Raw genomic sequence first — 115,343 nt, 5'->3', positions numbered from 1 at the left:
GTTCGGTCGTCCATTGTTTGCTTTAGAGATATTACAACAAGGGTTAATTGAACAGCGGAAAGATTTTCTTCGCCAATTTTGGCGTTTTTATCGCCGCCGCTCCCCTTTGGAACTGCTCCCTTTGTTTGATAAAGTGCATTATCTTCGCCAACTTGATTGGATTTTAGCATTTCTTGCCGATAGCCTAAAACATAAACTTCACATTAGCGCTCATCGTCAAGTGACGGATTTAGTGCGTGGTGTGGAACAATTTAGTGATGAGCAAACGGCTCTAGGATTGCTACAAGCCATTCAAATCATGCAAAAAGTGCGGTCAGATTTACACTCAATTAATGGTGTGAATGTGGAATTAATCCTGTTAGACGGTTTGACCAAACTTATCACAGAAGTATTTGAAAAATAAGGAAAGAATAAGCTATGTTTATCGTTGATTCCCACTGCCATTTAGATGCATTGGATTATGATAATTTACACAAAAACATCGCAGATGTGGTGGAAAAAGCCTACGCACGGGAGGTGAAACATCTGCTCGCCATTGGGGTAACATTGAGCCGATTTGAAAAGGCCTATGAAGAATTAAAAGGGTTTGACAACATCTCATTGGCCTGCGGTGTGCATCCCTTGGATTTTGAAGAAGAACCCTATGATGCAGAACGTTTGCGACATTTGGCGAAAGATAAAAAAGTCATCGCCATTGGTGAAATTGGTTTGGATTACTATTACAGTGCTGAGAATAAAACAGAACAGCAAGCCATCTTTGCCAGTCAAATCAACATTGCAAACCAGCTCAATAAACCGGTGATTATCCATACCCGCTCCGCCGGCGATGATACGATTTCTATGTTGCGTGAGCATCAAGCAGAAAAATGTGGCGGGGTGATTCATTGTTTTACCGAAACCTTGGATTTCGCCAAAAAAGCGTTAGATTTAGATTTTTATATTTCTTGTTCCGGCATCATTACCTTTAAAAATGCCGAAGCTATTCGTGAAGCCATTCGTTATGTCCCGGTCGATCGTTTATTGGTGGAAACAGATTCGCCTTATCTCGCACCGGTGCCTTATCGGGGTAAGGAAAATCAACCGGCCTATACAAGGGAAGTGTGTGAATATGTAGCAGCGTTAAAAGGGTTATCAATGGAAGCCTTTGCCCAAATCACCACACAAAATTTTGAGCGTTTATTTAAAATTAATGTACAATAAATACCCAATATTCAAGAGGTAAACCTAATGCGTAAATTTTTTAAATATTTTCTATTTTTAGTGGTGTTTGCTTTCCACGGTTTTATGTTTTCTGTGGTGAACTATGTTTTCCCCCACTACGATGTCACCCGTGTCACCGGCGTAGAAGTCAAACGTGTTGATAAAGACGGCCCAATCACCAAATCCAATCCGGCAGATGGCCCAACGCGTGATGTGTATTACATTAATACACAAAATGATGAAGGGAAAATTATGGTTTACCGTAACGAAGACACCCGTTGGGGTTTTCCTTTCTATTTTAAATTCGGTTCAGCCAATTTACAGGCTGAAGCTCAAGCCATGGGAAATGAAAATAAACTGGTACAAATCAAATACTATGGTTGGCGTTTAACCATGTTTGATGAGTTTCGTAATGCGGTTTCGGTGAAAGAAATCAGCGGCGATGTCACCCCAAGCCACCCAATTTTATCTTGGGTGTTTTATGCGTTCTTACTAATAACATTATTTCTTTCCATTCAATTCGTTCGTGGTTGGTTTGATAGCGAAAATTAAATTTTCATTTTCATTGAAGTAAAAAATAAGGGAAATTGATTTCCCTTATTTTTTGTTGAATTAAATAATCCCCATGCGTTTGAGATAAGGCATTTGGTTTTCCATAAACTCGTAGTAACATTCCTCCATTCTTAGTTTACCTTTCTTATCATCATGAAGGGTCTTACCGTCTTTTACCATATTTAACCCATTGGCTTTTAATAAATCCCAAGCAAAATCAATATGTTTATTTTTAGCAATGCCTTCTAAATGAGCAAGTAAGAACCAATTCTCGATGGTGCCAAGATGGCATGCGCCGCCGGTAATAGGGCTGGCAAGGTAACTGGCAGGAAATTGCGCAGAGCGGGATTGTTGTAAAATATAGCGGTTAAATGCCTCGCAATGTGGACGGGCTTGCTCAATGGCTTCATCAGATTGCACCATCACTAAATGCATTTTCGCTTGAAGTATCGCTAACACACTAAAAATATCCGTTTCAGTGAGATGATTTTTTAATTTTTCAATGATTGCTTTAACTGAATGGATTTTATTATCTTGCAAAAGATCTAATACCGGATTAAATAAGTTTGCGTTTAACCCCACCGTTAAGTAGCGGGAAACCTTCATTTCGATTTTTTCTCGTGGGGTATGGAGTAACACCCGCAATTTTTTCCATGTTTCCACCTGTTCATAATGATTTAATTGACGCGCACCTTTTACCCAATAATCCTTACGGAATTGGGTGTTCAAAATAAAATCTTTCACCGTTTGAGTAAAGGTCGGATCGGTAAAACCCTCGATTAATTGGCGTTGTTCTTGGGAATAGACGGTCTGTGGGAAATCATCTAAATAACAACTGGAACAAGCAAAGGTGAGTTTGGCTGGCTCTAGCCACTTTTGTATATCGGAAAAATACTGGGGTTGCCAGTTTTGATTCAAATATTCATGGGCAACATAAGTTAAATTTTTCTCTTTCAAGTCTTGAATTCGAGGTATCAAATTGGGAGCATTTTGGGTGAGTCTTGCGCATTGCTGAAATATTTTCTCGACAAATTCTAAACTTTGCTGAACATTTTGCAGATATTCATTTGAAGAGGATGTCATCGCTTGATGATGTTCTGCCAAAAGATGACGTAATGGTGAGGCGGCAGACCAGCCTGGCAAAGTGTTATAGCTAATATATAAGATGCCGCCGACTTTTAATTTACGGCGGATAAAATCCACCACAATGGTACGGTTTTCATTGGAAATCCAAGACCAAATCCCATGCAGGGCGATAAAATCAAATTCCGGTAAATCATCACGTTGACAAAATTCATTAAATCCTTGGTCAGCAATCATTGTGCTATTGCCGGCGGCATCAGAAAGGTGGCGGGCAAAATTGGTATGGGAAGGGTTAAAATCGGTGGCATACCATTTGGCATAACCGGCGGTTGCATGAATATTTAATGAAACCCCTTGGCCAAAGCCGAGTTCACAAGCATTATATTGACCTTGTAAGATCGATTCGGGTAAGGCTAATCCAGCCATTAAAAAAGGAATAACGGCATTATTGGGGTTAAGCTCCGAATAATAACCATAAGTATAATTTATATTACTAACATAACCGTCCGACCAACTAGACATAAGTTCTCCTTAATAAAATGTAGTAATCATTATTGTTAAATATTTTTGCCCAAGACGATCAGCCAACCCATTCAGCTTTGTTGAATGGATTGGAAATACGGTGATTGAAGATTATTTCACTACGATTCAGAGTGGCAATGTGGGCAGGTGCTTGCGAACTAAGAAGGCTACAATCAGAAATATCACGACTTTCGATCATCGTTTTGATTCTAACGGATTTTGGAAGAATTACTATGTTGCATTGGTTCTACCAGTGATGGCTGGGGGTATCTGAATAATAAATGATATTAAAACGCTCAGATCTAGCGGTTGAAGCATCGAAAGTGTGATGAATGAAAAGAAGAAAAATAAGGAATACGATGAAAAGTCCGTTTATTTTAGGGTAAAATTTAAGAACCGAAATTTAAGGATCAAGATTTAAAGATCAAAGTGGCTTTTTAGAAAAATAAAAGAAATTTTGACCGCACTTTAATTTATTTAATCAACGTTAATAGGAATATCATGAGTTTATTTGCAGCGATCTTGGTGATTATCGCTTTAATTATTGTGAGTGCTATTGTTTCCTCTGCGGAAATTTCCCTTGCCGGCGCTCGCCGTATCAAATTACAAAATATGGCCAATGAGGGAAACCATAAAGCGGCACAGGTGTTGAAATTACAAGAACAGCCTGGGCGCTTTATCACCGTGGTACAAATTGGTTTAAATATGGTGGCCGTACTCGGCGGGATGATTGGTGAGGCAAACCTAAGTCTTCATTTACAGCATTTTTTAACCGGCCGTATCCCGGAGGTTTGGGTGGATTCTGCCTCATCTTGGATCGCTTTTTTATTGGTAACCTGTTCTTTTATTCTTTTAGCGGATTTAATTCCAAAACGCCTTGCATTGATTAATCCCGAAGCGGTGGCATTGCGTACGGTCGGCATTATGCAGGTGTTGATTTTTTTACTCAAACCTATCGTTTGGGTGTTTGACGGATTATCAAATCTACTGTTCAAGCTTTTTGGCGTATCAACCTTGCGTGATGACAATATGACACCGGAAGATATTGTCGCAGTGGTCGAAGCGGGGGCGGAGGCAGGCGTGTTAAAAACCCAACAGCATTATCTCATTGAAAATATTTTTGATATGCAGGAACGCACGGTGACCTCCACCATGACAACCCGTGAAAACATTGTGTATTTAGACCGCACTTTTAGCCGTCAGGAAGTGATGGATACCCTCTCTCGTGATTCCCACTCCAAAATTGTGATTTGTGATAATGGGTTGGATAAAATTTTAGGCTATGTGGAATCCCATACTTTGCTGACAATGTATTTGCAAAATGCCGATGTGTCTTTGACCGATCCAAAATTACTCCGCAAAGCCTTATTTGTGCCGGATACCCTCTCCCTTTATGAAGTGTTGGAACTTTTTAAATCCACCGGTGAGGATTTTGCCATTATTGTTAATGAATATGCTTTGGTGGTGGGCATTGTTACCCTCAATGATGTGATGAGTATTGTGATGGGTGAGCTGGTGTCGAGCGAAGAAGAACAAATTGTCAGCCGTGATGAACATTCTTGGTTAATTGACGGCGCAACGCCTCTTGAAGATGTAATGCGTGTGTTGGATATTGAGTCTTTCCCTGATGAGGAAAATTATGAAACCATCAGTGGTTTTATGATGTATATGTTGCGTAAAATCCCGAAAAAAACCGATTTTGTGATTTATGGTCACTATAAGTTTGAAGTGATTGACACGGAAAATTTCAAGATCGATCAAATTTTAGTATCGCTTGTCAAAGAAACGGAATAGCCGGGGGCTTTTCTTGCGTAATCGCCCATAGCCAGTATAATGGCGGCGATTAATTTCGGACCCTAATAAAAGGAATGATTATGTTAAAAAAAATCTCAATATTACTGTTTTCTATTATTTTAACCGCTTGTTCTTCTGTCAGCTCCTATATTCCTTTTATGGGCGATGACAAAAAAGTGATTAATTTGGATAAAGATAAGATTGATCAAAAATCTTATGCTGCCGCTTATGAGGCAACGGTCGCCACTTATAAAGGCCGTGTGAATGAAAATTTCTATGTGGATAATTTTGCCAGCGGCGCAAATGATTGGTACTTGGGACGTATTCTTGTACCGATTAAGCAAATTCAAGACAAACTTTATACCGGTGGGCATGATTCTGATGTATATGCCTATTACAGTGGGGTATTACACGCCGAAGCACTGCAAAATAACTTCAATCGTTTAAGCTCAAGTTGCTGGAGCAAATTAGACTCACCGAGCCTCACCCAAGGGATTTATGATGCCATGCGTGATCTGAAAGAAGGCAAAGTACGCACTGATGACGATGAATATATCGCCAAAGGAAGTGATGAGTTATTAAAAGTTTGTACCTCTCGCTAAATCATTAAACGAAACTGTTGATGGAGTGATTTCATCAACAGTTTTCTTTTTTCATCTTAGACTAAGGAGTAAGAATGTTAGAACTTTCGGAAAGCAACATTCATTTAAATGCTAATGCTCAAACCAAACAACAAGCCATTGAAATGGCAGCGAGAGCCTTGGAAAAGGCCGGCAATGTAGAAGCGGGTTATTTGCAGGGGATGTTGGCGCGTGAACAGCAAACCTCCACCTTTTTGGGAAATGGTATTGCCATTCCCCACGGCACATTAGAAACCCGTGATAAGGTGAAAAAAACCGGTGTGCAGGTATTCCAATTTCCAAAAGGGATTGAATGGGGTGAGGGCAATATTGCCCATGTGGTGATTGGCATTGCTGCCCGTTCCGATGAACATTTGGCATTATTGCGTCAATTAACCCATGTCCTTGGCGAGGAAGAAACCGCAGCAAAATTAGCGACATTAACCGATGTAGCACAGTTCCGTGCGATTTTAATGGGCGAAAGAACGGAAGATTTTACACTCCCTCAAGAAAACATTCGTTTAGATGTTGATACCTCAAGTTTACTCACCTTAGTCGCCATCAATGCCGGGCAATTGCAGGCACAAAATGCAGTGGAAAATGCCTTTGTTTCTGAAGTCATTGGCAATGCCGCTTTGCCATTGGGGAAAGGGTTATGGGTGACCGATGCGCTTTCCGGTAATCTGAAAAATGCCCTGGCATTTAGCCGTGCAAAAACCATTTTTAGCCATCATAGTAAACCGGTGAAAGGCGTGATCACGGTTTCTAGTGTCAATGAGGCAATCAATCCGGTATTAACCCGTTTGTTGGATGAAAATGTACAAACGACCTTATTAGAGGGAAATTCTCAGGAAATTTTGACCGCACTTTTAGGCGGTGAAGTGGCGGTTTCTGATCAAACTCAGTCAACGCAAGCGGCAAATACCGTGGTGGGGACGTTTACTATTCGTAATGAACATGGATTGCACGCCCGTCCGAGTGCGGTGTTAGTCAATGAGGTGAAAAAGTTTGCTGCAAAAATTACCGTCCAAAACCTCACCCGTGGCAGTGAGGCAGTGAGTGCAAAAAGTTTGATGAAAATTGTCGCCCTTGGGGTGACACAAGGCCATCGCCTGCGTTTTGTGGCTGAGGGCGAAGATGCCAAACAAGCGATAGAAGCGCTTGCTAAGGCCATTGCTGAAGGATTGGGCGAAGATGTTTCTGCTGTGCAGCCGAAAGAATCGGATACGATAGAAGTGATGGGTGAACCAACTCATTCACCGGTGGTGACGGAAGAAAATGGTTTACCTTCCGATGCCATTGAAGCGGTGTTTGTGATTAATAACGAACACGGCTTACATGCTCGTCCAAGTGCCGTATTAGTGAACGAGGTGAAAAAATACAATGCATCGGTGGCGGTGCAAAATTTAGATCGTGATTCCCAATTAGTGAGTGCAAAAAGCCTGATGAAAATTGTCGCGCTTGGGGTGGTGAAAGGGGCTCGGCTACGTTTTGTGGCAACGGGTGAACAAGCAAAAGAAGCCATTGAAGGTATCCGTGTGGCGATTGAATCCGGGCTGGGTGAAGGAAAAGGGGAATAATCATGGCAAAGGTCGCAACCATTACGTTAAACACCGCCTATGATTTAGTCGGTCGCCTATCCCGCATCGAATTAGGTGAGGTCAATACCGTTGAAACCCTCGGGCTTTTTCCTGCCGGTAAAGGAATTAATGTGGCAAAGGTGCTGAAAGATTTGGGGGTTGATGTCGCTGTGGGAGGATTTCTAGGGGAAGATAACGCCGGTGATTTTGAGCAAATGTTCAAAAAACAAGGTTTGCAGGATAAATTCCACCGTGTCGCCGGAAAAACCCGTATTAATGTCAAAATTACGGAAACCGAAGCCGATGTGACGGATTTGAATTTTCTCGGTTATGACATTGCCCCACAGGATTGGCAACAATTTGCAGCAGATTCGCTAGCCTATTGTTTGGATTACGATATTGTTGCCGTGTGTGGCAGCTTACCACGCGGGGTTACGCCACAATTGTTTGCCGACTGGTTAAACCAATTACACCAAGAAGGCATAAAAGTGGTATTAGATACCAGCAATGCCGCACTGAATGCGGGGTTGACCGCTCACCCTTGGTTGGTGAAGCCGAATCATCGAGAATTAGAAGCTTGGATTGGCTATCCACTGAATACGCAAGAAGAGATTATCAATGCCGCACAACAGTTAAAAGCACAGGGGATTGAAAATGTGATCATTTCCATGGGGGCAGAGGGATCTTTGTGGATTAACAATGAAGGGGTGATCAAAGCCCAACCGCCAAAATGTGAACAGGTGGTCAGCACCGTAGGGGCGGGCGATTCCATGGTAGCCGGACTAATTTATGGCATTGAAAAAGGCTTATCAAAATCAGAAACCTTAGCTTTTGCCAGTGCAGTGTCTGCGTTTGCCGTATCACAAAGTAATGTTGGGGTGAGTGATCCCGCATTACTTGAGCCAATTTTAAACCAAGTGAAGATGACAGAGATTGAAGGATAATAAAATGAAGTTATTTTTAACCCCATCATCCCATGTAGGTAAAGCTAAAGCCTATTTATTAAGCGAAGTGCTTCATAACGCCGCACAAAAAACGAATGTTCTGCTCCTTGAAAATGCTGCTGAAGCGGAAGTGATTTTGGTTGTGGGATCATCATTACCAAACAATACCGCTTTTGTGGGTAAAAAAGTCTATTTGGTGAGCGAAGAAACGGTGATGAACAATCCGGAAGCGACCCTTGCCAATGCACAAGCGAATGCGGTGGATTATGTTATGCCGGAAAGTGCGGTCGGTTTTGACGGCGTTTCCAATGTGAAAAATATTGTTGCGGTGACCGCTTGCCCAACAGGTGTGGCGCATACGTTTATGTCTGCAGAGGCGATTGAAGCTTATGCGAAAAAACAGGGTTGGAATGTTAAAGTGGAAACCCGAGGTCAGGTCGGGGCTGGCAACGAAATTACCCCTGAAGAAGTGGCAGCAGCTGATTTGGTATTTGTGGCGGCAGATATTGATGTGCCATTGGATAAATTCAAAGGCAAACCAATGTACCGTACTTCCACCGGTTTAGCCTTAAAGAAAACGGCACAAGAATTTGATAAAGCCTTTAAAGAAGCCAAAGTATTTGAAGGGGGAAGCAGCAAATCCTCAAACGCTGAGGAAAAGGCAGAGAAAAAAGGCATTTACAAACACTTAATGACCGGTGTATCCCATATGTTACCTTTGGTGGTGGCAGGGGGATTGCTTATCGCTATTTCCTTTATGTTTGGAATTGAAGCCTTTAAAGATGAAACCCTTTTCCATGGCTTGCCAAAAGCGTTAATGGATATCGGCGGCGGTGCAGCTTTCCATTTAATGATTGCGGTGTTTGCCGGTTATGTGGCATTTTCCATTGCTGACCGCCCGGGGCTTGCTGTGGGCTTAATTGGCGGCATGCTTGCCACCACTGCCGGAGCGGGGATTTTAGGCGGTATTGTTGCCGGCTTCCTTGCCGGTTATGTGGTGAAAGGATTGAACGCGGCTATTAAATTACCGGCAAGTTTAACCTCCCTAAAACCGATTTTAATTTTACCGCTTTTAGGCGCATTGATTGTGGGCTTGGCGATGATCTATGTGATTAATCCCCCGGTTTCACAGGTGATGAATGCGTTGAGCGAATGGTTAAAATCCATGGGTGAGGTGAATGCCATTGTATTAGGAACGCTAATTGGTGCGATGATGTGTATTGATATGGGTGGGCCGGTCAATAAAGCCGCTTATACTTTCTCCGTGGGGATGATTGCTTCACAAGTTTACACGCCGATGGCAGCCGCAATGGCGGCAGGTATGGTGCCACCAATCGGTATGGCCATTGCCACTTGGATTGCCCGCAATAAATTTACTGCTAACCAACGGGATGCGGGTAAAGCGTCTTTTGTATTAGGGCTTTGTTTCATTTCTGAAGGGGCATTGCCTTTTGTGGCGGCCGATCCTCTTCGTGTGATTGTCAGTTCTGTGATTGGTGGGGCAACAGCGGGGGCGATATCCATGGCTTCAGATATCACTTTGCAAGCGCCACACGGAGGCTTATTTGTCATTCCGTTTGTTTCTGAACCATTGCGTTATTTAGCGGCGATTGCGGCGGGGGCGTTGGTTACCGGTGTCATTTATGCCGTCATCAAACCGAAAGCAACGGAATAGTTAATTTAAAGTGCGGTTGGTTTTTCGGGTGTTTTTTTAACACGATGTCGTTAATGTACAACATGAAAAACGCAGGGACATACTGTGTGTCTGTTACAAAACCTCAAAAAATTTTTGAAAAATTGACCGCACTTTTGATCTGCAGAGGGCTATATGGAAAAATATAACAAACTTCGTATCGAATGGGATTGTCGCCGGGGAATGTTGGAATTGGATAACATCATTATGCCGTTTTACAAACAGCATTTTGAAAATCTTACTGAGGCACAAAAAGATCAGTTTATTCGTTTACTTGCTTGTACGGATTTACAACTTTTCTCTTGGTTTTTTAACCGTGGCATAGCCGATGATGAGGAATTGCAAAGTATGGTGGAATATATCCAAACCATGCAAAAAATACCGACGGCTTAATTTGCCTAATCAATAGGAATATCCTCATAAAATCAAATGATTTCAATAGGTGGCAAAGGGACATACTCAGTATGTCCCCACAAGCGAGCAAAAAACAACTTGTGTCATTGCTACATCACACCGAAAACTCTCCTGAAATTGACCGCACTTTTATTCACTATATATCCCTTTGACGATGAGGCAAAATCAACGCAAGTGCTAGTCCTACCAAGGCTGGCATAAGCCAAGGTAAAGAAAGGTGGGCAAAGGGTAGGCGATTTATCCATTCAGTGATAAATAAAATTTGGCATTGCTCACCCACGACCCCAGCGAATGACACAAACGTCACCAGCACGATAGTCAATTGCATTCCCACTTTTGATAAAGCAAAACCTTTATTCACTATCACCAACATGACTATTGTAATTGTGATCGGGTAAAGAATGAGCAATACGGGAAGTGAGAAGCGAATAATCGTATTCAACCCTAAATTCGCAATAGCTAATCCGATTAAAGTGAACAGCGTGGCATAGTGTTTGTAGGAAAAACGAGGGAAACGGAGGGCAAAAAATTCAGCAGTAGAAACAATTAATCCCGCGGTGGTGGTGAAACAGGTCATAGCAACCATGATCGCTAAAAACCATTGAGCGGATTGACCAAAAATAGCCTGCGTAGCTTGGGATAAAATATAGACCCCTTTGTTGATATCGGCGTTCATCACCTCTGCAGGGACGGGGAAACGGTTTCCAAGGTAAGCCAATCCAATGTAGAGTACGCTAAAACCTAATGCCACAACAATACCGACTAACCAAATGGTTGACACATATTCTTTACGCGAACGAAATCCCAATTGTTTTAGGGTTTGAATGGCAACCAAACTAAATGCCACCGCAGCCAAGGCATCTAAGGTGTTGTAGCCTTCAATAAAACCTGTTCCAAACGCATTTTGAGCATAGTCTGTGGCACTGGATTGAGGGATATTTTCGCCATATTGTGCCACCCCAAGCCCCATCAGAATGACAATTAATAAGGCAAAAATAGGGGTGAGAATTCGACCAATACTATCTAAAATTTTAGAAGGATTGAGTGCGATAAAATAAGCGGCAAGAAAATAACATAGGGTGAACAGACCTAATCCCATCGCCCCTATATTGGACGATAACATCGGTGCAACCCCCACTTCATAGGCCACTGTTGCTGTGCGGGGGATAGCAAAGAATGGCCCGATTGAAAGATAGAGCATCACTAAATAAAGTGTGGCAAACCAAGGTGAAATTTTTTGCGAAATTTCTTCCACATAACCTTTGGGATTTAGCATACCTATAATGAGCGTGAGTACGGCAATGCCGACACCGGACAACACAAACCCCCAAATCGCCGGCCAAAATTGTTCGCCGGATAATGCTCCTAAACTCGGTGGAAAAATCAGATTGCCGGCACCAAAAAACATACCGAATAACAGAAGTCCTGTTAAGCCTGCTTTTTTAATCATCATTTTTTCTCTGTGTAAATAATAAGCGGTGAGTATAGCACGAGAGTTACCTTCCCGTATGAAAAATAAAGTGCGGTCAATATTCGGGGAATTTTCTTATTTGACGGTGAGGGGAAACATTTTATAATTTTCTTTGTTCGGAGGGAGTATGTTTTTCATTTATATTTTCATTGCCTTTATCGCCGGTGTTGCACTTGCCTCTCAATCGGCGATTAATACTCAACTTGCAAAAGCCGTAGGCGGAGAGCCGGTTATCGCCACGTTTATTTCCTTTGCAGTCGGGACGGTTCTGCTCTTTTTTATTGCCTTATTTAAAGCGGATTTATGGCAAGGTTTAACGGCACTTCCCCATCAACCTTGGTGGAAATTATTGGGCGGCGCATTGGGGGCATTAGCGGTGTTTACTACCATACTCCTTGCCCCTAAATTGGGAATTACCGCCATGCTGTTTTTCATTGTCATTGGGCAATTGCTTGCCGCCTCTGTCATTGATCACTTTGGATTAATCGGTATGCCGGTACGGGAGGTCAATATCACGAAACTTATCGGATTAGCCATACTGGTATTCGGATTGGTTTTCTATTTCTTTGGCGATAAAATCCTTGTGTTAATGAAAGGATAAGCATTAATAAGGAGCGTTTCTCTAAAAGCCTATGGGCTTTCTTCCGGTGCAAATTGTAGAAACAAAAAAGCCAAATCCCTGACGGCATTTGGCTTTTTTATTCATGTTCCAAAATAAAATTAATCAGCTAATCACATTCCTATTAAGCGAAATATTTTTCTAAATCTTCGCTTCCGCCAATGTACTGACCACCGATAAAGACTTGTGGCACACTGGTTTTACCGGTGATCGCACGCACAGAAATGGTGCTGGCATCACGACCTAAAACGATTTCTTCAAAAGTATAATCTTTCGCTTTTAATAATGCTTTTGCTTTTGCACAGAATGGGCAGCCCGGTTTAGTGAAGACACTCACAGAAGGTTTGGCTTCCCAATTTGGTTTTAAATATTTGATCATGGTGTCGGCATCAGATACTTTGAATGGGTCGCCCGGCTCTTCCGGTTCAATGAACATTTTTTCTACAACGCCATTTTTAACGAGCATAGAATAACGCCAAGAACGTTTGCCAAAACCTAAATCTTCTTTACCAACAAGCATACCCATGCCTTCAGTAAATTCGCCGTTACCATCCGGAATAACCGTGATATTTTCAGATTCTTGATCTGCTTTCCAAGCATTCATAACGAAAGTATCGTTAACAGAAATACAGATAATATCGTCAACACCTGCCGCTTTAAATTCACAAGCAAGCTCGTTATAACGTGGTAGGTGGGTTGATGAACAAGTTGGGGTAAATGCGCCTGGAAGTGAGAAGACCACAACGGTTTTGTTATCAAACAATTCGCTGGTGGTAACATCAACCCAAGCATCGCCTTGACGGGTATGGAAAGTGACATTCGGTACTTTTTTACCGGTCATATCAGTGAGAGCCATATTTTCTCCTTAGTTGTTAGTGTACAGATTTTATTCGGGCGTGGATTATAGTAAAACTTATGATATAGTTGCAACCAATTAATTTTGTTTTTTTTATTGACTTTTTCTATGAGGGAAGATTGGAATGAATATTCGTGATTTAGAATACTTGGTGGCATTATCTGAACATAAGCATTTTCGCCGTGCGGCAGATTCCTGTAATGTAAGTCAACCCACATTGAGTGGACAAATTCGTAAGCTGGAAGATGAACTGGGGATTATTTTATTGGAGCGAACCAGTCGCAAAGTGTTATTTACCCAATCCGGTATGTTGCTTGTGGAACAAGCCCGTACGGTTTTACGCGAAGTGAAATTGTTAAAAGAAATGGCAAGTAATCAGGGTAAAGAAATGACCGGCCCTTTGCATATCGGTTTAATCCCAACGGTTGGGCCTTATTTGCTTCCTTATATTGTGCCAACCCTAAAAGCGGCTTTCCCTGATTTAGAAATTTTCCTTTATGAAGCACAAACCCAACAGCTGTTGGAACAACTTGAAACCGGCCGTTTAGATTGTGCCATTTTAGCTCGTGAGCAAAAAACTGAGGCCTTTATTGAAGTGCCTATTTTTGAAGAAAGAATGTTATTGGCGGTTTCTGAAGATCACCCTTGGGCAAAAGAAAAAAGCATTTCCATGAATCAATTGATGGGGCAGGAAATGCTCATGTTAGATGATGGCCATTGTTTGCGTAATCAGGCGTTGGATTATTGTTTTGCCGCAGGCGCAAGGGAGAATTCGCACTTTCAAGCAACCAGTCTTGAAACACTCCGCAATATGGTTGCCGCCAATGCGGGGATCACCTTTATGCCGGAATTAGCAGTGAAAAATGAAGGCACCCGCACCGGTGTGAAATACCTTCCTTGCCATTCACCGGAACCGGCTCGCAGTATTGCTTTGGTGTATCGACCGGGATCGCCATTGCGTAGTCGTTATGAACGTGTGGCAAAAGCTGTGAGTGGCGAAGTGAAATCTATTCTTGCGGGAGAAAAATAATGGCCGGTATTCGTGCAATTCAGAAAGAAAAAACACGCAGAGCTTTGGTCGATGCCGCCTTTAACCAATTGAGCGCAGAAAAAAGTTTTTCTAATCTGAGTTTACGGGAAGTGGCAAGAGAAGCAGGTATTGCACCCACTTCTTTTTATCGCCATTTTAGTGATATGGATGAATTGGGCTTGGAAATGGTGGATGAGGCGGGATTAATTTTACGCCAACTGATGCGCCAAGCCCGCAAGCGGATTGATGCCGGCGGGAGTGTGATTAGCGTATCGGTTGATACGTTTTTTGAATTTATCACCAACAGCACGAACGTATTCCGCTTACTTTTGCGGGAAAGTTCTGGCACTTCTCAGGCATTTCGCACAGCCGCCGCACGGGAAATCAAACATTTTGTTGATGAATTAGCCGAATACATCACACAAAAACATCAATATTCCCCCTACATTGCTTATGTGCAGGCCGAAGGCATTGTTACTATTGTTTTTACCGCCGGTGCGAATGCGTTGGATATGACAAAACAAGAGCGTGAACAACTTAAACAACGGGTGATTTTACAACTCCGTATGATGGCAAAAGGGGCCGATTTTGCCAATTTGAAAGAAAAACAATCTCAACAAAAATAACATAAAAAAGCGTTGCTTTTGGCAACGCTTGATTGATTTCATTAAGAATTATTTTCCATCCCAGGCTTGAATGGCTTCTAAACGGGCGTCAATTTTACTTTGCGTATCGCCTTTAAAGTAATCTTTTTTCAAGCCGCCTTCCCAGCCGCCATAGTTTGCATTGGGTAGGACAATAAAGGTTTTACCGAATTTGGCTTGATTTTTGGCAACAAAATCACGGCGTTCAGCATTTAATTTACCGTAAACCGCATCACCAAAATCATCTAAGTTATCGCCCATATAAAGCACGATTTCGTAACCTTGTTTTTCAATTTCAGCAAAACGTGCGGCTTTAGCCGATTTTTCTTTTTTCAAGTAAAAGACTGATTCCTCTACGCCTTTAAAGCCAAGACGTTTCATATCATCAATGGTTCCTGCTTTTTCTGAGCTGTCTTTGCGATTGCTGACATAGAACATTTTTCCGTTATGGGAATTGACATAGTTATTAAATTCTACTGCCCCCGGAATAGCACGAGATTGGCGGGCTTCAACCCAACGGGTCCAGTCTTTTCCATCGAAAGGTTTGTTATTTTTCACTTGCCAGCCGGCGTAAGGGCTGTTGTCTAACATGGTTTCATCTAAATCCACCACTACGGCTTTTTTCTTTCCTTTACGGACTTTAGCTTGGTCGAAAGCCACTTTTGCCATATTGTAAGCTTGATAAGCCAAAGCTTGGTATTCACCTGAATCTTGCATCCAATTTAAGCCTAATACAGCTTGTTGCTCTAATCGCATATTCGCTTGTTCTTGCGAATTCATTTGGCTTGAACAGCCGGCTAATAGCATTGCTGAAAGGGTGGCAAGTGCGGTCATTTTTAAGGTTTTTTTCATGGTTTTCCTCCTAAAAAGATAAAAGCGGAAAAAGTATAGCAAGTTTTTAATCAAGTTTGCTGAGATTTCAGTTTATCAGAGAAAATTCTCATGAATTTGTGATTGGGATCACAGTGAAAGATGAGAGAATAAACAATATAGCGAGGAAATTGCTCAAGTATTGGGGGGAAGTAAAGGGACATCAATCGATGTCCCATAAGACGAGAGGGTTAATAATAAGAATGTTCACCACGTTGATGTTCTGTGATGTCTTTCGCCCCTTTTAATTCATCCGGGAATAGGCTGATTAATTGTTTTTCCACGCCATCTTTCAAGGTGACATCGACCATTGAGCAACCATTGCACCCACCGCCAAATTGTAAAACGGCATAGCCGTCTTCTGTAATTTCAATCAGGGTGATGCGTCCACCATGGCTGGCTAACTGTGGGTTAATTTGAGTTTGAATGACATACTCAACCCGTTCAATCAGCGGTGCATCATCGGCCACTTTACGCATTTTGGCATTGGGTGCTTTTAAGGTGAGCTGTGCGCCCAATTCTTCTGTCACATAATCAATTTCGGCCTCTTCTAAAAAAGGTAGACTGATTTCATCGATAAAGGCGGAAAAACCGTCGTATTTCATTTCAATATCACTTTCTTCCACGGCACTTGGCGGGCAATAAGATACGCCACACTCGGCATTGGGTGTGCCGGGATTAACCACAAAAATACGGATATTCGTGCCTTCTTCTTGGGTGGCTAATAATTTACGAAAATGTGCCTGTGCAGCTTCGGAAATCGCAATTTGTTCCATAAAAATTCCTTAATACTTGAGAAAATTTGTCAGATGATACGCCTAGCCTGCTCTTTTTTCCACTTTTTTATCAGAATTACACTTATTGTTCAATCTGATTAAACCCGTGCCAGCCCCCATACTTGTATTTCCTGAACGCCTAATTGACGTAGTAATTTTGCTACCTCATTGACGGTGCTGCCGGTTGTGATCACATCATCAACTAAGGCAACCCGTTGATAAGGAAACGGGGCATCATATTCAATGTTAAAGGCGTTTTTTAAATTTTGACGGCGAGCGGTGGCGGTTAAGCCCCGTTGGGTCGGCGTATGCTTTGTTCGCTTAACAATATGGGATAAACAAGGAATTTCAAGCCACCGGCTGAGGATTTTCGCTAATAAATCTGCTTGATTATAACCCCGTTGCCAATGTCGAAAATGATGAAGTGGAATGGGAATGATCGCTTGAGGGAAAGTTAATCCGTTTATTCGCCTTGCTTCATAAAGTGCCAGTAATAACAAGCGGGCTAAGGTATGATCAAGCCAAAATTGTTTTTGAAATTTAAAACGATGAATGAGCTGTGAAAGCGGAGCATGATAACGACCGATGATAACCATTCGATCCCAAATATATGCATGGCGGTGACAATTTCCACAATAATGGGCGGCATATTGCAATGCTGCACCGCAGCCTCCACAATAGGGCGTGCGTTGAATTTGTTTTTGACACCTTGAACACAACCCATTTCTCCCTTGTTTTAACGTGGATTGACATAACACACAATTAAATTGAAAAAACGCACTGAAATTTAACCGCACTTTTATTTCCCTACTTTTATTTCCCCTACTTTTATTTCCCTATGTTGGCTTGCATTGTCAGCAGTTTTCCTTGGTTTGATAATATGAGGTGTCACAAAAATGACTAACTCTCGTTTTTGGTGGCGTTCGCTTTCTTTGCTAAATAAGCGTTTTATCAAAGGGATATCTCCCAATAGGGGAACTTTATCCACCACTTTGGCAATGGTGTCGTGAAATACCCCGCCTAATACAATGGTTTCTCCATCTTTGGCAAAAACTTGTGTATTGATTTCTTGTTTATCGATGGATACCACTTCATTATTTTGTTTCCCGTAGGACACACGGCTTCCCGGTGAATTTTGGCTGACTAATAAATCCAGCAGAATATGATTGTCTTTAGAAATATGGGGGGTAACCTCCAGCCCTAACACAGCTTCACGAAATTCAACAGATTGGGTTTCACTCTTTCCATTTGTGACTACATAGGGAATTTCTGTGCCTTGTTTTATGCTGGCGCTTTTTTTATTGGTTGTCAGCAACCTTGGGCTGGCAATAATTTCGACATTGTTTTCACGCTCAAGGGCGGTGAGTTCTAAATCCAGTAACCGACCATTAATTTTGGCAACCTGTAATGCGAGCGAGCCTGCCGGGGTGATATTGGTTGCAAAATTCACATTCAAATTATCCGTTAAATTTGTAAAGCCCTTTGCCTCAAGGCTTCCACTCACTCGGTGAGCATTTTCTGCTGGTGAAAAAATCCCCCAACGTACACCTAATTCTTTAAGGCTTTCATCGGTGATGGTGACAATTCGGGCTTCAATGGCAATTTGTTCAATGGGTTTATCCAGTTCTTTAATGAGTTTCACAAGGTTTTTGACGGATTGGGTTTCATCTTGAATAATCAACCGGTTACTCCGTTCATCAAAAGCAATGCTTCCTACAGGAGAAAGCAACGAACCGGTTCCTGTTGTGAGCGATTTCATTACCTCTGAGGCTTTCGCAAAATGGAGTTTAATGGTTTTGCTCACAAGCGTGGGGGGCGGAGGTTTGAGTTGCTCTAAAATATCTTGCCCACTAGGCAACGATGAGATTGCCACAGAGGATAATGTTTTTTTCCCTAAATAATAAATGCCTTCTTCCTGCCGTAAAGAAAGGCCTTTCATTTGGGCGACAGAACGTAACACAAGGTCAAAATCAACATTGTCGAGTTGTAAGGAAAGGGATCCCTCCAATTCATCATCAATAATTAAATTGGTTTCTTGCATCAATGCCAGTTCTTGTAAGGTTGAAACGAGAGGCGCTTGTTTTAATCGAAGATCAAATATTGGGTTTTCTTTCAATTGCGCCGATAACAAATCAGCACAATAAAAACTGAGCAAAAAGACACCGCACTTTTTAAGTCCTCTTTTCATTTCTCCTCCTAAAATCTCAATACTAAGGGGTCTGTCTGTTCACATTGCCCTATTTTTGAATGCAACAGTTCCACACCATTTTTTCCAATCTGTTTTATTAAATAGCCTTCTTGCCCCAAGCGATAACCAGATTTGGCAACGATCAATTGTTGATTTGGATCTAAAAACAGGGCTTCTGGTCTATTTTTATAAAGCACCACCCCCACTAATTTGAGCTGGATAAAAGCGGTTTCCGTGGCAAAGGCTGGCTCTTTAAAAACACATTTTTCTTTCTGTATTTTGGGAATACTGAGGTGGTTTTCTCCTGTTTGACGTTGGTGATAGTCAAAGGGATCGGTGGCTTGTGCGTTAAAACAGAACAAGAGGCAATATAGCCCTAAAAAATAACCTGATATCTTCATCTTTATGCTTTCCTTTTCAGTTGTAAAACAAGATGACTTTGCAGCTTCCCTTTTTCTGTTTTTTCTATCACTAATTGCACAAAAGAAAGGGATTGCTGTTCTAAAACTGCGTTGAGAAAATGAGATAAAGCATGGAATTGCCCCATTAATTGCACTTGTAAAATTGGTTGAGAGGAAAAATCCCATTGATATTCAATGAGTTCGATTTTACCCGTTAATAATTGGTGAAGGTGTTCATCTAATGCCACAATTTGCTTTGTTAGCTGAGGGGATAACTCTCGTTGTTCAGAATGTTTTTTTAAGGTCGTAAGCCATTTTTCTTGGTGGGTTAATTCTGCGGATTGTTGGGTGATATTTTGTGTTAAGGTCAGCTCTTGTTGATAGGTATCCCAGCTTTCCAAAACCACTGTAAAATTGACCGCACTTAAACAGCAAATAAAAAATCCCCAGTGATAAATTGGGGGCAGAGTGAGCCATTTCTCCACGAGTGGGATACGCTGTTTAATAATTGATTTCATCGTGATTTCTCGCTTTCTAAAGGAAGGTCAAACTGAAAAAGCAAACGTCCTTGCTCTGTTTTAAACTGCGTTAATTTGACCGTGCTGAAAGATGAACTGAGAAATTCGTGTAATGATTCAAATTCCTGCTGTGACAAACAAAATCCGCTCAACTGTATTCCCTCGTCATTAAGATGAAATGTGGATAACTCCCCTTGTTGAAAAGGAAATTGAGGTAATAAAGATAAAACCTGTGCAACGCTATCGGGTTTAATGGCTTGTAATGTGGTTAAATCTTGCATGCTTTGTTTCATTTGGCTGACATGTTGAACGGTTTTCATTAAACGGGCTTTTTGTTGCTCAAAGGTTTGTATTTTCTGATTGAGTGCTGCTTTTTGTTGGTGTTGAAACCAAGTCAATATCGCATAGAGCAAAAAAGCAAGGCTGAATACGGCAACGAGTTTGAGCAAAAATAACAGCAATAATTGCCGATACTGTGTTAACCGCCAAGGAAGTAAATTAATGCTGTTCATTGTGCTTTTCACTTAAGCATAGGGTTGAAAAATCAATCGGGTTTTGCTGTAAATCCTTTTGCCATAGTGCATTGCCTAAGGCGATGAAAGGAAAAGTTGTGGTAACCCTTTGCCAACTTTGGGGGATATCCCGTTGTGCGATATCAGGGGTTTGATAGACATAAACACTGGTGATTTCCACCTCAAAGTGTTGGCAAAATTGGTGGTAAAGTGCGGTTAAATTTTCTTGTGTTTGTCGTGTTTTAATGCCTTGGGAAGAGGGGCTGAGAGCTAAACAATAGGATTGATCTTGGTATAAATATAAGGCATCGTTTTGCACTTCCCCTAAAAGAAAACGGAATGTGCGTAAAATAGCATGATAGGCAATATCCAACACATCTAGGGATAAACCCGTATAAGCGGTTTGAGCTTGCTGAGCCACCTGCCTGCGAACCGCATAGATTTCTAACTGAAAACCTTGTTTTAGCGGGGTTGAGAGATAATCAAACCAAAGTTCTTCAAAGGGAATAGGCAATTCTTTTTGTAATATAAAACGGCATTGTTGTTCACATTCTTGAGGGGTTAATTTGTGAGGTAAAACGAAGGTTTTTGACCAAATCAAATGAGGCAAAAGACAGCCGATATAACGTAATTTAAAACGGGTTTGGGGAAAATCTTGGGTTAGGCGGGCGATTAATCGCGTTTCAATATTTGGTTTATCTGCGGAAAGTAGAAAAGATTGAACTTGGTTTGTACCATTTAACCAAACGAATTGAAATTGGTTTTGTTGTTGATGAACGCCAATTTGTATAATTTGCTGTTTTTTATGAAGTATTGGCATATGCTTTTCCTATTATTTAGACGGTTAATCTTTTATACTTAGCAGCCAAATCATAATGTGGTTTGAGTTATTATCATCAATCAAGAGAGAATTTTACGATGAGGATCGCAAAATTAATATTCAGTAGCCTGTTAACCCTGTGCATTTTAGGTCTTGTGGCAGGGGGCGTATTTTATCTCCACTTAAAATCCGAATTACCATCAGTGGAAACGTTGAAAGAGGTGGAATTACAACAACCGATGCAGATTTACACTGCCGATGGAAAATTAATCGGAGAGGTGGGGGAACAACGCCGTATTCCGGTGAAATTAGAAAACGTTCCTCCTCGCTTAATTGAAGCGTTTTTAGCCACAGAGGACAGCCGTTTTTATGACCACCATGGGATTGATCCCATCGGTATTGGCCGTGCATTGTTTGTTGCATTAAGCAGTGGTGGCGCTTCCCAAGGGGCAAGTACGATCACGCAGCAATTAGCGCGTAATTTTTTCTTAACACCGGAAAAAACCTTGATTCGTAAAGCGCGGGAAGCGGTGCTGGCTATCGAAATTGAAAATGCCTTAAACAAACAGGAAATTCTCGAACTTTATTTAAACAAAATTTTCTTAGGTTACCGTTCTTATGGGATTGCGGCGGCAGCTCAAACCTATTTTGGAAAATCCTTAGAGGAATTGACATTGTCCGAAATGGCAATGATTGCAGGCTTGCCTAAAGCGCCTTCCACAATGAACCCGTTATATTCCCCAAAACGTGCGGAAGAACGCCGAAATATTGTTTTAGCACGCATGCTTGATGAAAAATACATCACAAAAGAAAAATATGATGCGGCGGTTAAAGAGCCGATCACTGCAAGCTATCATGGGGCAAAATTTGATTTTCGTGCAGATTATGTAACAGAAATGGTACGCCAAGAAATGGTAAAACGTTTTGGTGAAGAAAATGCTTATACCCGAGGGTATAAAGTGTTCACCACCGTATTGTCTAAAGATCAAGCGGAAGCCCAAAAAGCGGTGCGTCAAAATTTAATCAACTATGATATGCGTCATGGCTGGCGTGGCGGTGCGCCTTTGTGGAAAAAAGGCGAAGCGGCATGGGAGGCTGAACGCATTGTTGCTTTTCTGAAACAATTACCCAATTCCGATCCTTTTATTCCTGCGGCAGTGACTGCATTGGGTAAAAATGGGGCGGAATTATTGTTGGCTAATCATCAAACCATGACCCTTTCATTTAATGCAATGCGTTGGGCCGGAAAATCCCCGGTTAAAGTGGGCGATCAAATTTGGATTCGCCAACGTGATAACGGTGAATGGATTTTAGGACAAATTCCGGCGGCCAATTCGGCTTTGGTTTCTTTAAATTCCGATAATGGGGCTATTGAAGCGTTAGTGGGTGGATTTAGTTTTGAACAAAGCAAATTTAACCGTGCAACGCAATCATTGGTACAAGTGGGATCGTCTTTTAAACCCTTTATTTATGCGGCCGCATTGGAAAAAGGGTTAACCCTTTCCAGTGTTTTGCAAGACAGCCCGATTTCTATTTCCAAACCGGGGCAAAAAGTATGGAACCCGAAAAACTCACCGGATCGTTATGATGGCCCGATGCGTTTACGAGTGGGGTTAGGTCAATCAAAAAATATGATTGCAATTCGAGCCTTACAAACTGCCGGTATCGGGTTTACCGCTGATTTCTTACAACGTTTTGGTTTTAATCGGGAACAATATTTTGCCAGCGAAGCGTTAGCTTTGGGGGCAGCCTCTTTTACTCCTCTTGAAATGGCTCGGGCTTATGCGGTATTTGATAATGGTGGATTTTTAATCGATCCTTATATTATTGAAAAAATTCAAGACAATAATGGTAAGGATTTATTTATTGCCAACCCGAAAATTGCTTGTATCACCTGTCATGATATTCCGGTTATTTACGGTGAAACCAAAGACAAAATTGATGGTTTCCAAAACATTGCCGAAGTGGCCAAACCGGATGATTTAAAAGCGGCAAAAGGCAATACTAACACGGATACGGAAGAAGATGTTCAACCGGAAAACGTGCCTGATTTACCGGAGCTACAAGCCCAAAGCGGTATGTTAAACGATGGTTCGGTAAACCTTATGGCAGATGCCAAAGAGGGCAATAGCCAAGTGCAATATGCCCCTCGGGTAATCAGTGGAGAACTGGCCTTTTTAATTCGTAGTGCCTTAAATACCGCTATTTATGGTGAGCAAGGATTAGGCTGGAAAGGAACTAGCTGGCGGATGTCGAAAGAAATTAAATACCGCAGTGATATTGGCGGTAAAACCGGTACAACAAATAGTTCAAAAGTGGCTTGGTATGCCGGGTTTGGTGCGAATCTCGTCACCACGACCTATGTAGGCTTTGATGATAATAAACGGGTACTGGGGCGGGGCGAATCCGGTGGGAAAACGGCCATGCCGGCTTGGATTGCCTATATGAAAGTTGCCCTTTCCGATATCCCTGAACGAAATCTTGAGCTACCGCCAAATATTATGGAGAAAACCATTGATAGCAATTCGGGATTGCTTTCAGAATATGGTGGGCGTAAAGAATATTTTATTGTCGGTACAGAACCAAAACGCACCTATGTGGCGGAAATGAAAGAGCGTGGTTATTATGTTCCACCTGAATTGCAACAACGCTTAAATGGCGGTACAGGCAAAATTCAAGATGCGACCCCCGTTGCACAACCGGAAGAATTATTCTAATCATCAGGGATGATGTTGCAAACCAATAAACCTTGTACGCTCTGTGCAAGGTTTATTTATCTAAAATGCGGTGAATTTTGACCGCACTTTTTAACGAAAAAGGACAACTATGCTGAGTTATCGCCATTCCTTTCATGCCGGCAATCATGCCGATGTGTTAAAACATCTTGTGCTTATGCTCATTTTGGAAAGCATGAAACTGAAAGAAAAAGGGTTTTATTATTTGGATACGCACTCGGGCGTGGGGCGTTATCGTTTATCCTCGGATGAGGCGGAAAAAACCGGGGAATACAAAGAGGGCATTGGGCGTTTGTGGGAACAAACGGATTTACCGGAAGCGGTAGGCCGTTATGTGGAATTAATTAAAAGGCTCAATTATGGCGGAAAGGCCCTGCGTTATTACGCCGGTTCGCCAATGATTGCCGCACAATTATTACGCCCACAAGATCGTGCGTTGCTGACTGAATTACACCCTAGCGATTTCCCATTATTACGAAATAATTTTAAAGAATTTAAAAATATCAGCGTAAAACGTGATAACGGTTTCCAACAGCTTAAAGCCACCCTGCCACCGAAAGAACGCCGTGGGCTTGTACTAATTGATCCTCCTTATGAGCTTAAAGAAGATTACGATTTAGTGGTTAAAGCTATTGAGGAGGGCTATAAACGTTTTGCCACCGGGACTTATGCCATTTGGTATCCCGTGGTGCTACGCCAACAAACGAAACGGATTTTTAAAGGATTGGAAGCCACCGGTATTCGGAAAATTCTAAAAATCGAATTAGCTGTTCGCCCGGATAGCGAGCAGAGAGGAATGACCGCAAGCGGTATGATTGTGATTAACCCGCCTTGGACATTAGAAAACCAAATGAAAGCCATTTTGCCTTATTTAGCGAAAACCCTTATACCGGAAGGAACCGGCAGATGGACGGTGGAATGGATTACGCCGGAATAAAACAAAGCGGAATTTAACCGCACTTTAGAAAAATCCCCGCATAAACGGGGATTTTTGCTATTCTGCCTGTGCGTTTGCTTTTAATTTATTAATGGCTTCTTTATTAAAGAAATAATGGGTGCCACAACATTCGCATTGCATATCAATACTGCCTTTGTGTTCTTCCAAAATTTCATCAATCTCTGCCTCAGGAATTAATAAGAGGGCAGCGCCTGAACGTTCAGCGGAGCAACCACAGAAAAACTGAATGTTTTGTGGTTCATATACTTCCACCGTTTCTTCATGGTAAAGACGATAGAGCATTTCTTCTGCTGGTAAGCCGAAGAGTTCTTCGTTTTTTGCTGTTGCCGCTAAAGTGGCGAGATGTTCAAAATCCTCTGGCGAGCCTTCACCATCCGGCATAATTTGCAATAACATTCCTGCCGCCACCGGTTTGCCGGCATACGCCCCTGTGCGAATAATTAACTGGGTTTGAAGTTGCTCAGAACGGGCAAAATAATCTTCCAAACATTCGGTAATGGTGGGTTTATCTAATCCGATTACCCCTTGATAACGCTCACCCTCTTTGGGAGCAATGGTGATCACTAATACCCCTTTGCCGATCATCTCATGCAAGGTCATTTCAGGTGATATTTCCCCTTCCACGCGTGCTAAAGCACGAATTTGTTGCTGATCGTTGCCATTGACTAATGCCAATCGAAGGGGGCCGTCACCTTGAATTTGTACGGTGATATTCCCTTCAAATTTTAATGTTGCCGTGAGTAATGTGGTGGCGACCATCATTTCACCCAACAAATTTTGTATGGGTTCTGGATAATGATGAGTATTTAAAGTATCGGCAAAGCTTTGATTTAGGCGTACCCATTCCCCACGAACGGCACGATTTTGGAAAAGATAGCGGTAAAGTTTGTCATTGTCTTGTGTGTCATTCATTGTTTGTTCCTTTAATTTTAGTGAACTAAAAAGTGCGGTCAAAAAATAAGGTGTTTTGAACAGGGGTCTGCCCAACAGCACCAAAGGCGTGAATAAATCACTTTAGTGATTGATGAATAATCGCCACCGCACTTTTAGCTTGGGCTTTATTATGGGGGCATTTTAGACAATTACAATCCCAAAGAAAAAGCGAGCCATTTCTGACTCGCTTTAAGAGATAAATTTAATGATTACCAGTATGCTCGTAAACCAATGACTGTTTTTAAATCACGGCTACGATCAACACTTCTATTTTCATATTTTGTGCGTGTCGCTTGCCATTCTAAGAATGGTTTTACTTTCAGAGAACCCTGCTGATAAAGATAATATTCGGTTCCCACCATAAATTGACGTTTTGTCGTCTTGGTTTCTAAACCGGAAGCTGGTTCTTCCTTATCTGTTTTATAAGCGTACATCGCATAAACATTCCAATCTTCATTCAACCCTTGACGAACAACGGCACGAACTTCATTTTTAGTTTGTTTATTGCCAATTGCCCCTTTATTTTTGGTTACTTGTTGCTCAATATCCAAACCATAAGTGGTGTGAGCAAAATTATAAGCTAAGCCTAGCGCATAGGCGTTTTGTGAGAATGATGGTGCAATCGATTGATTTTCGGAAATTTCACGAGTAAACCCGGTTGCAACAGTGAAATTTTGGATATCATCAATTTTGTGATTGAAAATAAATGCGGTACCCCACACATTTTTACGGTGATTTTTTAAGTCTAAATTTGTATTATCACGTTTACTTGCACCACCGTAGTACACGCCAAATTTTACTTTATTATCACCATAGTTACCGCGATAGGTATATTGAAGTACGCGGCGGGCTACGGAATTTAATAAACCATCGGATAAGCTATAGGTGTTCGGCAAATCGGTTTGTTTCACTTCATCAGTGATTGTTGTCATATTACCGTAAACCAATTCACCGAATCGTTTATGACCAAAACCGGCGTAAAGCTGACGGGTATAAATATGATCAAAATCATGTTGTGATGCAGCCTCACCACGGAAACGCCACTCAACACGACCTAGCGCATAGAAATCACCGCCAAGATTTTGTTTTACTTTGAAGCCAAAACGTGAACCATTGTTATCCACAGCATGATTGATATGCTCTTTGGTTTCTGCGCCATTTACATAGTTTTTTTTATTTGATGTACTTTCCCATTTCAAACGAAGTGAACCGCTGAAATCTATTTCAGTACCGGTTTCTTCAATGTTGAATTGGTAAGCTTGGGCTGAACCTGCAGCGAAGGCTGCTACGGTTAATGCAAGAAGTGTTTTTTTCATAATACATTCCTTATAAAAAAACAGGGAGGAAAATTGAACTTTTGGAGTTTATCTGTTCAAGCGGTGGTAATCAAGCAATTTTTAATCTATTTTATAACTAAAAAGAATATTCCGGTTTTGTTTTAGCTCATTAAGGTATTAAGAAGTTCAAAAACCTGCGGCGCAGAAATGTTATTCATGGAATTCGCAGAGAGATAATGTTGGTTTTTACCATAACAGCCAATGAGTTTAGGATCCGTTGCACCATAAAGTGTGATGTTGGGTTTATCTAAGGCGGCGGTTAAATGCGCTAATCCCGTATCAACAGAAACGACGGCTTGCGAAGTGGCAATTTGCTGTGCAAGTTCGCTTAAGGATAATCGGGGAAGCACTACTACATTGGTGTTACCTTGAGCTAAACGCACTGCTCGGGCTTGTTCCCTTTCATTGCCCCAAGGTAAACGGATTTGCAGGGAAAGTGCGGTCATTTTTTCGATTAAATTTTGCCATTCCTGTTCAGGCCAATGTTTATCCTCTCGGGTGGTGGAATGAAAAAAAATCACATAAGGTTCTATGAGAGAGGGTGTGGTGGAGGCAAAATGCTGTGCGATACCATAATCACCTTGCGAAGTCGGCAATGCATAATTTAGGCTGAGCGCAAAGAGTTGTCGAATACGCTCCACCGCATGTTGCTGATAGGAAATGGCATATTTTTTATCATAGAAGAATGAGGCGATAGGCTCTCGGATACTGTGGCGATCATAGCCATGCTTCATGCCATGGGGCAGGCGGGTAGCGAAAAAAGCACTTTTTAATAATCCTTGAGCATCAATCACGGCATCATAGTGGGATTGTTGAAGGCGCGTGCGGTAGGTTTTCCATTCCTTCCTCGTGTTGGCTGAAAAAGGGGATTTTCGCCAACGGCGAAGAGCAATAGGGATCACTTGGTTTACTGCAGGGTGCCATTGGGGAATTTCTGCAAAAGCTTCCTCTACCACCCAATCGACTTGCAAGTTTGGTATAGCCTGAAGGGCGTCTGTTAAGGCCGGCAGGGTGTGGATAACATCGCCCATTGAGGAGGTTTTTACTAAACAAATTTTCATGATTTTGCTAATAATTCATCCAATTTTTCTATCACCTTTTGAGGTGTAATATCGATCAAACTTTGATGATATCCCTCTGCACTGTCTTTACTTTTCCGCACTTTGATTAAATCCCCCTCAATTAACCGAATAATCACCGCTTTATCGGAAAGTGGTGGGGTATAAGTTGGGCTGGTTGGGCCGTAAAGGGCAATGAGTGGACGTTGGGTTGCGGCGGCGATATGCATTAAACCGCTGTCATTGCTCACCACCGCCGTACAATTTGCAATGAGATCAACCGCTTGATTGAGATTGGTTTGCCCGGCTAAATTTAAACAAAACACTTGCTGTGCTTGCGGTAAGGCGTTGCGGATGCTTTCTCCGGCTTCCACATCTTTCGGCGAACCGAAAATTTCTATTGCATAACCTCGCTCAATGAGCATTTCCGCCAGTTTCGCATAATGATAATGAGGCCAACGTTTTGCAGGCCCAAATTCCGCCCCGGGGCAAAAGCCGATAATCGGGCGGTCTGCTAAAAGTGCGGTCTGTTTTTCAAAGGTTTTTAAGGTTTCTGCCTGCTGTGTTTGATTGACGGTTAAATAAGGCGTTAATACCGGAATCGTTGCTGCTTTTGGAACACGATTTTTTTCAAAGGCGAGCGCAACATAACGTTGCACCATCATCGGGTACTCTTTTTTGTTGGATCGCAAATCATTTAATAAAAGATAGCGGCTTTCCCCTTTCCAGCCACGTCGTAAAGGAATGTTGGCGAAAAAGGGAATAAAAGCAGATTTTAATGAGTTGGGTAAAACAATGGCCATATCATATTGATGACGGAGACTTTTCCCTAAACGATAACGTGTACCGAGTGCCAATGCACCGTGCCCTAAAGGCATTTCAAGGGCATTTCGAACCTCCGGCATACGGGCGAGCAACGGTTTACACCAATTCGGTGCCATTACATCAATATTACATTGAGGATATTGGATTTTGAGTTGTTGATACAAACTGTGCGACATCATCATGTCGCCTACCCAAGAGGGGCCGATAACGAGAATATTCATATTTCACCGCACTTTGTTTTCTAACTATCCCAATATATTTAACTCATCATCGATTACTTTTTATTGAGCCATGCCATATACTCAGCCGTCCCTTCGGCAACAGATTTAAATTCGCCTTTGTAACCGGCGGCGCGTAATGCCGTTAAATCCGCCTGAGTAAAGGTTTGATAGCGGGATTTGAGATGATCAGGGAAAGGAATGGTTTCAATGTGTCCTTTACCGTGGAATTTGATCACCGCTTGGGCAACCGCTTGGAAGGATTCCGCACGGCCTGTCCCCAGATTGTAAATACCGGAAATGCCATTTTGCCATGCCCAAATATTGACTTTTGCCACATCTTCCACATAAACAAAATCACGCAAGAAGGTTTCTGAGCCGGCAAATAATTTTGGATTTTCCCCTTTCAACATTTGATTATTGAGGTGGAATGCCACACTGGCCATGGAGCCTTTATGTTGCTCTCTTGGCCCATACACATTGAAATATTTGAAGCCACAAATCGGTGAGTTTGCTGTCGGTAAGACTTTTCTCACATATTCATCAAATAAGAATTTTGAGTAGCCGTAGGCATTAAGCGGACTTTCAAATTCTCGTTTTTCAATAAAATTCTCGGTACGCCCGCCATAAGTGGCGGCACTGGAGGCATAAAAAAACGGAATGTGGCGATCGACACAATAATGTAATAATTCTTTCGAATATTCATAATTGTTTTGCATTAAATATTTGCCATCCCATTCTGTGGTGGCTGAACAAGCGCCCTCATGGAAAACTGCATCAATTTCACCAAAATCATCACCGGCAATAATAGAGGCGATAAAATCTTCTTTGTCGCAATAATCGGCAATATCCAAATCCACTAAATTAATAAATTTCGTCCCATCTTTTAAATTATCGACGACTAAAATATCTTTACGTCCCATTTCATTTAATGCTTTGACAATGTTGCTGCCAATCATGCCGGCGCCACCGGTTACTATAATCATAATCTTGTCCTTTTTTAGATGTATAAATATGTTGTCATTGTAATGGATTTTCAGAATAAGGTAAAAGCCACACGGCCCTTAACTTAAAAACTCAGTGAAAAATAACCGCACTTTTAACCCCCAATAGCTCGTCCACCCGGTTGTCGCAAGACTCATTTTTCCTTTATTTAAAATGATGATCGTAGGGGTGACATTCACTTGCCATTTTTGTGCGATAGTCCCTTGGGGATCATTGACTGTGGTGAAGCGATAATTGTGTTGGGTTAAATAATCTCCAACTTCTTTTTCCGTTCCTGAACGTAAGGCTATCGAAACCACCGGGTACCCTTCTTTTGCCAGATCATTGATGGCAGGTGAGGTGTATCGACAATACCCGCACCAAGTTCCCCAAAAATAAATCAATGTGGGTTTATCTTGGGGGATTTGTGGGAGGAAAAAACCATTGCCCTGTAAATCATAGAGTGCCGTTGCATTGATTTCGGGCGGGATTTCAGGTTGACGGATAACATCTAAAAGATGGCTGACGATAATGAAGGTAAATAGGAGTGAAACGCTATTTTTGAGTAAGGCGGTGAATTTCATAATCGGCTCGATAAAAAAGAATAGCGATAATTTATCATAAAAGTGCGGTCAATTTTCAGCATATTTTGTTATCATAGCTCGGCAAAATTTTCATTATAAGGAGAAGGAAAATGGACAGTAAAACGCTGGCAAAATATATCGACCACACCGCATTGACTGCTGAAAAAAACGAGCAAGATATTTTAACGCTTTGTGATGAAGCCATAAAATATGGTTTTTATTCTGTGTGTATCAACTCGGGTTATATCCCTTTAGCAAAAGAAAAATTGGCAGGAACGGCCGTGAAAATTTGTACTGTTGTGGGTTTTCCTCTTGGGGCTAATCTCACCTCGGTAAAAGCCTTTGAAACCCAAGAAGCCATCAAAGCCGGGGCGAACGAAATTGATATGGTGATTAATGTGGGCTGGATTAAATCGAACCAATGGCAAGCGGTAAAAGAAGATATCCAAGCAGTATTGAAGGCTTGTAATACTGTGCCTTTGAAAGTCATTTTAGAAACCTGCCTACTCACCAAAGATGAAATTGTTAAAGCCTGTGAAATCTGCAAAGAATTAGGTGTAGCCTTTGTCAAAACCTCTACAGGATTTAGCAAAGGTGGGGCAACCGTGGAAGATGTGGCACTCATGAAAAAAACAGTGGGACATATCGGCGTAAAAGCCTCCGGTGGCGTGCGTGATACCCAAACTGCTTTAGCGATGATTGATGCCGGCGCAACACGAATTGGTGCCAGTGCCAGCATTGCGATTATTGGTGAGGAAAATCATACACAAAGCGATTATTAAACCATAAAAAATAGCGAGCATTAGCTCGCTATTTTCTCTTCTTTTTTTACCTCATCCCACAACACATCCATTTCGATTAAAGAAAGTGCGGTCAATTCTTTTCCCATTTCTTTGGCTTTTTGTTCAACCTTACGGAAACGTTGTTCAAACTTATGATTTGCTTTGCGTAAGCTTTCTTCAGCATTGCATTTTAAGTGACGGGATAAATTGACGGTGGCAAAGAACAAATCGCCGATTTCTTCTTCAAGACTTTCCCTATTTTGTGGATTTTTATTCACTTCCTCTTTTACTTCTTGCAATTCTTCTTCAATTTTTTCAAAAACAGGGGAAATTTCAGTCCAGTCAAAACCTATTTTTGAACATTGTTTCTGCAATTTTTGCGCTCTCATTAGTGTAGGAAAAGCAGAGGGAATTTTATCTAAAATGGATTGATTTTGTGTTTTGGATTTTTCTAAGGCTTTAATGCTATTCCAGCGGGCAAGGGCTTCCTCTTCATTTCCGGCTGTCGCATCTGCAAAAACATGTGGATGACGGCGAACAATTTTTTCGGCCACGTCATTTAACACATCATTAAAATTAAAATACTGATCTTCTGAAGCGAGCTGACTAAAGAAAACCACTTGGAGCAGTAAATCGCCCAATTCTTCGCGTAAATTGCGGATGTCTTTTTTCTGAATGGCATCAACCACTTCATAGGTTTCTTCGATAAGACAAGGGATCATTGATTCATAATTTTGTTTTAAATCCCAAGGGCAACCTTTTTCAGGATGGCGAAGCTGTGCGATTAATCGGATGAAGTCTTCAATTGAATATGTCATAAATAAGCTCTAGGTAAAAAGGGGGGGAATAGACTTAAGCTCAAAAAATTTGAGCCCTGTATATACAGAGCTCAATATTTTATTCGTCACTTATGAATTTCATAAGGTTTTTATCACCATTATAGTGAGGTTTGATCAACTGCAACACCTGCACCCATGGTGGTAGAAATGCTAACTTTCTTGATAAAGATACCTTTTGCTGTGCTTGGTTTTGCTTTCGCTAAAGCAGCCAATAATGCTTGAAGGTTTTCTTTTAATTGCGCTTCAGAGAAGTTTGCTTTACCAATTGTGGTGTGGATGATACCGTTTTTATCGTTACGATAACGGATCTGACCAGATTTAGCATTTTTCACTGCTTCTGCAACGTTTGGTGTTACGGTACCAACTTTAGGGTTTGGCATTAAACCACGAGGGCCTAATACTTGACCTAATTGACCAACAACACGCATTGCATCAGGTGAAGCGATAACCACATCGAAATTCATTTCGCCTTTTTTGATTTGCTCTGCTAAATCTTCCATACCCACTAAATCAGCACCTGCTTCTTTAGCCGCATCTGCGTTAGCACCTTGGGTGAACACAGCAACACGAACTTCACGGCCAGTACCATGTGGTAACACGGTTGCGCCACGCACGTTTTGATCAGATTTACGAGGATCGATACCTAAGTTTACTGCGACATCAACGCTTTCAACGAATTTAGCTGTTGCGAATTGTTTTAACAATGCAATGGCTTCGTTGATTTCATATGCTTTAGTAGAATCTACGCCAGCTTTGATTGCTTTCATTTTTTTAGTCAATTTAGCCATCGTATTATTCCTCCACTACTAAGCCCATAGAACGAGCTGTACCAGCGATTGATTTCATTTTCGTTTCAATAGTCGCACCGGTCATATCAACAGCTTTAGTTTCAGCGATTTGACGGATTTGATCTAAAGTCACTTTACCTACTTTATCTTTGTTCGGTTTACCTGAACCGGACTTGATCCCTGCAGCTTTTTTCAATAATACGGCTGCCGGTGGGGTTTTTGTAACGAAGGTAAATGAACGGTCTGCATAAACCGTGATCACAACAGGAATTGGTAAACCTTTTTCTAAGCTCTCAGTACGAGCGTTGAATGCTTTACAGAATTCCATAATGTTCACACCTTGTTGACCTAATGCAGGACCAACCGGTGGTGATGGGTTTGCCATACCCGCTGCAACTTGCAACTTAACGTAGGCTTGGACTTTTTTTGCCATTTTAATTTTCCTCTAGTTGGGTAATCACGCTATAAAATAGCTCCCCGATGATTTTGACACCTATCATAAAAGTGCCACACAAAAATATAAGCCGATGAACGGCTTATAAATAGGATGCGGATTATATAGAATAAAGGTATAGATTTCAAACAGAAATTTTATTTTTCACTACATTCAAATACTTTGGTTCTCACTTTGCTACAGAGTAATCTTGTAAAAAATATTAAGGAGAAGTAGGGGAGCAGACTTCTGTTGTTTTACGAATAAATTTTGAATTGGATACGGTAAAAGTATATTTACTACAAGAAAATTCTCCTCCCTGAAAAAAGAGATCCTCAACCGAGATAAGAACTTGACCATTTTTCAATTTGCTAAATGACCAAAGTTTCGGGGGAGAACCCCAGCTACCGATCTCAATTCCTTTTTCGACAATATATTTTCCCTCTTTAGTGTAAGCATAGAGATCAATTAGACCAGGGCATAAATGGCATCCACTACTGTTTTCCCCTCCTAATACAATGATATAAAGATTATCATTTTTTGAGCGAAAATCTTTTGAGATAACATCTTCAATACACAGGGAGGGAGCAAAATCTGAACGCTCTGTTCTCATAAAACGACAGCTTTTGTCCATTTCACTGACATTAGGGTAATTGTCAGTAATAAAAGTATCAATATCCTTTGCAGAAAGAGAAAAGATGGATAAACCAAACAAGATTGCGATTAAAAATTTACTCATAAAATATCTATTAATTAATGTTTGTTTTCTTGTTTAAAAGAAACATATAAAAATAGGGAAAGATTTTGTCTTCCCCTATTTCAATATAAATTTTTTAATTATGCGCTCTTTTCCACTTGACCAAATTCCAACTCAACCGGCGTGGCTCGACCGAAGATAGAAACGGATACTTTCAATCGACCTTTATCATAATCGACTTCTTCTACGGTACCATTGAAATCAGCAAATGGCCCTTCGGTAACACGCACTTCTTCACCCGGGTGATATTCATTACGGTGGCGAGGTTTATCTGCCGTTTGTTCCAAGCGGTTTAAGATAATATCCGCTTCACGTTTGGAAATAGGAGCCGGTTTATCCGGTGTTCCACCGATAAAGCCCATCACGCGTGGCACACTTTTCACTAAATGCCATGTATCATCGTTCATTTCCATTTCAACAAGCACATAGCCCGGAAAGAATTTACGCTCGCTTTTACGGCGTTTTCCTGCGACATTTTCGACCACTTCTTCAGTTGGCACAAGGACTTCACCAAACTGATCTTCCATTTGGTGTTGTTTAATATATTCACGCAAAGTTAATGCAACACGGCTTTCAAAACCGGAAAACGCTTGCAGAACATACCAACGTTTTTTTGATACTGTTGTTTCTTCCGTCATTTTAGAATCTCAAATCGGTTAAGAAGTTAATAATTGACACAATAATAGAGTCCGCCGCCCAAAAGAACAAGGAAGCGATAATGGTCACACCGATAACGATTAGTGTGGTTTGGCGGGTTTCTGAACGGTTTGGCCAGACCACTTTACGCGCTTCATTTCTTGCTTCTTTAAAGAAGTTGCGTGCTTTTACACCTTGATTGGTGATGGCCGCAAAAATGAGGGCTAACACCAGTGCCACTGCCATGCCGATCACACGAACCGGTGTTGAATAAACTTTTTGGAAATAGACATTACCGATAGCGGCAGCCGCAAAGAAAACCACGACTAAAATCCAAAGTAATGTATTTAGACCCTTTGATTTACCTTCCACCGGCTCTTCTGTTTTTTTCTTTTTATCAACAATTTCAGTTGTCATAATTGAATCCGTTTAAAAAGGGGAAAATTAAGAACGTGCGATTGTAGCATTTTCTTTGTTAATTTCCTATTGAAAAATAGGAAACGTAAAAATACAGAAAATCAACCGCACTTTCTTATAAAGCAAAGACTAAGAACGATAAACTAACTTCGGTGCGTGGTTTTCCATGACTGTTTCTTCTCCCACCACAACTTTTTCCAAGTTTTCAATGGACGGTAAATCATACATGGTATCAAGTAGCAATGCCTCAACGATAGAACGTAAGCCACGCGCACCGGTTTTCCGTTCAAGGGCTTTTTTAGCCATGGCTTTTAAGGCTTCCGGTGTGAATTCTAATTCCACATTTTCTAATCCAAATAAGGCTTGATATTGTTTTGTTAACGCATTTTTAGGTTGGGTAAGAATTTGTACCAACGCCTCTTCATCCAATTCACTTAACGGCGCAATCATCGGTAAACGTCCGATAAATTCAGGAATTAACCCAAATTTCATTAAATCATCCGGTTCTACCTGACGGAATAATTCGGACAAAGATTGATCTTCCGTTTCTTTTTCCACTTTAGCATCAAAACCGATACTTGTTGCTGTTTGAGTACGTTTGGAAATAATTTTATCCAAGCCGGCAAATGCCCCGCCACAGATAAATAAAATTTTTGAGGTATCCACTTTCAACATTTCTTGTTGAGGGTGCTTACGTCCGCCTTGTGGGGGGACAGAAGCAATCGTGCCTTCAATTAATTTCAATAAGGCTTGTTGTACCCCTTCACCGGAAACATCCCGAGTGATGGATGCCCCTTCCGATTTACGACTGATCTTGTCAATTTCATCAATATAAATGATGCCTTGCTCGGCTTTTTCCGTGTCATAGTCGCAATTTTGTAACAGTTTTTGGAGAACATTTTCCACATCTTCCCCCACATAGCCTGCTTCGGTCAACGTGGTGGCATCAGCCATGGCAAAAGGCACATTGAGCTGACGGGCTAAGGTTTGTGCAAGTAAGGTTTTACCGCTTCCTGTCGGGCCAATCAGCAAAATATTACTTTTGCCTAATTCAACCTCATGATTGTCATGATTGGTACGCAAGCGTTTATAATGATTATATACCGCCACAGAAAGGACTTTTTTGGCATAGTCCTGACCGATGACATAATCATCTAAATGTGCACGAATTTCGTGAGGGGTAGGTAATTTTGCTTCATTTTCAACCGCACTTTCCCCTTCCTCTTCATTATCTGTTTCATGACTTTCTTCCAACATCGTGTGGCAAAGTTCGATACATTCGTTACAGATATAGCCCTCTGTTCCGGCAATTAACTTATCGACTTCACTTTTTTCTTTACCACAGAAAGAACAATGTAAATCTTTATTATCTGTTGTCATCTTGAGTCCTTAACGTTTAATCAATACCTCATCCACTAAGCCATAGGCTTTTGCTTCTTCGGCAGACATAAAGTTATCACGATCCGTATCTTGTTCAATTCGTTCAATACTTTGTCCTGTGTGGAAGGCTAAGCGATCATTTAAGGTGTGCTTAATTTTTAAAATTTCTTGAGCGTGAATTTGAATATCTGAGGCCTGCCCTCTAAATCCGCCCAAAGGTTGATGAATCATCACTCGAGAATGGGGTAAGGCTGCACGTTTACCTTTGGTGCCTCCTGCTAATAAAAACGCTCCCATTGAACAGGCTTGTCCAATACAAAGGGTACGCACATCAGGTTTAATGAATTGCATCGTGTCATAAATTGCCATGCCGGCGGTGACCGAGCCACCCGGGGAGTTAATATAAATATTAATATCTTTTGTCGGATCTTCCGATTCTAAAAACAGTAATTGGGCAACAATTAAATTTGCCATGCGATCTTCAACTTCGCCGGTTAAAAAAATCACACGCTCTTTTAATAAACGGGAATAAATATCGTAAGAACGCTCTCCTCGTGAAGTTTGTTCTACAACCATAGGAACTAAAGCCATTTTCTCACCTATTATGTATAAAAAAATTTTCGCTATTTTACCTGAAACCACTACAAATAAAAATGCGGTCGTTTTTATTGAAAATAACGACCGCACTTTTAATCAACGAAAATTAAGCTTGTGGATTCATAATTTCATCAAATGAAGACGCTTTTTCGGTCACTTGTGCTTTTGCAAGAACCGCATCAACCGCTTGTTCTTCTAACACAACATTGCGGATGTTGTTCATTAATTCTTCATTTTTGCTGTAATACTCAACCACTTCAGCCGGTTGTTCGTAAGCAGAAGCGATATCTGCGATCATGGTTTTCACACGTTCATCATCTGCTTTCAATTCGTTGGATTTAATCACTTCAGAGAATAACAAACCAACTTGTACACGGCGTTTTGCATCGGCTTCAAATAATTCACGCGGCAATTGTGCTGCCTGTTGTGCATTACCACCAAAACGTTGTGCCGCTTGGTTACGCAACACGTTAATTTCTTCTTCAACGGCAGAAGAAGGCACATCAATTGGATTTTGTTCGATCAAACCATTGATAACCTGTTGTTTCACACGAGAAACTAAGGCGTTTTTCAATTCACGTTCCATATTTTTACGGATTTCTGTGCGTAAATCTTCAACCGTTTTTGTGTTAGGACCGAATTTAGCCACAAACTCATCGGTTAATTCAGGCAATACCATGTTCTCTACTTTTTTCAACGTAATAGCAAATTTTGCCGCTTTGCCTTTTAAGTTTTCTGCATGATATTCCGCCGGGAAGGTCACATCGATATCAAATTGCTCACCTGCTTTATGACCTACGATACCCTCTTCAAAACCCGGGATCATACGACCTTGACCCATGAATAAAACGAAATCGGAGGCTTTGCCGCCTTCAAATTCCTCACCATCGATAGAACCCACAAAATCAATGGTTACACGATCATCAGCTTTTGCAGCATCTTGGCTTTCTGTCCAAGTGGCTTGTTGTTTACGCAATACATCGATCATCTTATCAATGTCTGCTTCTGTGATTTCAACCGTTGGTTTTTCCACTTTGATGTTTTCTAAACCTTGTAATTGCACTTCCGGATACACTTCAAAAGTAGCATTGAAAACTAAATCTTTGCCTTGCTCAAAGGTTTCGATTGCAAAAGTCGGACGACCTGCGATGTTGATTTTTTCTGCAATTACCGCATCAAAGAAATGACGTGGTAATAAATCATTTAATACATCTTGACGAATTGATGCGCCAAAACGTTGTTCAACAATGTGAGCCGGAACTTTCCCTTTACGGAAGCCGTCTACTCGAACATTTTTTGCCGCACGTTTAAATTCTTCACGCGTCGCTTTTTCAACCGTTTCCGCAGGAACAGTGATTGCCACACGACGTTCTAAACCTTGGGTGGTTTCAATATTTAATGCCATTTGTAACCTCAATTTATTTTTGCACTCGGTCAAATTCACACCGAACACGTTATTAAAAAATAATAGTGATAAAAAAACGGGCAAATTATAGCGAAATAAAATCAGCCAGTCGATAGATACACAATAAATCAACAAAAATCTGTCTTATTTCGATGATTTTATCAACAAAATTTTGGCACAAAAAAAGTGTGGTTGTTTCGCACCACACTTTCCATTTTCACATTGATGATATTTTTATAATCCTTTCGGTAAGCGAATTTTTTGCCCCGGGAAGATTTTATCTGCATCTTTAATGACTTCTTTGTTCGCTTCAACAATGGCTGTGTATTTTGCACCATTGCCGTAAGCTTTTTCTGCAATTTTCCAAAGGGTATCGCCTTTTTGAATGACATAGAAGGTTTCATCAGAGGCGAGCGTTTCACCGTTGCTGATGGTGGCATCACTTGTCACCGCGCTAATACCTTGAATATTACCCGCCATTAATACGGCTTTTTCTAATGCGGCTGCGGTAGACGCCACACCTTGAATATTGGCGACCCCATTTTCAACGGTAACAGAAAGATTTTCTACCCCAGGGTTATCTTCTGCAATGTGTTGTGTGACGGCTTTTGATGCATCTTCTTCTTTCGAAAAAAGTTTTTTGCCAATATCGCCAACAAAATCAAATAATCCCATTTTTTATTCCTTTTTTAGTGATGAAATTCGCCTGCTACCATACTGAAAAGCAGTGGGAATGTCTAGAAAATACAATGTAAATTACTGTAAATCTTTTTGCAAAAAAGCTTTAAAGATGACCGCACTTTGATAGAATGCGGGCATTTTTAACGACAAATAAAAGAGGCAGTTATGCGTTGGCAGGGCAGAAGAGAAAGTTCAAATATTGAGGATAGACGGGGTTCCGGTGGCAATTTTGGCGGCGGCAAAGGCACGGGAATTTTAGGTTTCATTATTTTATTAGTGGGTGCTTATTATGGTGTTGATTTGTCCGGATTAGTCGGCACTCCTGACTTTTCAGGTCAATCCTCGCAACGGTTAGAAAGCCAAGAAGAGCAACAACTTGCCGGTTTATCAAAAGTTGTGTTGGCGGATACAGAAGCCGTTTGGGGAAGCTATTTCAAACAAATGGGATACCAATATCAAGAGCCGGTTATGGTGCTTTATAACGGTGCAACCTCGACAGCCTGTGGCACAGGACAATCGGCAATGGGGCCGTTTTACTGCCCCAATGATCGCAAAGTTTACCTCGATCTCTCTTTTTATAATGATATGAAAAACAAACTGGGTGCTGCGGGGGATTCTGCTTTTGCTTATGTTATTGCCCATGAAGTGGGGCATCATGTACAAAATCTGCTCGGAGTATTAGGGCAAGTTCATCGTGCGCAACAAAGTACCGATCGCAAAACCGCCAATCAACTTTCCGTAAAATTAGAATTACAAGCAGATTGCTTTGCCGGAGTTTGGGCCAATCAAGCGGTGAAAAGCGGTTTATTTGAACGGGGGGATGAAGAAAAGGCCTTTAATGCCGCAGAAGCAGTGGGGGATGATCGCCTACAAAAACGTGGTCAAGGCTATGTGGTGCCGGATAGTTTTACCCATGGCACTTCCGCCCAGCGTTTGATGTGGTTTAGAAAAGGATTGCAAACCGGTAATCCAAGTCAATGTGATACCTTCAACTAAATACAAAGGTCCGGCAAATACCGGACCTTGTCTTTCACCACTAATTAAAGAATAAAGCGGCTCAAATCCTCGTTTTCGACCACTTCGCCCAGTGCCTCTGCCACATAGGCTTCATCAATATTGACGGTTTGACCGTTCATATCGCTGGCATTAAAGGAGATTTTATCCATCAAACGCTCCATCACCGTATGTAAACGGCGGGCACCGATATTTTCCGTTTTCTCATTAACACGAAATGCTGCTTCGGCGATTTTTTTCACGGCCTCTTGGGTAAATTCAATATTCACCCCTTCTGTTGCCATTAAGGCTTTATATTGCTCGGTTAAGGAAGCATTAGGCTCTGTTAAAATTCGCTCAAAATCAGCCGCACTTAGGGCGGAAAGTTCCACACGAATCGGCAAACGTCCTTGTAGTTCAGGGATTAAATCTGAAGGGCGTGCCACTTGGAATGCACCGGAGGCAATAAACAAAATATGATCTGTTTTCACCATGCCATGTTTGGTGCTGACCGTTGAGCCTTCCACCAACGGGAGTAAATCACGCTGTACCCCCTCACGGGAAACATCGGCGCCGCTGTATTCGCCTTTTTTACAGATTTTATCAATCTCATCAATGAACACGATACCGTTTTGTTCCACCGCTTCAATGGCTTTTTGTTTCAATTCTTCCGGATTAATCAATTTTGCCGCTTCATCATCAATCAAGGTTTTTAATGCCTCTTTGATTTTCATTTTGCGTTTTTTGGTCTTATCGCTACCAAGGTTTTGAAACATAGATTGGAGCTGGCTTGTCATTTCTTCCATTCCCGGCGGTGCCATAATTTCCACGCCCATAGAAACGCCGGCGGATACATCAATTTCGATTTCTTTGTCATCTAATTGACCTTCACGCAATTTTTTACGAAATGCCTGACGTGTACTACTGTTGCTATCGTGGTTTTCCACCTCGCCCCATTGGTTTTTGGCCGGTGGTAATAACGCATCCAGAATACGTTCTTCTGCTGCATCTTCCGCTTTCGCACGATTTTTGGCAATTTCTTGTTGGCGAACCAATTTCATTGCACTATCCGTTAAATCACGAATGATGGAATCCACCTCTTTGCCCACATAACCCACCTCGGTAAATTTAGTGGCCTCCACTTTAATGAAAGGAGCATTGGCTAATTTTGCCAAACGGCGGGCAATTTCTGTTTTACCCACCCCGGTTGGTCCAATCATCAGGATATTTTTTGGGGTAACCTCGTGGCGTAGCGGCTCTTGAAGTTGCATACGACGCCAACGATTTCTCAGTGCAATAGCAACCGCTCTTTTCGCATCGGCTTGCCCAATAATATGTTGATCTAATTCAGAAACAATTTCGCGTGGAGTCATTTCAGACATAATTTTTTCCTTAATTCGGTAATTCTTCAATAGTGAAATTCGTGTTGGTGAACACACAAATATCACCGGCAATTTGTAATGATTTTTCCACAATTTCACGGGCGGAAAGATCCGTATTTTCCACTAAAGCACGGGCGGCAGAGAGGGCATAATTCCCCCCTGAACCAATGGCTAAAATTTGATCTTCCTCCGGTTGCACCACATCGCCAATCCCTGTGATGATCAGGCTTTCTTTTTCATCCGCTACAATCAGCATGGCTTCTAATTTACGCAATGCTCGATCGGTTCGCCAATCTTTTGCTAATTCCACCGCACTTTTTAGCAAATGCCCTTGATGCATTTCCAATTTACGCTCAAACAATTCAAACAGCGTGAAGGCATCGGCCGTGCCACCAGCAAAACCGGCTAATACCTTACCATTGTATAAACGGCGTACTTTTCTTGCATTACCTTTCATGACTGTATTGCCGAGGGAAACTTGTCCATCCCCCCCAACGACCACTTGCCCGTTACGGCGCACACTGACGATTGTTGTCATTCTTCTGTCCTTTTTTGAAAAAACTTGCCCGTTATATGGCGGCAGGGTTTGAGAAATTCAAGTGATAAAAGTGCGATGCGTCAAAAACATCATAAAAATCATAACACTTTCATTTAGCCACGTTTGCCCTCAAAAAAAACGATTGTTAAATTTGTGTTAAAAAATGGTTTTTAAAAATAACATAACAGATATAATTATCCGCCTCTATTTCTGAATATGAGGACAGCATGAATATGAAAACCGCATTAGTAACAGGGGCAACAGCCGGTTTTGGCTTAGCCATTTGCAAAACCTTAATTCAACATGGGTATAAAGTTATCGGTACAGGAAGACGTGCCGAGCGTCTGGCGGCACTCCAAGCCGAGTTTGGCGAAAATTTCTTACCTTTGGCGTTTGATGTCAGTGATATGAGCCAAACGGAAGCAGTACTAAATTCACGTCCTTCAGGCTGGCAAACGGTGGATTTATTGGTGAATAATGCAGGTCTGGCATTGGGCCTCGAGCCTGCTCATCGGGTAGAGCTTGCCGATTGGATGCAAATGATCGACACCAATATAAAAGGCCTTGTGACGGTAACCCGCCTCATTCTTCCTGAAATGGTTGAACGCAATAGCGGGCATATCATCAATTTAGGATCGATTGCCGGCAATTATCCTTACCCGGGAGGCAATGTTTACGGTGGTACAAAGGCTTTTGTTAAGCAGTTTAGTTTGAACTTACGCGCCGATCTGTCCGGCACTAAAGTGAGGGTGAGCAATGTTGAACCGGGGCTTTGCGGTGGCACGGAGTTTTCCAATGTGCGTTTTAAAGGGGATAGTGAAAAAGCCGAGAAGCTCTATGAAAATGTAGATTATATCCGTCCACAAGATATTGCCAATATTGTATTGTGGCTTAACCAACAACCGGAACATGTCAATGTGAACCGCATTGAAGTTATGCCAACTGCACAAACATTTTCAGCGCTTCATGTTTCAAAAGAATAATTTAATAAGGAGGAAAAAATGCATAATAACACTTTGTATGAGAAAGTTATTTCATTGGTTTAAATGATTGTAATCATCATGTTAAAAGTATAGTGAGAGGTTAAGTATGTTTATTGATGGCAGTATAATTCAAACAAGTCTAGTTCTAGGACTAGTTATTCTAATTGTAGCCTCATTTGTGGCAGGTTATATTGATTCTATATCTGGTGGGGCGGGATTGATATTGATACCTGCATTTATCCTGACAGGCTTACCTCCTCAGCTCGCATTAGGGCAAGAAAAGTTAGTCAGTACAATAGGAACCGTCGCTGCGATAAAAAATTTCTTTAAAAACAATGCTATTGTTTGGAAAATTGTTCCTGCCGGCATTGTATCTGGACTTATTGGTGCTTATTTTGGTGCAAAGACAATTTTGTACCTTCCTACAGAAATAATATCATACGTTATCGTTGTATTACTCCCTGTAGGTCTCCTCGCCGCTTTTATTAAAGGTAAAATGCAAGATAACAAAAATGAACTGAAATATTCTGTTTTCACCACTTTTTTAGTTTGTTTTGTCGTTGGATTTTATGATGGTTTTTTTGGTCCGGGTACAGGAAGTCTTTTTATAATCGTGTTATCGTTGTTTAATAACTTAACATTATTGCAAGCATCTGCAACATCAAAGATATTTAACTTTTCTTCGAATATAGGTGCTTTTATTGCTTTTTTTATTTCTGGAAATATGGCTTTTTTGATAGGGATTCCAATGATTATTGCCAGTCTATTAGGGAACCATATTGGGAGTATTCACGCAATAAAAACAAATGGTGAAATTGTTAGAAAGGTTTTAATTATCACTGTATTTTTTATGATGGTAACACTGTTATATCAAACGCTAAAATAATTAGAAAAACCGCTGTTTAAATCTGCCCCCAAAAAGTTGGATTAAATTTCAACTTTTGGGGGTAGATTTTTTATACCGGAATATCGATTATTTATCTTTTGTCTATACTTGTTATATAGCTATCGCTAGATAGTTAGATGTCTAAGCTAAAATAATTGCCCAAGTAAAGGGCTGATACATAAGGAAAATAAATAAGTAAATAAATGGGGTTGTCGCACTAGCACCTTACAGTCAGTTTTCTCCCTCAATATCCTCTGTGGTAAAATTTATAAAAATTTGAGGCTTATTATGACAATGTGGATGACCCCTTCTTTTCTTATTCTTCTTGGTATATCGCTTTTTATTCTGATTATCCTTTGTTTTTTGCTCGCCCGCCGTTCGCGCGATGTGCAAGAATTACAGCAAGATTTGAATAAAACCAATAGCGATTTTAATCAACTTGCCGAACGTTTTGATTTACTCAATCAACAAAAAAATCTGTTGGAACAGAAAGCGGTGAAAGCCCAAACAGAAAGTGAGGGGCTGCAAATCCGTTTAAGTGAGAGGGATGAAAAAATGGCCTATCTCACCAAAGAATTGGATGAGGAGCAAGCTCGCAACGAGCAGATTGCGGCACAGATCACGGCGTTGAAAGAGCGTTTTGGTATTGCCTCTGCCCAAGCGGAAAGTTTACAAAATCAGCTACAACAGAGCCAAACTCATCTATTACGCAAAGAAGAGGAACAACAACATTTAACGGAAAAATTGACCGCACTTTCACAAGAGTTGACAGGGTTAAAAACCACCTTGGCGGAAAAAGAAAAACATTTTGCCGAACAGCAACAAAATATTGAGCAATCGAAACAGCAACTTAGCATTGAATTTCAAAATCTCGCCAATCGTATTTTGGATGAAAAAAGTCGGTCTTTTAATCAAACCAACCAAACGGCCCTAGAAACGTTGCTCAAACCTTTCCGTGAACAAATTGAAGGTTTCCAAAAACGGGTGAATGAAATTCATTCGGAATCCTTAAAAGGCAATGCGGGTTTAGAAGCGGAAATTAAAAAGGTGTTGGAAATTGGTTTAACTATGTCGCAAGAGGCGAACAATTTAACTTCTGCTTTAAAAGGGGAAAAGAAAACCCTAGGGAATTGGGGGGAGGTGCAATTAGAACGGGCATTAGAACTTGCCGGTTTGATTGAAAATGTGCATTACAGCGCCCAAGCCCATTTCAAAGATGAGCAAGGCGGACGGAATTACCCTGATTTCGTGTTGAATTTACCCGATGAAAAGCACCTGATTATTGACAGCAAAATGTCGTTAAATGCCTATGAAAGTGCGGTCAATTCTAAAGACGATGTTGATCGTGAACGCCTACTTCGAGAGCATCTGAAAGCTTTAAAAAATCATATGGATGATTTACACAGAAAAGATTACAGCAACTTAATTGGGATGCGTAGCCCCAATTTTGTGCTGATGTTTATTGCACTTGAGCCGGCTTATATCGAGGCGTTAAAACAAGATCCGAACCTGTTTAATTATGGTTATGAAAAAAATGTCATTATGGTTTCTCACACCACGTTGATGCCCATTTTGCGTACGGTGGCGAATTTGTGGCGGATTGAGCGGGGCAATGCTGAAGCCAGAGAAATCGCTGAAAAGGCTGGTGAGATTTATAATCAAATTTGTTTGGTGGCAGAACGCTTGGGGAAATTGGGTAATACCCTTTCTACCGTCAGCAACCAATATAACAGTACGGTGACAGCCCTTGTGGGACAGCAAGGATTAGTGGGGAAAATTGAACGTTTTAAAGATCTCTCCGCCAAAGCCAATAAAACGATGCCAAATGTCGAATTATTAAATAATGGTGTGGATTTAAGCCGTTTGTCTTTAATGATTGAGGAAGAAAAATAATCCTTATCTTTTCTATTGCTATTTTCAAAAAAACTGCTATTTTTTGACCGTTTTTTTATTGATTAATTTTTACAACAAGTTAGGAAAAATGAATGGAACAGCAAAAATCACCTGATCTTTATGCCAAGTATAATCGACAATCTAATGCATTAAGTAAAATTATTTTCGCCAGTCGTTGGTTGCAATTGCCGATTTATTTGGGCTTGATTGTCGTACAAGGCATTTATGCCTATAAATTTTTAAAATCCCTTTGGCATTTGATTATTAACGTCAATGAAATGGATTCGGAAACCATTATGTTGGCAGTGTTAAACCTGATTGATGTGGTGATGATCGCCAACTTATTAGTGATGGTTACTCTTGGTGGTTATGAGATTTTCGTTTCAAAATTACGCACTCGAAACCACCCCGATCAACCGGAATGGATGAGTCATGTGAATGCGACAGTACTCAAAGTCAAACTGTCGATGTCCATCATTAGTATTTCCTCTATCCATTTGCTTCAAACCTTTGTTAATGCGGCAAAAATTCCTGAAAAAACCATAATGTGGGAATTATTAATCCACCTTGGTTTTCTTATATCGGCTATTGCCTTGGCTTATACGGATAAAATTTTATACAGCACCAGCCATAAAATCATTAACCCATCATTTATGCGCAATACTTTCCCTCGAAGAAACGCAACCAAAAAACAGGTTGGTGTTTCTTTTCGTTTATCAAAAGCGCCAAAACCCAAGGTGAAAGGGTTGGCTCAAACCCGTGTGATTTTGTTTAATAAACCCTTTGATGTTCTCACGCAGTTTACCGATGAAAACGGAAGAGCCACCCTTAAGGATTTTATTCCTATTGCACATATTTATTCGGCTGGGCGATTGGATCGGGATAGTGAGGGATTACTTATTCTGACCAACAACGGTGCATTACAACATCGCCTTGCCGATCCTCAATTTAAAACCGAGAAAACCTACTGGGTGCAGGTGGAGGGAGAACCGGCCGAGCCAGATCTCGCACGATTACGACAAGGGGTCATGCTGAAAGACGGTATTACAAAGCCGGCAAAAGTGCGGTTGATTTCAGCACCCAATTTATGGCCCCGCATACCGCCTATCCGAGAGCGGAAATCCATTCCTACTTCATGGTTAGAAATTAAAATTAGCGAGGGGCGAAATCGCCAAGTCAGACGAATGACCGCCCACATTGGTTTTCCTACGTTGCGTTTGGTTCGGTATGCGATTGGACAACTTTCCATTGAGGGTATCGCAAATGGCGAATATCGTGAGCTATCGGAAAGGGAAATTGAGACACTATTTTTTCAACGAAAATAAGGTGCAGTGATTGCACCTTATTACCATTTAAAACGTGGTTTGGGCATTTTCAACCTGAACAAAAAAGCCGTTATCATTTAAAATCACACTGTAATTTGTCTGATATTTTTTACCGTTGGTTTCTACCAAAGCGTAGCAACTACGAATGCCTTGTTGAGGGTAATGCTGGGTTTCTTGTATTTGGCTCAGATTTTTTACCCTCATCGGTATCTTCATGGCTTTGCCTTGTCGATTAAAGGCATCAGAAAGCACTTCTGTCACTTTTTTATCTTGACATTTTGGCACCACAACAGCTTTTTGAGCTTGGCTCACCGGCGTGGCTTTTAATACCTCGCTTTTTGCCTTTTTCTCCACTGAATGTTGTTGCGATTTTGGGTTTTTTTCCGATTTTGTTATCGCTTTTTGAACGGTTGTTTGTTTTTGTGATCCTGTGGATTTTTTATTCATAGCAGGTTGGTTTTTAACCTTCTTTTTCTCCGCTTTTAAGGCTGATTTTTTCTGTGCCGTTTTTTTATTTTCTGCGTGATTTTTCTTTGTGTTTTTCTCAACGCTTTTTTTCGTTTGTGATTTTTTTCCCTGTTGGACGGTTTGTTTGGTTGAGGTGTTTTTATGGGACGGATTTGCCATAACGCTTGTCGCCATAAATGGCAATAACGTAAAAAGAAGCGTGGCTAATTTTTTCATTTTTTTCTCCTTAAACAAAAAGTGCGGCTAAAACTAACCGCACTTTGCTCAAAACTCAAAATTAAAGGTAGTAATGTTCTACATAGTTTAATTTATCATCAAGTTTTAACACTAATGGCTGGCCGGTTGGAATTTCAAAATCCATAATTTCTTCATCAGAAATTCCGATAATGTGTTTTGCCAAAGCACGAAGTGAATTACCGTGAGCGACCACTAAAACACGTTTGCCGGAAAGCATTGCCGGTGCGATTTGATCTTCCCAGAATGGCAGCGCACGTTCTAAGGTAAGTTTTAAGTTTTCCGCATTAGGTACAACATCTGATGGAAGATGAGCGTAACGGCGGTCATTGTGGGCTGAATTTGGATCTTGCGGATCTAAATCCGGTGGAGAAATATCGTAAGAACGACGCCAAACATGAACCTGTTCATCACCGTATTGTTCGGCGGTGGCTTTTTTATCTAAACCTTGTAATGCACCGTAGTGACGCTCATTTAAACGCCAGTTTTTCACTTGAGGAATCCACAATTGATGGGATTCTTCCAACACGATATTACAGGTTTTAATGGCACGGGTTAACACGGAAGTGAAGGCAATATCAAATTCATAGCCGGCGTCTAATAATTTTTTACCTGCCGCTTTGGCTTCTTCCACACCACGTTCGGTCAAATTCACATCACGCCAACCGGTGAATAAATTTTTCGCATTCCATTCACTGAAACCGTGACGAATGAATACTAATTCCATAGGGATCTCCTAATATTTTAAGTAAAAAAGAATGCGCACTTTATAGCAAAAAATCCCTTTATTTAAAAGCAAAAAGGCAGGATTTCCTGATCTTCCGCAAAAAATCAGTGTGAAACTTTTTCGCCTTTCAACAAATATGATAAGATTTGTGCAGTTTTGTGAATTAGGATGAATTATGTCGTTTTCTCTCTTCCGCCCAAAAACATCGGCGATTTTAACCGCACTTTTTTGCTGCGGAGCGTTGCTGTTTTCAGCCGGTAGCCAAGGTGCCGATCTCAACCAAATTCAACAACAAATTAAACAGCAAGAATCTAAACTGGCAGAGCAAAAACGGGCGCAGGCAAAGCTTCAATCCACTTTAAAAAATCAAGAAAGCCAAATTAATTCTGTGGCAGGAAAATTGCGTGAAACCGAGCTGAGTTTGAAAGAAATTCGCAAACAAATTGCCGATGCGGATAAACAACTCAAACTTTTAGAAAAGCAAGAACGTGAGCAAAAAGCCAAACTTGCCAAACAAGTGGATATGATTTATCGATCGGGATTAAACCCTTCCGTGTTAGAGAGAATGCTTTCAGAAGATGCCAAAAAAGCGGCTCGTATGAAAGTGTATTATGAACATTTAAACCAAACCCGAATTGAGATGATTCATCATTTGCAAGCCACACAAATGCAAATTGTGAAACAGAAAGAGGCGATTTTGGGGCAGCAACAAACCCATAAAGATCAGCTTTCTAACCAAAAAAAGCAGCAACAAGAATTAGAAAAAGTTCAGCGTGAACGCCAATCTACATTAAATGAAATCAATAAAACCATTAATCAAGATCAAAATAAATTAGAACGTTTGCGTGCGAATGAAACGGCATTACGCCAAGAAATTCAACGTGCCGAACAAGCCGCCCGTCAGCAAGAACAACGTGAGCGGGATGCCTTGGCACTGCGTAAACAAGCAGAAGAAAAACGCACTGCCAAACCTTATAAACCTACTGCGCAAGAGCGTCAGTTGATAAATAGTACCAGTGGGTTAGGAAGCGCAAAACGCCAGTATAATAAACCGGTGAACGGTTCAACACTCTATGCCTTTGGCTCTGCTCAAGCCGGAGAGGCGCGTTGGAAAGGAATGGTGATTGCGGCACCAAACGGCACACCGGTGCGTGCCATTGCCGGTGGGCGGGTTATTCTTGCCGGACCGCTCAATGGATATGGCTATATGGTGATTATCAAACACGGCGACAGTGATTTGAGTTTATACGGCTTTAACCAAGCGGTATTCGTTAAAACGAATCAGCTGGTGTCTGCCGGTCAAACCATTGCACAGGTTGGTAATACTGGGGAGCTTTCCCGTCCGGCGTTATATTTCGGGATCAGCCGTAAAGGGACACCGGTTAATCCTGCGGGGTGGATAAAATAATGGCGGTTTCACTCAAAAGTGCGGTCAAAATTTTCCTTGTTTTTTCCCTCACGCTTTTTTCAATCAGTGCGTTTTCACAAAGTAAATTAGCGATTGTCATTGATGATGTGGGGTATCACCCTAAGGAAGACGCTGCAATTTTTGCCATGCCCCGTGAAATTTCGGTGGCGATTATTCCTGTCGCCCCCTATGCCAAAGCGCGTAATCAAGAAGCCAAAAAGCAAGGGCGTGATATTCTCATTCATATGCCAATGCAGCCTATGGGGCAAATGAAAATTGAAGAAGGTGGGGTACATTTGGGCATGTCGGCACAACAGGTTGCCGAGCGGGTTCAACAGGCGAAAAATGTGGTGAGTTATGCCATTGGAATGAATAACCACATGGGCAGTGCTGCCACGGCAGACAGCGCATTAATGCGTCACCTGATGAGTGCGCTTCATACTCAACATTTGTTCTTTTTAGATAGCCGAACCATTGGACGTTCTGTTGCCGGAAAAATGGCAAAAGAACAGGAGGTAGCTTCTCTCGATCGCCATATTTTTTTAGATGATAGTAATGAATTGGCGGATGTTCAACGCCAGTTCCAAGCGGCAATTCAATATGCCAGAAAACACGGCACGGCCATCGCCATTGGACACCCTCGTAAAAATACCGTTGCTGTTTTACAACAAGGCTTACGCCATCTCCCTTCAGATATTCAACTTGTGGGGATGGGAAGCTTATGGCGAAATGAACGTATCGTCCCGCCAAAACCGTTTATTTTACTTTTTAACGATATCCCCGCCCCTACCTCCATTGCACCTTATATGCCTATCCCACTTTTGCGTGGCGTGCCAAGATAAGATAGCAACTGTCTATTTTTTACGTTTTGCTCTGGGATGGGCTTGATCGTAAACCTCAGCGAGGTGTTGGAAGTTAAGGTGAGTGTAAATTTGTGTGGTCGATAGGTTGCTATGCCCAAGTAATTCTTGCACTGCGCGCAGATCGGAACTGGCTTCGAGCATGTGGGTGGCAAATGAATGGCGTAGTTTGTGCGGATTTAAGTGGCTGTTTAACCCTTGGCGAACACCCCAGGTTTCCAAGCGTTTTTGGATAGAACGATGAGAAATTCGATTTCCCAGTTGGCTGACAAATAAGGCATCATCTTTTGGATTGAATAATAACCGCACTTTAAGCCATTGTTGGAGGGCGTGTGAGGCGTAGCGGCCAAAAGGGACGATACGTTCTTTGTTTCCTTTTCCTAATACACGAACTTCACGGGTACGGGTATTGATACTGCTTAAATCTAATCCTTGTAGTTCTGATAAGCGTAGGCCGGAACTGTACATTAATTCCAATATTGCCCGATCTCGAATATCAATCGGCTCTTTACTGTCATTGGCAAGGAGTTGTTGAATTTGGTCGCCATCAATGTTTTTAGGTAAGCGTTTACTGAGTTTAGGGGCGGAAATGCCCGTGGTCGGGTTGGCTTTTAATTTCCCTTGTTGGACTAAATAACTCAAAAACATTCGTAGGGCAGAAAGGCGTAGGGCCAGGCTTTTTTCTTTCAGCCCCTCTTTTTTGCTTTCAGCCAACATAAAACGCACAACACTGGGGGTAATTTGTTGCCATTGTTGAATCCCTTGTGCGCTCAGCAACGTTATCACCGCATCCAGTTGTCGTTGATAGTTGGTAAGCGTATGGGGGCTGAGTTGACGCTCGATGCGTAAATAATCCCAGTAAGCTTGAAGATCCGTATGCATTATAAACTCAATTCAAACAGACTTTTTTTCGGGTTCAGTTTAAACCCTTCCGACTCTAATAAATCCTGCTGGGCTTGTCCTAATTCTGCCACTAAGCGATTTGACTGTGTATAAAGCACAAATTCTTTTGCTTTAGAAATTAATGCACTGTAAAGATCGCTTTTTTTATCGCTATCAATTGCATAAATATCGGTGAGTTGCCAATAGCGTTGTAATTGTAATGAAGATAAACGGGGATAGAGTTGAATAAACCCAATAGCTTGGCTTTGTGAATTGACTGCAATAAAGAAAATACTTTCGTTGAAACGAATACGATTTGTGAGGAAAGTTAAAGTGCGGTCAGGATTTTCCGTCATGCCATTGGCGAGGCGATAATGCTCAAAAAGGGGTAAAAGCACCTCGATATTCCATTGTTCAGCTTTAAAAATCTTCATTGTAATAAAATTGGTTATTTTTTATTGAATCTATACAGTGAATTGTAGCTTTTTCAGACAGAATAATCACGCATTCGGGAAAAAATTTTAAAAATCGTGATTTTGAACAAAGAATCAAGCACAAAATTTGGTATAGTAATTAAGTTTTATTAATTGAGTATGGAGAAACAAAAATGGCACGTCGTCCTTTAGTGATGGGAAACTGGAAATTAAATGGTAGTAAAGCCTTTACCAAAGAATTAATTGAAGGTTTAAAAAACGAGTTAGCCGGTGTTACAGGCTGTGATGTGGCGATTGCTCCCCCGGTGATGTATTTGGCGGAGGCGGAAGCGGCATTAGCCAATAGCCAAATTGCCCTTGGCGCACAAAATGTGGATGTGAATGTAAAAGGGGCATTCACCGGTGATATTTCAACGGAAATGTTAAAAGAGTTCGGCGCGAAATACATTATTATCGGCCACTCCGAGCGTCGTACTTATCATAAAGAAAGCGATGAATTTATTGCGAAAAAATTTGCTGCATTAAAAGCGGCGGGTTTAGTGCCCGTATTGTGTATTGGTGAGTCTGAAGAAGAAAATGAAGCAGGAAAAACCGAAGAGGTATGTGCCCGTCAAATTGATGCTGTTATTAATGCATTGGGCGTAGATGCCTTTAACGGTGCGGTGATTGCCTATGAGCCTATTTGGGCAATCGGTACCGGAAAATCGGCAACCCCGGCACAAGCACAAGCGGTACACGCTTTTATTCGTGGACACATTGCAGCGAAATCTCAAGCGGTTGCAGATCAAGTGATTATCCAATATGGCGGTTCTGTGAACGATGCAAATGCGGCTGAATTATTTACTCAGCCGGATATTGACGGAGCGTTAGTCGGTGGTGCTTCTCTTAAAGCCCCGGCGTTTGCAGTGATTGTTAAAGCGGCGGCTGCAGCGAAAAATTAGGTTTTTATTATGAGATACGAAAGTGCGGTTAAATTTAACCGCACTTTTTTTGTGTTTTGAATTTAATGTTGTTCCCGCTCCCACAGTTCGGCGTATTTCACAAAAGTGGAGTGGGCGGAAAGCACAGCCAGTAAAAAGCCTTGTTTTCCATCTAAAAAACCCGCTTTTAAAATATACATTTTTACAAAACAACCTATGGCGTGGCTTGTGCCTTGCCAGAGTGTCGCTTTTTTACCTTTTGCTTGGCGTTGGTCGGCCCAGGCTTTGGCATAACCGGCAGATTTCACCAAATAATGATAAATGCTTTTATAGGTGAAATGTTGTAAATCACCTTTTAATTTTTCAACTCGGGTGTGGCTTGGATAGATCACTTTTTCATGCACTAATGAATCATCATAGCCGGCGTAATCGGTGCGATAGAGGCGAACCACATAGTCGGGATACCAACCGGAATGGCGAATTTCCCGCCCAAAGACTTCACTTACTCTTGGGAGCTTAAAGACGGTATTTTCTGCATTTTGTGATACCGCTTGTTGAATGGAGGCCTGCAATGTTGGGCTAACCCGTTCATCGGCATCTAACCAGAGGACATAATCGGAAGTCACATATTGTTGGGCGATTTGGCGTTGTTTTCCAAACCCTTGCCAGTGGGTGTTTTCATAGAATTTTGCTCCATAGTTTAGGGCGATAGCTTTTGTGTTATCTGTGCTTCCGGAATCTAAAATGACAATCTCATCGACCCAGTCTTTTACGGTGTCTAGGCATAATGCGAGATCTTTTTCCTCGTTTTTCACAATCATCGCAACACTAATTGTTGGCATATTTTGATCCTTTTTTTGCTATACTACTGAAAATTTTTTCCAGTATAACCGAATTTAATTTATGTGGCGTTTTTTTTATACCTGCCTGATGTACCTGAGCCAACCGTTCTTGCTTTTTTTTATGTGGCTAAGGGGCTTTAAAGCACCGAATTATCGTAAAAGAATTGGTGAACGTTATGGTTTTTACGGGCATTTGGCACGCCCTAAACCACATGGGGTGATCATTCATGCCGCCTCGGTGGGAGAGGTGATTGCCGCCACCCCTTTGGTTCGCCTTATTCAACAACGTTATCCGGATTTACCCATTACTTTTACAACAGTGACCCCAACGGGGTCAGATCGGGTGAAAGCGGCTTTTGGTGATACGGTGACGCATTGTTATTTGCCCTATGATCTTCCCTTTGCACTCAAACGTTTTATTGATTTTATCCAGCCCAAGCTCTGTATTGTGATTGAAACAGAACTTTGGCCGAATTTAATCAAACAATTGCATTTGCGTCATGTGCCTTTTGTGGTTGCCAATGCTCGCTTATCTGCCCGCTCTGCCAAGCGATATGGCAAGATACGCCAACGTTTGCAGGGCATGTGGTCGCAAATCACGTTGGTTGCTCCGCAAGATCAAATTAGCCAAAACCGTTTCATTGAATTGGGTTATCCGGAAGAAAAAATCAGTTTGACCGGTAATATTAAATACGATTTAACGGTCACCCAACATTTGCTTGATAATATTCAACAACTGCATATCCAATGGGGGAAAGATCGTCCGATTTGGATTGCCGGAAGTACACATGAAGGTGAAGAAGCCCTCGTTATACAAGCGCATCGACAGCTATTGCGAACCTATCCTCATTTACTTTTATTGCTTGTGCCCCGTCATCCGGAACGTTTTAACACGGTAGAGGCGTTGATTAAAAAGGAAAAACTCCAGTTTATTCGCCGTTCTTCAGGTGAACGCCCAAATGCCAATACTCGGGTGATTTTGGGCGATACTATGGGGGAGATGATGATGATGTATGGCGTTTCCGATATTGCTTTTGTGGGCGGAAGCTTGGTTAAACATGGGGGACATAACCCTCTCGAACCTTTAGCCTTTAAAATTCCCGTGATTAGTGGAAAGCACACCTTTAATTTTCCTGAAGTATTTGAAATGTTGTTGGAAGAACAAGGGGTGATTGAAGTGAATTCAACGGCGGAAGAATTAGCCGGTGCGGTTGAGGCACTGCTTCATTCAAAAGAGGCTCGTCAACGCTTTGGTCAGGCGGGGTATGAAGTATTAATGAAAAATCGTGGGGCATTAACCCGGTTATTTGATTTATTGACGCCTTATTTGGAGCGTAAAGTATGACAACGGTGATTTATCCCGGCACCTTTGACCCTATCACAAACGGACATTTGGATATTATTGAGCGAAGTGCGGTCATTTTTCCCAAGGTTTTGGTGGCGGTGGCAGAAAGCCCAAGTAAAAAGCCGTTGTTTTCTTTGGATGAACGGGTGGAACTTGCCCGACAATCCGTTGCGCATCTCGAAAATGTTGAAGTCTTTGGTTTTTCCGATTTGTTGGCAAATGTGATTAAGGCCCGTAATGTAACGGCAATTATCCGAGGGGTGCGAACCACTACCGATTTTGAATATGAGCTCCAGCTTGCCGCCCTTAATCGACTTCTTACAAAGGGCGTGGAAAGCCTGTTCTTTCCCCCTCGCGAAAAGTGGGCATTTGTTTCATCTACTATGGTGCGTGAAATTTATTTGCATGGTGGTGATGTGGCAGCACTTGTGCCAACAACAGTCTTTAACGCCTTACAAGCACGATGTCCAAAATAGCCCTCATTTTAACCGCACTTTTTACCTTATCCGGTTGTGGTACGGTGGTGAAACTTGTCGATCCTTCAGAGAAGTATACCGCCTATGCCGGTGTGGCCTATGATTGGGAAATGGCGCAAAAATGGGGCTTACCTATTTTGGATTTGCCGCTTTCCTTTTTACTCGATACCCTTTTACTGCCCTCTGTATGGGCGCAATGATCATGATGAAACTCAATCCTCAGCAACAACACGCCGTGGACTATGTGACCGGCCCTTGTTTGGTGCTTGCTGGCGCCGGTTCCGGTAAAACCCGTGTGATAATTAATAAAATTGCGCATTTGATCGCAAACTGTGGTTATTCTCCCAAACAAATTGCCGCCGTGACGTTCACCAATAAAGCTGCCCGAGAAATGAAAGAGCGGGTGGCACATTCCATCGGAAAGGAACAATCGAAAGGGTTGACGGTGTCCACCTTTCATACCCTTGGTTTTGATATTATCAAACGGGAATATAAGTCATTGGGCTTTAAAGCCAATATGACCTTATTTGATGAGCATGATCAATTGGCTTTATTAAAAGAACTCACCGCCGATGTGCTGAAAGAAGATAAAGATCTGCTGCGTGAACTCATGTCGGTGATCTCCAACTGGAAAAACGATTTGGTTTCGCCCAAGCAAGCCTATGCCTTAGCACGGGATGCTAAATATCAAACCTTTGCCAAATGTTATGAACGCTATGCGACCCAAATCCGTGCTTACAATGCCTTGGATTTTGATGATTTGATTATGCTCCCCACTTTATTATTCAAACAAAATGAAGAAGTGCGGTCAAAATGGCAGCAAAAAATCCGCTATTTGCTGGTGGATGAATATCAAGATACCAATACCAGCCAATATGAGTTAATCAAACTATTGGTGGGCAGCCGAGCCTGTTTTACTGTGGTGGGGGATGATGACCAATCCATTTATTCCTGGCGTGGAGCAAAACCTGAAAATATGGTGCGTTTGCGTGATGATTTTCCTCATTTACAAGTGATTAAATTGGAACAAAATTACCGCTCCACTCAGCGAATTTTACACTGCGCCAACATTTTGATTGATAACAATGAACATGTGTTTGATAAAAAATTGTTTTCTAACATCGGCGAGGGTGAAAAACTGTTGGTGATTGAGGCAAAGAATGAAGAACACGAAGCCGAACGCATTGTCGCCGAGTTGATCGCTCATCGTTTTAGCCGTAAGACAAAATATAAGGATTACGCCATTTTGTATCGAGGCAATCATCAATCCCGTTTGTTGGAAAAAGTGCTGATGCAAAACCGTATTCCCTATAAAATTTCCGGTGGCACCTCTTTTTTCTCTCGAGCCGAAATCAAAGATATGATGGCCTATTTGCGTTTAGTGGTGAACCAAGATGACGATGCGGCATTTTTACGCATTGTGAATACCCCAAAACGTGAGATTGGCACGGCAACCTTGCAAAAACTGGGGGAACTTGCCCAAGAAAAGCAGGTTAGCCTGTTTGAAGCCATTTTCGAGTTTGAGCTTATTCAACGGGTTACCCCAAAAGCTTATGATGCCCTGCAAAAATTCGGTCGTTGGATGGTGGAATTAAATGATGAAGTGCAACGTTCAGAACCGGAACGTGCCGTTCGTGCCATGTTGTCTGCTATTCATTATGAAGAATATTTGTATGAATATGCCACCACGCCAAAAGCGGCAGAAATGCAAAGTAAGAATGTGGCCACACTGTTTGATTGGGTTGCGGATATGCTGAAAGGGGATGAAGTGAGCGAACCGATGAATCTCAATCAAGTGGTCGCCCGTTTAACCTTGCGTGATAGGTTGGAACGGGGGGAAGATGATGAAGAAAGCGATCAAGTTCAGCTGATGACCCTACATGCCTCAAAAGGCTTAGAATTTCCCTATGTGTATTTGATCGGGATGGAAGAAGGTATTTTGCCGCATCAAACCAGCATTGATGAAGATAATGTAGAGGAAGAACGGCGTTTGGCCTATGTGGGGATTACCCGAGCGCAAAAAGAACTGACCTTTTCCTTGTGTCGTGAACGCCGTCAATATGGTGATCTGATTCGCCCGGAGCCAAGCCGATTTCTAGCCGAATTGCCGAATGATGATGTGCTTTGGGAGCGGGATAAACCTCAGCTTAGCGCAGAACAAAAACAGCAGCAGACACAAAGCCAATTGGATCGCCTGCGTGCGATCCTAAAGGGATAGGCAGAGGGAAAACGAGGTTGAAAACTGTCAAGAAAGATGAAAATTCTTTCAAAATTTTGACCGCACTTTCTTTATGCTCATGTGAAGATAAAATATTCAAATAATCCGTCTTTTTCAAAAAAGGGTTTGACATCTTTTCAAAAAAACGTATTATACCGCCCACGCACTGATTGTGGTGAGATGGCCGAGTAGGCTGAAGGCGCTCCCCTGCTAAGGGAGTATGGGGTCAAAAACTCCATCGAGGGTTCGAATCCCTCTCTCACCGCCATTTGCGGTTTTATTTATTCTGCACCCGTAGCTCAGCTGGATAGAGTACTCGGCTACGAACCGAGCGGTCAGAGGTTCGAATCCTCTCGGGTGCGCCATTTTGAAACGACTCTATCTTCTAAATGGTTAAGAATATTTAAAACATCACTACGCACCCGTAGCTCAGCTGGATAGAGTACTCGGCTACGAACCGAGCGGTCAAAGGTTCGAATCCTTTCGGGTGCGCCATTTCCCCTTTCTTTTCGTATTCTTTTATCTCTTATAAATTTCCTTATTTTTAACCTATTTTATCGTTCTTCACGATCATCAATGGTTTTCAACAAGTAATTTCCATGGATGTCCGCCAGGCTACGAAAGCCCACATTGGTAATTTTGTAAGGATAAGCAGTGTTGTAAATCACATTGTCATGGTGATGCCCATGAAAAATATGCTTCACACCCATTTTCTCGGCAAGCGCATTAATCACTTGAAAGCCCATAGGATGAGGTTTGGGCGCTTCGTGACAAATTAAAATATCCGCCTGCTGATTTTCAAGAATTTCAATATCGGAAGGAAAGATTGAAGTGCGATGACGCAGTGGCACGCCACCACGCCAAATTTTTTCTTGTGGACTATATTGGCAATAATGAATCGGGTCAAAAAACATCGGGCGATTTGGCGGCATCCAGATTTGTCCACGGAATACCCCACCTAATCCGGCAATACGAACACCTTGAATTGTTTCGACCCGATTATGTAAATTGCGATATTTCCATTTCGATCCCCAAATCGCATCAAAGGCAGCGATGGTTTTGCTATCGTGGTTGCCGTGGATAAACCAAATATCACAATATTGCGCTAATTTTTCCAATTCATCAGGTGAAGAAAGTTGTAAGTCGCCCAAAATAATCAGGGCAACATTGTCGTTTTCTTGCACGAAAGGGTAGAGATGTTCATAGCTTCCGTGGGGATCACCTGCAAATAGTATCATTTTATTTACTCTTTAGGGTTTTGGGCCCGTTTTGTAAATTATCCAATTCTTCTTCATTTAATATTTTTTCAATCACCGATTTCACTTGATTATAACGCTCTAAATAGCTTGGTGATTCAATCTCAATGTAAGGCACTTTGTATTTATCTAACAATTTTTTAAGCAGTTGTTGGAATTGTTGACGTTGTTTTTGAGAGCCTAGGCTGCGTAATCCGTCATCCACCCACTTGGTATTATTTTTTAGCAAAATGGTGACATCAAAAGGATATTCTTTGATCATCGAATCTAAAAACGGATGCGCCTTGCCTTCATACTGAATACAAAATGCCTGTGTTGTAATAAAATCCGTATCAATAAAAGCGATTTTATGGGCATGGCGAACCGCATAATCAATATAACGTTGATGCCCTAAGGCCATTTGCGGATAGTCTGAATACTGCATCGCCTGTTCATCGCCCCCGAGTTTTTCAAACACGAACTCACGCCCATATTCCCACGCAGAGGTGGTATTAAATACCGCAGCAAGTTTATTCACCAACACACTTTTACCACTGCTTTCCCCGCCTAAAATTGCCACGGTTTTGGCAAAAAATGGACGAACTTCTTTTGGAATAAATTTCCAATATTGGAAAGGGGTTGTGCGAATTTTTGTGGCGGATACATTAAAAAAGGTACGATCAGGATCCACTAAAGCCACTTCTAAACCTAAATATTTTTCATAAGGGGCTTTATCTTGTGGTTCACTACTAAAAACCACAGAAGGCTCAAATTCTTTTTCTTTGAACAGCGTTTTTACCGCTTCACTCCACGCCTGCCAGCCGTTAGGGTAACTTGGTATACCGTCCTCAACTAAATGATGAATAAAAATCTGATTTTTTTGGTATTTGAAGATTTGTTGCATCCAACGTAAACGATCTTGCACCGTAGGCATTCGCTTCATTTTACTGTCATAAAACAGTTTTAAATCACGTTCGGTATCACTGCACACGATCACATGCAATTCATCGACTTTACTAAATGCCTCATAAATCATATTAATATGACCGGTGTGAACAGGATAGAATTTCCCAAAAATGACACCGATTTTTTTCTCTTGGACGGCTGACATGCTTTACCTGACAATCGTAATAAGGATTAAATAGCCGTATTGTAGGCGAAATGAAAATATTTTTCACGTTCTGATTTTTTACGCGCTGATTTTCGGCTATACTGAGCCTGCATTCTCAGGGCAGGGTGAAATTCCCTACCGGCGGTAAAGCCCGCGAGCACTTAAAAGTGCGGTCAATTTTTAGTGAAAATTTTGATGAAATTGGCCTTTTTAAGGTTAGCAGATTTGGTGTAATTCCAAAGCCGACAGTAAAGTCTGGATGAAAGAGAATAAAGCGGATTGGGTTCTCCAAGCCGTTCTTTTTATTTGCATTTCTCAGCCCTGATTCTGGTTAATTTTAAGTAAAGCAATAAAGGAAATTACGATGAATCAGTCTATTTTATTCCCTTTCGGTAACACTGCCGAAGAACGTGTGCTTAACGCCATTGAGGCATTTAAACATGGCAATGGTGTTTTGGTGTTGGATGATGAAAATCGAGAAAACGAAGGCGATTTAATTTTTCCGGCAGAAACCATCACTACCGAACAAATGGCAAAATTAATTCGTTATGGCAGTGGTATCGTGTGTTTGTGTATTACCGAAGAACGTTGTCAACAACTCGATTTACCGCCAATGGTGGAAAATAATAACAGCGTAAACAAAACGGCGTTTACCGTAACTATTGAAGCTGCAAAAGGGGTATCCACAGGCGTTTCCGCAGCCGATCGGGTGACCACAATTCAAGCTGCGGTGGCAGATAATGCGATACCGGCGGATTTACACCGTCCCGGTCATATTTTCCCGCTTCGTGCCGAAAATGGGGGCGTACTTGCTCGTCGTGGGCATACAGAGGCCTCTGTCGATCTTGCCCGCCTTGCGGGATTTAAACCCGCGGGTGTGATTTGTGAGATCACCAATGACGATGGTACCATGGCTCGCGCCCCTGAAATTATTGAATTTGCACAAAAATTTGGCTATGTGGTACTGACAATTGAGGATTTGGTTGAATATCGCCTTGCTCATCAGGTTTAATTAAAAAGAAAAATATCCGGATTGCAGGGGATAAGTGCCATAAGTATTGCTAAATTGACTTTATAGGAGACAACGTGAATTTATTGCTTTTAACTTTTGGACAAAAATTAGAAAACCATTACCAAGCAGTTTTTTGTATTCTGACTTTTTTAAAAGATCCCCAAATAAAACAGATCATTATTGTGACGGATTATTCGGCGTTTTATGGCTTTCTAGGCGATAAAGTCAAAATCATATCGATTGATGAAAAAACTTTAGTAGATTGGAAAGGAAAACAGGATTTCTTTTGGCGTATCAAAATCAAAGCGATGGAGTTAGTGATACATCAATATCCGGATGATCATTTACTCTATGTGGATTCAGATACGTTTTTAGCCTCAAATTTACAGTCCATTGTTCAGAAATTGGATGAGAACATTGGGCTAATGCATACTTTTGAGTATAAATTATCCGGTAAAAACCGAAGTAAAACGGTAAGAAGGATGCTTTCATCACTCAATGACAAGGTGTTTTTTGATATCCGCATTAATCAACAGAGTGAAATGTGGAATGCCGGTGTCATTGCTGTGCCAAAAGCCCATGCTAAGGCGATGATTAACCTTTCTTTAGGGCTTTGTGATGCCATTTGTGAAACCGCCTGCCCCCGCCGTTTGGTCGAGCAATTTTCCTTTTCTTTAGCACTGAACCATTTCACTCCATTACACCCCTGTGAGGAGGTGATAGGTCACTACTGGGGTAATAAGGCCGAATGGAATCAATTTATTGGCCAATTTTTTGTGGATGTCTTATTAAAACAAAAAACACTGGAGCAATGCGTAGAGGAATTAAAGGAATTTAATTGGCAGCGTTTACCGTTGGAAAGAAAATTGCCTTCTGCGAATTCAAAGATAAAGCGGTTGATTGATTGGCTGTTTCCAAACAAAGCGATGAAATATTTTTAGGGAGCTATCGCCGAGGGAGGAGCTGTCGTCATTTCTCTCACTAGTAATAAATAGGGATAAATACCTTATCAAGGCATTTATCCCTATTTTGATTAACGAAGGGAATGATTACCAGTGATATCGATAAACGGCTTGGATTCGATAAGGTTTATCGTAGCGTTTTCCATCGGCACGACTTACCTCTAAACCAAAACGATGATTGGCGACACCGGCATTCAGACCGAGAACACTTTCGATACGCCCACGGCTATCTTCTACATTCAGTGCCGCATTAGCATAATGAATTTTGCTGTTGTTATTTCGGCTGGTGATCCCATTAACTTCCGCATAAGGCTGTAAATTCCAACCACTTGCAAGGGTGAAACTTTTCGCCACACGCAATCCGACACGAGAGTAAACAGAAGAAAGGCTATCCTCATTTTCTTTACCTTGAATATGCGTCCAGCCTAATTGTGCTTGTGGCGTGATGATCCAGTTGCCATTTAATTTGAACTGTTTACCGAGTTCACTTGACAGTGTGTAGGCATGATAACGGCGTTTTTCTGTGTGATCGGAATCAGCTTTCAAGCGGCTATATTTTGCAATATTATCCACATAAATGCCGTTGTCAGCCAAATAAGTAGCGTATAAGCCCACACTGTGACTGCGTACTTTGCCCTCGCCATAATTGCCGTTGAAATCAACATTGGCTTGGCTACGGCCGACAAATCCCCCTAGACGGAAATGATCATTCACCGCCGCATCGGCACCCACTTGTAAGCTGTGAACATGTTGTTTAAAGCCGGAGGTTTGGCTGTCACCGGTGGAAAGTGCGGTCAATTTTTCACGAGAATTCACATTACGCACCCACACATTGCCTTTTTCGCCATTTTTCACTTCACCTAAACGTTTGTGGATGCCGTTGAGTTCATCTTCCACTAGCAATAATTGGGCTTGGCGGAGTGAAACTTGTGCATTGGCTTTATTGGAAAGCTGCGGATTTGGATTAACTGATGGAGGTTCAGGTTGTGCATCAGGAGTAGTTGGTAGATCCTCTGGTTGTGTATTAGTATTCGAGGAATCTTCAGGAGTGAATGAGTTCTTAGGTTCTTCGGGCTCATCTACCTTCGTTGAATTAGCAAGGAACCAATTGCTATAATCCCTTATTAAGAAATATTTATATGCACCAGCTTCCACGTACTCTTTATTTAATAAAGAGAATTTTAGATCTTTATTATCAAAGAATGAATGAACAACTTTTATTCTACCATTTGGTTGGGTTGGAATATTACCTGAATCTTGAATATCAAGTAAAAATGATCCTTCACCATGACGAACTTCAATTAGATCGGATTTTTCATTAGCTAAATCGGTACGTAAGTGAAAGATACCGCCATTACCCGTTAAGTTATTTTCAATTCTTAGGGTATTAAACTCGCCATTTTTATTATTTGAAATATAAACATGCCCATTATTCAAATTTAGGTAATTAATAGCAGAGCTATCATTTAATCTCCAACTAGAAGAGGCGTCTTTTATATTAATTCCGGTATGCTCAACCATATATTTTGGTAGAGATGTTTTACCTATATATTCGGAATTATTGCTTAAATTAATTTGAATGGTTTGTCCTGCCAAATATGTATCTGTTATATCACCAGATAGTTTTGAATTGTTGAGATTAATGGTGGTTCCGTTAATATTGTTTAAGGAACCTAATATTTTAGTTTGAACATTTGAGTTAGTAAGATTGATTTCTAGTTCTGTTTTATAAGAGGTATTGTCATTTAAAAATCTAATGGATGATAACATCTTCTCAGCTTTAAATGTCGAGTCAATAATATCTACTCTGTTTTTATTTTTACCAAATCTTATTAAGGTACTTTTTTCTGGAATATCTAAGACGATATTTTTTAAGGTAAGCTCTCCTTGTCCAACAATAAATGCCGCTATTGGTGTATTTGATTTGAATATCGTATCAGATATATCGACTTTTGCCCCTTCAGCTGAAATAAAAGTAGAATTTTCATTTTCCTCTGGGCTCTCATTTTCTAGTGTAAAAGTTGAATTTTTAATGGTTACCTTGGTGTTTTTATTAAGCTCGAGGAGATAGCGCCCAAAATATCGAGATTCGAAAGGTACGGATTTTAGTGTAAAAGTTGAATTGTTAATTGTAATGGTTGAATCGCTTGATTCAATGAGATTGGCGGAATAAGGTTTTTTTAGAATATTAAGATTAAGGTGAGAATTATCTATTTTATAATCTTGTTGTCCCTCAATAATCAGTAAATGAGCTCCTTTGAACTCATTAGTATCAGCATTTATAGTGCAATCTTGTAATGTGGTTGCTTGAGTTTTATTTGAAATATAAAGAGAATCAATACCAGAATATTTTCTTCCCATACTGATACCACAATGTTCTGCTGCTAACGTTTGATTTGCTAATCCTATGGCCAGTGCTACTAAACTCAGCTTAAAAGTGCGGTCATATTTCTTATTGTTTTTCATTTTTGGTTCTCCTCCAAATGTAAAAAAGCCGATTTAACACGAAATCGGCTTAAATTTTAGCGGTTTAATTATTAACCCGCAACAGCAATGCGTTTCATATCCGTCATATAACCACGCAATTCTTGACCGATTAATTCAACCGGGTGGTTGCGGATGGCATCGTTGACATCACGCAAGGTGATATTGTCGATTTCAACGGTTGGGGTCGGCTCACCCAAATCACCTTTTTGCAACGTTGGGATAATTTCTTTAGCAAGAATTGGGGTGGCGACGTTAGAGAATAAGTAGTTACCGTATTCTGCTGTATCAGAAATCACCACGTTCATTTCATATAAACGTTTACGCGCAATGGTGTTGGCAATTAATGGTAATTCATGAAGCGATTCATAGTAAGCGGACTCTTCATAAATGCCACTTTCCACCATCGCATCAAAGGCAAGTTCCACGCCGGCTTTTACCATAGCGATCATTAACACGCCATTATCAAAATATTCTTGTTCACTGATTTTGCCATCATATTTCGGGGCATTTTCAAAAGCGGTTTTAGCCGTAGCTTCACGCCAAGCGAAGAGATCTTTATCGCCATTTGCCCAGTCTGCCATCATGGTTTCAGAGAAGTGGCCGCTGATAATGTCATCCATATGTTTGTAATATAAGAAACCGAGTTTTTCTTTAATTTGTTCGGAAAGCTCAAAGGCACGCAATTTCGCACTGTTAGATAAGCGATCCATCATTAAGGTGATCCCACCTTGTTTTAAGGCTTCGGTGATGGTTTCCCAACCATATTGGATTAATTTTCCGGCATAGGCAGGATCTTTACCGTCAGCCACTAATTTGTCGTAGCACACGATAGAACCGGCTTGTAACATACCGCAAAGAATGGTTTGTTCACCCATTAAGTCAGATTTTACTTCTGCTACGAATGAGGATTCTAGCACGCCCGCACGATGACCACCGGTTGCTGCTGCCCAAGCTTTTGCAATAGCCATACCCTCACCTTTCGGGTCGTTTTCTGGGTGAACAGCGATTAAAGTTGGCACACCAAAACCACGTTTGTATTCTTCACGCACTTCTGTTCCTGGGCATTTTGGTGCCACCATTACCACGGTTAAATCCGGGCGAATTTGTTCACCTTGCTCAACGATGTTGAAACCATGGGAATAACCGAATGCCGCACCTTGTTTCATTAACGGCATCACATCTGCTACCACTTTTGAGTGTTGTTTATCCGGTGTAAGGTTCACTACTAAATCAGCGGTTGGGATTAATTCTTCGTAAGTGCCGACTTTGAAACCGTTTTCGGTGGCACGTTGGAATGAGGCACGTTTTTCTGTAATGGCTTCAGGGCGCAAGGCATAGCTGACATCTAAACCGGAGTCACGCATATTTAAACCTTGGTTTAACCCTTGCGCACCACAGCCCACGATGACAATTTTTTTCCCTTTTAAGAAATTTGCTTCATCGGCAAATTCTTCACGATCCATAAAGCGACAACGACCTAATTGGTCTAATTTTTGACGTAAATTCAATGTGTTGAAATAGTTAGCCATAGATTTTCCTTAATGTTGTAAGGGTGAATGATTGTATGATGTTGTGTTTGTGTTGTTTTACTTCGGCTAGGATTATAAGGTTTTTTGTGATTGCGTAAAGTGATATTATGGGAATGATTTGTTTCATTTTTTGCAATTATAACTTGGGCATCGGGTTTCGCCGATGGCGACCTACTTTCTTTTACTTGTGTAAAAGAAAGTAGGCAAAGAAAACACACCCCAGTTAAATCGCTGATCTTTGCTTGATTGTCATTTTATTAACGCTAAATTTGTAAACTCGCTTCGCTCAAACAGTACAAATTTAGCTAAAAATGCCAAGTCGCAAAGGCGATTTATATGGGGCTCGCTTTGGCAGAGCGTTATTTAAAACAACTAAATGTAAAAAACATTGCTAAATTTAACCGCACTTTATTAAATATGCACTTTGGGGTTCCCCTTCTTTTCCGCCTTTGTGGAATTGAATTTGTAGGAAATTTTCGTCTGTTTGAGCGTAGCGAGTTCAGAAAATTTCCGTTAAGCAAATTCAGTGGAACAAAGGAAACAAGGAAAAGCAGGGCGTGCTTTCTTTTTGCCTACTTTTACTTTGCACGAGCAAAGAAAAAGTAGGTCGCTCATCGAGCGAAAGGCGATTTCAAATAAATAAAGAAAGTAGGTCGCCGTCAGGCGAAATCTGACTTTGATAAAACCGGAATGATTATGGACTTTACGGATCTCAACTTATTCATAAAACTAGCGGAAACCAAAAACTTCGCCAAAACCGCTACTCAAAACCATATGTCCCCTTCCACCCTTTCACGCCAAATTCAGCGGTTGGAAGAAGAGTTGGGGAAAAGGCTTTTTATTCGTGATAACCGTCAAGTAAATCTCACCGAATATGGGGAGAAATTTCTACGGTTTGCCAAGGCGGAGTGGCAAAACTGGCAACAATTTAAACAACAGCTTAATGATGAAGCGGATGAATTGAGCGGTGAATTAAGACTTTTTTGTTCCGTTACCGCCTCTTATAGCCATTTGCCACAGATATTAAAACAATTTCGCCAACGTTACCCGAAAGTGGAAATTCAGCTTACCACCGGCGATCCGGCGCTCGCTTTGGAATTGGTGCAAAGTCAGCAAGTGGATCTTGCGCTTGCAGGGAAACCCAATAATTTACCGGCGAGCGTGGTATTTCATAAAATTGACGATATTCACCTTTCACTGATTGCGCCACGGGTTGCTTGTTTGGCAACACAATTATTGCAAGAGAAACCGATTAATTGGCAACAGATGCCTTTTATTTTTCCGGTGGAAGGCCATGCAAGGCAGCGGATTGAACAATGGTTGCGTGAAAAGCAGATTAAACACCCGAAAATTTATGCCACGGTGGCAGGGCATGAGGGGATTGTCCCCATGGTGGGGTTAGGTTTTGGACTGGCGATGTTACCTGATGCGGTGATTGATAACAGCCCGATGCGTGATCAAATTTCCCGATTAAATTTAGAACGACCCGTTGCCCCTTTTGAATTGGGGATCTGTACCCAAAAAAGGCATTTAGCCCAACCCTTAATTCGTGCGTTTTGGGCCATGTTGGAATAAAATGGTGCGGATTATTTCGATTAAGGATTTCCTATGCTAAAAGGTGTTCTCGTTTCGCTCTTCGCCTCTTTTTTATTTGGCTATATGTATTATTTTTCTACCTTGCTTAAGCCCTTAAGCGGTACGGATATCTTTGGCTATCGAATGATTTTCACCTTTCCCTTCGTGCTGTTGGCCGTTTTGATGTTCAAACAAAAAAATGCCCTGATCGAACGTTTAAAACACCTTCAAAAACGACCGCACTTTGCCCTTTCTTATCTTTTTTGTGGGGCATTAATGGGCTTTCAAATGTGGCTATTTTTATGGGCACCCAATAATGGTAGCTCGCTGAGTGTTTCCTTTGGTTATCTGTTATTGCCTATTGTGATGGTGGCGGCAGGGCGATTAATTTTTAAAGAACGGATTTCTACTTTTAAATTCATTGCCGTATTGATTGCCGCAGCTGGTGTCATTTCAAATATTATCATTAAAGGCGGATTATCTTGGGAAGCTATTGTCATTTGTGTGGGCTATACCACCTATTTTTCTATTCGAAAAGCGTTGAAAAATACCGATCTTGCCTCTTTTTGTCTTGAAATGTTCAGTTTGCTCCCGATAAGTATCTATTTTGCTCTACAAACAGATTTTGCTGTGGTGGAACAAAGTAATCCGAATATTTGGGCGTTATTACTGTTGCTTGGACTGATTAGCGGTACGGCATTAATTGCTTATGTAATCGCCAGCAATATGCTACCAATGAATTTACTTGGGTTATTGGGCTATGTGGAAACCATCATGATGGTGTTTGTTTCCTTTTTTATTGGCGAAAAAATTGATGGGGAAAGCTACCCGCTTTTTATTTGTTTAATATTGGCAATGTGCCTTGTGATGATAGACGGCGTGTATAAACAGCACGCAAAAGGAACCTTATAATGTCGTTTAAAGAAATTACTCCCCAACAAGCCTGGGAAATGGTGCAACAGGGCGCCATCCTTGCCGATGTGCGTGATGCACAGCGTTATACCTATTCACACCCCAAAGGGGCTTTTCATTTAACCAATCAAAGTTTTTTACAGTTTGAAGAATTGGTGGATTTCGACACCCCCATTATTATCAGCTGTTATCATGGCATCAGCAGCCGCAATGTCGCCACATTTTTAACAGAACAAGGTTATGAAAATGTTTATAGCATCATTGGTGGATTTGATGGCTGGATGAGAGCAGAATTGCCGATTGAAACAAGTTATCCATAAAAATCTCATTGATTAATCTTAATAATATAGTGTGATTTGAATTTATTGTTGTATTTCTTTATAATCCCAAAGCTTTTAGCCTTATATTTTTTAGGCTTAATATTTTTAAATATTAAATTAATTATAAAAAGAGTCATATTATGAATAAAACGTTTAAAGTGATTTGGAATCATGCTGCCCAAAATTGGGTGGCAGTCTCGGAATTAAACAAAGCAAAAGGTAAAACAAAGTCTTTATCTTTGGCGAAGAAAGGGCTATTCAAAGTTTCTTTAATCTCCTCTGCGTTAGCGCTTATGAATGGCCAAGCTGTGGCAATCACTGGGGCTGAAAACCAACTGGCGAATTCCGCGGTTAATTATTGTTATTACAAACATGAACACCCTAATGGGCAGGTTGTGTGTGGCGGTAGCTCTACAAGTGCTACTGGTTTAGGGGCGATTGCAATAGGTAATGGCTCAGTTGCTAATTCTACACATGGAAATGGTGTTGTTGCGATCGGTATTGATTCGAAAATTGATGGGGCTATGTCGGTTGGATTAGGTAGCGGTAATATTGTAAACGGTAGTATGTCAAATGCAGTGGGTGCTCAAAATAAAGTGAATGCCTATTATGCCAGTGCTTTGGGATTTTGGAATACTATTAACAATAGTAGACAAAAGGATGTCAGTGGCGCATTTGGGCAAGGGAACCAAATAATTAATAGTGGAAAAGCTTATGCCTTTGGCTATGACAATACAGTTGGTTCAATAAACAATGCTGCAGACAACTCTTTAGCCATTGGTAGTGGGAATCGTGTTTTTTCTAGTAATTCTGTTGCTGTAGGGAGTAATACAAAGGTCAATGCTTCCAGTGCAATTTCAGTGGGGCACAATACGGCCGTCAATGCCAGTAATTCAATTGCAATGGGAACAAATGCAGTTTCTAACACAGCGAATTCAGTTGTCATTGGTGCTAACGCAAAAGATACGACAAAGATGGGCTATAGCCAAGCTACTGCAGTAGGTTCTTTTTCTACTGCTGCGAATGACAGTGTCGCACTGGGTTCAGGGGCAAGTGCAACAGGGCATATCACCAATACTACTTTTAGTGGTTGGGCTACGGCTGTTGGTCGTTTGTCAAATGCAAGTGGACGTGGCGGTATTGCCGTTGGTAATGAAGCTGCTGCCTCAGGTATCGACTCTGCAGCTTTTGGTTCTTATGCGAAGGCGAGTGCAAATTATGCTTATTCCTTTGGCTACAGTTCAGAAGCATCAGGGTTGGAGTCTATTTCATTTGGTAACAAAGCAAAGGCAAGTGGCCCTAAAACTATTGCCTTTGGTAGTGAGTCGAAGGCTGAAATTGACTCTAGTGTGGCTCTAGGTTTTAGATCTGCAACAGATGCAACGCTTGATCCTGTTGTAGGAACAAGCAATGCCACGGTAAACGGAATCTTTTATGGTAATTTTGCTGGTGCGAACCCTTTCTCAACTGTTTCTGTCGGTAATGTTAATGAAAAACGCACCATTACCAATGTCGCCGCAGGCCGTATTTTGGCTAGCTCAACGGATGCCATTAACGGTAGCCAATTGTATTGGGTGGCGAACAACCTTGCCGATGAGATCGCAAAAGTGAAGAAAATGACTTGGAATGCCACCGCATCAGAAAACGGTGGTACTGCAACCGGTATTACTAATGCCACGGTAAGTAATGGTGATACGGTTACCTTTGAAGCAGGTAAAAATATCACCATTACCCAAGATGGCAGAAAATTCACTATTGAGGCAACCGGTTCAGGTTCTACAACAAATGTAACTGTTGATGCGGGAGAGGGGATACAGGTTAATTCCACGACGAATGGAAATAATGTCACCTATACCGTCACAGCAAAAACTGACGGTACAACCATTAAAATTGATAACAATGGTAATATCTCAGCTGTCACGACAGATCTGAATGTGGTTGGTGGTAAAGTGGAAGAACCAACGGGATCGAATGCGAGTGCATTAGTCAATGCGACAACGGTTACAAAAGCGATCAACAACTCGGGCTTTACCCTGAAAACCTCTGCCACACCAGAGGGACAAAAAGAGGCGTCTTCAACCGGTGAGGAATTGATTACACCGGGTAAAGCTGTGGAGATGGTTGCGGGTAAAAACTTAACAGTGAAACAATCGGCAAACGGCACTATTACTTATGCAACAAAAGATGATGTGAATTTCAATTCTGTCACCGTTGGCAATACGAAAATCAACAAGGATGGCGTGAGAATTACCGGTGGCCCAAGTATAACAACGAATGGGATTGATGCGGGCAATAAGAAGATCACCAATGTTGCACCGGGTGAGATTTCTGCCACTTCCAAAGATGCGGTGAATGGCTCTCAACTCTATGCTGTGGGTAATAATATCAATAACTTAAATAATAGAGTGAATAAAATTGATAAAGACCTAAGAGCCGGTATTGCAGGAGCGGCAGCCATTGCGGGCTTGCCACAGGTGCGTGGAAACGGAAAATCCATGATGGCGGTGGCAGCGAGTAATTATCGTGGTGAAAATGCGGTTGCCCTTGGTTATACCCGTGCAAGCGATAATGGAAAAGTCTTGCTGAAATTAAGTGGAAGTACCAATACCCGTGGCGATGTCGTGAGTGCTGTCGGCCTTGGTTATGAGTGGTAATCACTAAAGCCTAAGTGCTTACTCATTTTGCAGCCCCTAAATGTTGAAAGCATTTAGGGGTTGTTTTTTCTTAAAAGGCGAGTTTTTTCCTAAAAGTAAGGTTGTACCCTTTATCCCCGCAAAGAGGAGGGATACCTTATTGCAACCTCATGAGTGATGTTAATTAAAAACCGAAAGAGATTGGTGTTTTTCACACAATGTTGCAAAATAGCCGAAATTTAGAAATTTCTTAGAAAAATGATTGTATTTAGTAATATTTCCTTAAAACGTGGGCAAACAGAATTGCTTAAAAATGCCACAGCAACGATTAATCCAAAACAAAAAGTCGGGTTGGTGGGGAAAAACGGTTGTGGCAAATCCTCTTTATTTTCCTTATTGAAAAAAGAACTTCAACCCGAAGGAGGCGAGATCAGCTATCCGTCAAATTGGGCGGTATCTTGGGTGAATCAGGAAACCCCGGCATTGGAGATTTCTGCACTGGATTATGTGATTCAAGGGGATCGTGAATATTGCCGTTTGCAGGCAGAATTAGAGAAAGCCAATGGATGTAATGACGGCAATGCCATTGCACGAATTCACGACAGACTTGATGCGATCAATGCGTGGACAATTCAATCACGGGCGGAAACATTGTTGCATGGTTTGGGATTTACGCAGGCGGAAACCCAACATAGGGTAAAATCGTTCTCGGGCGGTTGGCGGATGAGGTTGAATTTGGCGCAGGCGTTGCTTTGTCCTTCAGATTTGTTGTTGCTTGATGAACCGACCAACCATTTAGATTTGGATGCGGTGATTTGGCTGGAGCGTTGGTTAGTGAATTATCAAGGCACGTTAGTGTTAATTTCTCACGACCGTGATTTTCTTGATCCTATCGTGACAAAAATTTTGCATATAGAACATCAAAAGATTAATGAATATACGGGGGATTATTCCTCTTTTGAGCGGCAACGAGCCACTAAGCTTGCCCAACAAGCGGCCATGTACCGTCATCAGCAACAAAAAATCGCCCATTTACAACATTATATTGATCGTTTTAAAGCCAAAGCTACCAAAGCAAAACAGGCACAAAGCCGTGTGAAAGCTTTAGAGCGAATGGAACTTATTGCCCCGGCCTATGCTGATAATCCTTTCACCTTTGCTTTTCGTCCACCCATTTCCTTGCCGAACCCTTTGGTGATGATTGAACAGGCTAGCGCAGGTTATGGTGAGGGGGAAAGTGCGGTTGAAATTTTAAGCAAAATTAAACTCAATCTGGTGCCGGGGTCCCGTATTGGGTTACTGGGTCAAAATGGGGCGGGAAAATCCACTTTAATTAAGCTTTTGGCACAAGAACTTAGCCCACTTTCAGGTACGGTGCAACTTGCCAAAGGGGTACAGTTGGGTTATTTTGCCCAACATCAATTGGATACCCTCCGTGCTGAAGAATCCGCCCTGTGGCATATGCAAAAACTTGCACCGGAGCAAACAGAACAACAGGTGCGTGATTATCTGGGGAGCTTCGCTTTTCACGGTGATAAGGTAAATCAGCCGGTTTCTTCCTTTTCCGGTGGTGAAAAGGCCCGTTTGGTGTTGGCATTGATTGTCTGGCAACGCCCGAATTTGCTGTTGTTAGATGAACCGACAAACCATTTGGATCTTGATATGCGTCAAGCCTTAACGGAAGCCTTAGTAGATTATGAGGGATCCTTGGTGGTGGTTTCCCACGACCGCCATTTGCTACGCAATACGGTGGAAGAGTTTTACTTGGTGCATGATAAACAAGTAGAAGAATTCAAAGGGGATTTAGAGGATTATCAAAAATGGCTTATGGAGCAGAATAGCCAATCTTCAGCAAAATCGACGGAAGAAAATAGGTTATCGGAAAATATCAATTCCAGTCAAAATCGTAAAGAGCAAAAACGTCGAGAGGCAGAATTACGCCAACAAACCGCGCCACTTCGTAAAAAGATCACGCAGTTAGAAGAAAAAATGAATATTTTGAGCGAACAACTGGCGGAAATTGAACAGCGTTTGGCGGACTCTGCGCTTTATCATGCAGAAAATAAAGAAAAACTGACCGCACTTTTGGCACAACAAGTGGAAACGAAAAAAGCCTTGGAAACCGTAGAAGCCGATTGGATGGAAAGCCAAGAGAAACTGGAAGAAATGATATTAAATGCGGAGTGATTATGAACTCATCCCTTTTTCATCACACCAAACAAGAAGAACCTTGCCCGAAATGTGGGTCGATTTTGCAAATGAAACAAGGCAAAAAAGGATTGTTTTTAGGGTGTAGTGCCTATCCGCAATGTGATTATTTACGCCCTTTGCAACGAGTAGAGCATAAGGTATTGAAAACCCTTGAAGAAACCTGTCCGCAATGTGGCGATTTGTTAGCATTGAAACAAGGGGCATTTGGTATGTTTATTGGTTGTTGTGCTTATCCACAATGTGATTTTGTAGTGCATGAAGAACAAAAAACAGAGGCACGAATTCCTTGCCCTGAATGTGGGAAAGGGCATTTGGTGACCCGCCGTGGGCGGCAAGGTAAAACATTTTATGGTTGTGACAGTTTTCCCCATTGTAAATTCTCTTTACCCTCCACCCCCTATGAAACGCCTTGCCCGCAATGCGGTTTTCCCCTTGCTTTATTAAAAAATGAAAGTGAAACAGGCCAACATATGCAATGCGCCAATAAAACCTGTCGCCATAGTTTTGAGATAGCCAAATGACATTACAACAAATTACCTGCTATTTATTACAGGATCAGGTGGTTGCTTACCCGACAGAAGCGGTATTTGGTTTGGGGTGTAATCCGTTCAGTGAAAGTGCGGTCAAAAAATTGCTTGATTTAAAACAGCGTCCGGTGGAAAAAGGATTGATTTTAATTGCGCCAACGCTCGATTTTTTATTCCCTTTTATCGATATTGATGAGTTAGATGAAAGCCAACTGGCGAAATTAAAGGCACATTATGATCACCCTATAACTTGGGTCGTGCCGGCAGCATCGAATGTGCCTGCTTTCCTTACCGGAAAATTTAACCGTATTGCCGTGCGTATCAGCGATCATCCGGCTGTACGGGCGTTATGTGAAGCCACCGGTTTTGCGTTAACCTCAACCAGTGCAAATTTAACGGGCGCCTCTCCTTGTAGAACCGCAGAAGAAGTGCTGTCACAATTTGGTGAGGATTTTCCTGTACTCGATTTACCGGTGGGAAATGCACAAAATCCCTCAGAAATTCGTGATTTGATGACTAACCAACTTTTTAGACAAGGATAATTTATGGATCGCTATGCGGTGTGGGGCAATCCCATTGCACAAAGTTTATCGCCATTAATTCAAAGCAAGTTTGCAGAGCAAACCCAACAAAAACTGCACTATGAGGCAAAATTAGGTGATGTGGAAACCTTTGAGCAACAACTTGCCACCTTTTTCTCACAGGGTGCAAAAGGCGCTAATGTGACCGCACCTTTTAAAGCAAGAGCCTACCAACTTGCCGATGAACACAGTGAGCGGGCAAAGCTGGCACAGGCTTGTAATACGCTAAAAAAATTAGAAGACGGCAGGCTTTATGCCGATAACACAGATGGCATCGGGTTAGTCACGGATTTGAAACGCTTAAATTGGATAAAACCCCATCAGCGTATTTTAATTTTAGGGGCAGGCGGTGCCACTCAAGGGGTATTATTACCTTTATTACAAGCAGAACAACGGATTGTATTAGCCAACCGTACCTTGGCAAAAGCGGAACATTTGGCTGAAATATTTCAACCTTATGGTGAGGTTCAAGCAGTGGCGATAGATAACATTCCCGATCAATCTTATGATGTGGTGATTAATGCTACATCGGCGGGGTTGAGTGGAAATACTGCCTCTGTTTCGGCTGCTATTCTCAAATTGGGGAACGCTTTTTACGATATGCAATATGCGAAAGGTTCGGATACGCCTTTTATTTCTCACTGTAAAACTCTTGGATTGACGAATGTTAGCGATGGATTGGGGATGTTGGTGGCACAAGCGGCACATTCATTCCATTTATGGCGTGGTGTGATGCCGGATTTTGCCACCGTTTACAAGGAACTGAAAAAGGAGATGCAATGATAAGGTGCCCGTGGACAGGGGATTTACCCATTTACATTGCCTATCATGATAATGAATGGGGTAAACCGGAATTTGATAGCCGAAAATTATTTGAAAAAATCTGTTTGGAAGGGCAACAAGCGGGATTGTCTTGGATTACTGTGTTGAAAAAACGTGAGGCCTATCGTCAGGCATTTCATCAATTTGATCCGAAAAAAGTGGCAAAAATGGCCGCACTTGAGCTTGATGCCTGTATGCAAAATGCGGGGCTGATTCGTCACCGAGCGAAATTGGAAGCCATTGTTAAAAACGCTCAGGCCTATTTAGCCATGGAAAAGTGCGGTGAAAATTTCAGTGATTTTATTTGGTCTTTTGTCAATCACCAGCCTATTGTAAATGATGTGCCGGATTTAGCTTCCGTACCGGCAAAAACCGATATTTCTAAAGCCATGTCAAAAGCCTTAAAGAAACGAGGCTTTGTCTTTGTAGGGGAAACCACCTGTTATGCTTTTATGCAATCGATGGGATTGGTGAACGACCATATAAATGGTTGTTGTTGTAAATGATATTCCAGTATAATCGGCTCAATTTCATCAATGAAACATTGAATTATGAATAAAAAATATACTTTAATTTCTCTTTCTATTTTGACCGCACTTTATAGCCAAACCACTCTAGCGGATTTGCGTACTCAGTGTTTGGTGGGCGTGCCTCAGTTTTCCGGCGAGCCTGTTTCTCAAAATCCCAATGATCTGCCTGTTTATATTGAAGCGGATAATGCGGAAATTAATCAGCCAACGAATGCTATTTACAAAGGGAATGCGGATCTCAAACAAGGAAATCGCCATTTGGTTGCCGATTCGGTGGAGGTCAAACAAATTGGTGAGGGAGCCGCATTACAACGTTTTGCCTATGTACGAGGCGGGTTTGATTATAAAGACGAGCAAATTAATCTGTTAGGGCAAAATGCCGATTTTAATTTGGATTCAAAAGACGGCCATGTGTCAGATGCCGATTATCAGTTGGTAGGACGCCAAGGGCGGGGTAAAGCGCAGGAAATTGAATTGCGTAACGATGTTCGTGTGATGAAAAATGCTACCTTTACATCCTGTTTACCTAACGATAATGCGTGGGCGGTCGATGCCTCAGAAATTCGTCAGTATATTAAAGAAGAATATGCGGAAATGTGGCATGCACGCTTTAAAGTGCTAGGCGTGCCGGTATTTTATACCCCTTATTTACAACTGCCTATTGGCGATCGCCGCCGTTCCGGTTTATTAATTCCAAGTGCCGGAAGCTCAAGCCGTGATGGTTATTGGTATGCCCAGCCGATTTATTGGAATATCGCCCCTAATTATGATGCGACCATTACTCCGAAATATATGTCCCATCGTGGTTGGCAGTTAAACGGTGAATTTCGTTATTTAACACCTCTTGGTGAAGGCAAAATTGCCGGTGAATACTTAGGGCGTGATCGCTATGATGAATACTATGGTGATGACCGTAAACGCCATCTTTTCTATTGGAATCACAGTTCTTCTTTCCTTGAAAATTGGCGTTTGAATATTGACTATACACGAGTGAGTGATAAACGCTATTTCACGGATTTTACCTCTGATTACGGTAGCAGTACGGACGGTTATGCCAACCAATATGCCCGTATCGCTTACTACCAGCCAAATTATAATTTCGCTATTTCAGCCCGCCAATTCCAAATTTTTGACGAGGTTGATATCGGGCCTTATCGTGCATTGCCACAAATTGATTTTAATTATTATAAAAATGATTTAGCCAACGGTTGGTTAGACTTCAAATTATTCTCACAAGCGGTGCGTTTTGATAATGATAGTAGCCTTATGCCCACTGCATGGCGTTTTCATATTGAGCCAAGTTTAGCCACGGCAATGTCGAATAAATACGGTAGTTTGAATATTGAAACCAAACTTTATGCCACCCATTATCAGCAGAAAAAAGGAAAAGGTGTCGGTGCGGAAGAGGTGGAAAAACGGGTAAATCGGGTTATTCCACAGGTTAAAGTGGATTTACAAACAGTTTTAGCCCGGGATACCACTTTCTTAAAAGACTATACGCAGACTTTCGAACCCCGAATTCAGTATTTATATCGCCCCTATCGTGATCAAAGTAATATCGGTTCAAGCCGCACCAATGATTACTTAGGCTATGGCTATGATTCTTCACTGGTTCAGCAAGATTATTATTCTTTATTCCGTGATCGCCGTTACAGCGGGTTAGACCGTATTGCTTCGGCAAACCAAGTCACACTTGGCGGCACAACCCGTTTTTATGACAGACATTCCACAGAGCGCTTTAACTTCTCTGCCGGACAAACCTATTACTTAACGGATTCCCGCATTGACAGTAATCCGGCAAACAGTACACAACGTTCTTCTTCCTCTTGGGCGTTGGAGTCAAACTGGAAAATCAATGATAATTGGAACTGGCATGGTAGCTATCAATATGATACCCAGTTGAAGAAAACCTCATTGGCGAACACCAGTATTGAATATAACCCGGAAAGAAATAATTTAATTCAATTAAATTATCGCTATGCAAGCCAAGCTTATATCGACCAAAACCTAGGGCAATCAGCCAATGCTTATAACCAAGATATTAAACAATTAGGCTTAGTTGCCGCTTGGGAAGTGACAGATAATTGGGCTGTTGTAGGCAAATACTATCAAGACCTAGCCTTGCAAAAACCGGTAGAACAATACCTTGGCGTACAGTATAACAGTTGTTGCTGGGCAGTAGGTGTCGGTGCAAGACGTTATGTGACAAGCCGCCAAAATCAAGGACGGGATGAAGTGTTGTATGATCACAGCATTGGCGTCACCTTTGAGTTACGAGGCTTAGGCACAAACGATCACCAAAGCGGTATTCAAGAGATGCTGAAAAGAGGTAAGTTACCTTATATTAAGGCTTATAGCTTATAATTCGGCTATCGAAATCAATAGGATAAGGAATGAAAAAACAAACAATTTTAACCGCACTTTTAGGTGCGATGGTATTGACCGGGTGTGCGACAAAACCTGACGGGGAACGCAATGATCCGATGGAGGGGTTTAACCGTACCATGTGGGATTTTAACTACAAGGTGGTGGATCGCTATGTGTTAGAACCTGCTGCGAAAGGTTGGCGTGACTATGTGCCAACCCCGGTTACCAAAGGGCTGAGCAATGTGGCGAATAACTTAGATGAGCCGGTCAGTTTTGTAAACCGCCTGATTGAAGGTGAACCGAAAAAGGCTTTTGTGCATTTTAACCGTTTTTGGATTAACACTGTATTTGGTTTAGGTGGGTTATTTGATTTTGCAAGTGCAAGCAAAGAGTTGCAGGTTTACGAACAACGGGGATTTGGTGAAACATTAGGCAGTTATGGGGTGGATGCCGGTGCTTATATGGTGTTGCCTTTGTATAATGCCACTACCCCTCGTCAATTAACCGGTGCCATTGTGGATGCTGCCTATATGTATCCTTTCTGGGAGTGGGTTTCGGGAAATCCCCTTTCATTGGTGAAATATGGTATTCAAGTGATTGATACCCGAGCGAAGAATTTAGATAACGCTGAATTATTAAATCAAGCACAGGATCCTTATGTCACTTTCCGAGAAGCCTATTATCAAAACTTAGACTTTAAAGTGAATGATGGAAAAGTAAAAGAAAGTTCACAAAAAGAACTTTCTGATGATGTCTTAAAAGAGATTGATTAATAAAAGTGCGGTTGATTTCACTGAATTTTTCTCTAAAAGAAGGATAAATGACGATGACAAAAATTATTCATACAGAAAAAGCCCCGGCCGCAATTGGCCCTTATGTGCAAGCGGTTGATTTGGGAAATTTAGTACTGACTTCAGGCCAAATTCCGGTTAATCCCGCAACAGGCGAAGTGCCGAGTGATATTGTGGCACAAGCTCGCCAATCCTTAGAAAATGTCAAAGCGATTGTAGAACAAGCCGGTTTAGCCGTGGCAGATATTGTCAAAACAACGGTATTTGTGAAAGATTTAAATGATTTTGCTGTGGTTAATGCGGAATATGAGCGTTTCTTTAAAGAGAACAATCATCCGACTTTCCCGGCCCGTTCTTGTGTGGAAGTGGCACGCCTACCAAAAGATGTTGGTTTGGAAATTGAAGCCATTGCCGTGAGAAAATAACAAAAAGTGCGGTGAAAATTCACCCTGTTTTTCAACAATAGGCTTTACAAGGTGCAGTTTTAACTCTATAATCCTGCACCTATTTACGCCAAGTGCGTGAGATTTCTGGTTGGTGCTTGACCTATTCAAGCCCCGTCCAAGACCGTAGGGGAGCAATCTTAATCATCCTACGTAGATGGTGTACAGAATAAGAATTTTTCTTGCTTCTGGGCACCGAAGTCGTCCTAATCTTCGATTAGGTAAATTAATTCCGAGAAATCGGAGTGTATTCAGGAGCTAAAAGCCAATGGCATTAAATCTTCAAGACAAACAAGCAATTGTTGCTGAAGTAAATGAAGCAGCCAAAGGTGCACTTTCAGCAGTGATCGCAGATTCTCGCGGTGTGACTGTTGATAAAATGACTGAATTGCGTAAAGCAGCTCGTGAAGCGGGTGTAACAATGCGTGTGGTGCGTAATACTTTATTACGCCGTGCGGTTGAAGGCACTGATTACGAATGCTTAAAAGATACGTTTGTAGGTCCAACACTTATCGCATTCTCTAACGAACACCCGGGTGCAGCAGCACGTTTGTTCAAAGAATTTGCTAAAGCAAACGATAAGTTTGAAATTAAAGGTGCAGCCTTTGAAGGTAAGATCCAAGATGTTGAATTCTTAGCAACATTACCGACTTACGAAGAAGCAATTGCACGTTTAATGGGCACAATGAAAGAAGCGGCGGCAGGCAAACTTGTTCGCACTTTTGCGGCATTACGCGACAAATTACAAGAAGCGGCTTAATCACTAAGCGTTTCTTACTTCATTTAACTTTATTTATTTTAGGAATTGATTGTTATGTCATTAACTAACGAACAAATTATTGAAGCGATTGCTTCTAAATCTGTAACTGAAATCGTTGAATTAATCGCAGCGATGGAAGAAAAATTCGGCGTTTCAGCAGCGGCAGCAGTAGCAGCAGCACCGGCAGGTGGTGCAGCGGCAGCGGCAGAAGAAAAATCTGAATTTGATGTTGTTCTTGCTGAAGCAGGTGCAAACAAAGTAGCAGTAATCAAAGCAGTACGCGGTGCAACAGGTTTAGGCTTAAAAGAAGCGAAAGACTTAGTTGAATCTGCACCTGCAGCATTAAAAGAAGGTGTTTCTAAAGAAGAAGCTGAAGCACTTAAGAAAGAATTAGAAGAAGCCGGTGCAAAAGTAGAAATCAAATAATTTTTGATTCACTGATGCCCTGTTTCTCAGGCTTAATGGCTGGTGGTTTACCATCAGCCATTTTGTGCTATCAAAATAGGCACAAAAAAACAGATAATTATTTTCCGTTTAATTTTATCTGTTTCCACTCAAGTTAATTGATATTTTAATTTGAGTAACCCACTGCAGAAGTAAGGTTCAGAGTGCGGTCCTGAAAACGGTGTCCATACCTTGATATAAAAAAATTCGGTCAATATTATTCGTAAATCACTAACGTGATTTGTTTACTCCTTCGGAGCCGTTGGCAGAGCCAACGTTCAAAAACGTTGTTTTTTGTGACCGCACTTTTCTTATATCAGCTCAGTCTCACTAAAATTGATAGAGGAAAACCAACCAATGGGTCTCTCCTATTCTGAGAAAAAACGAATTCGTAAAGACTTCGGCAAACGTCCGCAAGTTTTAAATGTACCTTATTTATTAACTATTCAATTAGATTCGTTTGATAAATTTATTCAAAAAGATCCTGAAGGTCAGCAAGGCTTAGAAGCTGCTTTCCGCTCAGTTTTCCCCATTGTCAGCAACAATGGTTATACCGAATTACAATATGTTGATTACCGTTTAGAAGAGCCGGAATTTGATGTGCGTGAGTGCCAGATCCGTGGTTCAACTTACGCTGCGGGTTTGCGTGTTAAATTACGTCTTGTCAGCTATGATAAAGAATCCTCTTCGCGTGCCGTCAAAGATATTAAAGAAAATGAAGTGTATATGGGGGAAATCCCATTAATGACGGATAACGGTACCTTTGTGATTAACGGTACCGAACGTGTTATCGTTTCACAATTACACCGTAGTCCGGGTGTGTTCTTTGATTCTGATAAAGGTAAAACCCATTCATCGGGTAAAGTGCTTTATAACGCACGAATCATTCCTTACCGTGGTTCTTGGTTGGATTTTGAATTTGATCCGAAAGACAACCTTTATGCCCGTATTGACCGCCGTCGTAAATTACCGGCAACCATTATCCTTCGTGCATTAGGTTACACCACCGAAGAAATCTTAAACTTATTCTTCGATAAAGTAACCTTCGAAATCGCAGATAATCAATTATTAATGACCCTTGTGCCGGAGCGTTTGCGTGGTGAAACCGCTTCTTTTGATATTGAAGTCAACGGCAAAGTCTATGTAGAACGTGGTCGCCGTATTACTGCACGTCATATTAAAGCTCTAGAAAAAGATAAAGTGACACAAGTTGTCGTGCCAACGGAATATATCGTGGGTAAAGTGGCTGCGAAAGATTATGTGGATTTGGAATCCGGTGAAATTATTTGTCCGGCAAATGGCGAAATTTCTCTAGAAATTTTGGCAAAATTAGCACAAGCAGGCTACAACGTTGTTGAAACCTTGTTTACGAATGACTTAGATCACGGCCCTTATGTTTCTGAAACCTTACGGGTTGATCCGACTTATGATAAAACCAGCGCACTTTACGAAATCTATCGTATGATGCGTCCGGGCGAGCCGCCAACACCGGAATCTTCAGAAGCCTTATTCCATAACTTATTTTTCTCTGCAGAGCGTTATGATTTATCGGCAGTAGGCCGTATGAAATTCAACCGCTCTTTAGGTATTCCTGAAGGTGTGGGCAGCGGTATTTTAAGTCATGAAGATATCATTGCGGTGATGCGTAAACTCATTGATATCCGAAACGGTCGTGGTGAAGTGGATGATATTGACCACTTAGGTAACCGTCGTATCCGTTCTGTGGGTGAAATGGCGGAAAACCAATTCCGTATTGGTCTAGTGCGTGTAGAAAGAGCGGTCAAAGAGCGCTTATCTTTAGGCGATTTAGATGCGATCACGCCACAAGATTTAATTAATCCAAAACCAATTTCTGCGGCGGTGAAAGAATTCTTTGGTTCTTCACAACTTTCGCAATTTATGGATCAAAACAACCCATTATCGGAAGTAACCCATAAACGCCGTATTTCTGCTTTAGGCCCGGGTGGTTTAACGCGTGAACGTGCCGGTTTTGAAGTGCGTGACGTACATAACACTCACTATGGTCGTTTATGTCCAATCGAAACCCCTGAAGGTCCGAACATTGGTTTGATTAACTCCCTTTCCGCCTTTGCCCGTACCAATGATTACGGTTTCTTAGAAACCCCATATCGTAAAGTCATTGACGGTCAAGTGACGGAAGAAATTGAATATTTATCCGCCATCGATGAAGCTAATTATATTATTGCTCAGGCAAACTCTAATTTAGATGAGAACAATCGCTTTACCGATGCCTTTGTTACTGCTCGTGGTGAGCGTGGTGAGTCCGGTTTGTATAAACCTGAAGATATTCACTATATGGACGTTTCAACCCAACAGGTTGTTTCTGTGGCGGCAGCCTTGATCCCATTCCTTGAGCATGATGATGCGAACCGTGCCTTGATGGGTGCAAACATGCAACGTCAGGCTGTTCCAACATTACGGGCCGATAAGCCGTTAGTGGGAACCGGTATGGAAAAACCGATTGCCCTAGACTCCGGTGTGGCAGTAGTGGCGAAACGTGGTGGTATCGTTCAATATGTAGATGCTTCACGCATCGTGATTAAAGTCAACGAAGATGAAACCGTTGCGGGCGAAGCGGGGATTGATATTTATAACTTAATTAAATACACCCGTTCTAACCAAAACACCTGTATCAACCAGATTCCTTGTGTGAATTTAGGCGATCCGATTAATCGTGGTGAAGTTTTGGCTGACGGCCCTTCCACCGATTTAGGGGAATTGGCATTAGGTCAAAATATTCGTGTGGCATTCATGCCATGGAATGGTTATAACTTCGAAGACTCCATGCTCGTGTCTGAACGTGTCGTTCAACAAGATCGCTTTACTACTATTCACATTCAAGAGCTTTCTTGTGTGGCTCGTGATACCAAATTAGGCGCAGAAGAAATCACCGCAGATATTCCAAATGTGGGTGAATCGGCCCTGAGCAAGTTAGATGAATCCGGTATCGTTTATGTGGGCGCAGAAGTCAAAGGTGGCGACATCTTAGTAGGTAAAGTGACCCCGAAAGGTGAAACCCAATTAACACCGGAAGAAAAATTGTTGCGTGCAATTTTTGGTGAAAAAGCCTCTGATGTGAAAGATTCTTCATTGCGTGTGCCAAACAGCGTAAGCGGTACGGTAATTGACGTACAAGTCTTCACCCGTGATGGTGTGGAGAAAGATAAACGTGCGTTAGAAATTGAAGAAATGCAATTGAAACAGGCGAAAAAAGACCTTTCTGATGAATTAGAAATCTTAGAGGCTGGATTATTCGCCCGTGTTCGCAATCTTCTTATCGCAGGTGGCTTTGATGCGGCGCAGTTGGATAAATTAGCCCGCACGAAATGGTTAGAACAAACCATTGCCGATGAAGAGAAACAAAACCAATTAGAGCAACTCGCAGAGCAATACGAAGAGCTTCGTAAAGAGTTTGAACTCAAACTTGAAGTGAAACGTAAGAAAATCATCAAAGGGGATGATCTTGCGCCGGGCGTATTGAAAGTGGTGAAAGTTTACCTTGCGGTGAAACGCCAAATCCAACCGGGTGATAAAATGGCGGGTCGTCACGGTAACAAAGGGGTTATCTCAAAAATTAACCCTGTTGAAGATATGCCATACGATGAAAACGGCCAACCGGTTGAAATCGTATTAAACCCACTGGGCGTACCGTCCCGTATGAATATCGGTCAGATCCTTGAAACCCACTTAGGTTTAGCGGCAAAAGGTATTGGTGATCAAATCAATGCGATGCTTAAACAAAAACAAGAAGTGGAAAAATTACGCAGTTATATGCAAAAAGCCTATGATTTAGGCCATGGTTCACAAAAAGTGGATTTAAGCACCTTCACTGATGAAGAAGTGTTACGTTTAGCAGATAACTTGCGTAAAGGTTTACCGGTTGCGACCCCAGTGTTCGATGGTGCGGATGAAACGGAAATCAAAGAGTTATTAAAACTCGGTGGTTTACCAACTTCCGGTCAGATCACCTTATATGACGGGCGTACCGGTGAAAAATTTGAGCGTCCGGTTACCGTAGGTTATATGTACATGCTCAAATTGAACCACTTAGTTGATGACAAAATGCATGCTCGTTCAACGGGTTCTTATAGCCTTGTTACACAGCAACCATTGGGTGGTAAAGCACAATTCGGTGGTCAACGTTTCGGTGAGATGGAGGTATGGGCCCTTGAAGCTTATGGTGCGGCTTATACCTTACAAGAAATGCTCACGGTGAAATCCGATGATGTGAATGGTCGTACGAAGATGTATAAAAACATCGTCAGCGGCAACCAACAAATGGATCCGGGCACGCCGGAATCTTTCAACGTGATTATGAAAGAAATCCGTTCGCTTGGTTTAAATATTGAGTTAGACGAAGAGTAATCAAAGGTGCTCAATGAGCATTGATGAATATATTTAAATGATGTTATCCCTTGGCTCCACCCGTTTACGGGGGGAGCTGCCGAAGGCTGAGGGGGGAGAATTTTAGCCCCCTTCCGCCCTTCGGGCACCTTCCCCCGCAAAGCAGGGGAAGGCAAGATTGATAACAGCATAAAACTTGAAATCGCCGAAGTGCGGTCAAAATTCTCGCTAATTTTTAACCGCACTTTAAACCTTTAACTCCGACAGGAGAACATTTGTGAAAGACTTAGTTAAGTTTTTAAAAGCACAATCAAAAACCAGTGAAGATTTTGATGTGATTAAAATTGGGTTAGCCTCACCGGATATGATCCGTTCTTGGTCATTTGGTGAAGTGAAAAAGCCTGAAACCATTAACTACCGTACGTTTAAACCTGAACGTGATGGTCTTTTCTGTGCGCGCATCTTCGGGCCGGTAAAAGATTATGAATGTTTATGTGGTAAATATAAACGTTTAAAACACCGTGGTGTGATTTGTGAAAAATGTGGCGTTGAAGTAACACAAACCAAAGTGCGTCGTGAACGCATGGGGCACATTGAATTGGCTTCACCTGTGGCACACATTTGGTTCTTAAAATCCCTTCCGTCCCGTATCGGTTTATTACTGGATATGCCATTGCGTGATATTGAGCGTGTACTTTATTTTGAAATGTACATTGTGACCGAACCGGGTATGACGGATTTAGAACGTGGTCAATTATTAACGGAAGAGCAATATCTTGATGCAGAAGATCGTTGGCAAGATGAATTTGAAGCCAAAATGGGCGCAGAAGCGATCCAAGATCTGTTAAAAGGTATGGATCTTGAAGTGGAATGTGAAAAATTGCGTGAAGAGTTACAAGAAACCAATTCTGAAACCAAACGTAAGAAAATCACTAAACGCTTAAAATTATTAGAAGCCTTTGTACAATCCGGTAATAAACCGGAGTGGATGGTCATGACCGTATTACCGGTACTTCCACCGGATTTACGTCCGTTAGTGCCGCTTGATGGTGGTCGTTTTGCGACTTCTGATTTGAACGACTTATATCGCCGTGTCATCAACCGTAACAACCGTTTAAAACGTTTATTGGATTTGATTGCACCGGATATCATCGTACGCAACGAAAAACGGATGCTACAAGAATCGGTCGATGCCTTATTAGATAACGGTCGCCGTGGTCGTGCGATTACCGGCTCTAACCGCCGTCCGTTAAAATCTTTAGCGGATATGATTAAAGGTAAACAAGGTCGTTTCCGTCAAAACTTATTGGGTAAACGTGTTGACTACTCTGGTCGTTCCGTAATCACCGTAGGGCCATACTTGCACCTACATCAATGTGGTTTACCGAAGAAAATGGCCTTGGAACTATTCCGTCCGTTTATCTATGCGAAATTAGAAAGCCGTGGTTATGCGACAACAATCAAAGCAGCGAAGAAAATGGTTGAGCGTGAAGATGCCATTGTTTGGGATATTCTTGCGGAAGTGATCCGTGAACACCCAATTCTACTAAACCGTGCGCCAACACTTCACCGTTTGGGTATTCAAGCCTTTGAACCGATCTTAATTGAAGGTAAAGCCATTCAATTACACCCACTCGTTTGTGCGGCATTTAATGCGGACTTCGATGGTGACCAAATGGCGGTTCACGTTCCATTAACCCTTGAGGCACAATTAGAAGCCCGTGCGTTGATGATGTCTACCAACAACGTGCTTTCACCGGCAAACGGTGAGCCGATTATCGTTCCATCACAAGACGTGGTGTTGGGTCTTTACTATATGACCCGTGACAAAGTAAACGGTAAAGGCGAAGGCATGTTATTACAAGACCCAAGAGAGGCGGAAAAAGCCTATCGTACCGGTCAGGCTGAATTACATTCTCGTGTCAAAGTTCGTATTACCGAATATGTGAAAAATGAAGCCGGTGAGTTTGAAACCAAAACTACGCTTACCGACACCACGATTGGTCGTGCCATTTTATGGATGATCGCACCGAAAGGAATGCCATATTCATTATTCAACCAAACCTTAGGTAAAAAAGCCATTTCAAAACTGATTAATGAAGCTTATCGCCGTTTGGGTTTGAAAGAATCGGTGATGTTTGCCGACCAAATCATGTACACCGGCTTTGCTTATGCGGCTCGTTCCGGTTCGTCAGTTGGTATTGATGATATGGTGATTCCGGAGAAGAAATACGAAATTATTTCTGCGGCGGAAGAAGAAGTGGCGGAAATTCAAGAGCAATTCCAATCCGGTCTTGTGACGGCTGGTGAACGTTATAACAAAGTGATCGATATTTGGGCGGCGGCGAATGAGCGTGTTGCCAAAGCGATGATGGAAAACTTGTCGCAAGAAGAAGTGATTAACCGTGAAGGCAAACCGGAAAAACAAGTGTCATTTAACAGCATCTTTATGATGGCCGATTCCGGTGCGCGTGGTTCTGCGGCACAGATTCGTCAGTTAGCCGGGATGCGTGGTTTGATGGCTCGTCCGGATGGTTCGATCATCGAAACACCAATCACCGCTAACTTCCGTGAAGGTTTGAACGTACTTCAGTACTTTATTTCAACCCACGGTGCGCGTAAAGGTTTGGCGGATACCGCATTGAAAACAGCGAACTCCGGTTACTTAACCCGTCGTTTAGTCGACGTGGCACAAGATTTAGTCATCGTAGAAGACGACTGTGGCACCCACGAAGGCTTGGTGATGACTCCATTAATTGAAGGGGGCGATGAGAAAGTGCCACTTCGTGAATTAGTGTTAGGTCGTGTTGCTGCGGAAGATATTTATAAACCGGGTACAGAGGAAGTGCTCATTGCCCGTAATACCTTATTAGATGAAAAACTCTGTGATGTATTAGATGAAAACTCCGTGGACAGCGTGAAAGTTCGTTCGGTGGTGACCTGTGATACCGATTATGGTGTCTGTGCGAAATGTTACGGTCGTGATCTTGCTCGTGGTCATCTCATCAACCAAGGTGAAGCAGTGGGTGTTATCGCTGCACAATCCATCGGTGAGCCGGGAACACAGTTAACCATGCGTACCTTCCATATCGGTGGTGCGGCATCGGCGGCAGCGAAAGAGTCTAGCGTACAGGTGAAAAATACCGGTACATTACATTTAATTAATGCTAAATTCGTGACAAATGACGAAGGTAAACTCGTCTTAACCTCTCGTAATACCGAATTAACCGTAACAGATGCCTTTGGTCGTACCAAAGAGCACTATAAAGTGCCTTATGGTGCGGTGTTAAACAAAGGGGATGGTCAAGAAGTGACTGCGGGTGAAACCGTGGCGAACTGGGATCCGCATACCATGCCGGTTGTTTCAGAGGTAGCCGGTTTTGTGAAGTTCGTGGATATCGTGGACGGATTAACTGTAACACGTCAAACCGATGAATTAACCGGATTATCTTCTGTTGTGGTTCAAGATGTGGGTGAACGTGCAACTGCAGGTAAAGATTTACGCCCAACTATCAAATTAGTTGATGAAAAAGGAAACGACATCTTCTTACCTGAAACCGATGTGATTGCCCAATATTTCCTACCGGGTAAAGCTATCGTCAGCTTAGACGATGGTGCGGCAGTGAAAGTGGGTGAACCATTGGCGCGTATTCCACAAGAATCGGTAGGAACCAAAGATATTACCGGTGGTCTTCCACGCGTGGCAGACTTATTCGAAGCCCGTAAGCCAAAAGAGCCGGCGATCTTGGCAGAAATTTCAGGTATCGTTTCTTTCGGTAAAGAAACCAAAGGTAAACGCCGCTTGTTGATCACTCCAACCGAAGGCGAAGTTTATGAAGAGATGATTCCAAAATGGCGTCAGCTCAACGTATTTGAAGGCGAAATGGTACAACGTGGTGATGTGATTTCTGATGGTGCGGAAACACCACATGATATTTTACGTTTACGCGGTGTGCGTGCGGTGACCGAATATATCGTTAACGAAGTGCAAGATGTTTACCGCTTACAAGGGGTAAAAATCAATGATAAGCACATCGAAGTTATCGTTCGCCAAATGTTGCGTAAAGCGGTGATCACAAAAGCTTATGATTCCGAATTCCTCGAAGGGGAGCAAGTGGAAGTGGCTCGTGTGAAAATCGTCAACCGTAAACGTGAAGCAGAAGGCAAACCATTGGTGGAATTCGAACGTGAATTATTAGGTATCACCAAAGCCTCTCTTGCAACGGAATCTTTCATCTCAGCAGCATCGTTCCAAGAAACCACTCGTGTGCTGACTGAAGCTGCGGTAGCTGGTAAACGTGACGAATTACGCGGCTTGAAAGAAAACGTGATCGTGGGTCGCTTAATTCCGGCTGGTACTGGTTTCGCCTATCACCAAAACCGCATTAAAAACCGCCAAAAAGCAGCGGAACTTGCGGTGGAAGCGATTGAACAACCGGTTTCAGCTTTCGCAAGCGATGCAGACATCGAAGCGGAATTTGAATTCATCGCCGATGATGCTACACAAAACCTAGCTGCATTATTAAATTCCGAAATGGAAGAGTAATTTTGCCAAATCGATAAACAAAAGCCCCGAAAGGGGCTTTTTTGTTGGGGGAGAATAGGATAATCACTTAGCGATGAGGAGCAAAAGTGCGGTCATTTTTTTGTAAGAATTTGAAATTTCTGAGAAAGTCATACTATTTATTGTTAGACTAATGCAAAGATTTTTATAAGGATAGTTAAATGGATACAACAAAACCTTTTCCCTTACCTACCGGCTATTTTGGCATTCCCCTTGGCTTGGCTGCGCTGTCTTTGGCTTGGTGGCATTTGGCGGATTTTTTCCCTTGGGCGCAAACGATTAGTGATGTGATCGGTATTACGGCAATGATCGTTTGGTTAGCCTTTATTGCTATGTATGGGTATAAATTGCGTTATTATTTCCACGAAGTGAAGGAGGAATATCACTGCCCTGTTCGCTTTTCTTTTCTCGCATTGATTCCTATCACAACCATGTTAGTCGGCGATATTGCCTATCGTTGGAATCCTGTGATAGCGGAAGTGATGATTTGGTTAGGAACGATCGGACAATTACTATTTTCTTCTTTTAGGATAAGTGAACTTTGGAAAGGCGGTGTTTTTGAGCAAAAATCAACACGCCCACCCTTTTATTTACCCTCTGTCGCTGCAAACTTCACCAGTGCAAGCTCACTTGCTTTATTAGGCTATCACGATCTTGGTTATTTATTTTTCGGTGCCGGTTTCATCGCGTGGATAATGTTTGAACCTGTATTACTCCAACATTTACGCATATCTTCCTTAGAACCGCCTTTTCGTGCCACTATAGGGATTATTCTCGCCCCGGCATTTGTTTGCGCCTCCGCTTATTTAGCCGTCAATCAAGGAGAAGTTGATACTTTCGCCAAAATCTTATGGGGCTATGGCTTTTTGCAAATGTTCTTCCTATTGAGAATTTTCCCCTGGATTATCGAAAAAGGCTTAAATATCGGCTTATGGGCTTTCTCATTCGGCTTAGCCTCAATGGCAAATAGCGCAGTGGTTTTTTACCATCATCAAGTATTATCCGGCATCGCCATGTTTGCCTTTATTTTCTCAAATTTGATGATTGGATTGCTTGTGTTGATGACGTTGTGGAAGTTGGTGCAAAGGGAGTTTTGGATGAAGTAAAGAAAAACGGTTGTGATATAACAACCGTTTTTACTTTTATTATTTGATTGAGATATCCCCCAATACTCTCACCAACACCTCCCAATACGTTTTCACCGCAGAAATCTGTACTTTCTCATCCGGTGAGTGGGCGTTGCGGATAGTTGGGCCTAAAGACACCATATCAATATGTGGATAATGCTCTTTGAGTAAGCCACATTCCAAACCTGCGTGGATTACTTTGATTTCCGGTTCTTTACCTAATACTTCGGCATAATGTTTTTTCGTTAGGTTGAGGATGGCAGAATCGTTCACCGGTTTCCAGCCCGGGTAAGGGGCGGAGAATTCGGTTTTCGCACCGGCTAAAGTGGCAACGGAGCTTAATAGCTCGGTCACATAAGCTTTACCGCTTTCAATCAATGAACGGACTAAAATCGTGCCTTTTACTTTGTCGCCCTCAGTTTTTAATACACCGATACTGAGCGAACTTTCCACCACATTTTTAATCACATCACTGTTGCGAATCACGCCGTTTGGCAAGGCATTGAGCAAATGAATAGTGGTTTTTGTGCTTTGTGGGGTGAATACTGTTTCGGCGTTGTCTGCCGGTTCAATAAAGAGGGTTAAATTTGGCTCGGCAATGGCTAATTCTTCTTTGAGTAAAACTTCCAGATTTTTGACCTCTCTTTCAAGGGTATTAAGATCACCATTGAATGCCAGCACCGCCGCCGCTTCACGAGGGATGGCGTTGCGAATAGAACCACCACGAATTTCCGCTAAAGCAAGGTGCGGTTGGTTTTGAGCCAGTTTTGCTAATACACGGGCTAACACTTTAATGGCGTTGGCTCTGCCGGTGTGAATATCGCAACCGGAATGTCCGCCACGCAAACCTTTTAAGGTGAGCTGAACGCAATGTTCGAAAGCGTTTTTTTCTCGTTCTATCGGTAGTGTCAAATTGGCATTAATGCCACCGGCACAGCCAATGTAAATTTCGCCGATTTCTTCCGTATCCGTATTAATGAGAATCTCTGATTGCAACCAGTTACGGCGAAGATTTAATGCACCGTCCATGCCGGTTTCTTCCGTCATCGTGAGCAATACTTCAAGAGGCGGATGCGCTATATCATCACTTTCTAACACCGCAAGGGCGGAAGCTAATCCAATTCCGTTGTCCGCACCCAACGTTGTGCCTTGTGCTTTTACCCAATCACCGTCAATATAAGGACGAATGGGATCTTTGGTGAAATCGTGCGGATTGCCCTCATTGGCTTGTGGCACCATATCCAAATGCGCTTGCAATGCTACCGGAGTGCGGTTTTTCATGCCTGCGGTTGCCGGTTTGCGAATTAGCACATTGCCTGCTTCATCACGCTCGACAAAAAATTGTTTTTCTTTCGCCCAATTGACGATGAAATTCGCCAAGGCCTCTTCATGATGGGAAGGGTGGGGAATGGCACAAATTTGATCAAACCATTTCCATAATAATTGAGGTTGTAAGTGAGTTATTTCAGACATATTCGCTCCTTTTCACGAAAAATTTCATGAAATAATAGCATAAAACCTTGTTTCAGGTTATTCTTACCCAATTTTTATTTATCGACAAAATTAAGGTATGACTATGAACGAAAAATATGTGGTGACTTGGGATATGTTCCAAATGCACGCCCGCAAATTATCAGAACGTTTACTTCCCGCTTCCCAATGGAAAGGCATTATTGCGGTAAGCCGTGGCGGTTTATTTCCGGCGGCGGTATTGGCTCGTGAACTCAGTATTCGCCATGTAGAAACCGTTTGTATCGCCAGTTATCACGATCATAAAAATCAAGGTGAACTGCAAGTGTTACACGCCGCAGAAGTGCCAAATGGGGGTGAGGGTTTTATTGTAGTGGATGATTTAGTGGACACCGGCAACACCGCTCGCGCCATTCGTGAAATGTATCCTAAAGCAAAATTTGTCACCGTTTTCGCCAAACCGGCGGGGGCAGAGTTGGTGGATGATTATGTCATTGATATTCCACAAAACACCTGGATTGAACAACCCTGGGATTTAGGCCTTGTGTTTGTTCCCCCTCTTGCGAGAAAATAATCAATAAAGTAAAAGAGCGGTTGAAAATCACAAGATTTTACAACCGCTTTTCTCTTAGAGAGGCTACATTCGCAGATAATAGATAGATTATTGTACTTAATATTTCAGTACTTCACTTTCTTTTGGCACGGCAACCTTATTCAACTTATTCTCTTTTACGAATTTTCGCATTTCATCAGAGGTGACTGAAGCATGATTGACTGCATCCATATGCACGGTGATGATATCAGCTGTTGGTGCAACTTGACGGGCTTTGGCAACATCGGCTTTTCCCATAATAAGGCTACCGGAGAATCCTTGTAATTGAGCATAGCCGGTATTCATTACAATGATTTCGGGGTTATAGTGATTGAGGGTATGATCGACCTCATAATTCCAAATAGTATCGCCCACAATATAGAGTGTTTTCTCTCCTTTAGCTTGCATAATAACGCCCATTGCTTCTCCGGCAAATTCAGCAAGCTGTGGTGTCGCATACATTTGATCGGTACCGTGTTGTCCGCCTGTTTTACTTAATTTCACCTTGTTGAATTCGGTATTTTTACCCACGACCCGAACATCTTTAAAACCTTGTGAACGAATAATTTGGGCATCGCCTGCATTTTGTACGAAAATTGGTAAAGTTTTCGGTAATACTTTTTGTGCATATTCATCCCAGTGATCAGGATGAGTATGAGTGACGATCACCGCATCAACACCTTGTAATACCTTCTCAACTGGTTCTGCCATATCAATCAACGGATTACGTTTTTGGCTGTTAATAGTGCCTTCAAACCCAGCGTAGCTGCCTTTGGGCGCAAGATAGGGATCGACTAAAAACGTGCTGCCTGCCATTTCAATTTTAGCCGTTGCATTACGGATATGTTGATAGCTGATCTCAGCATTTGCAGTTGTGGCAAAAGCTGTTGTCATGAGTGTAAATAAGATAGGTTTTAATTTCATAAGTTTCCTCTTGTAAAAATGAAAATAAATTAGACCGTACCGAATACGGTATAGCTATTATGAAAGAAGGAAAAAATAAAAAACATTGACTTATTATTCAAATATCGAAAAAATTGGGTCAAATTCATGACATTGAGAAAATATGGCGATTCCAACGGTTGCACTTGTCCTTTATCCACAATTTAACCCCTTTCAGTTTTCTGTACCCTATATGGTTTTTTCAACAGAAATTGAAGGAGAGCCTTTATTTAAAGTCAAAATCGTGGCTGAAAATCAGGCAATGACTTATTCCCACCCAGCTACGATTACAGCAGACGGTGAGCTGAGTTTGCTAGAACAGGCAGATTTTGTTGTAATTCCCGGTTGGGATAATGTTGCGCAAATGCCTTCTGATGCCTTAATACAAGCGTTACAACAAGCTGCACTGCGTGGTGCGGTCATTGTAGGATTATGTTATGGTACATATCCACTTGCTTATGCAGGATTGCTGAATGGAAAAAAAGCCACAACCCATTGGATGGGCGAAATGGATTTTAGACAACGTTTCCCACAAGTAAAATTGGATTGCAGTGCAATTTATATTGAAGATGAAAATATTATTACTTCCGCAGGGACATCCGCGGGGCTAGATTGCTGTCTTGCGATTGTTCGAAGGCAATATGGCGTAAAAATTGCCAATCAACTGGCTCGCTTGTTGGTGATTTCTCCTCATCGGGAAGGAGGGCAAGCGCAATTCATCGAACAACCGATCGCGCGTAAAACGGCCAATGAGAATATCAATGAATGGTTGGAAATTATACGAACTCATCTAAAAGGAAATTATTCGATTGATGAATTAGCCAAACACTTGATGATGAGCCGCAGTACATTCACTCGCCATTTTCGTCAAGCAACGGGGATGGCATTCACCGAATGGTTGATCGAAATACGGTTACACAAAGGCCGGGAGCTACTTGAAAGTAGCAAATTAACAATTGAGGAAATAGCCCACCAAATTGGTTTTCATTCTACAACAGCATTCCGTCAACACTTTAAAACCAAACATCATATCAGCCCAAAACAATGGCAAAAGCGCTTCTTGATGAAAACGAAGGACTGAGAACGATATAATATCGCCTCACCCTTTGAATGATTGTCCGCTTTTTCGGGAAAATAGAACAAGGCTTTTCCTCTATTTCTTACTGTATTGGCGGCAGCTCATGGCCGACAATGATTTCTAATTGATAGGGAATGGTTTCATTTCTTCGGGCTTGGGCTCGCATCATATAAACCTGAACCTGATATTTTCCGGTTTCTTGTGCGACCCCTTCAAATTGGTCGCCTTGTACACTGCCGTTAAAAATAGCTTCTTTTCCTTGAGGGGGCAGGATATTGAAGTAAGCATGAGGGAAAAATGTCGCCATACTGATGTTTAAATTCTGCCCTTTTTTCACAAAAAAAGGATAGTTTGCCGTTTCATAGCCGGTGATTTTCCCTGAAAAATGTTGTGCTTCTGCCATTTGTGGTTTCACTTCTGTTTGTTCCACTGTGGTGTTCATCGTACAGCCGCTCAGCCAAAAAAGAAGCGTTAACAGTAGGATTTTTTTCATTGTTTTTTCCTTCATTTATTAGACAAAAAGAAAGGCAACATGAGTTGCCCTTTCTCTTTTGAGCGAAAATTAGTGACCGCCGCAGCCACAACCGCCATGTCCGTGATGATCTTGTTTATGACCACCGCCACAGCAACCTTCGTGTCCATGATCGTGATTATGATGATGGTGATGACCGCCACAACCACAGCCGTGACCTTCTTCGTCACTATCATGGTGATGATGACCATGCGCACCGTGAACATGACCATGGGCGATTTCTTCTAAGGTGGCTTCACGGGTGGCGACCACTTCAACGGTGAAGTGTAATTCTTGGCCGGCTAACATATGGTTACCGTCCACCACCACTTCATCTCCGTCTACTTCGGTAATTACCACAGGAATTGGGCCAATATCCGTGTCGGCTAAGAAACGCATTCCCACCACTAATTCATCAACTCCTTGGAACACCTCTTTAGGTACACGTTGCACCATATTTTCATTATATTCGCCATAACCTTCTTCCGGTTGGACACGAACTTCAAATTTATCGCCTACTGCTTTGCCTTCAAGGGCTTTTTCAAGACCAACGACTAAATTATGATGACCTTGTAAATATTCTAAGGGCTGATTGGCCGGTGCTTCGTCTACTAATACACCATCTTGGGTGCGCACTTGGTAAGCAATGCTCACCACGACATTTTTTGCTACGTTCATGAGGTTTCCTTATTGTGTGAAATTGTTGTCATTGTATAGAAGAAAGAGGAATTGTATAGGAAATTAATCCTTAAGCAATTCAATTTGTGCGTTTGCCCGTACTCGTACCGCTTCTTTTCCACTTTCTAAAAGTGCCTCAGGGGCGGCATCGGAAGATAGCATGGCGACTTTGGCGGCGCGTGGTGCAGCATAAGGACGGATAGATACAGGCTCGTTTACCGATGAAATATCTAAATTAAGAATGCGGTAATTTTTCATTTGTAATGACTGTTGAATTAATGTGGCTTTATTTTTAAATTGTTCAATCACCGCCTGTGTTAATTCAGTTTCTACACCCATGAGTTTTTCAGGGGAAATAGTTGCATTCACATCTTCAATGGCAAGAATGCCATCAAGGGCGTTGAGCACATCTGATAAGGCTTGGAAATCTTTGCTTTCTAATGTGAGATCCACTCGGGCAATCCAACCTGTTTTCTTCCCTTCGTTGTCGTAACGAACGGAGGTTTGACGGGAATTGCCTTTAATCTCCACCGCACTTTGTTTTTGAACGATACCCACGGCTTTATTTAAACGCTCTGAAATCGTCTTATTTAAGTCAGCTAAATTTTTGCCGTCCACTTGATAAAATAAACGGACATTCAGTAAATCGCGTTCTATGCTTTTTTCCGCTTCGGTACTAAAGGAAACCAAATTAGCTTGCTGGGTAACAGTGTTTTCTGCCAAGGCAGATGTTGCCAAGGGTAAGGCTAATAGCGCGAGGCTGAATATTTTTAATTTCATAAGTTTCTCCAAAAATTATTCATCAATCACTAAAGCGATTTATTTACGCCTTTGGTGCTGTTGGCAAAGCCAATGTTCAAAAAGGTTGTTTTTATGACCGCACTTTTATAGCGCAGTCTGATGATTATAAAAGGCTTATTGAATGAGTGAATTAATGTAAACGTGCTTCTTCGACCTCGTCGTCATCAAAAAATTCACCGTCATTACCGTATTCATCTTCATCGGCATTCGGGTCTTCAAAATAAGTTCCCCAGCCATCATAAAGGCCTTTGTGTTTCTCAACGAGCGGTAGAATTTCTTTTTGTTGGGCATCAATAATTTCTGCTTTTAATTCCACCTCGCTGATGATGTCAAAACAGAAAATCGCCTTTCCGTGCTCATCTTCAAATTCTTCTGCCTCTGAAACTTCATAACCGGCTTTGAAGGCATCCACTGCAATTTTTTCCAATAAATCGAAATTGTAGTGTGAGATATGATGTTCAATAATATAAAGGGCAGACGGATCGCTGCCGTCATTTAATAAATCGGTGATAATTTCGCGTGTTTCTGCTTGAAGTGCGGCAAAATCCGTCATGATGAATTCCTTAGTTGGCGTGAAAAGTGCGGTTATTTTAGTGGATAAATCCCCAAAAGTCGCATAAAATTTCGCAGATTATTTTCAACCTAACCTCATTAAAACCATGCTTGCACCACTTCCTTACCTCAGCTTAAAAACACCGCCAAAATCCACCGCACTTTTAAAACAACATTGTGCAGATTTTGTGGTGAAAGAAGAGCTGGGCTATGAAATGTCAGGGGAAGGGGAATTTGTGGCGTTGAAGGTTCGCAAAACAGGGTGTAATACCTTATTTGTGGGGGAAAAATTGGCGCAATTTGCCGGCGTGTCGGTGCGGAATATGGGGTATGCCGGTTTAAAAGATCGTCAAGCGGTGACAGAACAATGGTTCTGCTTGCAAATGCCGGGGCAAGATACACCGGATTTCAGCGGTTTTGAATTAGATGGGGTAGAGATCTTAGCGGTCACTCGTCATCATCGCAAAATCCGTACCGGTAGTTTACAAGGTAATTATTTTGATATTTTGTTGCGTGATGCCAAAGAAAGCGAGGAATTAAAGGCTCGTCTAGAGGTTGTGGAAAAGATTGGATTTCCCAATTATTTTACGGAACAACGCTTTGGCCGAGATGGGCATAATCTCACACAAGCATTACGTTGGGCAAAAGGCGAAATTAAAGTTAAAGATCGAAAAAAACGCAGTTTTTACCTTTCCGCCGCCCGTAGTGAAATTTTTAATTTAGTAGTGGCTGCTCGCATTGAACAAAACCTTGCACAACAGATTTTGCCCAATGATATTGTGCAATTAAACGGCTCACACAGCTGGTTTAAAGCGGATGACACAGAAGACTTAGATGCCTTACAAGTGCGGTTAGAAAATCAAGATATTTTGCTCACCGCACCGCTTATTGGGGAAGAAAATCCGCAGGCTTCAAATATTGAAAATGCCATTGTGGAACAACACAATGTGTTCTCACCTTTAATGAAGCAGGAAAAAATGAAAGCAGCACGCCGTCCGCTTTTGATGCAGCCACAGCATTTTAAATGGCAGTTTGTTGAGGAAGGATTAACCCTCTCTTTTTATTTGCCGGCAGGCAGCTATGCCACGGCATTGATTCGGGAATTAGTCAATTATAAGGAAGCATAATGCGAATTTTATTAAGTAATGATGATGGTTTTCACGCAGAAGGTATCCAAGTTTTAGCAGCGGAATTACGCCAATTTGCGGATGTGGTGATTGTCGCACCGGATCGCAATCGCAGTGCGGCATCCAGTGCATTAACTTTGGTTGAACCCTTACGCCCTCGTCATTTAGATAATGGGGATTATTGCATTAACGGCACACCGGCAGATTGTGTGCATTTAGCCTTAAACGGTTTTTTATCCGGTCAGGTGGATTTAGTGGTTTCGGGCATTAATGCTGGGTGTAATATGGGAGATGATACCCTTTATTCCGGCACTGTGGCGGCAGCATTAGAAGGGCGTCATTTGGGCTTACCTTCCATTGCTGTTTCACTAGATGGTCGCCAGCATTATGAAACCGCCGCCCGAGTCGTGGCAGATTTAATCCCCAAATTGCATAATCAATTATTAAATCCTCGAGAAATTATCAATATTAATGTACCGGATTTGCCTTATGAGGAACTCAAAGGCTATAAAGTTTGCCATTTGGGTTACCGTTCATCTGCGGCAGAAGTGATAAAACAAGAAGATCCTCGTGGTGAAGCCATTTATTGGATTGGCCCTGCCGGTTTGCCGGAAAACGAGCAAGAGGGTACGGATTTTCATGCCGTAAAAAATGGCTATGTATCCATTACCCCTATCCAAGCGGATATGACAGCACATCATTCAATTCAGGCTTTACAAGATTGGCTGGAACGTGAATAATGCACGCTTTGGTTAAATGGTAATCGGAAGGTGAACGGAATGAATATTTTTGGTGCGATGTATGATAAAACCATGGAATGGTCGAAACACCGTTTTGCCACGTTTTGGCTTTCTTTTGTGAGTTTTATCGAAGCGATCTTTTTTCCTATTCCGCCGGATGTGATGTTGATCCCTATGTCGATGTCAAAGCCAAAAAGTGCGGTCAAATTGGCCCTTTATACAGCGATTGCTTCTGCTCTTGGTGGTATGGTGGGCTATGCTATCGGTTATTTTGCAACAGATTGGGTGCAGGGGATCGTCCAACAATGGGGCTATGGTGAACACTGGGCAACGGCAATAAGCTGGTTTGAGCAATGGGGGGTACTGGTGGTTTTCGTAGCAGGTTTCAGCCCTATTCCCTATAAAGTGTTTACGATTTGTGCCGGCGTCATGCAAATGTCGTTTTTGCCTTTTGTAGTCACGGCATTTATCTCTCGGGCAGCACGTTTTTTGTTGGTGGCAAAACTTGCTGCTTGGGGTGGAGAAAAATTTGCAGCAAAATTACGTCAATCCATTGAAATTATTGGCTGGGCGGTGGTTGTGCTTGCGGTGGCGGCTTACTTTATTTTGAAATAATAGGATAGGTAATGAATAAATATTTATTTATGTTGTCTATGGTGTTTGTGTTATCTGCTTGTGCTTCGCAAGAAGCCCAAGATCCGAATGTATTACCCAATGGTATTATGCAGCCTGTTGAAGGCACAGGCGCTGTTGCCGGCGGCAGTTTTATGCCGGAAATCGAACAACAAACGATGCCAAATACCATGAAATAAGAAGGAAAAATAAATGAAGAAATCGTTTTTATTGTTGCCTCTGAGTGTGGCAATTTTAACTGCTTGTTCATCGAATACCCAAGCGCCAATTGAAAATGCCGGTGGGGAACTTTCACCGGGTATTATGCAGCCGGTAGATAACAGCAGTAGCGGAACTTGGCAACCGGAAATTCAACAAAATACCATGCCAAATACTATGCCAAGTAGCATGCCAAACACTACTCCACAACCGACTTATCAGCCGGTACAACCTACCGCAACGGCACCTGTACAGCCTCAAACTAAAACGGTAACCAAAACCGTGTCAGATTGTACAAACTCAAGCCCCATTAATGTGCCACGCAATCCGAATACCAATGCACCGGATTACAGCCAAATTCAAAAAGGCTCATATAAAGGGAGCACTTATAAAGTCAATAAAGGCGACACGATGTTCCTTATCGCTTACTTAGCCGGTATGGACGTTAAAGAATTGGCGGCATTAAATAATATGTCAGAGCCTTACAGCTTAAGCGTAGGCCAAACCTTAAAAATTGGAAAATGTACCACAAAAACGATCACCACCACCGTGCCGGTAAATAATCCAACACCGGCAACCCCGGCAGAGCCTGCAGTGACTTATACCCCTGGTGCAAATGGGACACAAATTGGCTCTGATGGAACGGTGATTGGCCCAATTAAATCAGGTGTAGGGGTGGCTTCTAGCACACCAACTCCGACAATGCCAACCAATGTTCCAACCACGCCGGTGGCAACAGGGAACAGCACACCGGTGAATGCCAATGTGGTGGCGCCAATTGCTTCGAATATCGCATGGCAATGGCCGGCAAATGGCAATATTATACAGGGCTTCTCTAGTGCTGATGGAGGCAATAAAGGGATTGATATCGCCGGTTCTCGTGGTCAATCGGTTAAAGCGGCGGCCGCAGGCCGAGTGGTTTATGCCGGTAATGCATTGCGTGGTTATGGTAATCTTATCATCATCAAACATAATGATGATTTCTTAAGCGCCTATGCACACAACGACAAAATTCTTGTCAGCGATCAGCAAGAAATTAAAGCAGGACAAGAAATTGCCAAAATGGGTAGCACCGGCACCAATAGCGTAAAACTCCACTTTGAAATTCGTTATAAAGGTAAATCGGTCGATCCGATTCGTTACTTACCAAGACGATAAGTCACATCATCCCTTTCAATAAGTTAAAAAGGACGCCTGTATAAAATGGCGTCCTTTATTTTTCTTTGAAATCAGTGGCATGCCATTCTCTTTAAGAATATTATGAATGGAATTTAATCGCCAAAAATTAAATTTATAGTTTAATCTTGCCTGATAAATTGAAAAAGTTTGAATTATAATTTAAACTTTTCTTTGCTAATAAAGGGATGATTAATAAATACAAAGGGGAAACATGAAGAAAGATTTAGTTTATCGTCAGAGATATCTTGAAACGGTACGCCCGTTTATTAATAAAAATTTGATTAAGGTGTTCACAGGGCAACGCCGTGTGGGTAAAAGCTATTTACTGTTTCAGCTTATGCAAGAAATCCAAAGCACAAATGAAAATGCTCATATTCTTTACATCAACAAAGAAGACTTAGCATTTAGCCACATTGCCACTGCTGAAGATCTGAATGATTTTATCTATCAGCAGAAAAAGTGCGGTCAAAAAAATTATATTTTTATTGATGAAATTCAAGAAATTGCAAGCTTTGAACAGGCGTTACGCTCCCTTTTATTAGATGATGAACTAGATTTGTATTGCACCGGCAGCAATGCGCATTTACTTTCACGGGATATTGCCGGAGTATTGAGCGGACGGGCAATTGAAATTCATGTGCATTCCCTTTCCTATTTTGAATTTCTTGAGTTTATGCGATTGGAAGAGGGCGATAAGGCGATGTCATTATTTCTAAAATATGGCGGTTTGCCTTATTTGAAAGACCTGCCGTTGCAAGACAATATTGTGTTTGAATATCTGCGAAATATTTATTCCACTATTGCGATTCGTGATATTGTGAACCGTTATGCGTTACGAAATGTGAAATTTTTAGAGCAACTCACACAATTTTTAGCGAGCAATATTGGCAATCTGTTTTCTGCTAAAAAAATCGCTGATTTTTTAAAATCACAGAAAATGACGACTTCAAGCATACAGGTACAACATTATGCCGAATACCTTGCCAATGCCTTTTTGATTCACAAAGTGCCACGTTATGATATTGAAGGAAAGCGGATTTTTGAAATTGGTGAAAAATACTATTTTGAAGATTTAGGTTTACGAAATGCCTTAATTGGCTATCGGGTACAAGATCGTGGTAAGCTGCTCGAAAACACGATTTTCAACCATCTGCAAATTGCAGGTTACGATGTTAAAATTGGTGGGTTAAACAGCCAAGAAATTGATTTTGTTGCAGAAAAAAATGGCGAGCGTATTTATGTACAAGCTACGCTTACCATCAACGAAGAAAAAACACTTGAACGAGAATTTGGCAACCTACTGAAAATTCAAGATAACTATCCCAAATATGTGGTGACGATGGATGAATTTAGTGGTAACACGTTTGACGGTGTGCAATGTTTGAGTTTAAGGGCATTTTTGAAGTTGATTTTGTCCTAAAACAAATGAGCAAGCCTCAATATTAGCACTCATAATAAAATTTCTTTTGTAGCTTGCTCAAAGATTTTAGCGGTATTTATCCAAAAATTGATAGTATTTCACCCCAATCTTCGTGGCTAAATTCTTCACCCATTTCCCGCCGTAAACAGAGGGCACTTTTAAGCCTTCAAAAATTTTCAGGCGTTCGTCATTGCCTAAAATGGCTTCCGCAATAATACGGCCTGCCAAACCGGTTAGGGCAACACCGTGTCCCGAATAGCCTTGTGCAAAATAAATATGCGGAGAAATTCGCCCGAAATGAGGGGTGGAGTTCATGGTCATATCAATTGGCCCGGCCCAGCCGTAATCGATTTTCACTTCTTCTAATTGGGGGAAAACGTGCAACATATTTTTTCGCATTACGGCAACCATATCTTTTTCCGAGCTGGAATCGCTACCGAAAAGTAGGCGATTGTCTGCACTTAAACGATAATAATCAAGCAGTAAATTGTTATCGCACACGGACATACCATTGTTAATCACCGAGTCTGCCATCGTTTGGCTTAAAGGTTCGGTGGCGATAATAAAGCTTTCCACCGGCATAATTTTTCGATTAATTCCTCGGTGAATGGATTTAGGGAGCGCATCAATATAAGCGTTGGTAGCTAAAATAACATCTTGAGAAATGACCGCACTTTGATCGGTTTTCACCTCAATGCAACCGCTTTTTTCCACTAGATCGACCACCGGCGATTGCTCGAAAATTTGCACCCCAAGATCTAAACAGGCTTTTGCTAATCCCAAACAGTAGTTAAAAGGATGGAGATGACCGGAATGGCTATCATATAGCCCTCCCACATAAATATCGCTACCTAAATGCTGTTTGAGTTTTGTTTTATCCCAAAGCTGCATATTTTGATAGCCAAAATAGCGATGACTGGCTTTCTCCATTTCAATCAGATCATCCATGCGGCGAGCGTTCAATGCCAGAGTCGCATAGCCCTTTTTCCAGTCGCATTGAATACTGTATTTCTCTATACGCTCATCAATAATGTCAATGGCTTCCAGCGACATTTCCCAAAGCTTGCGTGCTTTCTCAAAGCCGACTTGGCGAATATATTCATCAATGCCTTCTTCAAACCCATTAATTGCTTGTCCGCCACTTCGACCGGAAGCGCCAAACCCCACTCTCGCCCCTTCCAGCACTACCACTTTTTGCCCTTTCTCTGCCAGTTCTAATGCCGCGGACAGCCCAAAAAAACCCGCACCGATGACGCAGACATCGGCCTGTTCAATTTGTGTTAAAGGAGGAAGTTGGAAATCTTGATTGCGTGAATCAAAATAATAGGAGGAAACGTGTTCTTGATGAGCAAAAGTGAGCATAAAACCTCTCGTTGATAAAAACTGGCGAAATCTTACGCCTATCGATAAATATGTCAAATGCTTTACAAAAATCTTGAATTGTAATTGTATTCTTTTTGAACTATTATGGTGTGATATTTGATCTATTTTGGGTTGATTTTTGATCGATTTTAATTGGGCTATTTTGTGAAGATAAAACTACAAATTGTCTGAACGTTTCATTTTTGTTAAGGAATCATTGCTATGAAAAAACTCGTCTTTTTTCTTCTGTTCCCCTGTTTGAGCTATGCTGATGTGATAAAAAGCGGGTGGGTTGACCTAACACTAAGAGAGCCTTCTCCCGATGCAGAAGGATTCAGTATTTATGGAGGGGCTTATATTGAGAATGGTGAAGTGACTATTAATAAAGGGGAAAAAATAAAATTTTATGGGAAAACTCTTATTGGTAATCATAACAAGAGAAACTTGGGGATATTAAGAGTTGACGGTGAGGGAACAATTTTAAAAACATATGAACCTCTTACTGTTGGTAATCAAGGTGCTAATGCTGAACTTCATGTTACAAATGGGGCTGAAGTTATTCAGGTTAGTAGAACTCATGAAGATAATTATTGGGGGCACTGGAGAGACAGCGGGCCTGGTGAATATGCTCGTATTTTTGTCGATGGTAAAAATTCAAAGCTAACTTATAAGAATCATATTGATACATACTGGTACAGTTCGGCCCACCTTTTTAATGGTGGAACATTTAATCTTGACTATAAGGGACAAATGACCGTTTTTCATATTGAAAATCAAGGACGTTTTAATGCCCCTAATGGTATTTATCTTGAGGGATGGTTAAAAATAGGGAGCGATGACCACCAACAACCAGGTGAATTTAATTTTGCTAAGGGAATTAAATCTACAAGAAATGGGGTTAGATTTATTTTTAAAAAATTAAAAGAAGATAATATTACTTTTCCGTTGCTAAGTTGTTATAACTGCAATATTGAATATGATGCCCCTGAAAAAATGAAAATTGACAGTAGCCCTATTCCCAATAGTCCAGTAAATGGTAATTATGTTCAAGTTAATAATCTTGAAATTAGGCAAGGTTCGTTAGAATTAGATAATCAATCTACCTTTAAGAAATTTACAACAAATAATTTAACAATTTCCCCAGATGGGACACTTTCTCTTAGTAATACTGGGCAGACATCTCCTTATGATGAAAATAATTTGAATCATTCACCTTTTGTGAAAGAAAATTTTATTCATCAAGGCACTCTTGATTTAGCAGATGGTTCAAACCAACCTAATTTTACCCATCTTGTTGTTAATAACTATACTTCCGGCGGAACATTGCTTATTGATACGGTTTGGAATAAAGATCCAATAACATCAGGTAGCGATATTTTGCATGTATTAGGTGATATTGATCGTTCGCAAGGGGCAACCACCGTCAAAACAAAAACAGGAATTTTTGGCGATATTGAAAAAACAGATCAAAAACAAATCTCTTCTCTCGTGGCAATTGCTGAAAAAGATCACAATGGTTTGGCCTTTATTGGTAAATCAGCCACACTGAATGCCGGTGAAGCACAATTAGTTAGAATTGGCAACAAATATTATTGGACACTTGATGCCCTTGAGCCTGAGCCTCAACCACAGCCTGAGCCTCAACCACAACCTGAGCCTCAACCACAGCCTGAGCCTCAACCACAGCCTGAACCTCAACCACAGCCTGAACCTCAACCACAGCCTGAGCCTCAACCACAGCCTAAGCCTCAGCCAGAGCCTCAACCAAAACAAAGGCAGGAAATCAGATCTGCAGCCTCATCTGCTTACATTCAAATGCCTTATACCAATATGGAATTGGCTTACAGCACTGTTGATACTTTGGCAAAACGGCGTGGAAGCACGGCGGGGCCAAAAGAGATGCCAGAGCTGGGTGCTTGGGGACGAGTGGTGAGTAAATACCTTAAGGTTGAAGGAAAAGAGCGCTTGAACCATCGACAAAACCAATATTTTGCTCAAGTGGGCGTTGATTTTGATATCAATACAAAAAATTCAGTAACCAAACAAACGGGAATCTATGCCACCTTTGGTTATAACCACCTTAATTTTTCCGATAGATTCCGTGCTGAGAATGGACGAATTGTCACCGATAAACATACAGGAAAAGGAAAAACCAAAGCCGGATTGTTAGGACTCTATCAGTCGATTTTTTGGCAAAATGAATCTTACCTTGATCTTGTTGGACAAGTAGGCTACTTACAAAATGAGTATCGTCCAAGAGAAGGGAGTAAGGTGACACAAGAGGGAATGAGTGCTTTAGTTTCAACAGAGACGGGCAAAACCTTCCATTTGAATGAAAATTGGTCATTTGAACCACAAGCTCAATTGATTTATCAACACTTATACTTAAAAGATCTGTATGATAAGCACCTCAATATTCGGTATCACAATCAAACAGGATTACGCGGGCGATTAGGCTCAGCGCTTAATTTCCGAGACAGTGCTTATTTATTGGCTCTGACTACAAATGTTTGGCATGATTTCTTGAATAATAGAGCAGTGAAAATTGGTAATCGGGATTATCGGGAATCTTATGCCAAAACTTGGTTAGACATAGGATTGCAGTTCCAATGGAATGCTACGAATAATCTCTCGTTTTACGCCCATACGCATATTGAACATTCCTTGAAAAAATTAACTCGACAGAGTTATCAACTTGGTGCTGGCGTACAGTATGCTTGGTAGTGAATAAATCCGGCTCGGTAAGGAAATTACCGAGCTGATATTTTCTAACTTGTCACAATTCCATAAGGAGGCCAATAAATTGAAAAAATTCCTAACTCATCTATTCAAAAATCTTTTCCTTTCTATGACCGCACTTTTGGCGACATCCGCTTTTGCCAACAACAAACTTTATGTTTATAACTGGACGGATTATGTCCCACCCGAACTCGTTGCACAATTTACCAAAGAAACCGGTGTGGAGGTTATTTATTCCACCTTTGAGAGCAACGAAGAAATGTATGCCAAATTAAAATTGACGGAAAACACCGGCTCAGGCTATGACGTGGTATTTCCATCAAGTTATTATGTTAATAAAATGATCAAGGAAAATATGTTGCAACCCCTTGATCACAGCAAATTAGCGAATATAAAACAAATTCCAAAACACTTGCTGAACAAAGAATTTGACCCTGAAAATCAATTTTCCCTCCCTTATGTTTATGGTTTAACGGGCATTGAAGTTAATTCTGATGAGATTGACCCGAAAAGCATCACCAGTTGGGCCGATTTATGGAAACCTGAATTTAAACATAAAGTGCTGATGACCAGTGACGCGCGTGAAGTATTCCATATCGCCTTGTTATTAAATGGAAAATCACCTAATACCACCAACGAAGAAGAAATCAAAGGGGCTTATGATCGTTTAGTGACTTTGTTGCCTAATGTGATCACATTCAATTCCGACTCACCGGAAGTGCCTTATGTGCAAGGTGAAGTGGCACTGGGGATGATTTGGAATGGTTCAGCCTATCTTGCCCACAAAGAAAATCCAAGCCTACAATTTATCTACCCGAAAGAAGGCGCAATTTTCTGGATGGATAACTATGCCATCCCGAAAACCGCCAAAAATGTGGAAGGGGCGCATAAGTTTATTGATTTCCTCCTTCGTCCTGAAAATGCCAAAGTAGTGATTGAACGGATGGGATTTTCAATGCCGAATGAAGGCGTGAAAGCTTTGCTTAGCCCGGAGTTGGTGAATGATCCGACCTTATTCCCACCTTCGGAAGAAGTGGAAAAGGGCATTATGCAAGGGGATGTGGGGGATGCCGTGGATATTTACGAAAAATATTGGAATAAACTCAAAACCAATTAATTTCTTCTTTCAAAAAAGTGCGGTTAAAAATAACCGCACTTTTTGCTATACTCCCACCAATTTTTCTTAATATTAACGAATTTAAGGTTAAGTCAATGCGTACAAGTCAATATTTATTTTCCACATTAAAAGAAACGCCGGCAGAAGCGGCGATTGTCAGCCATCAACTGATGTTGCGTGCCGGGATGATTCGCCCGCTTGCAGCCGGGCTTTATAACTGGATGCCGACAGGCTGGCGGGTGTTACGCAAAGTGGAAAAAATCATTCGTGAAGAAATGGATAAAAGCGGTGCGCTTGAAATTAAGATGCCGGTGGTGCAGCCTGCAGAGCTTTGGCAAGAATCCGGTCGTTGGGAGCAATACGGCCCTGAGTTATTGCGTTTCACCGACCGTGGTGAGCGGGGTTTTGTGATTGGCCCGACCAATGAAGAGGCTATTACGGATTTAATGCGTCGTGAGATCACCTCTTACCGCCAATTACCAATGAATCTTTATCACATTCAAACCAAATTCCGTGATGAAGTACGCCCTCGTTTTGGGGTGATGCGTAGCCGTGAATTTATTATGAAAGATGCTTATTCTTTCCATACCAACCAAGAAAGTTTGCAACAAACCTATGAGGTGATGTATCAAACTTATAGCAATATTTTCAATCGTTTAGGCTTGGATTTCCGTGCGGTACAGGCGGATACCGGCTCCATTGGTGGCAGTGCTTCACACGAATTCCAAGTGTTGGCAAACAGTGGTGAAGATGATGTGATTTTCTCTACCGAATCTGATTATGCAGCGAATATCGAACTTGCCGAAGCGGTAGCGATAGGCGAGCGTGTCGCCCCAACCAAAACCATGGAATTGGTTGATACGCCAAATGCCAAAACTATTGCGGAATTAGTTGCACAATTTAATCAGCCGATTGAAAAAACCGTGAAAACCTTGATTGTTAAAGGTGCAACGGAGGAGCAGCCATTAGTAGCATTAATTATTCGTGGCGATCATGAGCTTAACGAAATTAAAGCAGAAAAATTAGCGGAAGTGGCTTCGCCTTTTGAGTTTGCCGATGAAGCGGAAATCAAAGCCAAAATTGGTGCAGGGGTGGGGTCATTAGGGCCGGTCAACCTCAATATTCCGGTGATTATCGATCGTTCAGTCGCCTTGATGTCCGATTTTAGTGCCGGTGCGAATATTGATGGGAAACACTACTTTAATATCAACTGGGAACGTGATGTGGCATTACCGAAAGTGGCGGATATTCGTAATGTGGTGGAGGGTGATCCAAGTCCGGATGGCAAAGGAACATTACTCATTAAACGGGGGATTGAGGTTGGTCATATTTTCCAACTGGGTAAAAAATATTCCGAAGCCATGAATGCGACAGTGCAAGGTGAGGATGGCCGCCCAATGGTGGTGACAATGGGATGTTATGGTATCGGGGTAACTCGCGTAGTTGCCGCTGCCATTGAACAACATCATGACGAGCGAGGCATTATTTGGCCAACCGATGAAATCGCCCCTTTCACTGTGGCGATTGTGCCGATGAATATGCATAAATCCGAAGCCGTACAACAATATGCCGAAGAACTTTACCGCACATTACAAGCACAAGGTGTCGAGGTGATTTTTGACGATCGCAAAGAACGCCCGGGTGTGATGTTTGCCGATATGGAGCTTATCGGTGTTCCACATATGATTGTTATCGGTGAGAAAAATTTAGCAAACGGTGAGATAGAATATAAAAATCGCCGCACCGGTGAGAAACAGATGATTGCCAAAGCACAATTGTTAGACTTCTTGAAAGCGAATGTGAAGGCCTAAAATGAACTGCCTCAAATCGCTGTAATGATTTGGGGCTTTTAAATAAACAAAAAGACCGATTTTGGATTAAAATCGGTCTTTATTTTTATGGTCTAATCGTAAGGATTACCAGAAATAACCTGCACTGACAGCACCACCAACTTCGCCTTGTGTATTGGCACTAAATGAGGCTTTTACACCGTATTTGCCACTATCGGCAATACGGGAATAACCCACTGCCACCGCACTTTCGTTTTGGTATTGCGCCACACCGGCTGTCACTGCAGATTGCCCCTCACGATAGGCTTGCATTAAACCCGCTGCGGCTAATCCGGAAGCATGGCCTGCTTTACGGCGTTTATCCATTTTGTTCAGTTGGTTATTGATATTGGCGGTCGCCCCTTTCAACTGGCTTACATTGACCGCATCGGTATCTGCAATGCCCGGTGCAACATTGGTGATACGTTTACTACCTGCATCAATCCCATTGGTTGTCATACTTGGACCACCGGTAATTCTCACGCCATCATTGCTGATCTTCGTATTACCGACCGTGACCGTATTAAAGCTGACATCATTGGAGGTGGCATAGATGATATCGTTGCCATCACGTTTCACTTCCATATTTTTGCCTGCTTTAAAGTTCACTTGATTACCCGCAGCCACTTTCTTCGCAACATGATTTTGTGCACTGGTATCAAAGCTATTTTGATCGTCAGCTTTACCGGTATTCACAATCCAACCTGCGCTGTTAATGGCATCAGCAACATTCTGAACGGTTGCCACTCTGTTGCCTTCACCCGCGACGACGGTCACGACACCCGCATTAGGAAGAACATTGCCTGAAGCATCCGTGATATTGCTTGGTGCAGCAGTAATTGTCCCTGTATTGGCGGCAATTTTACCCTCTGCGTCAATTTTGATTGTGGTGTTATCCACATCTGCTCTCACGGTGTAAACCGTACCATTGGCATCACTGGTTGATGTTACGTTAACCGCACCCACACCGACAACTGTCGTTTTTGTTGCATTTAATTGACTTAAATTAACCGCATCATTGGCTGATGTACCGTTAGCGACATTGGTGATTTTTGTTGGTTTTCCATCTTTATCACCGATCTTGATATTATCACCATCAGCTGAAATCTTAGGCCCGTTATCACCGCCGATTTGTACGGTGTTAAATACCGGGTTTTCAGCCATACTGATTTCAACTTTTCCGTCAGAAACTTTAGTTTTTAAGTTTTTGGTACTGGTATTTGTTGCATTGCCTGCCACAATCTCAAAAGTTTCACCTAACTTGCGTTCGGTTGAGCCTTCATCACCGGTAAAGGTTAATGGACTAAATGCTTGTTTGGCAGTTTGGTTAATTGCCTCATTAACATTATTGACGGTAGTACCATTCACCGTAATTGGTATATTGTTTACAGTCACATCACCCACTGTTAAACCATCATTATCAATAGAGGTATTACCTGTCGTGACGCTCATCACATTAACGTTCTCGGATAACGCAACCTTAACTTTTCCATCTTCAACTTTTGTAGTGATATTTTTACCATCACCCACGACTTCGACAGTTTCTCCAAGTGGTTTTTGTACGGTTTTACCGTCTTCAGCTTTTAGGCCAAAGCCTTTTGTCGTTAATTCGGTAGTCAGGTTATAAAGTTGGCTACCATTTACCGCATCTTTTGAAGTAGCAGAAATCTCACCAGGTGCTACATTAGTAATTTTCTTATCACCTGCGTTCACACCTTCTTTAGTAATACTTGGGCCATTTTTAATAGTTAATCCATCGCTATTAATTGTCGTGTCGCCGACATTCACAGTGGTTGCGTTCACTGTCGTGGCATTCACTGTTGTCGCGTTGACTGTGGTAAATGTCACATTCTCTTTGGTGGCATAAGTAATCTTACCGTTAGCTTCTTGCTTGATCTCTAAGTTTTTACCCGCCACCATTTCAACGGTTTTTCCCGGTGTAATCAATTCACTAGGGGTTGAGGAATCATCTTTTTGTCCCTCTGATGTGGCAGAAGTTTTCAAAGTAAAGCCTGCCTTATTAATCGCATCAGCGACTGTTGAAGCATTCACAAGTGCGGTCGGATTTGTCGGTGTTTCTACCACCCCGGTTGTTGCATTATTGGATAGTGTGGTGGTATTGGCTGCCACCTTACCATTTTCAATTTTAATAGTGTCATTATCCGTCACCACATCAAAGGTGATATTTGTGCCATCCGCTCGAGCTGTGGTGGCATTACCATTGACAAAATTCATGGTGTTATCATCTTTGCCAACGGTTTTTACGGTTTCACCATTTACTTGAGTTACAATATTTTGTACGGCGGTATTGGCTTTATCTAAAGCGTCTTTTGCGCTTTGAGATAAATCTACCTCATAATTTGTGATGTTGTTGGCATCTTTTGCCCCTTTAGTCACAGTAACATAGGTCGGATTACCACTACTTACACTTGCCCCATCGGCATTGACGGTATAAATAGGTTGACCATTAGCCCCGACTGTTTTATCCACACTGGCGATATTAGTACCGGCTTTTACTTCGGTAATGGAAGCGGCAATGGCATCATGAATATTACCTTTACCTGTGCCACCAATATTGGTCATATTTAATGTGCCATTTGGTGCAAGGGTTGCATTACCACCAAGAAGATTTTTTGTGGAGTTAGCTAAATTACCTAAGGTATCGTTTGTTGCATAAAGTTGGCTACCATTGATCGCCTCGGTTGAAGTGGCACTGATATTACCTGCCGCAACATTGATTAGTTTACGTTCATCACCTTTAGCGCCCACACTAACAAAGCGACCGTTATCTTTTACCTTACCAACAAAATCACCATAATAGATACCGTTCACTGTTGCATTAGTCACATTAGCGATGGCATGAGAACCTTCCGTTGATGCCATATCACCTAATACGACTGAACCACTCGTGGCAGCAGTGACGCCATTACCTAGCACAAAAGTGTTTTTACCGCTGACATTATTTTCGATACCAATGGCTACCGATTTTGTGCCGGATACCTTGCTATTGTAGCCAACTGCAATGCTCTGGTTTGCGGAAACATTCGTATCACGTCCAAAAGCAATGGAATCGACACCTAAAGCTTTCGACCACCCCCCTACAGCGATTGCATACTTTCCAGAACTCTGAGCATAGTCTCCCAAAGCTACTGAAGATGCCCCCTCTGATTTTGTTTCAGCACCTAATGCAACACTTGCCTCTCCGGATGCTTTTGAGGCTTGCCCCATAGCAATGGCTTGGCTTGCATTTGCCACGCTGTTTGTCCCTATTGCAATCGAATTAGCAGTTGCATCCGCTGCTTTGCTACTATCTCCAGCATTAGCTCTTGTACCAATAGCAATAGTGTCATTATCATTGACCGATGCAGAGTGACCAATCGCAACGGCACGGTTGATTGATTTTGTATTGTTAAAGGTTGGAACAATATGTACAAATTGTACTTCATCTTCGACTTTTTTTCCGGTGAGATCTAATTGAGCCCCTTTATAATCTGCCGCATCACGGTCAAAAGCATAATACTTAGCACTGTTACCAGAACCCTCTTTAATATAAGCTGTTGCCGGTGCACTTACTTGGCCGGTTGCACTGTCTTTTATCGCTAAACGGTAGATATTAATAAGACCATTTGTGGTTGCTCCGGTTGCCCCTACGGCAATGCGGTTACCCATCACCATATTATTGTTAGAGCTTGAACCGATAACATTGTTGTTACCAATGGCAAAGTTTTCACTACCGCCGATAATGGTGATAGGTGACTTAGTCGCAGTGAAACTGTCTCGTTGTGTTGTATCACCTAACTTGAGTGAGTTTTCCGCAATTGGGTGTTTACTTGATGCGGATAATGCCCCTGAATTCATGCCAAATACTGCTACCGCATTACCAAGGGCTACGGCATTGCTATTACCCGATACCGTGCCTGCACCCACTGCCACGCCATTATTGGATGTTTGGTCATTTGTGTCATAACGCATCAGAACGTGGGATTGCGCACCAATCGCCGAAGAATCAAATCCCCCTGCGGTATTTGAGTTACCAATTGCGTTCGGACGGTCGCCCCAAGTACGGCTGGAAGAACCTAATGCCACATTAAGATTATTACCAATCGCTTGTGTAAATGCACCTAAAGCAACCGCATTGTTACCGGCTAATACTTTAGCACTGCTACCAATAGCAAGTGAATTGTTGAGTGCGGCCTCACCGACTTTAGCCTCACGACCGATGGCAATTCTAAAATTTCTAGCATTATTTGGGAGAGAAGGATCTAATAAGGTTCTTGCGGCTATACCAATAGCAATATCCCCTTGACCCTGTGCAGATGCAAAGAAACCCTGAGCAAAAGAACTATCTCCACTTGCGGAAGCTCCTCGTCCTAGTGCGACGGCATTAGATGCATTGGTATAATTAGCACCACTGTTATAAGCCGTTTGTTTAGTATTCGCACCATAACCAATCGCAATGGAATCTTCCCCATAGGTCATGGCTTCTTTACCAATGGCAATGGTACGTCTTGCACGATAAGTATCACCTGCGGCTAATGTGTTACCATCGGTATTTTTTCTCGCGCCACTAAAATTATTCGCACCATAACCAATGGTAATTGATTCCTCACCAAAGTGCTGGGTGGCAGCATTTTCGCCGATAGCAATATTTCTTATTCCTGTCGCGTTTGCCCCTGCATTAATACCGATAGCAAGATTGCTATGAGTAGAAATAGTTTCTGCTGTATTGGTAGTAAAAGTTCCTTGACCTACAAAAGAGTGTTTCCCTGAACCATTAAAATTTGATCTGACCCCAAAAA

The 115,343-nt window shown here is 41.8% G+C and carries 103 protein-coding genes, 3 tRNA genes, 2 pseudogenes and 1 riboswitch (1 of these 109 running past the window's edge); of the genes and pseudogenes, 62 read left to right on the top strand and 46 right to left on the bottom strand.

Annotated features, from left to right (window positions below; translation table 11 throughout):
- The 3 genes in view from BKK48_RS05170 to BKK48_RS05160 are tightly spaced (at most 27 nt apart) and all read left to right on the top strand, a layout consistent with a single transcriptional unit that may run on beyond the window.
- A protein-coding gene (locus BKK48_RS05170; protein ID WP_077427094.1) for a DNA polymerase III subunit delta' crosses the window boundary here: on the top strand, positions 1 to 403 show its 3' end. It extends 581 nt beyond the left edge of the window; only the last 403 of its 984 coding nucleotides appear in the window; its start codon lies off the left edge, out of view; the stop codon is at positions 401 to 403.
- Positions 404 to 417: 14 nt separating this feature from the next.
- On the top strand, positions 418 to 1,200 hold the full coding sequence (locus tag BKK48_RS05165) for a YchF/TatD family DNA exonuclease (protein WP_077427093.1): 783 nt from the start codon (positions 418 to 420) through the stop codon (positions 1,198 to 1,200).
- 27 nt (positions 1,201 to 1,227) lie between these two features.
- Positions 1,228 to 1,752, top strand: a complete 525-nt coding sequence (locus BKK48_RS05160) for a DUF1523 family protein (protein ID WP_077427092.1) — start codon at positions 1,228 to 1,230, stop codon at positions 1,750 to 1,752.
- A 60-nt stretch (positions 1,753 to 1,812) separates the two neighbouring features.
- Here BKK48_RS05160 and BKK48_RS05155 read toward each other — a convergent pair whose 3' ends face one another.
- Entirely contained in the window at positions 1,813 to 3,357 is a 1,545-nt protein-coding gene (locus tag BKK48_RS05155; protein ID WP_077427091.1) for a class I SAM-dependent methyltransferase, read from the bottom strand.
- Between the two features lie 501 nt (positions 3,358 to 3,858).
- On the opposite strand from BKK48_RS05155, the gene paeA reads away from it, so the two are divergent.
- From paeA to BKK48_RS05125, 6 genes are all read left to right on the top strand, one after another.
- Entirely contained in the window at positions 3,859 to 5,151 is a 1,293-nt protein-coding gene (paeA, locus tag BKK48_RS05150) for a polyamine export protein PaeA (RefSeq protein WP_077427090.1), read from the top strand.
- 80 nt (positions 5,152 to 5,231) lie between these two features.
- Entirely contained in the window at positions 5,232 to 5,753 is a 522-nt protein-coding gene (locus BKK48_RS05145) for a hypothetical protein (protein ID WP_077427089.1), read from the top strand.
- Positions 5,754 to 5,827: 74 nt separating this feature from the next.
- Positions 5,828 to 7,351 (top strand): fused PTS fructose transporter subunit IIA/HPr protein, encoded by a 1,524-nt coding sequence (gene fruB / locus BKK48_RS05140; protein WP_077427088.1) that lies wholly within the window; start codon positions 5,828 to 5,830, stop codon positions 7,349 to 7,351.
- A gap of 2 nt (positions 7,352 to 7,353) precedes the next feature.
- Positions 7,354 to 8,295, top strand: coding sequence for a 1-phosphofructokinase (gene fruK / locus BKK48_RS05135; protein WP_077427087.1), 942 nt, complete (start codon positions 7,354 to 7,356; stop codon positions 8,293 to 8,295).
- 4 nt (positions 8,296 to 8,299) lie between these two features.
- On the top strand, positions 8,300 to 9,970 hold the full coding sequence (locus tag BKK48_RS05130; RefSeq protein WP_077427086.1) for a fructose-specific PTS transporter subunit EIIC: 1,671 nt from the start codon (positions 8,300 to 8,302) through the stop codon (positions 9,968 to 9,970).
- A gap of 153 nt (positions 9,971 to 10,123) precedes the next feature.
- The gene (locus BKK48_RS05125) at positions 10,124 to 10,381 is read left to right on the top strand and encodes an FAD assembly factor SdhE (RefSeq protein ID WP_077427085.1); all 258 of its coding nucleotides are present in this window, start codon (positions 10,124 to 10,126) and stop codon (positions 10,379 to 10,381) included.
- A 157-nt stretch (positions 10,382 to 10,538) separates the two neighbouring features.
- On the opposite strand, the gene brnQ is transcribed toward BKK48_RS05125, so the two are convergent.
- Complete coding sequence (brnQ, locus tag BKK48_RS05120; protein WP_244154862.1) at positions 10,539 to 11,855, bottom strand: branched-chain amino acid transport system II carrier protein; 1,317 nt, start codon at positions 11,853 to 11,855, stop codon at positions 10,539 to 10,541.
- Between the two features lie 145 nt (positions 11,856 to 12,000).
- Between brnQ and BKK48_RS05115 the strand changes: the two genes are divergently transcribed.
- Positions 12,001 to 12,474, top strand: a complete 474-nt coding sequence (locus BKK48_RS05115; RefSeq protein WP_077427084.1) for a DMT family transporter — start codon at positions 12,001 to 12,003, stop codon at positions 12,472 to 12,474.
- A 142-nt stretch (positions 12,475 to 12,616) separates the two neighbouring features.
- Here BKK48_RS05115 and BKK48_RS05110 read toward each other — a convergent pair whose 3' ends face one another.
- On the bottom strand, positions 12,617 to 13,348 hold the full coding sequence (locus BKK48_RS05110) for a glutathione peroxidase (protein ID WP_077427083.1): 732 nt from the start codon (positions 13,346 to 13,348) through the stop codon (positions 12,617 to 12,619).
- 124 nt (positions 13,349 to 13,472) lie between these two features.
- On the opposite strand from BKK48_RS05110, the gene oxyR reads away from it, so the two are divergent.
- Positions 13,473 to 14,378, top strand: coding sequence for a DNA-binding transcriptional regulator OxyR (gene oxyR, locus BKK48_RS05105; RefSeq protein WP_077427082.1), 906 nt, complete (start codon positions 13,473 to 13,475; stop codon positions 14,376 to 14,378).
- The gene (gene fabR / locus BKK48_RS05100) at positions 14,378 to 15,004 is read left to right on the top strand and encodes an HTH-type transcriptional repressor FabR (RefSeq protein WP_077427081.1); all 627 of its coding nucleotides are present in this window, start codon (positions 14,378 to 14,380) and stop codon (positions 15,002 to 15,004) included. Before oxyR ends, fabR begins: the two co-directional genes overlap by 1 nt.
- Positions 15,005 to 15,052: 48 nt before the next feature.
- Here the strand turns inward: fabR and BKK48_RS05095 are convergent, their stop codons facing one another.
- The 8 genes from BKK48_RS05095 to BKK48_RS05060 all read right to left on the bottom strand — a co-directional run bounded on the left by BKK48_RS05095 (position 15,053) and on the right by BKK48_RS05060 (position 21,107).
- Complete coding sequence (locus BKK48_RS05095) at positions 15,053 to 15,874, bottom strand: 5'-nucleotidase, lipoprotein e(P4) family (RefSeq protein ID WP_077427080.1); 822 nt, start codon at positions 15,872 to 15,874, stop codon at positions 15,053 to 15,055.
- Between the two features lie 209 nt (positions 15,875 to 16,083).
- Positions 16,084 to 16,668 carry a Fe-S biogenesis protein NfuA gene (gene nfuA / locus BKK48_RS05090; protein ID WP_077427079.1) on the bottom strand — a complete coding sequence of 195 codons (585 nt, stop codon included), beginning with the start codon at positions 16,666 to 16,668 and terminating at the stop codon, positions 16,084 to 16,086.
- Positions 16,669 to 16,766: 98 nt separating this feature from the next.
- The gene (locus BKK48_RS05085) at positions 16,767 to 17,465 is read right to left on the bottom strand and encodes a ComF family protein (RefSeq protein WP_077427078.1); all 699 of its coding nucleotides are present in this window, start codon (positions 17,463 to 17,465) and stop codon (positions 16,767 to 16,769) included.
- 2 nt (positions 17,466 to 17,467) lie between these two features.
- Entirely contained in the window at positions 17,468 to 18,856 is a 1,389-nt protein-coding gene (locus BKK48_RS05080) for a type IV pilus secretin PilQ (RefSeq protein WP_077427077.1), read from the bottom strand.
- 8 nt (positions 18,857 to 18,864) lie between these two features.
- Positions 18,865 to 19,257 (bottom strand): hypothetical protein, encoded by a 393-nt coding sequence (locus BKK48_RS05075; RefSeq protein ID WP_077427076.1) that lies wholly within the window; start codon positions 19,255 to 19,257, stop codon positions 18,865 to 18,867.
- A 2-nt stretch (positions 19,258 to 19,259) separates the two neighbouring features.
- Positions 19,260 to 19,775, bottom strand: a complete 516-nt coding sequence (locus BKK48_RS05070; protein ID WP_077427075.1) for a hypothetical protein — start codon at positions 19,773 to 19,775, stop codon at positions 19,260 to 19,262.
- The gene (locus BKK48_RS05065) at positions 19,772 to 20,287 is read right to left on the bottom strand and encodes a PilN domain-containing protein (RefSeq protein WP_077427074.1); all 516 of its coding nucleotides are present in this window, start codon (positions 20,285 to 20,287) and stop codon (positions 19,772 to 19,774) included. Before BKK48_RS05065 ends, BKK48_RS05070 begins: the two co-directional genes overlap by 4 nt.
- A complete protein-coding gene (locus BKK48_RS05060; protein WP_077427073.1) occupies positions 20,274 to 21,107 on the bottom strand; it encodes a type IV pilus biogenesis protein PilM in 834 nt (277 codons plus the stop codon). Before BKK48_RS05060 ends, BKK48_RS05065 begins: the two co-directional genes overlap by 14 nt.
- A gap of 98 nt (positions 21,108 to 21,205) precedes the next feature.
- Here BKK48_RS05060 and BKK48_RS05055 point away from each other — a divergent pair, with 98 nt between their 5' ends.
- Entirely contained in the window at positions 21,206 to 23,824 is a 2,619-nt protein-coding gene (locus BKK48_RS05055) for a penicillin-binding protein 1A (RefSeq protein ID WP_077427072.1), read from the top strand.
- Between the two features lie 109 nt (positions 23,825 to 23,933).
- A complete protein-coding gene (locus BKK48_RS05050) occupies positions 23,934 to 24,779 on the top strand; it encodes a 23S rRNA (adenine(2030)-N(6))-methyltransferase RlmJ (protein ID WP_077427071.1) in 846 nt (281 codons plus the stop codon).
- A gap of 57 nt (positions 24,780 to 24,836) precedes the next feature.
- On the opposite strand, the gene hslO is transcribed toward BKK48_RS05050, so the two are convergent.
- From hslO to BKK48_RS05020, 6 genes are all read right to left on the bottom strand, one after another.
- Positions 24,837 to 25,712: an Hsp33 family molecular chaperone HslO gene (hslO, locus tag BKK48_RS05045; RefSeq protein ID WP_077427070.1), complete on the bottom strand. Its 876-nt coding sequence runs from the start codon at positions 25,710 to 25,712 to the stop codon at positions 24,837 to 24,839.
- A 230-nt stretch (positions 25,713 to 25,942) separates the two neighbouring features.
- Entirely contained in the window at positions 25,943 to 27,049 is a 1,107-nt protein-coding gene (locus BKK48_RS05040) for a porin (RefSeq protein ID WP_077427069.1), read from the bottom strand.
- Positions 27,050 to 27,171: 122 nt separating this feature from the next.
- On the bottom strand, positions 27,172 to 28,131 hold the full coding sequence (gene rfaC, locus BKK48_RS05035) for a lipopolysaccharide heptosyltransferase RfaC (RefSeq protein ID WP_077427068.1): 960 nt from the start codon (positions 28,129 to 28,131) through the stop codon (positions 27,172 to 27,174).
- Positions 28,128 to 29,174, bottom strand: coding sequence for a lipopolysaccharide heptosyltransferase II (waaF, locus tag BKK48_RS05030; RefSeq protein WP_077427067.1), 1,047 nt, complete (start codon positions 29,172 to 29,174; stop codon positions 28,128 to 28,130). The genes rfaC and waaF overlap by 4 nt, the downstream gene beginning before the upstream one ends.
- 53 nt (positions 29,175 to 29,227) lie before the next feature.
- On the bottom strand, positions 29,228 to 30,157 hold the full coding sequence (gene rfaD, locus BKK48_RS05025) for an ADP-glyceromanno-heptose 6-epimerase (protein WP_077427066.1): 930 nt from the start codon (positions 30,155 to 30,157) through the stop codon (positions 29,228 to 29,230).
- 78 nt (positions 30,158 to 30,235) lie between these two features.
- Complete coding sequence (locus BKK48_RS05020) at positions 30,236 to 30,739, bottom strand: protein disulfide oxidoreductase (protein WP_077427065.1); 504 nt, start codon at positions 30,737 to 30,739, stop codon at positions 30,236 to 30,238.
- Positions 30,740 to 30,849: 110 nt separating this feature from the next.
- Between BKK48_RS05020 and deoC the strand changes: the two genes are divergently transcribed.
- The gene (deoC, locus tag BKK48_RS05015; protein WP_077427064.1) at positions 30,850 to 31,521 is read left to right on the top strand and encodes a deoxyribose-phosphate aldolase; all 672 of its coding nucleotides are present in this window, start codon (positions 30,850 to 30,852) and stop codon (positions 31,519 to 31,521) included.
- 20 nt (positions 31,522 to 31,541) lie between these two features.
- Here the strand turns inward: deoC and mazG are convergent, their stop codons facing one another.
- The 10 genes from mazG to lysM form a co-directional block, all read right to left on the bottom strand.
- Positions 31,542 to 32,339, bottom strand: coding sequence for a nucleoside triphosphate pyrophosphohydrolase (gene mazG / locus BKK48_RS05010; RefSeq protein WP_077427063.1), 798 nt, complete (start codon positions 32,337 to 32,339; stop codon positions 31,542 to 31,544).
- A 119-nt stretch (positions 32,340 to 32,458) separates the two neighbouring features.
- Positions 32,459 to 33,148: a 50S ribosomal protein L1 gene (rplA, locus tag BKK48_RS05005; RefSeq protein WP_077427062.1), complete on the bottom strand. Its 690-nt coding sequence runs from the start codon at positions 33,146 to 33,148 to the stop codon at positions 32,459 to 32,461.
- 4 nt (positions 33,149 to 33,152) lie between these two features.
- Complete coding sequence (gene rplK / locus BKK48_RS05000) at positions 33,153 to 33,581, bottom strand: 50S ribosomal protein L11 (protein ID WP_077427061.1); 429 nt, start codon at positions 33,579 to 33,581, stop codon at positions 33,153 to 33,155.
- A 223-nt stretch (positions 33,582 to 33,804) separates the two neighbouring features.
- A complete protein-coding gene (locus BKK48_RS04995) occupies positions 33,805 to 34,320 on the bottom strand; it encodes a hypothetical protein (protein ID WP_077427060.1) in 516 nt (171 codons plus the stop codon).
- A gap of 98 nt (positions 34,321 to 34,418) precedes the next feature.
- Complete coding sequence (gene nusG, locus BKK48_RS04990) at positions 34,419 to 34,976, bottom strand: transcription termination/antitermination protein NusG (protein ID WP_077427059.1); 558 nt, start codon at positions 34,974 to 34,976, stop codon at positions 34,419 to 34,421.
- Between the two features lies 1 nt (position 34,977).
- Positions 34,978 to 35,391: a preprotein translocase subunit SecE gene (secE, locus tag BKK48_RS04985; RefSeq protein ID WP_077427058.1), complete on the bottom strand. Its 414-nt coding sequence runs from the start codon at positions 35,389 to 35,391 to the stop codon at positions 34,978 to 34,980.
- Positions 35,392 to 35,520: 129 nt separating this feature from the next.
- Positions 35,521 to 36,771 carry an ATP-dependent protease ATP-binding subunit ClpX gene (gene clpX, locus BKK48_RS04980; RefSeq protein WP_077427057.1) on the bottom strand — a complete coding sequence of 417 codons (1,251 nt, stop codon included), beginning with the start codon at positions 36,769 to 36,771 and terminating at the stop codon, positions 35,521 to 35,523.
- 9 nt (positions 36,772 to 36,780) lie between these two features.
- The gene (clpP, locus tag BKK48_RS04975; protein WP_077427056.1) at positions 36,781 to 37,362 is read right to left on the bottom strand and encodes an ATP-dependent Clp endopeptidase proteolytic subunit ClpP; all 582 of its coding nucleotides are present in this window, start codon (positions 37,360 to 37,362) and stop codon (positions 36,781 to 36,783) included.
- A 112-nt stretch (positions 37,363 to 37,474) separates the two neighbouring features.
- The gene (gene tig / locus BKK48_RS04970) at positions 37,475 to 38,773 is read right to left on the bottom strand and encodes a trigger factor (protein ID WP_077427055.1); all 1,299 of its coding nucleotides are present in this window, start codon (positions 38,771 to 38,773) and stop codon (positions 37,475 to 37,477) included.
- A gap of 234 nt (positions 38,774 to 39,007) precedes the next feature.
- Complete coding sequence (lysM, locus tag BKK48_RS04965; protein ID WP_077427054.1) at positions 39,008 to 39,448, bottom strand: peptidoglycan-binding protein LysM; 441 nt, start codon at positions 39,446 to 39,448, stop codon at positions 39,008 to 39,010.
- Positions 39,449 to 39,619: 171 nt separating this feature from the next.
- On the opposite strand from lysM, the gene ypfJ reads away from it, so the two are divergent.
- Positions 39,620 to 40,450, top strand: coding sequence for a KPN_02809 family neutral zinc metallopeptidase (gene ypfJ / locus BKK48_RS04960; protein WP_077427053.1), 831 nt, complete (start codon positions 39,620 to 39,622; stop codon positions 40,448 to 40,450).
- A 44-nt stretch (positions 40,451 to 40,494) separates the two neighbouring features.
- Here the strand turns inward: ypfJ and hslU are convergent, their stop codons facing one another.
- Both hslU and hslV read right to left on the bottom strand, forming a co-directional pair.
- Positions 40,495 to 41,829 carry an HslU--HslV peptidase ATPase subunit gene (gene hslU, locus BKK48_RS04955; RefSeq protein WP_077417534.1) on the bottom strand — a complete coding sequence of 445 codons (1,335 nt, stop codon included), beginning with the start codon at positions 41,827 to 41,829 and terminating at the stop codon, positions 40,495 to 40,497.
- 10 nt (positions 41,830 to 41,839) lie between these two features.
- A complete protein-coding gene (gene hslV / locus BKK48_RS04950) occupies positions 41,840 to 42,367 on the bottom strand; it encodes an ATP-dependent protease subunit HslV (protein WP_077417532.1) in 528 nt (175 codons plus the stop codon).
- 233 nt (positions 42,368 to 42,600) lie between these two features.
- Between hslV and BKK48_RS04945 the strand changes: the two genes are divergently transcribed.
- The 5 genes and pseudogenes from BKK48_RS04945 (at position 42,601) to BKK48_RS09880 (ending at position 47,454) form a co-directional block, all read left to right on the top strand.
- Positions 42,601 to 43,350: an SDR family oxidoreductase gene (locus tag BKK48_RS04945; protein ID WP_077427149.1), complete on the top strand. Its 750-nt coding sequence runs from the start codon at positions 42,601 to 42,603 to the stop codon at positions 43,348 to 43,350.
- A 106-nt stretch (positions 43,351 to 43,456) separates the two neighbouring features.
- Positions 43,457 to 44,236: a sulfite exporter TauE/SafE family protein gene (locus BKK48_RS04940; RefSeq protein ID WP_077427052.1), complete on the top strand. Its 780-nt coding sequence runs from the start codon at positions 43,457 to 43,459 to the stop codon at positions 44,234 to 44,236.
- A 300-nt stretch (positions 44,237 to 44,536) separates the two neighbouring features.
- Positions 44,537 to 46,129: a DNA recombination protein RmuC gene (locus BKK48_RS04935; RefSeq protein WP_425271807.1), complete on the top strand. Its 1,593-nt coding sequence runs from the start codon at positions 44,537 to 44,539 to the stop codon at positions 46,127 to 46,129.
- 92 nt (positions 46,130 to 46,221) lie between these two features.
- Positions 46,222 to 46,764, top strand: a pseudogene (locus BKK48_RS09885) (TIGR00645 family protein); the annotation flags it as partial.
- 18 nt (positions 46,765 to 46,782) lie between these two features.
- The gene (locus BKK48_RS09880) at positions 46,783 to 47,454 is read left to right on the top strand and encodes a pseudouridine synthase (protein WP_143538806.1); all 672 of its coding nucleotides are present in this window, start codon (positions 46,783 to 46,785) and stop codon (positions 47,452 to 47,454) included.
- 27 nt (positions 47,455 to 47,481) lie between these two features.
- On the opposite strand, the gene BKK48_RS04925 is transcribed toward BKK48_RS09880, so the two are convergent.
- Both BKK48_RS04925 and BKK48_RS04920 read right to left on the bottom strand, forming a co-directional pair.
- Entirely contained in the window at positions 47,482 to 48,138 is a 657-nt protein-coding gene (locus BKK48_RS04925) for a hypothetical protein (protein ID WP_077427049.1), read from the bottom strand.
- A 61-nt stretch (positions 48,139 to 48,199) separates the two neighbouring features.
- On the bottom strand, positions 48,200 to 48,883 hold the full coding sequence (locus BKK48_RS04920; RefSeq protein WP_077427048.1) for a 2,3-diphosphoglycerate-dependent phosphoglycerate mutase: 684 nt from the start codon (positions 48,881 to 48,883) through the stop codon (positions 48,200 to 48,202).
- A gap of 175 nt (positions 48,884 to 49,058) precedes the next feature.
- Here BKK48_RS04920 and envC point away from each other — a divergent pair, with 175 nt between their 5' ends.
- Both envC and BKK48_RS04910 read left to right on the top strand, forming a co-directional pair.
- Positions 49,059 to 50,291, top strand: a complete 1,233-nt coding sequence (gene envC / locus BKK48_RS04915) for a murein hydrolase activator EnvC (RefSeq protein WP_077427047.1) — start codon at positions 49,059 to 49,061, stop codon at positions 50,289 to 50,291.
- Entirely contained in the window at positions 50,291 to 51,133 is an 843-nt protein-coding gene (locus BKK48_RS04910) for a divergent polysaccharide deacetylase family protein (protein WP_077427046.1), read from the top strand. The genes envC and BKK48_RS04910 overlap by 1 nt, the downstream gene beginning before the upstream one ends.
- Before the next feature lie 12 nt (positions 51,134 to 51,145).
- Here the strand turns inward: BKK48_RS04910 and xerC are convergent, their stop codons facing one another.
- Together xerC and BKK48_RS04900 are read right to left on the bottom strand one after the other, a co-directional pair.
- Positions 51,146 to 52,033 carry a tyrosine recombinase XerC gene (gene xerC / locus BKK48_RS04905; RefSeq protein ID WP_077427045.1) on the bottom strand — a complete coding sequence of 296 codons (888 nt, stop codon included), beginning with the start codon at positions 52,031 to 52,033 and terminating at the stop codon, positions 51,146 to 51,148.
- Entirely contained in the window at positions 52,033 to 52,467 is a 435-nt protein-coding gene (locus tag BKK48_RS04900; RefSeq protein ID WP_077427044.1) for a GNAT family N-acetyltransferase, read from the bottom strand. The genes xerC and BKK48_RS04900 overlap by 1 nt, the downstream gene beginning before the upstream one ends.
- Positions 52,468 to 52,640: 173 nt before the next feature.
- On the opposite strand from BKK48_RS04900, the gene tpiA reads away from it, so the two are divergent.
- Complete coding sequence (gene tpiA / locus BKK48_RS04895) at positions 52,641 to 53,408, top strand: triose-phosphate isomerase (protein WP_077427043.1); 768 nt, start codon at positions 52,641 to 52,643, stop codon at positions 53,406 to 53,408.
- A 62-nt stretch (positions 53,409 to 53,470) separates the two neighbouring features.
- Here the strand turns inward: tpiA and BKK48_RS04890 are convergent, their stop codons facing one another.
- A complete protein-coding gene (locus BKK48_RS04890) occupies positions 53,471 to 54,229 on the bottom strand; it encodes a glycosyltransferase family 2 protein (protein ID WP_077427042.1) in 759 nt (252 codons plus the stop codon).
- A gap of 61 nt (positions 54,230 to 54,290) precedes the next feature.
- Between BKK48_RS04890 and waaA the strand changes: the two genes are divergently transcribed.
- The 7 genes from waaA to BKK48_RS04855 all read left to right on the top strand — a co-directional run bounded on the left by waaA (position 54,291) and on the right by BKK48_RS04855 (position 58,763).
- A complete protein-coding gene (gene waaA / locus BKK48_RS04885) occupies positions 54,291 to 55,574 on the top strand; it encodes a lipid IV(A) 3-deoxy-D-manno-octulosonic acid transferase (RefSeq protein ID WP_077427041.1) in 1,284 nt (427 codons plus the stop codon).
- Positions 55,571 to 56,050, top strand: a complete 480-nt coding sequence (gene coaD / locus BKK48_RS04880; RefSeq protein WP_077427040.1) for a pantetheine-phosphate adenylyltransferase — start codon at positions 55,571 to 55,573, stop codon at positions 56,048 to 56,050. The genes waaA and coaD overlap by 4 nt, the downstream gene beginning before the upstream one ends.
- Positions 56,038 to 56,250 carry a YceK/YidQ family lipoprotein gene (locus BKK48_RS04875; protein WP_077427039.1) on the top strand — a complete coding sequence of 71 codons (213 nt, stop codon included), beginning with the start codon at positions 56,038 to 56,040 and terminating at the stop codon, positions 56,248 to 56,250. The genes coaD and BKK48_RS04875 overlap by 13 nt, the downstream gene beginning before the upstream one ends.
- 5 nt (positions 56,251 to 56,255) lie before the next feature.
- On the top strand, positions 56,256 to 58,268 hold the full coding sequence (gene rep, locus BKK48_RS04870) for a DNA helicase Rep (RefSeq protein ID WP_077427148.1): 2,013 nt from the start codon (positions 56,256 to 56,258) through the stop codon (positions 58,266 to 58,268).
- Positions 58,269 to 58,442: 174 nt separating this feature from the next.
- Positions 58,443 to 58,536, top strand: a tRNA-Ser gene (locus tag BKK48_RS04865).
- 20 nt (positions 58,537 to 58,556) lie between these two features.
- A tRNA-Arg gene (locus tag BKK48_RS04860) sits at positions 58,557 to 58,633 on the top strand.
- Positions 58,634 to 58,686: 53 nt separating this feature from the next.
- Positions 58,687 to 58,763: transfer RNA gene (locus tag BKK48_RS04855), tRNA-Arg, on the top strand.
- A 59-nt stretch (positions 58,764 to 58,822) separates the two neighbouring features.
- Here BKK48_RS04855 and BKK48_RS04850 read toward each other — a convergent pair.
- Together BKK48_RS04850 and nadR are read right to left on the bottom strand one after the other, a co-directional pair.
- On the bottom strand, positions 58,823 to 59,506 hold the full coding sequence (locus BKK48_RS04850; RefSeq protein ID WP_077427038.1) for a metallophosphoesterase family protein: 684 nt from the start codon (positions 59,504 to 59,506) through the stop codon (positions 58,823 to 58,825).
- A 1-nt stretch (position 59,507) separates the two neighbouring features.
- Positions 59,508 to 60,727 (bottom strand): annotated as a pseudogene (gene nadR / locus BKK48_RS04845) (multifunctional transcriptional regulator/nicotinamide-nucleotide adenylyltransferase/ribosylnicotinamide kinase NadR).
- Positions 60,722 to 60,889, top strand: a riboswitch (FMN riboswitch). It overlaps the preceding pseudogene by 6 nt.
- Before the next feature lie 89 nt (positions 60,890 to 60,978).
- On the opposite strand from nadR, the gene ribB reads away from it, so the two are divergent.
- Together ribB and BKK48_RS04835 are read left to right on the top strand one after the other, a co-directional pair.
- Positions 60,979 to 61,626 carry a 3,4-dihydroxy-2-butanone-4-phosphate synthase gene (gene ribB, locus BKK48_RS04840; protein ID WP_077427036.1) on the top strand — a complete coding sequence of 216 codons (648 nt, stop codon included), beginning with the start codon at positions 60,979 to 60,981 and terminating at the stop codon, positions 61,624 to 61,626.
- 74 nt (positions 61,627 to 61,700) lie between these two features.
- On the top strand, positions 61,701 to 62,567 hold the full coding sequence (locus BKK48_RS04835; protein WP_077427035.1) for a hypothetical protein: 867 nt from the start codon (positions 61,701 to 61,703) through the stop codon (positions 62,565 to 62,567).
- 108 nt (positions 62,568 to 62,675) lie between these two features.
- Here BKK48_RS04835 and BKK48_RS10095 read toward each other — a convergent pair whose 3' ends face one another.
- Both BKK48_RS10095 and ilvC read right to left on the bottom strand, forming a co-directional pair.
- Positions 62,676 to 65,054, bottom strand: a complete 2,379-nt coding sequence (locus tag BKK48_RS10095) for an autotransporter outer membrane beta-barrel domain-containing protein (protein WP_244154859.1) — start codon at positions 65,052 to 65,054, stop codon at positions 62,676 to 62,678.
- A gap of 71 nt (positions 65,055 to 65,125) precedes the next feature.
- The gene (ilvC, locus tag BKK48_RS04825; RefSeq protein ID WP_077427034.1) at positions 65,126 to 66,604 is read right to left on the bottom strand and encodes a ketol-acid reductoisomerase; all 1,479 of its coding nucleotides are present in this window, start codon (positions 66,602 to 66,604) and stop codon (positions 65,126 to 65,128) included.
- 348 nt (positions 66,605 to 66,952) lie between these two features.
- On the opposite strand from ilvC, the gene BKK48_RS09935 reads away from it, so the two are divergent.
- From BKK48_RS09935 to tehA, 18 genes are all read left to right on the top strand, one after another.
- The gene (locus BKK48_RS09935) at positions 66,953 to 67,210 is read left to right on the top strand and encodes a hypothetical protein (protein ID WP_158074351.1); all 258 of its coding nucleotides are present in this window, start codon (positions 66,953 to 66,955) and stop codon (positions 67,208 to 67,210) included.
- Positions 67,211 to 67,300: 90 nt separating this feature from the next.
- The gene (ilvY, locus tag BKK48_RS04820) at positions 67,301 to 68,179 is read left to right on the top strand and encodes an HTH-type transcriptional activator IlvY (protein ID WP_077427033.1); all 879 of its coding nucleotides are present in this window, start codon (positions 67,301 to 67,303) and stop codon (positions 68,177 to 68,179) included.
- A gap of 33 nt (positions 68,180 to 68,212) precedes the next feature.
- Positions 68,213 to 69,091, top strand: a complete 879-nt coding sequence (rarD, locus tag BKK48_RS04815) for an EamA family transporter RarD (RefSeq protein WP_077427032.1) — start codon at positions 68,213 to 68,215, stop codon at positions 69,089 to 69,091.
- Positions 69,091 to 69,411: a thiosulfate sulfurtransferase GlpE gene (glpE, locus tag BKK48_RS04810; RefSeq protein ID WP_077427031.1), complete on the top strand. Its 321-nt coding sequence runs from the start codon at positions 69,091 to 69,093 to the stop codon at positions 69,409 to 69,411. The genes rarD and glpE overlap by 1 nt, the downstream gene beginning before the upstream one ends.
- Positions 69,412 to 69,551: 140 nt before the next feature.
- Entirely contained in the window at positions 69,552 to 72,065 is a 2,514-nt protein-coding gene (locus tag BKK48_RS04805) for a YadA-like family protein (protein ID WP_077427030.1), read from the top strand.
- A gap of 237 nt (positions 72,066 to 72,302) precedes the next feature.
- Positions 72,303 to 74,231: an ABC transporter ATP-binding protein gene (locus BKK48_RS04800; RefSeq protein WP_077427029.1), complete on the top strand. Its 1,929-nt coding sequence runs from the start codon at positions 72,303 to 72,305 to the stop codon at positions 74,229 to 74,231.
- Positions 74,232 to 74,233: 2 nt separating this feature from the next.
- Entirely contained in the window at positions 74,234 to 74,776 is a 543-nt protein-coding gene (locus BKK48_RS04795) for a DNA topoisomerase family protein (RefSeq protein WP_077427028.1), read from the top strand.
- Positions 74,773 to 75,324, top strand: coding sequence for an L-threonylcarbamoyladenylate synthase type 1 TsaC (gene tsaC, locus BKK48_RS04790; protein ID WP_077427027.1), 552 nt, complete (start codon positions 74,773 to 74,775; stop codon positions 75,322 to 75,324). Before BKK48_RS04795 ends, tsaC begins: the two co-directional genes overlap by 4 nt.
- A 3-nt stretch (positions 75,325 to 75,327) precedes the next feature.
- A complete protein-coding gene (gene aroE, locus BKK48_RS04785; protein WP_077427026.1) occupies positions 75,328 to 76,146 on the top strand; it encodes a shikimate dehydrogenase in 819 nt (272 codons plus the stop codon).
- Positions 76,143 to 76,691 carry a DNA-3-methyladenine glycosylase I gene (locus tag BKK48_RS04780; RefSeq protein WP_077427025.1) on the top strand — a complete coding sequence of 183 codons (549 nt, stop codon included), beginning with the start codon at positions 76,143 to 76,145 and terminating at the stop codon, positions 76,689 to 76,691. The genes aroE and BKK48_RS04780 overlap by 4 nt, the downstream gene beginning before the upstream one ends.
- 45 nt (positions 76,692 to 76,736) lie before the next feature.
- A complete protein-coding gene (gene lptD / locus BKK48_RS04775; RefSeq protein ID WP_077427024.1) occupies positions 76,737 to 79,079 on the top strand; it encodes an LPS assembly protein LptD in 2,343 nt (780 codons plus the stop codon).
- Between the two features lie 29 nt (positions 79,080 to 79,108).
- Positions 79,109 to 79,855: an MlaA family lipoprotein gene (locus BKK48_RS04770; RefSeq protein ID WP_077427023.1), complete on the top strand. Its 747-nt coding sequence runs from the start codon at positions 79,109 to 79,111 to the stop codon at positions 79,853 to 79,855.
- A 53-nt stretch (positions 79,856 to 79,908) separates the two neighbouring features.
- The gene (locus BKK48_RS04765; RefSeq protein ID WP_077427022.1) at positions 79,909 to 80,298 is read left to right on the top strand and encodes a RidA family protein; all 390 of its coding nucleotides are present in this window, start codon (positions 79,909 to 79,911) and stop codon (positions 80,296 to 80,298) included.
- Positions 80,299 to 80,584: 286 nt separating this feature from the next.
- A complete protein-coding gene (gene rplJ, locus BKK48_RS04760; protein ID WP_077427021.1) occupies positions 80,585 to 81,076 on the top strand; it encodes a 50S ribosomal protein L10 in 492 nt (163 codons plus the stop codon).
- 54 nt (positions 81,077 to 81,130) lie between these two features.
- Positions 81,131 to 81,502: a 50S ribosomal protein L7/L12 gene (rplL, locus tag BKK48_RS04755; RefSeq protein ID WP_077427020.1), complete on the top strand. Its 372-nt coding sequence runs from the start codon at positions 81,131 to 81,133 to the stop codon at positions 81,500 to 81,502.
- Between the two features lie 375 nt (positions 81,503 to 81,877).
- On the top strand, positions 81,878 to 85,906 hold the full coding sequence (gene rpoB / locus BKK48_RS04750; protein WP_077427019.1) for a DNA-directed RNA polymerase subunit beta: 4,029 nt from the start codon (positions 81,878 to 81,880) through the stop codon (positions 85,904 to 85,906).
- A 256-nt stretch (positions 85,907 to 86,162) separates the two neighbouring features.
- Positions 86,163 to 90,431: a DNA-directed RNA polymerase subunit beta' gene (rpoC, locus tag BKK48_RS04745; RefSeq protein ID WP_077427018.1), complete on the top strand. Its 4,269-nt coding sequence runs from the start codon at positions 86,163 to 86,165 to the stop codon at positions 90,429 to 90,431.
- Positions 90,432 to 90,610: 179 nt separating this feature from the next.
- Positions 90,611 to 91,555: a dicarboxylate transporter/tellurite-resistance protein TehA gene (gene tehA, locus BKK48_RS04740; protein ID WP_077427017.1), complete on the top strand. Its 945-nt coding sequence runs from the start codon at positions 90,611 to 90,613 to the stop codon at positions 91,553 to 91,555.
- A 39-nt stretch (positions 91,556 to 91,594) separates the two neighbouring features.
- Here the strand turns inward: tehA and pepD are convergent, their stop codons facing one another.
- Positions 91,595 to 93,049: a beta-Ala-His dipeptidase gene (gene pepD / locus BKK48_RS04735; protein ID WP_077427016.1), complete on the bottom strand. Its 1,455-nt coding sequence runs from the start codon at positions 93,047 to 93,049 to the stop codon at positions 91,595 to 91,597.
- Between the two features lie 103 nt (positions 93,050 to 93,152).
- On the opposite strand from pepD, the gene gpt reads away from it, so the two are divergent.
- Positions 93,153 to 93,620, top strand: a complete 468-nt coding sequence (gene gpt / locus BKK48_RS04730; protein WP_077427015.1) for a xanthine phosphoribosyltransferase — start codon at positions 93,153 to 93,155, stop codon at positions 93,618 to 93,620.
- Positions 93,621 to 93,716: 96 nt separating this feature from the next.
- Here the strand turns inward: gpt and BKK48_RS04725 are convergent, their stop codons facing one another.
- Positions 93,717 to 94,562: an MBL fold metallo-hydrolase gene (locus BKK48_RS04725; protein WP_077427014.1), complete on the bottom strand. Its 846-nt coding sequence runs from the start codon at positions 94,560 to 94,562 to the stop codon at positions 93,717 to 93,719.
- Between the two features lie 142 nt (positions 94,563 to 94,704).
- On the opposite strand from BKK48_RS04725, the gene BKK48_RS04720 reads away from it, so the two are divergent.
- Positions 94,705 to 95,661, top strand: a complete 957-nt coding sequence (locus BKK48_RS04720; protein WP_077427013.1) for a GlxA family transcriptional regulator — start codon at positions 94,705 to 94,707, stop codon at positions 95,659 to 95,661.
- A gap of 79 nt (positions 95,662 to 95,740) precedes the next feature.
- Here BKK48_RS04720 and BKK48_RS04715 read toward each other — a convergent pair whose 3' ends face one another.
- From BKK48_RS04715 to rraB, 4 genes are all read right to left on the bottom strand, one after another.
- Positions 95,741 to 96,151 (bottom strand): hypothetical protein, encoded by a 411-nt coding sequence (locus tag BKK48_RS04715; protein WP_077427012.1) that lies wholly within the window; start codon positions 96,149 to 96,151, stop codon positions 95,741 to 95,743.
- Between the two features lie 69 nt (positions 96,152 to 96,220).
- Entirely contained in the window at positions 96,221 to 96,847 is a 627-nt protein-coding gene (gene slyD, locus BKK48_RS04710) for a peptidylprolyl isomerase (RefSeq protein ID WP_077427011.1), read from the bottom strand.
- A gap of 63 nt (positions 96,848 to 96,910) precedes the next feature.
- Complete coding sequence (locus tag BKK48_RS04705) at positions 96,911 to 97,627, bottom strand: SIMPL domain-containing protein (RefSeq protein ID WP_077427010.1); 717 nt, start codon at positions 97,625 to 97,627, stop codon at positions 96,911 to 96,913.
- A gap of 151 nt (positions 97,628 to 97,778) precedes the next feature.
- Positions 97,779 to 98,201, bottom strand: coding sequence for a ribonuclease E inhibitor RraB (rraB, locus tag BKK48_RS04700; RefSeq protein ID WP_077427009.1), 423 nt, complete (start codon positions 98,199 to 98,201; stop codon positions 97,779 to 97,781).
- A gap of 106 nt (positions 98,202 to 98,307) precedes the next feature.
- On the opposite strand from rraB, the gene truD reads away from it, so the two are divergent.
- From truD to BKK48_RS04670, 6 genes are all read left to right on the top strand, one after another.
- The gene (gene truD, locus BKK48_RS04695; RefSeq protein WP_077427008.1) at positions 98,308 to 99,327 is read left to right on the top strand and encodes a tRNA pseudouridine(13) synthase TruD; all 1,020 of its coding nucleotides are present in this window, start codon (positions 98,308 to 98,310) and stop codon (positions 99,325 to 99,327) included.
- Entirely contained in the window at positions 99,327 to 100,067 is a 741-nt protein-coding gene (gene surE, locus BKK48_RS04690) for a 5'/3'-nucleotidase SurE (RefSeq protein WP_077427007.1), read from the top strand. The genes truD and surE overlap by 1 nt, the downstream gene beginning before the upstream one ends.
- Positions 100,068 to 100,106: 39 nt before the next feature.
- Positions 100,107 to 100,682, top strand: a complete 576-nt coding sequence (locus tag BKK48_RS04685; RefSeq protein ID WP_077427006.1) for a YqaA family protein — start codon at positions 100,107 to 100,109, stop codon at positions 100,680 to 100,682.
- Positions 100,683 to 100,693: 11 nt separating this feature from the next.
- Entirely contained in the window at positions 100,694 to 100,879 is a 186-nt protein-coding gene (locus tag BKK48_RS04680; protein ID WP_077418121.1) for a putative periplasmic lipoprotein, read from the top strand.
- 13 nt (positions 100,880 to 100,892) lie between these two features.
- The gene (nlpD, locus tag BKK48_RS04675; protein WP_077427005.1) at positions 100,893 to 102,056 is read left to right on the top strand and encodes a murein hydrolase activator NlpD; all 1,164 of its coding nucleotides are present in this window, start codon (positions 100,893 to 100,895) and stop codon (positions 102,054 to 102,056) included.
- Between the two features lie 232 nt (positions 102,057 to 102,288).
- On the top strand, positions 102,289 to 103,497 hold the full coding sequence (locus BKK48_RS04670; protein ID WP_077427004.1) for an ATP-binding protein: 1,209 nt from the start codon (positions 102,289 to 102,291) through the stop codon (positions 103,495 to 103,497).
- Positions 103,498 to 103,563: 66 nt separating this feature from the next.
- Here the strand turns inward: BKK48_RS04670 and BKK48_RS04665 are convergent, their stop codons facing one another.
- Positions 103,564 to 104,859 carry an NAD(P)/FAD-dependent oxidoreductase gene (locus BKK48_RS04665; protein ID WP_077427003.1) on the bottom strand — a complete coding sequence of 432 codons (1,296 nt, stop codon included), beginning with the start codon at positions 104,857 to 104,859 and terminating at the stop codon, positions 103,564 to 103,566.
- A gap of 222 nt (positions 104,860 to 105,081) precedes the next feature.
- On the opposite strand from BKK48_RS04665, the gene BKK48_RS04660 reads away from it, so the two are divergent.
- From BKK48_RS04660 to proS, 3 genes are all read left to right on the top strand, one after another.
- Positions 105,082 to 107,583, top strand: a complete 2,502-nt coding sequence (locus tag BKK48_RS04660; RefSeq protein ID WP_077427002.1) for an autotransporter outer membrane beta-barrel domain-containing protein — start codon at positions 105,082 to 105,084, stop codon at positions 107,581 to 107,583.
- A 79-nt stretch (positions 107,584 to 107,662) separates the two neighbouring features.
- Entirely contained in the window at positions 107,663 to 108,715 is a 1,053-nt protein-coding gene (locus BKK48_RS04655) for an extracellular solute-binding protein (RefSeq protein WP_077427001.1), read from the top strand.
- Between the two features lie 95 nt (positions 108,716 to 108,810).
- On the top strand, positions 108,811 to 110,526 hold the full coding sequence (gene proS, locus BKK48_RS04650) for a proline--tRNA ligase (protein WP_077427000.1): 1,716 nt from the start codon (positions 108,811 to 108,813) through the stop codon (positions 110,524 to 110,526).
- 105 nt (positions 110,527 to 110,631) lie between these two features.
- Here proS and BKK48_RS04645 read toward each other — a convergent pair.
- The coding region (locus tag BKK48_RS04645) for a YadA-like family protein (protein ID WP_077426999.1) at positions 110,632 to 115,343 on the bottom strand (4,712 nt) is incomplete at its 5' end.

The organism is Rodentibacter heidelbergensis (assembly GCF_002000125.1).
GTDB classification, from domain to species: Bacteria; Pseudomonadota; Gammaproteobacteria; order Enterobacterales; family Pasteurellaceae; genus Rodentibacter; species Rodentibacter heidelbergensis.
Note: the sequence above shows the minus strand (reverse complement) of the source record. Positions and strands in the feature narration are given on the sequence as shown.

Bases quoted from the DNA above. Each gene is read 5' to 3' on its own strand.
- BKK48_RS05165 (WP_077427093.1), top strand. From the start codon at position 418: ATGTTTATCGTTGATTCCCACTGCCATTTAGATGCATTGGATTATGAT.
- BKK48_RS05160 (WP_077427092.1), top strand. From the start codon at position 1,228: ATGCGTAAATTTTTTAAATATTTTCTATTTTTAGTGGTGTTTGCTTTC.
- BKK48_RS05155 (WP_077427091.1), bottom strand. From the start codon at position 3,357: ATGTCTAGTTGGTCGGACGGTTATGTTAGTAATATAAATTATACTTAT.
- paeA (WP_077427090.1), top strand. From the start codon at position 3,859: ATGAGTTTATTTGCAGCGATCTTGGTGATTATCGCTTTAATTATTGTG.
- BKK48_RS05145 (WP_077427089.1), top strand. From the start codon at position 5,232: ATGTTAAAAAAAATCTCAATATTACTGTTTTCTATTATTTTAACCGCT.
- fruB (WP_077427088.1), top strand. From the start codon at position 5,828: ATGTTAGAACTTTCGGAAAGCAACATTCATTTAAATGCTAATGCTCAA.
- fruK (WP_077427087.1), top strand. From the start codon at position 7,354: ATGGCAAAGGTCGCAACCATTACGTTAAACACCGCCTATGATTTAGTC.
- BKK48_RS05130 (WP_077427086.1), top strand. From the start codon at position 8,300: ATGAAGTTATTTTTAACCCCATCATCCCATGTAGGTAAAGCTAAAGCC.
- BKK48_RS05125 (WP_077427085.1), top strand. From the start codon at position 10,124: ATGGAAAAATATAACAAACTTCGTATCGAATGGGATTGTCGCCGGGGA.
- brnQ (WP_244154862.1), bottom strand. From the start codon at position 11,855: ATGATGATTAAAAAAGCAGGCTTAACAGGACTTCTGTTATTCGGTATG.
- BKK48_RS05115 (WP_077427084.1), top strand. From the start codon at position 12,001: ATGTTTTTCATTTATATTTTCATTGCCTTTATCGCCGGTGTTGCACTT.
- BKK48_RS05110 (WP_077427083.1), bottom strand. From the start codon at position 13,348: ATGGCTCTCACTGATATGACCGGTAAAAAAGTACCGAATGTCACTTTC.
- oxyR (WP_077427082.1), top strand. From the start codon at position 13,473: ATGAATATTCGTGATTTAGAATACTTGGTGGCATTATCTGAACATAAG.
- fabR (WP_077427081.1), top strand. From the start codon at position 14,378: ATGGCCGGTATTCGTGCAATTCAGAAAGAAAAAACACGCAGAGCTTTG.
- BKK48_RS05095 (WP_077427080.1), bottom strand. From the start codon at position 15,874: ATGAAAAAAACCTTAAAAATGACCGCACTTGCCACCCTTTCAGCAATG.
- nfuA (WP_077427079.1), bottom strand. From the start codon at position 16,668: ATGGAACAAATTGCGATTTCCGAAGCTGCACAGGCACATTTTCGTAAA.
- BKK48_RS05080 (WP_077427077.1), bottom strand. From the start codon at position 18,856: ATGAAAAGAGGACTTAAAAAGTGCGGTGTCTTTTTGCTCAGTTTTTAT.
- BKK48_RS05075 (WP_077427076.1), bottom strand. From the start codon at position 19,257: ATGAAGATATCAGGTTATTTTTTAGGGCTATATTGCCTCTTGTTCTGT.
- BKK48_RS05070 (WP_077427075.1), bottom strand. From the start codon at position 19,775: ATGAAATCAATTATTAAACAGCGTATCCCACTCGTGGAGAAATGGCTC.
- BKK48_RS05065 (WP_077427074.1), bottom strand. From the start codon at position 20,287: ATGAACAGCATTAATTTACTTCCTTGGCGGTTAACACAGTATCGGCAA.
- BKK48_RS05060 (WP_077427073.1), bottom strand. From the start codon at position 21,107: ATGCCAATACTTCATAAAAAACAGCAAATTATACAAATTGGCGTTCAT.
- BKK48_RS05055 (WP_077427072.1), top strand. From the start codon at position 21,206: ATGAGGATCGCAAAATTAATATTCAGTAGCCTGTTAACCCTGTGCATT.
- BKK48_RS05050 (WP_077427071.1), top strand. From the start codon at position 23,934: ATGCTGAGTTATCGCCATTCCTTTCATGCCGGCAATCATGCCGATGTG.
- hslO (WP_077427070.1), bottom strand. From the start codon at position 25,712: ATGAATGACACACAAGACAATGACAAACTTTACCGCTATCTTTTCCAA.
- BKK48_RS05040 (WP_077427069.1), bottom strand. From the start codon at position 27,049: ATGAAAAAAACACTTCTTGCATTAACCGTAGCAGCCTTCGCTGCAGGT.
- rfaC (WP_077427068.1), bottom strand. From the start codon at position 28,131: ATGAAAATTTGTTTAGTAAAAACCTCCTCAATGGGCGATGTTATCCAC.
- waaF (WP_077427067.1), bottom strand. From the start codon at position 29,174: ATGAATATTCTCGTTATCGGCCCCTCTTGGGTAGGCGACATGATGATG.
- rfaD (WP_077427066.1), bottom strand. From the start codon at position 30,157: ATGATTATAGTAACCGGTGGCGCCGGCATGATTGGCAGCAACATTGTC.
- BKK48_RS05020 (WP_077427065.1), bottom strand. From the start codon at position 30,739: ATGAAATTCACCGCCTTACTCAAAAATAGCGTTTCACTCCTATTTACC.
- deoC (WP_077427064.1), top strand. From the start codon at position 30,850: ATGGACAGTAAAACGCTGGCAAAATATATCGACCACACCGCATTGACT.
- mazG (WP_077427063.1), bottom strand. From the start codon at position 32,339: ATGACATATTCAATTGAAGACTTCATCCGATTAATCGCACAGCTTCGC.
- rplA (WP_077427062.1), bottom strand. From the start codon at position 33,148: ATGGCTAAATTGACTAAAAAAATGAAAGCAATCAAAGCTGGCGTAGAT.
- rplK (WP_077427061.1), bottom strand. From the start codon at position 33,581: ATGGCAAAAAAAGTCCAAGCCTACGTTAAGTTGCAAGTTGCAGCGGGT.
- BKK48_RS04995 (WP_077427060.1), bottom strand. From the start codon at position 34,320: ATGAGTAAATTTTTAATCGCAATCTTGTTTGGTTTATCCATCTTTTCT.
- nusG (WP_077427059.1), bottom strand. From the start codon at position 34,976: ATGACGGAAGAAACAACAGTATCAAAAAAACGTTGGTATGTTCTGCAA.
- secE (WP_077427058.1), bottom strand. From the start codon at position 35,391: ATGACAACTGAAATTGTTGATAAAAAGAAAAAAACAGAAGAGCCGGTG.
- clpX (WP_077427057.1), bottom strand. From the start codon at position 36,771: ATGACAACAGATAATAAAGATTTACATTGTTCTTTCTGTGGTAAAGAA.
- clpP (WP_077427056.1), bottom strand. From the start codon at position 37,362: ATGGCTTTAGTTCCTATGGTTGTAGAACAAACTTCACGAGGAGAGCGT.
- tig (WP_077427055.1), bottom strand. From the start codon at position 38,773: ATGGCATTAAATATTGAAACCACCCAAGGTTTAGAACGTCGTGTGGCA.
- lysM (WP_077427054.1), bottom strand. From the start codon at position 39,448: ATGGGATTATTTGATTTTGTTGGCGATATTGGCAAAAAACTTTTTTCG.
- ypfJ (WP_077427053.1), top strand. From the start codon at position 39,620: ATGCGTTGGCAGGGCAGAAGAGAAAGTTCAAATATTGAGGATAGACGG.
- hslU (WP_077417534.1), bottom strand. From the start codon at position 41,829: ATGTCTGAAATGACTCCACGCGAAATTGTTTCTGAATTAGATCAACAT.
- hslV (WP_077417532.1), bottom strand. From the start codon at position 42,367: ATGACAACAATCGTCAGTGTGCGCCGTAACGGGCAAGTGGTCGTTGGG.
- BKK48_RS04945 (WP_077427149.1), top strand. From the start codon at position 42,601: ATGAAAACCGCATTAGTAACAGGGGCAACAGCCGGTTTTGGCTTAGCC.
- BKK48_RS04940 (WP_077427052.1), top strand. From the start codon at position 43,457: ATGTTTATTGATGGCAGTATAATTCAAACAAGTCTAGTTCTAGGACTA.
- BKK48_RS04935 (WP_425271807.1), top strand. From the start codon at position 44,537: ATGACCCCTTCTTTTCTTATTCTTCTTGGTATATCGCTTTTTATTCTG.
- BKK48_RS09880 (WP_143538806.1), top strand. From the start codon at position 46,783: ATGCGCAATACTTTCCCTCGAAGAAACGCAACCAAAAAACAGGTTGGT.
- BKK48_RS04925 (WP_077427049.1), bottom strand. From the start codon at position 48,138: ATGAAAAAATTAGCCACGCTTCTTTTTACGTTATTGCCATTTATGGCG.
- BKK48_RS04920 (WP_077427048.1), bottom strand. From the start codon at position 48,883: ATGGAATTAGTATTCATTCGTCACGGTTTCAGTGAATGGAATGCGAAA.
- envC (WP_077427047.1), top strand. From the start codon at position 49,059: ATGTCGTTTTCTCTCTTCCGCCCAAAAACATCGGCGATTTTAACCGCA.
- BKK48_RS04910 (WP_077427046.1), top strand. From the start codon at position 50,291: ATGGCGGTTTCACTCAAAAGTGCGGTCAAAATTTTCCTTGTTTTTTCC.
- xerC (WP_077427045.1), bottom strand. From the start codon at position 52,033: ATGCATACGGATCTTCAAGCTTACTGGGATTATTTACGCATCGAGCGT.
- BKK48_RS04900 (WP_077427044.1), bottom strand. From the start codon at position 52,467: ATGAAGATTTTTAAAGCTGAACAATGGAATATCGAGGTGCTTTTACCC.
- tpiA (WP_077427043.1), top strand. From the start codon at position 52,641: ATGGCACGTCGTCCTTTAGTGATGGGAAACTGGAAATTAAATGGTAGT.
- BKK48_RS04890 (WP_077427042.1), bottom strand. From the start codon at position 54,229: ATGCCAACAATTAGTGTTGCGATGATTGTGAAAAACGAGGAAAAAGAT.
- waaA (WP_077427041.1), top strand. From the start codon at position 54,291: ATGTGGCGTTTTTTTTATACCTGCCTGATGTACCTGAGCCAACCGTTC.
- coaD (WP_077427040.1), top strand. From the start codon at position 55,571: ATGACAACGGTGATTTATCCCGGCACCTTTGACCCTATCACAAACGGA.
- BKK48_RS04875 (WP_077427039.1), top strand. From the start codon at position 56,038: ATGTCCAAAATAGCCCTCATTTTAACCGCACTTTTTACCTTATCCGGT.
- rep (WP_077427148.1), top strand. From the start codon at position 56,256: ATGAAACTCAATCCTCAGCAACAACACGCCGTGGACTATGTGACCGGC.
- BKK48_RS04850 (WP_077427038.1), bottom strand. From the start codon at position 59,506: ATGATACTATTTGCAGGTGATCCCCACGGAAGCTATGAACATCTCTAC.
- ribB (WP_077427036.1), top strand. From the start codon at position 60,979: ATGAATCAGTCTATTTTATTCCCTTTCGGTAACACTGCCGAAGAACGT.
- BKK48_RS10095 (WP_244154859.1), bottom strand. From the start codon at position 65,054: ATGAAAAACAATAAGAAATATGACCGCACTTTTAAGCTGAGTTTAGTA.
- ilvC (WP_077427034.1), bottom strand. From the start codon at position 66,604: ATGGCTAACTATTTCAACACATTGAATTTACGTCAAAAATTAGACCAA.
- ilvY (WP_077427033.1), top strand. From the start codon at position 67,301: ATGGACTTTACGGATCTCAACTTATTCATAAAACTAGCGGAAACCAAA.
- rarD (WP_077427032.1), top strand. From the start codon at position 68,213: ATGCTAAAAGGTGTTCTCGTTTCGCTCTTCGCCTCTTTTTTATTTGGC.
- glpE (WP_077427031.1), top strand. From the start codon at position 69,091: ATGTCGTTTAAAGAAATTACTCCCCAACAAGCCTGGGAAATGGTGCAA.
- BKK48_RS04805 (WP_077427030.1), top strand. From the start codon at position 69,552: ATGAATAAAACGTTTAAAGTGATTTGGAATCATGCTGCCCAAAATTGG.
- BKK48_RS04800 (WP_077427029.1), top strand. From the start codon at position 72,303: ATGATTGTATTTAGTAATATTTCCTTAAAACGTGGGCAAACAGAATTG.
- BKK48_RS04795 (WP_077427028.1), top strand. From the start codon at position 74,234: ATGAACTCATCCCTTTTTCATCACACCAAACAAGAAGAACCTTGCCCG.
- tsaC (WP_077427027.1), top strand. From the start codon at position 74,773: ATGACATTACAACAAATTACCTGCTATTTATTACAGGATCAGGTGGTT.
- aroE (WP_077427026.1), top strand. From the start codon at position 75,328: ATGGATCGCTATGCGGTGTGGGGCAATCCCATTGCACAAAGTTTATCG.
- BKK48_RS04780 (WP_077427025.1), top strand. From the start codon at position 76,143: ATGATAAGGTGCCCGTGGACAGGGGATTTACCCATTTACATTGCCTAT.
- lptD (WP_077427024.1), top strand. From the start codon at position 76,737: ATGAATAAAAAATATACTTTAATTTCTCTTTCTATTTTGACCGCACTT.
- BKK48_RS04770 (WP_077427023.1), top strand. From the start codon at position 79,109: ATGAAAAAACAAACAATTTTAACCGCACTTTTAGGTGCGATGGTATTG.
- BKK48_RS04765 (WP_077427022.1), top strand. From the start codon at position 79,909: ATGACAAAAATTATTCATACAGAAAAAGCCCCGGCCGCAATTGGCCCT.
- rplJ (WP_077427021.1), top strand. From the start codon at position 80,585: ATGGCATTAAATCTTCAAGACAAACAAGCAATTGTTGCTGAAGTAAAT.
- rplL (WP_077427020.1), top strand. From the start codon at position 81,131: ATGTCATTAACTAACGAACAAATTATTGAAGCGATTGCTTCTAAATCT.
- rpoB (WP_077427019.1), top strand. From the start codon at position 81,878: ATGGGTCTCTCCTATTCTGAGAAAAAACGAATTCGTAAAGACTTCGGC.
- tehA (WP_077427017.1), top strand. From the start codon at position 90,611: ATGGATACAACAAAACCTTTTCCCTTACCTACCGGCTATTTTGGCATT.
- pepD (WP_077427016.1), bottom strand. From the start codon at position 93,049: ATGTCTGAAATAACTCACTTACAACCTCAATTATTATGGAAATGGTTT.
- gpt (WP_077427015.1), top strand. From the start codon at position 93,153: ATGAACGAAAAATATGTGGTGACTTGGGATATGTTCCAAATGCACGCC.
- BKK48_RS04725 (WP_077427014.1), bottom strand. From the start codon at position 94,562: ATGAAATTAAAACCTATCTTATTTACACTCATGACAACAGCTTTTGCC.
- BKK48_RS04720 (WP_077427013.1), top strand. From the start codon at position 94,705: ATGGCGATTCCAACGGTTGCACTTGTCCTTTATCCACAATTTAACCCC.
- BKK48_RS04715 (WP_077427012.1), bottom strand. From the start codon at position 96,151: ATGAAAAAAATCCTACTGTTAACGCTTCTTTTTTGGCTGAGCGGCTGT.
- slyD (WP_077427011.1), bottom strand. From the start codon at position 96,847: ATGAACGTAGCAAAAAATGTCGTGGTGAGCATTGCTTACCAAGTGCGC.
- BKK48_RS04705 (WP_077427010.1), bottom strand. From the start codon at position 97,627: ATGAAATTAAAAATATTCAGCCTCGCGCTATTAGCCTTACCCTTGGCA.
- rraB (WP_077427009.1), bottom strand. From the start codon at position 98,201: ATGACGGATTTTGCCGCACTTCAAGCAGAAACACGCGAAATTATCACC.
- truD (WP_077427008.1), top strand. From the start codon at position 98,308: ATGCTTGCACCACTTCCTTACCTCAGCTTAAAAACACCGCCAAAATCC.
- surE (WP_077427007.1), top strand. From the start codon at position 99,327: ATGCGAATTTTATTAAGTAATGATGATGGTTTTCACGCAGAAGGTATC.
- BKK48_RS04685 (WP_077427006.1), top strand. From the start codon at position 100,107: ATGAATATTTTTGGTGCGATGTATGATAAAACCATGGAATGGTCGAAA.
- BKK48_RS04680 (WP_077418121.1), top strand. From the start codon at position 100,694: ATGAATAAATATTTATTTATGTTGTCTATGGTGTTTGTGTTATCTGCT.
- nlpD (WP_077427005.1), top strand. From the start codon at position 100,893: ATGAAGAAATCGTTTTTATTGTTGCCTCTGAGTGTGGCAATTTTAACT.
- BKK48_RS04670 (WP_077427004.1), top strand. From the start codon at position 102,289: ATGAAGAAAGATTTAGTTTATCGTCAGAGATATCTTGAAACGGTACGC.
- BKK48_RS04665 (WP_077427003.1), bottom strand. From the start codon at position 104,859: ATGCTCACTTTTGCTCATCAAGAACACGTTTCCTCCTATTATTTTGAT.
- BKK48_RS04660 (WP_077427002.1), top strand. From the start codon at position 105,082: ATGAAAAAACTCGTCTTTTTTCTTCTGTTCCCCTGTTTGAGCTATGCT.
- proS (WP_077427000.1), top strand. From the start codon at position 108,811: ATGCGTACAAGTCAATATTTATTTTCCACATTAAAAGAAACGCCGGCA.